82 protein-coding genes are annotated in these 86,555 nt (G+C 49.5%); 38 read left to right on the plus strand and 44 right to left on the minus strand.

Translation table 11 applies throughout. From position 1 onward, the window contains the following. Positions 1 to 154: 154 nt before the first annotated feature. The 3 genes from IEW74_RS11460 to IEW74_RS11470 all read right to left on the minus strand — a co-directional run bounded on the left by IEW74_RS11460 (position 155) and on the right by IEW74_RS11470 (position 2,777). Positions 155 to 844 (minus strand): RES family NAD+ phosphorylase, encoded by a 690-nt coding sequence (locus IEW74_RS11460; protein ID WP_188665114.1) that lies wholly within the window; start codon positions 842 to 844, stop codon positions 155 to 157. Continuing rightward, positions 844 to 1,251, minus strand: coding sequence for an MbcA/ParS/Xre antitoxin family protein (locus tag IEW74_RS11465; protein ID WP_188665117.1), 408 nt, complete (start codon positions 1,249 to 1,251; stop codon positions 844 to 846). The genes IEW74_RS11460 and IEW74_RS11465 overlap by 1 nt, the downstream gene beginning before the upstream one ends. A gap of 191 nt (positions 1,252 to 1,442) precedes the next feature. After that, on the minus strand, positions 1,443 to 2,777 hold the full coding sequence (locus IEW74_RS11470; RefSeq protein WP_188665120.1) for a tyrosine-type recombinase/integrase: 1,335 nt from the start codon (positions 2,775 to 2,777) through the stop codon (positions 1,443 to 1,445). A 789-nt stretch (positions 2,778 to 3,566) separates the two neighbouring features. Between IEW74_RS11470 and IEW74_RS11475 the strand changes: the two genes are divergently transcribed. The 3 genes from IEW74_RS11475 (at position 3,567) to IEW74_RS17510 (ending at position 5,420) form a co-directional block, all read left to right on the plus strand. Then, positions 3,567 to 4,802, plus strand: a complete 1,236-nt coding sequence (locus IEW74_RS11475) for a DEAD/DEAH box helicase (RefSeq protein WP_188665123.1) — start codon at positions 3,567 to 3,569, stop codon at positions 4,800 to 4,802. Positions 4,803 to 4,938: 136 nt separating this feature from the next. Then, entirely contained in the window at positions 4,939 to 5,157 is a 219-nt protein-coding gene (locus IEW74_RS11480) for a hypothetical protein (RefSeq protein ID WP_188665125.1), read from the plus strand. Positions 5,158 to 5,297: 140 nt separating this feature from the next. Next, positions 5,298 to 5,420: a hypothetical protein gene (locus tag IEW74_RS17510; protein ID WP_268233808.1), complete on the plus strand. Its 123-nt coding sequence runs from the start codon at positions 5,298 to 5,300 to the stop codon at positions 5,418 to 5,420. A gap of 20 nt (positions 5,421 to 5,440) precedes the next feature. Here IEW74_RS17510 and IEW74_RS11485 read toward each other — a convergent pair whose 3' ends face one another. After that, positions 5,441 to 5,581: a hypothetical protein gene (locus tag IEW74_RS11485; protein WP_188665127.1), complete on the minus strand. Its 141-nt coding sequence runs from the start codon at positions 5,579 to 5,581 to the stop codon at positions 5,441 to 5,443. Between the two features lie 384 nt (positions 5,582 to 5,965). Here IEW74_RS11485 and IEW74_RS11490 point away from each other — a divergent pair, with 384 nt between their 5' ends. Both IEW74_RS11490 and IEW74_RS11495 read left to right on the plus strand, forming a co-directional pair. Beyond that, positions 5,966 to 6,793, plus strand: coding sequence for a J domain-containing protein (locus tag IEW74_RS11490; RefSeq protein ID WP_229734331.1), 828 nt, complete (start codon positions 5,966 to 5,968; stop codon positions 6,791 to 6,793). A gap of 108 nt (positions 6,794 to 6,901) precedes the next feature. Then, positions 6,902 to 7,852, plus strand: a complete 951-nt coding sequence (locus IEW74_RS11495) for a 2-hydroxyacid dehydrogenase (protein WP_188665129.1) — start codon at positions 6,902 to 6,904, stop codon at positions 7,850 to 7,852. Between the two features lie 62 nt (positions 7,853 to 7,914). Here the strand turns inward: IEW74_RS11495 and phbB are convergent, their stop codons facing one another. The 4 genes from phbB to IEW74_RS11515 all read right to left on the minus strand — a co-directional run bounded on the left by phbB (position 7,915) and on the right by IEW74_RS11515 (position 11,651). Further along, the gene (gene phbB / locus IEW74_RS11500; RefSeq protein WP_188665131.1) at positions 7,915 to 8,637 is read right to left on the minus strand and encodes an acetoacetyl-CoA reductase; all 723 of its coding nucleotides are present in this window, start codon (positions 8,635 to 8,637) and stop codon (positions 7,915 to 7,917) included. 239 nt (positions 8,638 to 8,876) lie between these two features. Next, on the minus strand, positions 8,877 to 10,052 hold the full coding sequence (locus IEW74_RS11505) for an acetyl-CoA C-acetyltransferase (RefSeq protein ID WP_188665134.1): 1,176 nt from the start codon (positions 10,050 to 10,052) through the stop codon (positions 8,877 to 8,879). A gap of 140 nt (positions 10,053 to 10,192) precedes the next feature. Then, entirely contained in the window at positions 10,193 to 11,299 is a 1,107-nt protein-coding gene (locus IEW74_RS11510; protein ID WP_229734333.1) for an alpha/beta fold hydrolase, read from the minus strand. Further along, complete coding sequence (locus IEW74_RS11515) at positions 11,253 to 11,651, minus strand: hypothetical protein (RefSeq protein WP_188665139.1); 399 nt, start codon at positions 11,649 to 11,651, stop codon at positions 11,253 to 11,255. Before IEW74_RS11515 ends, IEW74_RS11510 begins: the two co-directional genes overlap by 47 nt. 240 nt (positions 11,652 to 11,891) lie before the next feature. Here IEW74_RS11515 and phaR point away from each other — a divergent pair, with 240 nt between their 5' ends. The 5 genes from phaR (at position 11,892) to IEW74_RS11540 (ending at position 16,643) form a co-directional block, all read left to right on the plus strand. Continuing rightward, positions 11,892 to 12,503, plus strand: coding sequence for a polyhydroxyalkanoate synthesis repressor PhaR (gene phaR / locus IEW74_RS11520; RefSeq protein ID WP_188665141.1), 612 nt, complete (start codon positions 11,892 to 11,894; stop codon positions 12,501 to 12,503). 171 nt (positions 12,504 to 12,674) lie between these two features. Then, entirely contained in the window at positions 12,675 to 13,223 is a 549-nt protein-coding gene (locus IEW74_RS11525) for a hypothetical protein (protein ID WP_188665143.1), read from the plus strand. A gap of 221 nt (positions 13,224 to 13,444) precedes the next feature. Further along, complete coding sequence (locus IEW74_RS11530; RefSeq protein ID WP_188665145.1) at positions 13,445 to 13,837, plus strand: helix-turn-helix domain-containing protein; 393 nt, start codon at positions 13,445 to 13,447, stop codon at positions 13,835 to 13,837. 245 nt (positions 13,838 to 14,082) lie between these two features. Beyond that, positions 14,083 to 15,807, plus strand: coding sequence for a 2-oxoacid:acceptor oxidoreductase subunit alpha (locus IEW74_RS11535; protein WP_188665147.1), 1,725 nt, complete (start codon positions 14,083 to 14,085; stop codon positions 15,805 to 15,807). Next, the gene (locus IEW74_RS11540; RefSeq protein ID WP_188665148.1) at positions 15,807 to 16,643 is read left to right on the plus strand and encodes a 2-oxoacid:ferredoxin oxidoreductase subunit beta; all 837 of its coding nucleotides are present in this window, start codon (positions 15,807 to 15,809) and stop codon (positions 16,641 to 16,643) included. The genes IEW74_RS11535 and IEW74_RS11540 overlap by 1 nt, the downstream gene beginning before the upstream one ends. A 269-nt stretch (positions 16,644 to 16,912) precedes the next feature. Here IEW74_RS11540 and IEW74_RS11545 read toward each other — a convergent pair whose 3' ends face one another. The 6 genes from IEW74_RS11545 to rfaD form a co-directional block, all read right to left on the minus strand. Then, positions 16,913 to 17,845 (minus strand): ribose-phosphate pyrophosphokinase, encoded by a 933-nt coding sequence (locus tag IEW74_RS11545; RefSeq protein WP_188665150.1) that lies wholly within the window; start codon positions 17,843 to 17,845, stop codon positions 16,913 to 16,915. A 141-nt stretch (positions 17,846 to 17,986) separates the two neighbouring features. After that, positions 17,987 to 18,940 (minus strand): hypothetical protein, encoded by a 954-nt coding sequence (locus IEW74_RS11550; protein WP_188665153.1) that lies wholly within the window; start codon positions 18,938 to 18,940, stop codon positions 17,987 to 17,989. 86 nt (positions 18,941 to 19,026) lie between these two features. Further along, the gene (gene pgeF, locus IEW74_RS11555; RefSeq protein ID WP_188665156.1) at positions 19,027 to 19,803 is read right to left on the minus strand and encodes a peptidoglycan editing factor PgeF; all 777 of its coding nucleotides are present in this window, start codon (positions 19,801 to 19,803) and stop codon (positions 19,027 to 19,029) included. After that, positions 19,800 to 20,903 carry a class I SAM-dependent methyltransferase gene (locus IEW74_RS11560; protein ID WP_188665158.1) on the minus strand — a complete coding sequence of 368 codons (1,104 nt, stop codon included), beginning with the start codon at positions 20,901 to 20,903 and terminating at the stop codon, positions 19,800 to 19,802. Before IEW74_RS11560 ends, pgeF begins: the two co-directional genes overlap by 4 nt. Further along, complete coding sequence (gene lgt / locus IEW74_RS11565) at positions 20,900 to 21,733, minus strand: prolipoprotein diacylglyceryl transferase (protein WP_188665162.1); 834 nt, start codon at positions 21,731 to 21,733, stop codon at positions 20,900 to 20,902. Before lgt ends, IEW74_RS11560 begins: the two co-directional genes overlap by 4 nt. Positions 21,734 to 21,819: 86 nt before the next feature. Next, positions 21,820 to 22,809 carry an ADP-glyceromanno-heptose 6-epimerase gene (rfaD, locus tag IEW74_RS11570; RefSeq protein ID WP_188665166.1) on the minus strand — a complete coding sequence of 330 codons (990 nt, stop codon included), beginning with the start codon at positions 22,807 to 22,809 and terminating at the stop codon, positions 21,820 to 21,822. 142 nt (positions 22,810 to 22,951) lie between these two features. Here rfaD and IEW74_RS11575 point away from each other — a divergent pair, with 142 nt between their 5' ends. After that, a complete protein-coding gene (locus tag IEW74_RS11575) occupies positions 22,952 to 23,209 on the plus strand; it encodes an accessory factor UbiK family protein (RefSeq protein ID WP_188665167.1) in 258 nt (85 codons plus the stop codon). Between the two features lie 172 nt (positions 23,210 to 23,381). After that, a complete protein-coding gene (locus tag IEW74_RS11580) occupies positions 23,382 to 23,885 on the plus strand; it encodes a type III secretion system chaperone family protein (protein WP_188665168.1) in 504 nt (167 codons plus the stop codon). Here IEW74_RS11580 and IEW74_RS11585 read toward each other — a convergent pair. Continuing rightward, entirely contained in the window at positions 23,882 to 25,810 is a 1,929-nt protein-coding gene (locus IEW74_RS11585) for a transglycosylase domain-containing protein (RefSeq protein WP_188665169.1), read from the minus strand. The two genes, IEW74_RS11580 and IEW74_RS11585, sit on opposite strands and share 4 nt — an antisense overlap. A 148-nt stretch (positions 25,811 to 25,958) precedes the next feature. On the opposite strand from IEW74_RS11585, the gene IEW74_RS11590 reads away from it, so the two are divergent. Then, a complete protein-coding gene (locus IEW74_RS11590; RefSeq protein ID WP_188665170.1) occupies positions 25,959 to 27,155 on the plus strand; it encodes a hypothetical protein in 1,197 nt (398 codons plus the stop codon). An 89-nt stretch (positions 27,156 to 27,244) separates the two neighbouring features. Then, a complete protein-coding gene (locus IEW74_RS11595) occupies positions 27,245 to 27,979 on the plus strand; it encodes a class I SAM-dependent methyltransferase (RefSeq protein WP_188665171.1) in 735 nt (244 codons plus the stop codon). A 5-nt stretch (positions 27,980 to 27,984) separates the two neighbouring features. Here the strand turns inward: IEW74_RS11595 and IEW74_RS11600 are convergent, their stop codons facing one another. From IEW74_RS11600 to IEW74_RS11620, 5 genes are read right to left on the minus strand one after another with little or no spacing between them, the layout of a single operon-like run. Continuing rightward, a complete protein-coding gene (locus IEW74_RS11600; RefSeq protein ID WP_188665172.1) occupies positions 27,985 to 28,746 on the minus strand; it encodes a glycosyltransferase family protein in 762 nt (253 codons plus the stop codon). A gap of 43 nt (positions 28,747 to 28,789) precedes the next feature. Next, the gene (locus IEW74_RS11605) at positions 28,790 to 29,545 is read right to left on the minus strand and encodes a methyltransferase domain-containing protein (protein WP_188665173.1); all 756 of its coding nucleotides are present in this window, start codon (positions 29,543 to 29,545) and stop codon (positions 28,790 to 28,792) included. Continuing rightward, entirely contained in the window at positions 29,545 to 30,921 is a 1,377-nt protein-coding gene (locus IEW74_RS11610) for a HAMP domain-containing sensor histidine kinase (protein ID WP_188665174.1), read from the minus strand. The genes IEW74_RS11605 and IEW74_RS11610 overlap by 1 nt, the downstream gene beginning before the upstream one ends. A gap of 9 nt (positions 30,922 to 30,930) precedes the next feature. Next, entirely contained in the window at positions 30,931 to 32,343 is a 1,413-nt protein-coding gene (locus IEW74_RS11615) for a dihydrolipoyl dehydrogenase family protein (protein WP_188665175.1), read from the minus strand. Beyond that, on the minus strand, positions 32,340 to 33,089 hold the full coding sequence (locus tag IEW74_RS11620) for a TVP38/TMEM64 family protein (protein ID WP_229734334.1): 750 nt from the start codon (positions 33,087 to 33,089) through the stop codon (positions 32,340 to 32,342). Before IEW74_RS11620 ends, IEW74_RS11615 begins: the two co-directional genes overlap by 4 nt. Positions 33,090 to 33,287: 198 nt before the next feature. Here IEW74_RS11620 and addB point away from each other — a divergent pair, with 198 nt between their 5' ends. The 3 genes from addB (at position 33,288) to trxA (ending at position 40,133) form a co-directional block, all read left to right on the plus strand. After that, positions 33,288 to 36,290 (plus strand): double-strand break repair protein AddB, encoded by a 3,003-nt coding sequence (addB, locus tag IEW74_RS11625; RefSeq protein WP_188665177.1) that lies wholly within the window; start codon positions 33,288 to 33,290, stop codon positions 36,288 to 36,290. Beyond that, positions 36,287 to 39,718 carry a double-strand break repair helicase AddA gene (gene addA, locus IEW74_RS11630; RefSeq protein WP_188665179.1) on the plus strand — a complete coding sequence of 1,144 codons (3,432 nt, stop codon included), beginning with the start codon at positions 36,287 to 36,289 and terminating at the stop codon, positions 39,716 to 39,718. The genes addB and addA overlap by 4 nt, the downstream gene beginning before the upstream one ends. A gap of 97 nt (positions 39,719 to 39,815) precedes the next feature. Beyond that, the gene (trxA, locus tag IEW74_RS11635) at positions 39,816 to 40,133 is read left to right on the plus strand and encodes a thioredoxin TrxA (protein ID WP_188665181.1); all 318 of its coding nucleotides are present in this window, start codon (positions 39,816 to 39,818) and stop codon (positions 40,131 to 40,133) included. Positions 40,134 to 40,213: 80 nt separating this feature from the next. Here the strand turns inward: trxA and IEW74_RS11640 are convergent, their stop codons facing one another. After that, entirely contained in the window at positions 40,214 to 41,005 is a 792-nt protein-coding gene (locus IEW74_RS11640) for an ABC transporter permease (RefSeq protein WP_188665182.1), read from the minus strand. A 72-nt stretch (positions 41,006 to 41,077) separates the two neighbouring features. On the opposite strand from IEW74_RS11640, the gene IEW74_RS11645 reads away from it, so the two are divergent. After that, positions 41,078 to 41,632 (plus strand): regulatory protein RecX, encoded by a 555-nt coding sequence (locus IEW74_RS11645; RefSeq protein ID WP_188665184.1) that lies wholly within the window; start codon positions 41,078 to 41,080, stop codon positions 41,630 to 41,632. 42 nt (positions 41,633 to 41,674) lie between these two features. On the opposite strand, the gene IEW74_RS11650 is transcribed toward IEW74_RS11645, so the two are convergent. From IEW74_RS11650 to IEW74_RS11660, 3 genes are all read right to left on the minus strand, one after another. Then, entirely contained in the window at positions 41,675 to 42,109 is a 435-nt protein-coding gene (locus IEW74_RS11650) for a c-type cytochrome (RefSeq protein ID WP_188665305.1), read from the minus strand. A 326-nt stretch (positions 42,110 to 42,435) separates the two neighbouring features. Then, on the minus strand, positions 42,436 to 42,660 hold the full coding sequence (locus tag IEW74_RS11655; protein WP_188665187.1) for a hypothetical protein: 225 nt from the start codon (positions 42,658 to 42,660) through the stop codon (positions 42,436 to 42,438). A 43-nt stretch (positions 42,661 to 42,703) separates the two neighbouring features. Further along, on the minus strand, positions 42,704 to 43,243 hold the full coding sequence (locus IEW74_RS11660) for an NUDIX hydrolase (protein ID WP_188665190.1): 540 nt from the start codon (positions 43,241 to 43,243) through the stop codon (positions 42,704 to 42,706). Between the two features lie 96 nt (positions 43,244 to 43,339). On the opposite strand from IEW74_RS11660, the gene IEW74_RS11665 reads away from it, so the two are divergent. The 4 genes from IEW74_RS11665 (at position 43,340) to IEW74_RS11680 (ending at position 45,848) form a co-directional block, all read left to right on the plus strand. After that, positions 43,340 to 43,960, plus strand: coding sequence for a flavin reductase family protein (locus IEW74_RS11665; RefSeq protein ID WP_188665193.1), 621 nt, complete (start codon positions 43,340 to 43,342; stop codon positions 43,958 to 43,960). 112 nt (positions 43,961 to 44,072) lie between these two features. Next, positions 44,073 to 44,444: a histidine triad nucleotide-binding protein gene (locus IEW74_RS11670; protein ID WP_188665196.1), complete on the plus strand. Its 372-nt coding sequence runs from the start codon at positions 44,073 to 44,075 to the stop codon at positions 44,442 to 44,444. 88 nt (positions 44,445 to 44,532) lie between these two features. After that, positions 44,533 to 45,414 carry a DMT family transporter gene (locus IEW74_RS11675; protein ID WP_188665197.1) on the plus strand — a complete coding sequence of 294 codons (882 nt, stop codon included), beginning with the start codon at positions 44,533 to 44,535 and terminating at the stop codon, positions 45,412 to 45,414. After that, complete coding sequence (locus IEW74_RS11680; RefSeq protein ID WP_188665199.1) at positions 45,411 to 45,848, plus strand: GNAT family N-acetyltransferase; 438 nt, start codon at positions 45,411 to 45,413, stop codon at positions 45,846 to 45,848. Before IEW74_RS11675 ends, IEW74_RS11680 begins: the two co-directional genes overlap by 4 nt. Positions 45,849 to 45,949: 101 nt before the next feature. Here IEW74_RS11680 and metZ read toward each other — a convergent pair whose 3' ends face one another. After that, entirely contained in the window at positions 45,950 to 47,140 is a 1,191-nt protein-coding gene (metZ, locus tag IEW74_RS11685; RefSeq protein ID WP_188665201.1) for an O-succinylhomoserine sulfhydrylase, read from the minus strand. A gap of 118 nt (positions 47,141 to 47,258) precedes the next feature. Between metZ and tldD the strand changes: the two genes are divergently transcribed. Together tldD and IEW74_RS11695 are read left to right on the plus strand one after the other, a co-directional pair. Continuing rightward, positions 47,259 to 48,692, plus strand: a complete 1,434-nt coding sequence (tldD, locus tag IEW74_RS11690; RefSeq protein WP_188665203.1) for a metalloprotease TldD — start codon at positions 47,259 to 47,261, stop codon at positions 48,690 to 48,692. Between the two features lie 13 nt (positions 48,693 to 48,705). Next, positions 48,706 to 49,392 carry an MOSC domain-containing protein gene (locus IEW74_RS11695; protein WP_188665205.1) on the plus strand — a complete coding sequence of 229 codons (687 nt, stop codon included), beginning with the start codon at positions 48,706 to 48,708 and terminating at the stop codon, positions 49,390 to 49,392. Positions 49,393 to 49,439: 47 nt separating this feature from the next. On the opposite strand, the gene IEW74_RS11700 is transcribed toward IEW74_RS11695, so the two are convergent. From IEW74_RS11700 to IEW74_RS11755, 12 genes are all read right to left on the minus strand, one after another. Further along, positions 49,440 to 51,116, minus strand: a complete 1,677-nt coding sequence (locus tag IEW74_RS11700) for a methyl-accepting chemotaxis protein (protein ID WP_188665207.1) — start codon at positions 51,114 to 51,116, stop codon at positions 49,440 to 49,442. 248 nt (positions 51,117 to 51,364) lie between these two features. Then, positions 51,365 to 51,667, minus strand: coding sequence for a chorismate mutase (locus tag IEW74_RS11705; RefSeq protein ID WP_188665209.1), 303 nt, complete (start codon positions 51,665 to 51,667; stop codon positions 51,365 to 51,367). A gap of 23 nt (positions 51,668 to 51,690) precedes the next feature. Then, positions 51,691 to 53,049, minus strand: coding sequence for a glutamate--cysteine ligase (locus tag IEW74_RS11710; RefSeq protein WP_188665212.1), 1,359 nt, complete (start codon positions 53,047 to 53,049; stop codon positions 51,691 to 51,693). 28 nt (positions 53,050 to 53,077) lie between these two features. Further along, entirely contained in the window at positions 53,078 to 53,827 is a 750-nt protein-coding gene (locus IEW74_RS11715) for a 16S rRNA (uracil(1498)-N(3))-methyltransferase (protein ID WP_188665215.1), read from the minus strand. A 122-nt stretch (positions 53,828 to 53,949) separates the two neighbouring features. Continuing rightward, on the minus strand, positions 53,950 to 54,453 hold the full coding sequence (locus IEW74_RS11720; RefSeq protein WP_188665218.1) for an invasion associated locus B family protein: 504 nt from the start codon (positions 54,451 to 54,453) through the stop codon (positions 53,950 to 53,952). Positions 54,454 to 54,508: 55 nt separating this feature from the next. Further along, on the minus strand, positions 54,509 to 56,368 hold the full coding sequence (gene mutL, locus IEW74_RS11725; RefSeq protein ID WP_188665221.1) for a DNA mismatch repair endonuclease MutL: 1,860 nt from the start codon (positions 56,366 to 56,368) through the stop codon (positions 54,509 to 54,511). Next, a complete protein-coding gene (gene pgi / locus IEW74_RS11730) occupies positions 56,368 to 58,017 on the minus strand; it encodes a glucose-6-phosphate isomerase (RefSeq protein ID WP_188665224.1) in 1,650 nt (549 codons plus the stop codon). The genes mutL and pgi overlap by 1 nt, the downstream gene beginning before the upstream one ends. A 36-nt stretch (positions 58,018 to 58,053) precedes the next feature. Next, positions 58,054 to 61,191 carry an efflux RND transporter permease subunit gene (locus tag IEW74_RS11735; RefSeq protein ID WP_188665227.1) on the minus strand — a complete coding sequence of 1,046 codons (3,138 nt, stop codon included), beginning with the start codon at positions 61,189 to 61,191 and terminating at the stop codon, positions 58,054 to 58,056. Next, positions 61,188 to 62,435: an efflux RND transporter periplasmic adaptor subunit gene (locus IEW74_RS11740; protein WP_188665230.1), complete on the minus strand. Its 1,248-nt coding sequence runs from the start codon at positions 62,433 to 62,435 to the stop codon at positions 61,188 to 61,190. Before IEW74_RS11740 ends, IEW74_RS11735 begins: the two co-directional genes overlap by 4 nt. A 127-nt stretch (positions 62,436 to 62,562) precedes the next feature. Beyond that, entirely contained in the window at positions 62,563 to 62,958 is a 396-nt protein-coding gene (locus IEW74_RS11745; RefSeq protein ID WP_188665233.1) for a hypothetical protein, read from the minus strand. Between the two features lie 35 nt (positions 62,959 to 62,993). Further along, entirely contained in the window at positions 62,994 to 64,142 is a 1,149-nt protein-coding gene (locus IEW74_RS11750; protein ID WP_188665236.1) for an MFS transporter, read from the minus strand. Between the two features lie 15 nt (positions 64,143 to 64,157). Further along, entirely contained in the window at positions 64,158 to 64,721 is a 564-nt protein-coding gene (locus IEW74_RS11755) for a UbiX family flavin prenyltransferase (protein WP_188665239.1), read from the minus strand. A 441-nt stretch (positions 64,722 to 65,162) separates the two neighbouring features. Here IEW74_RS11755 and rpoH point away from each other — a divergent pair, with 441 nt between their 5' ends. The 5 genes from rpoH to IEW74_RS11780 all read left to right on the plus strand — a co-directional run bounded on the left by rpoH (position 65,163) and on the right by IEW74_RS11780 (position 70,466). Further along, positions 65,163 to 66,053: an RNA polymerase sigma factor RpoH gene (rpoH, locus tag IEW74_RS11760; protein WP_188665242.1), complete on the plus strand. Its 891-nt coding sequence runs from the start codon at positions 65,163 to 65,165 to the stop codon at positions 66,051 to 66,053. A gap of 164 nt (positions 66,054 to 66,217) precedes the next feature. After that, the gene (locus IEW74_RS11765; RefSeq protein WP_188665245.1) at positions 66,218 to 67,756 is read left to right on the plus strand and encodes a sensor histidine kinase; all 1,539 of its coding nucleotides are present in this window, start codon (positions 66,218 to 66,220) and stop codon (positions 67,754 to 67,756) included. Positions 67,757 to 67,884: 128 nt separating this feature from the next. Further along, complete coding sequence (locus IEW74_RS11770; protein WP_188665248.1) at positions 67,885 to 68,247, plus strand: response regulator; 363 nt, start codon at positions 67,885 to 67,887, stop codon at positions 68,245 to 68,247. Between the two features lie 78 nt (positions 68,248 to 68,325). Next, entirely contained in the window at positions 68,326 to 69,114 is a 789-nt protein-coding gene (locus tag IEW74_RS11775; RefSeq protein WP_188665251.1) for an alpha/beta fold hydrolase, read from the plus strand. 65 nt (positions 69,115 to 69,179) lie between these two features. Further along, positions 69,180 to 70,466 carry a hypothetical protein gene (locus IEW74_RS11780; protein ID WP_188665254.1) on the plus strand — a complete coding sequence of 429 codons (1,287 nt, stop codon included), beginning with the start codon at positions 69,180 to 69,182 and terminating at the stop codon, positions 70,464 to 70,466. On the opposite strand, the gene IEW74_RS11785 is transcribed toward IEW74_RS11780, so the two are convergent. Continuing rightward, on the minus strand, positions 70,441 to 70,959 hold the full coding sequence (locus tag IEW74_RS11785; protein WP_188665257.1) for a nucleoside 2-deoxyribosyltransferase: 519 nt from the start codon (positions 70,957 to 70,959) through the stop codon (positions 70,441 to 70,443). The genes IEW74_RS11780 and IEW74_RS11785 overlap by 26 nt on opposite strands. 115 nt (positions 70,960 to 71,074) lie before the next feature. On the opposite strand from IEW74_RS11785, the gene IEW74_RS11790 reads away from it, so the two are divergent. From IEW74_RS11790 to arsJ, 3 genes are read left to right on the plus strand one after another with little or no spacing between them, the layout of a single operon-like run. Beyond that, positions 71,075 to 71,398, plus strand: a complete 324-nt coding sequence (locus tag IEW74_RS11790; protein ID WP_188665260.1) for an ArsR/SmtB family transcription factor — start codon at positions 71,075 to 71,077, stop codon at positions 71,396 to 71,398. After that, positions 71,395 to 72,405, plus strand: a complete 1,011-nt coding sequence (locus tag IEW74_RS11795) for an ArsJ-associated glyceraldehyde-3-phosphate dehydrogenase (protein ID WP_188665262.1) — start codon at positions 71,395 to 71,397, stop codon at positions 72,403 to 72,405. The genes IEW74_RS11790 and IEW74_RS11795 overlap by 4 nt, the downstream gene beginning before the upstream one ends. Next, the gene (arsJ, locus tag IEW74_RS11800; protein ID WP_229734335.1) at positions 72,348 to 73,622 is read left to right on the plus strand and encodes an organoarsenical effux MFS transporter ArsJ; all 1,275 of its coding nucleotides are present in this window, start codon (positions 72,348 to 72,350) and stop codon (positions 73,620 to 73,622) included. Before IEW74_RS11795 ends, arsJ begins: the two co-directional genes overlap by 58 nt. Here arsJ and IEW74_RS11805 read toward each other — a convergent pair. Then, positions 73,604 to 73,888 carry a hypothetical protein gene (locus IEW74_RS11805; RefSeq protein ID WP_188665265.1) on the minus strand — a complete coding sequence of 95 codons (285 nt, stop codon included), beginning with the start codon at positions 73,886 to 73,888 and terminating at the stop codon, positions 73,604 to 73,606. The genes arsJ and IEW74_RS11805 overlap by 19 nt on opposite strands. Positions 73,889 to 73,891: 3 nt before the next feature. Continuing rightward, positions 73,892 to 74,554: a fumarylacetoacetate hydrolase family protein gene (locus IEW74_RS11810; protein ID WP_188665268.1), complete on the minus strand. Its 663-nt coding sequence runs from the start codon at positions 74,552 to 74,554 to the stop codon at positions 73,892 to 73,894. Between the two features lie 88 nt (positions 74,555 to 74,642). On the opposite strand from IEW74_RS11810, the gene IEW74_RS11815 reads away from it, so the two are divergent. Next, positions 74,643 to 75,104, plus strand: coding sequence for a MarR family winged helix-turn-helix transcriptional regulator (locus tag IEW74_RS11815; protein WP_188665271.1), 462 nt, complete (start codon positions 74,643 to 74,645; stop codon positions 75,102 to 75,104). 23 nt (positions 75,105 to 75,127) lie between these two features. Here the strand turns inward: IEW74_RS11815 and IEW74_RS11820 are convergent, their stop codons facing one another. Beyond that, positions 75,128 to 76,564 carry an ATP-binding protein gene (locus IEW74_RS11820; RefSeq protein ID WP_188665274.1) on the minus strand — a complete coding sequence of 479 codons (1,437 nt, stop codon included), beginning with the start codon at positions 76,562 to 76,564 and terminating at the stop codon, positions 75,128 to 75,130. Between the two features lie 84 nt (positions 76,565 to 76,648). Beyond that, on the minus strand, positions 76,649 to 76,993 hold the full coding sequence (locus IEW74_RS11825; RefSeq protein ID WP_188665277.1) for a hypothetical protein: 345 nt from the start codon (positions 76,991 to 76,993) through the stop codon (positions 76,649 to 76,651). A 375-nt stretch (positions 76,994 to 77,368) separates the two neighbouring features. Between IEW74_RS11825 and IEW74_RS11830 the strand changes: the two genes are divergently transcribed. Further along, positions 77,369 to 78,109 (plus strand): 3-deoxy-manno-octulosonate cytidylyltransferase, encoded by a 741-nt coding sequence (locus IEW74_RS11830; protein WP_188665280.1) that lies wholly within the window; start codon positions 77,369 to 77,371, stop codon positions 78,107 to 78,109. Positions 78,110 to 78,130: 21 nt separating this feature from the next. Beyond that, positions 78,131 to 79,012 carry a prephenate dehydratase gene (locus IEW74_RS11835; RefSeq protein ID WP_188665283.1) on the plus strand — a complete coding sequence of 294 codons (882 nt, stop codon included), beginning with the start codon at positions 78,131 to 78,133 and terminating at the stop codon, positions 79,010 to 79,012. Positions 79,013 to 79,036: 24 nt separating this feature from the next. Here IEW74_RS11835 and IEW74_RS11840 read toward each other — a convergent pair whose 3' ends face one another. Further along, positions 79,037 to 81,859 (minus strand): EAL domain-containing protein, encoded by a 2,823-nt coding sequence (locus tag IEW74_RS11840; RefSeq protein WP_188665286.1) that lies wholly within the window; start codon positions 81,857 to 81,859, stop codon positions 79,037 to 79,039. Positions 81,860 to 82,218: 359 nt separating this feature from the next. Then, positions 82,219 to 83,502 (minus strand): phosphoribosylamine--glycine ligase, encoded by a 1,284-nt coding sequence (gene purD, locus IEW74_RS11845; protein WP_188665289.1) that lies wholly within the window; start codon positions 83,500 to 83,502, stop codon positions 82,219 to 82,221. Between the two features lie 68 nt (positions 83,503 to 83,570). On the opposite strand from purD, the gene xseA reads away from it, so the two are divergent. The 3 genes from xseA to IEW74_RS11860 all read left to right on the plus strand — a co-directional run bounded on the left by xseA (position 83,571) and on the right by IEW74_RS11860 (position 86,402). Next, positions 83,571 to 85,118: an exodeoxyribonuclease VII large subunit gene (gene xseA / locus IEW74_RS11850; RefSeq protein WP_188665291.1), complete on the plus strand. Its 1,548-nt coding sequence runs from the start codon at positions 83,571 to 83,573 to the stop codon at positions 85,116 to 85,118. Further along, the gene (locus IEW74_RS11855; RefSeq protein ID WP_188665294.1) at positions 85,118 to 85,939 is read left to right on the plus strand and encodes a M23 family metallopeptidase; all 822 of its coding nucleotides are present in this window, start codon (positions 85,118 to 85,120) and stop codon (positions 85,937 to 85,939) included. Before xseA ends, IEW74_RS11855 begins: the two co-directional genes overlap by 1 nt. Positions 85,940 to 86,027: 88 nt before the next feature. Then, complete coding sequence (locus IEW74_RS11860; protein WP_188665297.1) at positions 86,028 to 86,402, plus strand: response regulator; 375 nt, start codon at positions 86,028 to 86,030, stop codon at positions 86,400 to 86,402. Positions 86,403 to 86,555 lie beyond the last annotated feature (153 nt).

Genomic DNA, 86,555 nt, shown 5'->3' on the forward strand with positions numbered 1-86,555 from the left:
GTGCAAGCTGGACGGCTTCGCTTTTAAATTCATCAGATTTTTTGAGACTCATTTATTCCTCCTGTAAATCTCAGTTTAACAGAAGGTGCTCTCCAGTTTTAGGGGACGGGTCCAGTCGCCCTGCAAATCAACGTAATATCGAGGAACGAGACAGTTAGCCATTCAGTATTTTTTTCTCATATACCTGCGCAATTCGATCACCATCCCACAAAAAATACAGATGGTTTGCTTGGCGGCAATTGGATATTGCGCGGGGCTTAAAGGCAGCTATACATTCTCCTTCGGGATTGCGAACACTGTCATAGACGATCCCCCAAGAACCCTCTTCCCGTAATCGTTTAGCAAAAGATTGTGAGGTCGCGTAACTTTCGGGGTCGTATAAGTCACTGCGAAGGTTTTGGAGACCTCGTATATCGTGTAATGCAGCATCTACGGTAATAGCGTAGGCGCGCATATCCAATTCCATCTTGGGCTCATTGGTTGCGCGCATGAAATTTTCTCGATGGTGTTTAACTTCAATAATGGCTGTTTCGAGGTCATTAGCAGCATAGAAGACACCATACATGCCGTCTGTGAAGCGGCTGCCGTCCGGATTAACGTGGGTAAATGCAGCCATGATTGGGCTGGTATTAGGGCCAGAAATGCGATCTTCGGGCATTACAAGCGATAAGTCACCAGTTTCATCTCGCAACCGGTCATTGGTTAGAGCTTCCAGTGCAAACACAGCATCAAGATCAGCTGGATTACTCACCCGTTCAAAGAGGCCAATCGGCGGGAACCTTGAGGGGACAATTCGATAGCAAGGTTCCCAGAAAATATCATGTACCGATATATTGTCGCTCATTAAATGCCGCCTCTTTGAGCATCAAGATATTGGCGAACGATAAACAGGTCGACAACATTACCAGACAGCATTCTATCCAGCGCACTTCGGCCATTAAACAAGGGAGCATTATTAGCTTTTTTGATCCAATCATCTGCGGCATCTTCTCTAGGTAACAGAATTTGGAGAGCTTTGTAGATCCCAAGGATATAAGAAAGGCGCTCTAAAGTGTCACGGGCAAGGGTGCAGCAATCAGGGTTTTTTTTCCATTTATAGTAGGTTGATTCATTTGTGACACCAAGGAGTGTCATGCATTCTTTGCCATTGAGTTTCCATAGATCTGCAATGTTAAAGAACGTGCGTAATCCCGCGCCTGACATCGTTTTCCGGCTTTGGGCACTATTAAGTGCAGCATTAGCATTTGTCATAACGTTACTCCTTTTGACGCACGGTCTACAAAGCACTCTCGGATGATTCCATCCGAGAGTGCTTTGTAATTGAACAAGGGATTATATGGTCTATATATAACTCTATATTCATAGTAAATCAAGTTATTTTATGAATTTCATAGTTTTATCAATTGAGGGCAGTCAAACTATGTAATGGCAAGGAATATGAGCTACTGTTTGGAAAACTGGATAATTTCAGCACTTATTTCATCATCTGCCATAGCCGCCTGTAAGTGTCTACCGATGGTATTTGTTGCTTGATGAAGTGGCTCAGCTTCTAAATGGGCATAACGTGCTGTTGTTTGGGTTTGTGTATGCCCCAATAAGCCGCCAATCAGGGGCAAGGGGATGCCAGCGCCAACGGCAATACTTGCAAAACTATGACGTAGATCGTGAACGCGGACATCAGCAATACCTGTTGGTAAGGTGTACCCTTTTTGATCTGCAATTCGTTTGACCGTTTGCAAACTTGGCCGGGTGTTATTTTCCTGTTTTATTTTTTCAATGACGGGTCCCCATATCTCGTCTTCTTCCAACATTAATATTGTTGCGAGATTGCGAATGCGTCGCCAAGTAGGGCCTAAATCATCCATATGGGTTTGAGGATTCTTGCCCACGATGACGTAAGGATTGTCTTTGAGCTTCTCTATATTGTTAAGGACTTCCAGTGCGGGTGGGCTTAATGGGATGTCTTTTGCACCCGTCTTGCTGTCCGGTAATGCAAAGCAACGGCGATCCCAATTGATATAATCCCATTTTAAAGAAAGAATTTCACTCTTTCTTGCGCCGGTGAAAATTAAAAGCCGCAAAGCAGCCAAGGCATGTGGGGTACCTATATTTTCCCGTTCTGCAATGTGCATTGCTTTTGAGATAATCTGTAATTCCTGTTGAGATAAATAGCGCTTGCGTTTCTCTTCTTTAAATTTCTGTAATCGGTCTGTCGGATTGCGCCAATCGTGACGGATTTCATAAAGATCATCGGCAGTAAAATTGAATATTTTGGAAAGTAGTGCCAATACGCGATTAGCCTGATATGGGGTATCTTTTAAGGATTGGTGCAAACGTCGGACATCACTTTTAGCAACATCCACGGCTTTTACTTTACCCAGTGCAGGGAAAATAAAACGATCCAAGAGGTGACGGTTCTCATAAACTGTTTTTTCTTTGTTATGAGGAATAGAATGTTCGATTAAGAAACGGTTGCCAAGCTCTGTCATGGTTTCGGCTTTACGTAACAGGTCTTGTTTAACTGCGGGATCATTACCGTTTTCAACATCGGACAACAATTCGAAGGCGGCTTTTCGGGCTTGGTCAACAGTCATTGGTGGATAGCGGCCCACCTTGCGTTTACGTTCCCGCTTGCCAGCGCGCCAGTAAACTTGGAAGGTTTTATTCCCTTTTGGGCTAACGCGTATGCCGAACCCCTTTAATTCATCATCCCAAACAGCATACTCCTGTTCGGTTGGCTTTAGGGAATCAATTAAACGTTTGGTCAATTTCGGCATAGGTCACCTCATATAGTAGAGTGGACAGGTGCAGGACAGGTAAATTTTTAAAGTGCCCCTTCTGAATAGCGCAGTAACCTTGGCGCTGGACAGGTTGGACACGTTGGACACCTTTCAGGCCCCTCTATCTCAATATTGATTACATCCATTTTGTATTTTCAAAATTCCATTTGGACGCAATTTGGACGCAAATTTCAGTTATTCATGGTGATCTACATTAACAATACTTATCATGATATGTCACTAAAATAACGTAATATCAATATGTTGATGATATGCAGTGATTTTGCATGGCCCCACGTGATACCATAAAATTCTAATTCGTAATCAGTAGGTCGGAGGTTCAAATCCTCTCTTCGGCACCATGTTTTTTAATGAGTTATGTTACGTTATATACTTATTACTGTAATATGGACATGGTCGTAATAGCGCTAGCCATATATTGGCGGGATGCTTCTTCTTGGAAAAGGAGTTAAGGCTGACGTCTGCGACGGTGTTATGTGGATTGATCGGGCTGTCCGTCAAGGTGACACGGATGCACAATTGATGTTAGCAGCCATGTAAATATGACAAAAACTCAATTGATAGATTGACACACACCGAATTTGGGCGCAAATGATCCCTTTAGTATTCATTCGCGATCGCGCAATTCCGCTGAAAGCTCAGCGTGACAATATCTCGAAATTGAAAATAATTTATTGAATGCCCCGCCTGCGCTCCGGGATGTTAAAAATGCCGAAGTTTATCCCTGTGTCGAAATAGGATGTATGCGCGGCCGAAAGAAACTTTATGCAATCGAAAAATTTTGAGGCGCTTGGCCTGTCTGAACCATTGTTGCGTGCACTGCGAGAACAACAATTTGAAACGCCTACGCCCATTCAAGAACAATCAATACCTTCTCTTTTAGAAAAATGCGATTTGTTGGGGATTGCACAGACCGGGACTGGCAAGACGGCAGCCTTCAGTCTTCCCATCCTGCATGAACTTGCCGAAGATTGGGAACCGCCTGCGCCCAAGTTTCCCTTGAGTATCATTCTTGCTCCTACCCGAGAGCTGGCAATTCAAATTGGCGAATCGATTGAAAGCTTAGGGCGCCATCTCCCTGTTCGACATACTGTTATTTTTGGGGGTGTTAGCCAAAAACGTCAGGTTAGTGCACTTCAGCGCGGTGTTGATATTGTCGTTGCGACACCTGGGCGTCTTTTAGACCTAATGAACCAAGGGCATATTTCACTCAATCACATTTGGCATTTTGTATTGGACGAAGCTGATCGTATGTTGGATATGGGCTTCATCCATGATGTTAAAAAAATCATTGCCGCACTGCCAAAAGAACGCCAAACCCTGTTCTTTTCCGCAACCATGCCCAAAACGGTTTCTGGACTTGCCAGCAGCATACTGCACGATCCCGTCCGTATAGAGGTGACACCGCAATCAACACCGGTTGAACGCATTGCCCAAAGTGTGTACTACGTGCCCGCAGCTGATAAAAATGGATTGCTAACCAATATCTTAGGCGATAAGTCCATAAATAAAACCATCGTCTTTACGCGGACGAAACACCGAGCCAACCGGGTGGCACAACAGCTTGATAAGGCGGGTATCACGTCAGCCGCTATTCATGGCAATAAATCGCAAGGCGCACGGCAAAAAGCACTTAAAAACTTCAGCAGCGGTGAAGTCCGTGTTTTGGTGGCGACAGACATAGCAGCACGAGGGATTGACATCGACAATGTCAGCCACGTCATTAACTTCGAGCTTCCGAATATTGCTGAAGATTACGTTCATCGTATCGGTCGTACAGCAAGGGCTGGGGCATCTGGTGCTGCAATTTCTATGTGTGATCCAAGTGAACAAGCTTACCTTCGTGATATTGAAAAACTGATGCAGCAGCAACTTGATGTTTTAGGTGGTCAACCGTCTCAGGACGAGCCCAAACCGACTAAGCGGGGTTCTCGAGCGTCTCCGAACCGCCGAGCGAAGTCAAAACGGTATCAAGGTAAGCCTAAAAAAAGCGCAGCGTAGTTTATACTGAACATACGACATCACGAAATCGGAGTGGCTTCTGGCTATCTTTCTTAAAATTGGCAGATGCGGACGAGATCGACATTTTTCTGTCAGATGAAGATGATGAATTATTCTCTAAAGAGAAGGAAAAGTTATGGGATCAGGATCAACACGACCAAACACTGCAGATGATAAAATGATCGCGGCCATTGAACGCGGCGATCAGAGTGAATTTCAAGACAGCAGACCGCCAAAGGTTAAGGACAATACCCTTATCAAATCCAAAAAAGCACAAAAGCAAAAAACGCTTGATAAAACAAAAGCTTTGAAAGCGTTGAGGCTGGCTGCAGAGAAAGAAAAGAAGGCTAAATAGAAGCCGAAGATTTCTTTTTCCTTTGGGTTCATAGCGGACATTTAATCCATCACAGAGTTTGTCCGTTCTCGGCCTTGTATTTTGTCCGGTGATGGAAAGGGCCTGCAATAACATTAGAACAGTATCGGCGATATCTTCTGGTGTCGAAATACGTTGTAACGGAAGTTGACCGGACAAGCATACATCTTGTCTTCATTGCCTTGCCACCACCGGGTTTTTACGGCACCCGGCATAACGCCATTTATACGGATATCCGGGGCTAATGCCCCTGCCAATGGCTTTGTTAGTTCATCATTGCAGCTTTGGAAACGGCATATGGGATTGACGACCCAAAACCGGTTTTTCCAGCAATACTGCCCACATTGACAATTGCACGCCCAATGCCAGTTGCGCCGCCTGTAACCATGGCAATTTTACCATCCATTGGGCTGAGCATTTACCGACAAGCTGATCGCCTAAGCGATGGGCTTGAATTTCTCATCACGCTCATAAGACTAAGAGTTAAGCAGATAAACGTGTTTGTCCAAGCCTTTTAAAAGGTAAAGGGGGTTGCGAAGGCGGGAAGGGCAAAAACTGCAAACGCGGTTTTATGCAACTACACTTGAATCCAGAGTGTTTAAAAACCCTTAAATTTTGTCTGCGCATGTAGGTAACACTTTTTTTACGAAAAAACAGTATGTTGTAAGGAGCTTGAGGCGTGTCTTGATCCTCAAGGTTTCAGCGGTGTTGGTCTTTTTTACTTTGAAAACAACATTCGTAGTTGATCTTGACGGGTAAAGGCTCACATAATGACAAATAGGCAATAAAAATGTTGGAAAATTCAGCGCATGTCCATCAGGGGGCATCCAATGTGTCGGGGTCATCTTTTTTACATGACGCCGACAATGATAAAGAACAAAATGGCGATGTAAAAATGGCTGAGACAAAATCAAAAGCATCGAATTTGAAACATTCCTATACCATTCCCTGCTCCAGTCAATTTCGGGATCGGGTGTCAAAACTGGCTGATCGCAAAAAAGTAAATGTGGCGGATCTTGCTCGTTCCGTTTTGTTGATGGTCAGTGATGCTGACATATCTGATTTTGCCGATCCGGGCGACCCGGACCCGCAAGACCGTGAAACCGTGATCCTGAAATCGGGGCCGAGCAAGGGCCGACCATGGCGACGCAAGCCTCGACTGCAAGTTCGCATGGCCCCCGGTTATGATGCTTTGTTCATTCGTAAGGCGCTCAACTTAGCATTGTATATGGAGGAGGGCAAGGCACAGGTGCGCATCGATACCCCAGAAACCATAGAGCAACGCCAACGCGAGATTGATCGTATTCGTAAAGAGGCACAAGAAGCCGCAAAACAAGAACAGAAAAATCATCAACTACCCGAAACGGTTGAGGAATTGGAAAGACTTCAGGCGATTGTATCTGTGTTGTCGTTTGAACCGTTACGAGATGGTGTTCAGGATCGAAGTGATGCGTTGCATATTCTGGGTTTCCCGCCAAAGACCTATCCAAGCCGTATGGAACTGCGGGCACGGTTTCGCATGCTGGCGACAATTCACCACCCAGACGGGAAGTATGGCAGCCATGAACGCATGAGCCAATTGAACCAGGCGATGGAAGTTTTGCGCTATGCAAGCTGACTTATCCACAGGGGTGTGGATAAATTTTCTTTTGCCGTTCTGTTTTCGGAACGGCATTTTTTTTGGTAGGATACTTCTGTAAACTACACTGTTTGAAAGGTAGAATGGATGCAGCGACCTCGTCTTTTTGTTACCCGAAGATTGCCGCAGGATGTGGAAAATCGGCTTATGGATACATTTGAAACCAATTTATCCACAGGTGAATTTGCCGACAATTCAGAAAAGTTAATTCAACATAGCCAAGGTGTAGATGGCATTTTGTGCACGCCCTGTGATCAAATCGGTGCCGATTTGATTGCAAAACTACCGGACCGTATCCGCATCATTTCGACATTCTCGGTCGGTTATGAACATGTGGATATTGCGGCTGCGAAAAAACGCGATATCGTGGTGACCAATACGCCCGGCGTTCTGACCGATGCGACAGCCGACATTGCTATGTTATTGATATTAGGGGCGACCCGTCGAGCATACGAAGGCGAACGTCTTATTCGCGAAGATAAATGGACAGGTTGGACCCCGACCCAATTGATGGGAATGGGGCTTCAGGGCAAGCGTTTGGGCATTTTGGGGATGGGGCGTATCGGGCAGGCGGTTGCCCGGCGTGCCAAAGCATTTGGCATGGATATACATTATCATAACCGCCGTCCGGTTGCGTTTGATGCGACCTATCACGAAACGGCAGAAAGTCTGTTGATGCACAGTGATGTCCTGTCCCTGCATTGTCCGTTAACGCCTGAAACCAAAGGGCTTTTAAATACACAGGCTATTGAAAAAATGCCGCAAGGCGCTGTGGTCGTGAATACGGCCCGGGGTCCGGTTGTGGATGATGAGGCTTTAATCGCCGCCTTGAAAAGTGGTCGTTTAAGGGCTGCGGGGCTGGATGTGTTCACCGGGGAACCACACTTGCATGCAGGTTACCGTGACTTGCCCAATACGTTTTTACTGCCTCATTTGGGTAGTGGCACAGTGGAAACACGCAATGCAATGGGATTTTGTGCCTTGGAAAATTTGAAAACGTTTTTTGAAGGTAAAACCCCGCCTAATGTGGTGGTGTAAACAAAGAAAAAGCCCTCTGTAATCAATCACAGAGGGCTTTGAAAGACCTAAGAGAATTTCTCTTAGTACATGTGCTGACCACCGTTGATGGACAGGGTTGCACCTGTGATGAAGTCGCCTTCATCAGCAACCAGGAACAACACGCCACGTGCGATATCGTCGGCGCGACCCAAACGGCCCATCGGGATTTTCGCAATAATTTTTTCAAGAACGGCAGGCGGAACCGCACGAACCATGTCGGTATCTACATAACCCGGTGCAATGGCGTTCACGGTGATGCCTTTGCCCGCGCCTTCTTGGGCCAAGGCTTTGGTGAAGCCGTGGATACCGGATTTGGCAGCGGCATAGTTAACCTGACCATATTGCCCGGCTTGACCGTTAATAGAACCAATGTTGACAATCCGACCGAAGCTGCGCTCGCGCATGCCGTCGATGACACCGCGACACAGGTTAAAGCAGGAGGACAGGTTGGTTGCAATAACCGCTTCCCAGTTGTCCGCAGACATACGGTGCAGGGTGCCGTCACGTGTGATACCGGCGTTGTTGATCAGGATCTCAACAGGGCCGAGGTCGGCTTCGATTTTCTTGAGCATTTCCTGACAGGCATCAAAATCGCTGACGTCACATTTATAAGAAGCAATGCCTGTTTCTTCTGTAAATTTCTTTGCGGCTTCTTCGTTACCGCCAAAATTGGCAGCGACGGTATAACCGGCGTCTTTAAGGCGTTCAGAAATTGCGCGACCAATACCGCGCGTCCCACCAGTTACGAGTGCTACACGACCCATCTGTTTCTTCCTCTACTTTTTTAGTCCACAGTTTTTTTGTTCTGAAAAGACCGAAACTCCCCGATCTTCAATCTTGGCATTGTGGGGACATTAATGGCATAAATCCACCCCTAATTTTGAAATATTCAAACTTTATCGTTTTGCATAAAAAAAACAGCTCTTCCCATATGGAAAAGAGCTGTTTTTCAATAGTTTACCAACGTTGTTCGCTTGTTTAACAAACGATCATCAGTTGTGGCTTAGGCGCGTTCTACACACAATGCTACACCTTGACCACCACCGATACACAGCGTTGCAATCCCTTTTTTGGAATCGCGGCGCTTCATTTCGTGCAACAGGGTGACAAGAATGCGGTTGCCGGATGCGCCGATCGGGTGACCAATGGCAATGGCACCGCCATTCACGTTGACTTTATCAGTGTCCCAGCCAAGTTCCTTGTTAACGGAAATAGCTTGTGCCGCAAACGCTTCGTTGGCTTCGATCAGATCCAGATCATCGATAGACCAACCGGCTTTATCCAATGCCTTGGTGACGGCCGGGATCGGGCCTGTCCCCATGATTTTCGGATCAACACCGTGGGTGGCCCATGCTTTGATGGTTGCCAATGGTGTCAGGCCGCGTTTGTCAGCTTCTTCCTTGCTCATCAACACAACAACGGAAGCCCCGTCATTAAGACCGGAGGCGTTACCGGCGGTGACGGAACCGTCTTTAGAGAAAGCCGGACGCAGTTTACCAAGGCCTTCTGCGCTTACGCCTTCTTTGATGAATTCGTCTTTGTCAAAAATGATATCGCCTTTGCGATTTTTGATGGTCACCGGGACGATTTCCTCGTCGAACTTACCAGCAGCGCGTGCGGCTTCGGCTTTGTTTTGCGAGCCGGCGGCAAAAGCGTCTTGTTCCTCGCGCGAGATTTGGTACTTGTCCGCAATATTTTGCGCTGTTGTCCCCATATGATAATCATTAAAGGCACACCACAGACCGTCTTTGATCATGGTGTCTTCCATTTTAGCCGGGCCCATTTTCGTGCCGTTGCGCAGATGCATCACGTGCGGAGACAGAGACATATTTTCCTGACCACCGGCAACGACGATATCGGCATCCCCCATCAGGATGGCTTGCATACCCATGGCAACGGAGCGTAGACCGGACCCACAAACCTGATTGATGGTCATGGCGGTGGACTCTTCCGGGCAACCGGCGAGAATGGCGGCTTGACGTGCCGGGTTTTGGCCCTGACCACCGGTCAAAACCTGACCCATAAAGACTTCCTGAACGTCTGCAGCATCAACGCCTGCGCGTTCCAACGCGGCTTTGATTACCGTTGCGCCCAATTCGTGCGCGGGGACGCTGGCAAGGCTGCCGCTAAAGTTGCCGACCGCTGTACGGGCTGCACCAACAATGACCACTTCAGTCATATTCAATGTCTCCTAAATATAATTATTATTTCCCCTGCAAAGGGCGGGTAAGCCGCCGCCTCGCAGGCCAATAGGGTATAGAAGCAAGACGAATGGTCAAGCAATGATTGTGCGAATGCGAAATTAGAATTGTTATATAATTATTTTTCTTGTGTTAAGAGCCACTTAGCCAAGGGGGTATAAAGGCCGCGTTGGGCGTTGCGTCCGGTCATCATGCCGATGTGCCCGGCTTTTACGGTTTTGACCTGACGGTTCGGTAATTTTTGGGCCAAAGCATGGGCCGATTCCGGGGGAACGATTCGGTCATTTTGCGGGATCACCAGATAAGTCGGGTGATGAATTTCCCTCGGATCTATAAAATGCCCATCGATTTCCCAAACACCGCGTCCGGGTTTGTTGTCGATATACCAGCCAAACAGGCACTCGCGTGCAACATTCCCGACCAAGGGGACGCCATCATTGATCCAGTCTTCCATTGCGACAAACTTCTCGGCCGTGCGACTTGCGGGATCCATTTTGGAAAATTCCATAAACTTTTGTAGAATTTGGTAGGGATCAATGGCAGCAAACAGGCTTTGGATCATATCGACGGGTAACAGCCCCAAAGTTTGTATGAGGCTTTCCAATTGAGGTTGAGCGCAGCGCATAATATGGGCATGGCGAGAACTGCCAGCATGAAAATCCCATGGTGTCGCCAACAGGGCGAGGCGGTCAATTTTGTCCGGTTCCAAGGCGGCCAATGCAGTGCATAGAACACCCCCCATGCAATAACCGATCAAAGTGACGGGACGATTGCATTGACGATAGATTTCAGTGACGGCGTTGTTCAGGCGTTCAAGGATATAGTCTTCCAGTGTGAATTGTTTTTCTGCCGCACCCGGTTCCCCCCAATCCAGTAAAAAACAGCGGATACCTTTGTTTGCGAGACTGCGCATCAAGCTGCGTTTTTCGCTGAGATCAAGAATGTAGGCTTTATTGATCAGCGACGGTACGGCAAGAACGACGGGGCCGTTGTCGGGACCGCCGTAATCCAGAAGACGTGATGCGCCGTCCTGCCATAAAACCGGGGCCTCGCTCAGGCAGCGTTCATAAGGGTGTTTGTGATAGGCGCGTACGCCCGCCAAAAAATGCTGAGCCCGTAAAAAGGCTTCCGCATCAAGGGCTGCGCGAAAAGAATCTTCAGGATAGGCCGAAATTTGGTCAGTCAGGCTTTCGGCCTGTATTTTCAAGTCGGGACTCCAGTTCACGGACCCGCTTTTCAAGCGCGTCAATGCGGTGCGACAGCTCATCCATGTTGCGCTCAGTGTGCTCAGGTGCAGGGGAAGCGGACGTGGTCCCACCCGTTTGGGCGGTTGTGAACGGGTTTGTGCCATCTTTGAATTGCTCTTTCCAGCTATCAGCCCAGTTTCCCATCCAGCTTTGAATTTTTTCCGGCGTATCCAGTGTTTTCATCATTTCGCTGGCTTGTTGATTGAAGACTTCGCCTAATTTAAGGCTGTCTTCAACAACGCGTTCTGAAGATTGGGAAAGAAGCTGTTTTTGCCAAAGGTCGAGATATTGTGCGGCGAGATCGTGGATCTTTTTATCGGAATCACTCATTGCTTTTATCGTCTTTTTTTTGCCGTTACGCAGCAACGCTGCCGCAAAAAGTTACTATAGAGACCGGATAAAGGTCAATTATTTGGTGATTTTTGTAATTTTTTTCACAATACTGCAATGCGATACTTTTGTGTGCAGTGAATTCGCGTTATGGTACAAGGCTATGGGGAGACCTCCACATAATATATATGTGAGATATATATGTGAGAGGGCTTGGGACTTAAAAAAAGAAGATATGATATGGCACAAACTGAAGATAAAGAAGCACCGATTACGATCAAGAAGTACGCCAACCGCCGTTTATACAACACCGCCACCAGCAGCTATGTGACGCTGGACCATCTGGCACAGATGGTAAAAGAAGGGACCCAGTTTGCTGTTTTTGATGCAAAAAGCGGAGATGAAATCACGCGTTCAGTTCTGACACAGATTATTGTGGAAGAAGAAGCCAAGGGGCAAAATCTGTTACCGGTCAGTTTCTTGCGCCACCTGATCAGTTTTTATGGTGATAGCTTGCAAGGACTGGTGCCGAGTTATCTGGAACAATCGATGCAATCTTTTGCCACCAATCAGGAAAAGATGCGCGATTATATGAAAGAGACAATGGGGGGGTTAAACCCGTTCGGTTCCTTTGAAGAGATGAACAAGCAAAATATGGTGATGTTTGAAAACGCCATGCGCATGTTTGCGCCGCAATTCTACAAAGAAGGCGAACATAAAGAGGCGGACGCAGGCCAGAAAATAGATGAAAAACCGTCTCAATCGGCTGAAAAAGCAGGCGATGATCTGGAAAAAATGAAAGCTCAACTGGAAGCCATGCAGCAGCAGTTGAGCAAACTCAGTCAAAAGTAAGTCCAACTTGAATTTTAAGACTGCATGCGTTCAAAACGCCTTTTGCCACCCGCGAAAGGCGTTTTTTACGTGATCACATTTTGTTGCAAAGGTTGTCTTTGGGCTGACAGTCTGCTGTTTTGATTCTATACTGAACGACTTTCTGTATTTGAATTGCAGGTAAATAGACCCGTGGCTGTTACTCTTGAAACCAAAGCACTTGTCCCCGCTGTTCCGGCGGGACCGTTACGTGCGGCGCGTGGTCAAAATCAAGAAGTTGCCCCCGACACGTCTAAAACGCAGAATTCGGCACAGGCTTTCGTCAATAGTCTGTCGGTGGATATTCGCAATAAAGTCATGCGCCCCTTGCATGATCGTGTGCGCCATGACAAATCAGAAGAAGCTACGCAAGAACAGGAGACACAGAAAAGCAAGGCGCAACCTGCCGATACAGGTCAGGCGCAGGCCCTGAATGGGGGGAGAAATAATAAATCTTATTATTCAAGCCCGACATTCATCGCCAATTTGACAGTGCTGCAAGCGCAACAGGGATATGGATCTGATCGGCAAGCTTCCCTCGGGGCAGCACGTTATAAAGCCTCGCATCAAGCTTATCTTGATGCAGGTGCGCAACCTGGAGGAGAGTTTAATGCAAGGGAAGACTCTATAAAGAGTGCGGAACGTGCAGAGAAAATTATGATCGTACCTCCGGGCATTTCAACCGTGAATTTTGTCGCATAGGCGTTGAAATATTTTGAAATATTTTGATAAAAATATTTTCGAGACCCTCTAAAATGCCCTTAAATCATAAATATTTTGCCTTAAAACAGTTTTTTCTTATGTGTAGTGCAACGAAATATTCTAGAAATATTTTCTTGCAAAATATTTTTGCCCGGTATAATCATTGATAGAAATCCACAATAAACAAAGCGGAATATTGGTTGAATAAGGAGATCACTTTCATGTCCGATGCCGTCGAAAGCAAAGTCGCAAACCGTGCCACAGATACGGACCGTCATGTTGGCGCACGTATTCGCGAACGCCGCATTATGTTGGGATTGAGCCAACAACAAATGGCCGACATGATCGGCGTTACCTATCAACAGGCGCATAAGTATGAGCGCGGGATCAACCGTATTTCAGCGGGTCGTCTTTATGAAATTGGGCAGGTTTTGAAAGTTCCGGTCGGTTTCTTCTTTGAAGGTCTGGATGAAAAAGACGAAACAGAGATCGAATTGACAGACCGTCAGCGTATGTGTCTGGAACTTGCGCGTAATTTCTCTCATATCAACAATGATCGCCATCAGGATGCGCTTAGCCAATTGGCGCGCGCGCTTGCTGCCGAAAAAAACTAAGGCAGACCGATTCTAGGTTTTGAATGTTTAGCCGGGTGTGAAATGTTTTCACGCCCGGTTTTGTTTGTCTGTAAAATACAAGAAATAACTGCTATATAATCAGCAATTTTATTAATTTCGGGGCACTAAACTTGAAACTTTGTATAAAGTTTTGGGTAAAATTGACAAATGTCATGGGCGAACGGCCCTGTTTTTGGAATATAAAGCCGAGCTTTCGAAATTGTATTTAAGGAATCGCGAGACACATGACCTCTCAGACTGTTTCCATTGCCATCACCGGTGCCGGTGGGGCGGGTGTAATGACGGCGGGCCAGATGCTTCTGGATGCTGCTGCAAAAGCCGGCCTTTATGGCCTTATGACACGTTCCAGCGGGCCGCAAATTCGAGGTGGCGAAGCCGCAGCCTTTATTCGCTTGTCCAGCGACCCCGTGGCCTGCCCGGATGATCATTTTGACGTTTTATTCTGTTTTGACTGGATGAACGTGGATCGTTTTGCCGCTGAATTACCCTTGCGCAATGACAGTGTGATCATTGGCGATGCGTCAGCAGGCGAAGCCCCGGATGTGTTGAAAAACAGCGGGGCACGCATGGTTCTGGTGCCGTTAAGCGATACGGCGAAAGAAGTCGAAGGCGGTCGTCCCAATATGATCGGTTTGGGGATGTTGGGCGAAATTGCCGGTTTGCCCTTGGATGCCTTGTCAGCCATTTTGGAAAAAGTTCTCAAACGCAAAGGTCAGACGGCATTGGATGCGTCGATTGCCGGTGTGAAACGCGGGATGGAAGTTGCCGGTGAACTGGAAGCCGAGATCGGTATCAACCTGCATCTGGCGAGCAAAGACAGTGAAACGACACGTTGGTCTTTGACCGGGAACGAAGCGGCCGGAATGGGGGCCATTCGCGGCGGTGTGCGTTTCTGTGCGGCTTATCCGATTACCCCGGCGACCGAGATTCTGGAATGGCTTGCCCCCAATCTGGAAAAAGTTGGGGGGACTCTGGTTCAGGCCGAAGACGAGCTTGCGTCTGTCAACATGATTATTGGCGGCTCGTTCGGCGGGGTGCCTTCGATTACAGCAACATCCGGCCCCGGTCTGGCCTTGATGACCGAGGCACTGGGTTTGGCGGTTTCAGCCGAAATTCCCATTGTTGTGGTCGATGTGATGCGCGGGGGGCCCAGCACGGGGATCCCGACCAAATCCGAACAAAGTGATTTGAACATTGCGCTGCATGGTTTACATGGCGATGCGCCCCATATTGTAACGGCACCGAATTCCATTTCTGACTGCCTGTTTACAACGCAATGGACCGTACATCTGGCGGAGGCCTTGCAGACAACGGCAATCGTTTTATCCGATCAGTCGTTGGGTCAATCGCGCAATGTCATCGACAAACCGGCGGATTTGGCTTTTGTGGCAAAACGCGAAGTGGCCCCGGCCCATGTGGTCGATTACAAGCGCTATGCCCTGACGGACAGCGGCGTTTCGCCAATGGCTATTCCGGGCACACCGGGTGGGGAATATGTGGCAGACGGTCTGGAAACACAGGAAAATGCCCGACCCAGTTCACAGGCCGAAGACCATTATGCCCAGCTTGATAAACGCGAACGTAAATTGACCGGGTTCGATTACGGCCAGCATTGGGCGGAAATTGAAGGCGATAGCGATTTTGCCGTTATTACGTTTGGGTCGGTGACCGCCCCTGTGCGCGAAGCGATCAAACGCTTGGAAGGCGAAGGTCAAAAGGTTAAATTAATATCCATGCGCTTGCTGGCTCCTGCCCTGCCTGATCGTTTCAATGAAGCAATGGCAGGGGTGAAGAAGGCATTGGTCGTGGAACAAACACACTCAAAGCAGTTCTATCGCTACCTGCGCAGTGAATTTGATCTGCCGAAAGACACAACTGTATTGGCGAAACCGGGACCGTTGCCGTTCCGCCCCAATGAAATCGTTACTCAAATCAAGGAGCTGGCATAATGGATCAGGTTGTTCAACACAAACCGTTGACGTTTAAAGACTATAAGTCCGATTACAAGCCAGTCTGGTGTCCGGGATGCGGTGATTTTTCTGTTTTGGCCTCTGTCACCAAAGCTTTGGCAGAACTGCAAATTGCGCGTGAAAATTGCGCGGTGATTTCCGGTATTGGCTGTAGTTCCCGTATTCCGGCTTATACCAGCGTTTATGGATTTCACGGCATTCATGGTCGGGCGCTTGCCAGTGCGACAGGCCTAAAAGTGGCGCGTCCTGATTTGACCGTTATTGCCACAGGCGGCGACGGAGATGGGTTTTCCATCGGGGGGAACCACTTCCTGCATGCTTGTCGTCGCAATGTGGACATGACCTATATTGTGATGGATAACGAAGTCTACGGCATGACCAAAGGGCAAGCCTCCCCGACGACAGCATCGGATTGGGAAGGTTCCAAACTGACACCGCACGGGACAGGGGTTTCCCCTTTTAATCCGTTGGCTGTTGCGTTATCTGCCGGGGCAGGTTTTGTGGCCCGTGGTTTTGCAGGGGATCCGAACGGATCGGCGAAACTGATTACACAAGCTATTCAACACAAAGGGTTTTCTTTTGTGCAAATTCTCAGTCCTTGTGTGACGTTCCGTCCTGAACAGACGGAATGGAAAAAAATCATCCGCAAAGGCGAGATTTCAGAAACCAATGCCTTGGCTGAAGCAATGGCGTTTTTGGCAACTGATGACGGGTTCAGCACAGGCGTTCTTTATGAGACGCAGCGCCCGGTTTATGCGCCCAAACAGGAAGAGAAATATAGTGTGAAAGATATTGAAGCCAGTTTTGAGCTTTAAGGCTTTTACATTATAAAATTAAGGGCGGCATACATCATATCTGCCGCCCTTAGGCTTTTTGGCAAAGTCTTTCAGGTTATTGACAAAGCCCCTCAACTGTCATCCCCGACCCTGATCGGGGATCCATCTTTGTCCAATGAGTAACATCTAATCCATTGATTTTAAATGGATCCCGCATCAAGCGCGGGATGACGGCTTTGGGTCAATTATTTACTGAAAACACTTTGTCAGCAGTCTGAGGATGGAACGATAGAAAGCGTTCCATCCCTTTAATCGAACAGACAGGAAACGGATTGTTCATCATGGATCCGTTTAATCGCTTCCGACAGGATCGGGGCGATGGAAATATGACGAATGTTGCTGGCATCAATCACTGGCTCGGTCCCTTGGATGGAATCTGTAACCGCCAGTTCCTTCAAGGCAGAAGAGGTAATGCGTGAAACCGCACCGCCAGATAAAACACCGTGTGTGATGTAGGCAGAAGCACTTTTGGCACCATTTTTCAACAAGGCCTGTGCCGCATTGCACAATGTGCCGCCGGAATCGACGATATCATCGATCAGAATACAGTTTTTACCGTCCACATCGCCGATAACATTCATAACTTCGGAAACCCCGGCGCGTTCGCGGCGTTTGTCGATGATGGCAAGATTACAGTCCAGACGTTTGGCAATGGCACGTGCGCGAACCACACCGCCGACATCGGGGGAGACGATCAAGAGATTTTCTGTATCGTAGTGTTGCGCGATATCGCGGGCAAAAACCGGGGCGGCGTGCAGGTTATCCACCGGAATATCGAAGAACCCCTGAATTTGACCGGCGTGCAGGTCCATTGTCAACACGCGGTCTGCACCGGCTGTGGTAATCAGGTTTGCAACCAGTTTTGCAGAAATCGGCGAGCGTGGGGCCGATTTACGGTCCTGACGGGCATAGCCGAAATAAGGAACGACAGCAGTGATGCGCCGGGCTGATCCACGACGCGCGGCGTCAATGGTGACCAACAGTTCCATCATATTGTCGTTTGCGGGATAAGACGTTGGTTGAACGATGAAGACATCTTCACCGCGAACGTTTTCAAGGATTTCAACGAAGACTTCCTGATCTGAAAAACGTTTGACGCTGGCTTCGGTGAGAGGAGTGCCAAGCTCTTTACAGATTGCTTCGGCCAGAGGACGGTTTGCGTTACCGGTGAGGATTTTCATGTGAAAACCTAGTCCATAATGTGGTGGGCCCGAGTGATTTCGCGCCGAACATATCAATGCGGAAGTTTGATGTAAACGTCTTATTAACGATCTTGATCATCTTTGTGACGGAACAAAGACATTTCAACGTGTGTGGGATTGTTAATAAGGGGCAATGAACCGATGGTTTCGCCGTCCCGGTGCAGCTGTTGTGCCGATTTGGGGGCGACTCCGGTCAAATTGGGCCTCGCTGCGATGGCGTTCGACCATTAATCCAATACTTTGTACAGCCGCGCGTGAAATTTCATAGGCCAATCGGCCCCAAGGCTTGTTTAAACGGCCTTCTTCCAGTTGGTTGTTCAGTTGCGCCCGGCCCAGTTCCAGCCCGGTGGCATCTTTGACAATCCAAGCAATTTTGATGCGTTGTTTGCCTTCAAACGGATCAAGGGCGCGCACCTCTGCATCCAGAATATAACCGTTTTTAGATGGCTTGTTGCGTACCAACGCCCCGGCTTGACGCAAGGTTAGGGTCATGGCCTTTTTCAAGGCATTTGCGCCATCCCCCGGCACCCTGTCAATTTTATCGATAAAAAACACAACATCTTGATCACGTACAGCCAGTTCGACAGCTTCGCGTTCCCGGTTATCTTGTAGGTAACTTGCAAATTCATCGGCGGCCGCTTCGACCAGATTGTCGATCATAGCTTGATCACCATATTCCCAACGGCGGCGGTCCACATTTATCGGTTGGGAATATTCGAGTTTTTCACCACTTTCACGCTTGGCAAAGGTCCAGTAAATCGCCCCTGTTATATGGGGATTACGCCGGTCGCGTTTGATGACCACCTGTCCCCGCACTTTATAAGACGGGTTGGTGATTGCGTTGCTGGTTGAAGGAATGCCGCGTGCGCCCAGACTTTCTGCAAGGCTGTTTCCCATAATTTTTGCTAATGGTTTGGCAATCCCTTCAATTTTCTGAATGAAGATCGTCCCCCCATCGCGCAGACGCAGGCCGGACGGATCAAACCCGGTCCGGCTATGGCGTAGCGGTTGCGGGGCCTGTGTGCAGGCAACCAGTATCAAGACAAGACTGAGGGCAAAAAGACGATGGAACATGGCGGTGTTATGGTTCTAAATGACCATGACGCAGGAAAACATCAGGGCCGCAAGGCTTAGTAACATCATCATGACAAGATAAGGCATTATTCTGCTTCCAAGCTAATAACGGAAATCTGACGTCCATAGTCCGGTTCGTTTCTATGGGTGGCACGGCGATAGCTGAAGAAACGTTCTTCATCCGGGTAAGTGTCGGCCAAGGATGCCTGAATACTGGCCAGTGATAACGTTTCCAGACGAGATTTGACAAACCCCGGCAGGTCAAATTGATAATGCCCTTCGCGTTTTGCGTCTGTGAACCAGTTCTCAAAGACCGGGTCTTGATTGAGAAAAGTTTTATAAAAACCGGCATCGACTTCATAAGAGGCCTGATGAATGCACGGACCGATACAGGCATGGATGCTGTCTCGTTTGGCCCCAAGATCAATCATGGCCTGAACGGTGTTTTCCAGCACCCCGCCAATGGCCCCTTTCCATCCGGCGTGTGCGGCCCCGATAATCTGGTTTTCCCGATCGTGAAACAGGATGGGGGCGCAATCGGCTGTTAAAATCCCCAAGGCAATCCCCGGCTTGTTGGTGACAAGGGCGTCGACTTCGGGGCTGCGTTCACGTGTCCAGACCTGATCGACGCTATGGACACGATTGGAATGCACCTGTGCGGCACTAAGCAGGTCGGAAATCCGGTTGCCGAGACTTTGTACCACAAGGGCACGGTTGGTCATAACATCGGACAGACTGTCTTTTGATCCCCACGCGCAATTCAACGAGTCGTAAAGACCTGTGCTTAATCCGCCGATACGGGTAAAAAAGCCGTGGGTTGTTGTGATGTTGTCAGCTGTTAAAAAGACGGGATCTTGGCTCATGTCACTTGACCTTCTTCAAAGGCAGCCGGGGTGGGCTGATCGGGATGGGTCGCACATAATACTTTGAATAATTTACCCATTTCTTCAGGCGCTGTCAGGCGTTTGTGGGCGGCGATTAGGCTGGGACGTTGTGTATCCTTGGCATGTTGCAACAAGGTCTGAAACCGTTGGGCAATGCCAAGGCGTTCCAAAAACAGACCCTGACCAATCGGTCCCCAGACTTTGGCCCCGCCATCGCGGAAACTATGGGCCAATGTGGCAAAATCCACATGCGCGGTTAAGTCCACGTCACCGGGATGATCCAGAACGGGGGCGTATTGATGATTTTTCAGGGCTTGCAGGGTTTCACCAAAATCCGGTTGGGCGTAGCCATAATCAATGGCTAAAAAGGCCCCGCCTTGTTCCTTGATCCGTTGACCCAGACCATAAGCCACCGATTGTGCGGTGGATGAAATTTCAAACAAGAAACCTTGATCGTCCTTGTTTTTTAAGGCGGGGGGCATCAGGGCTTGGGCGGCTTGATCACTTTGCAGGACAAACCGCAATCCTGTTCCATCGGGGTCAAGATCGATAAAACGTTCTGCCCAACCCTTTTCACCTTTTTCAAACTGGCGAATGGGCAAGGCATCAAAAAATTCGTTGGCAATGAAAATTGCAGGCCCATCGGGTAAATGGGTGAAATCATCATGCCATTGGATATCCAGCCCGCTATCTTGCAAGGTTTCCTTCTGGCGGGATTTTAAAACGGGGCTGATTTCCACCAGATGCACATCAAGGGCCTTATGAAAGCCGGGTACCGCGCGGGTGGCCCGTAAGGCATCTGACATCAAGGTACCCCGTCCCGGTCCCAGTTCCACAAGATGAACTGACGCGGGACTGCCCATTTGTTGCCATGTAATCGCCGCCCATAAACCAAGAAGTTCGCCAAAAGCCTGAGAAATTTCCGGGGCGGTCGTGAAATCCCCTTTGATCCCAAACGGGTCTTTTTTCATGTAGTAGCCGTGTTTGGGATGGCACAAACATTCTGCCATAAAATCGGATACGGAAATCGGGCCGGTATTTTCGATGCGCTGGCGCAGGATTTTCAACAAGGACGTCATGCGCGTTCTGTCCCCTTTTTATTTTGCCCATCGTTATTTTGATGGCGCAAGGCGTAGATGATAAACCCGATCCCGATGAGGATCATGGGCACCGATAGCCATTGTCCCATCGTGGAACCGCCGCTTAAATAACCGATTTGCACATCGGGTTGGCGCACCATTTCAACGATAGAACGGGCGATACCGTACCCGGCAATGAAAACCCCCATAAAAAGACCGGGTGACTGGCGCAAACGTTCCCGGCGCGACAGGATGAACAGCACAATAAACAGGATGAGGCCTTCCATCAGGGCTTCGTAGATTTGACTGGGATGGCGCGGGTTTGGTCCGCCGTTGGGGAAGATGACCCCCCACGGAACATCGGTTTCGCGCCCGAATAATTCGGCATTGGCGAAATTGGCAATGCGCCCGAAAAACAACCCAATCGGCGCCCCACAGGCCAGCAAATCCCCAAAGCTCAGCATGGGCAGTTTGTGTTTTTTACAGAATAAAATCGCGGCAACAACCACACCAAGGAACCCGCCGTGGAAAGACATGCCCCCTTTCCAGACCTGTAAAATGGCCATTGGATTTTGGCTGAAATAGTCGAAATTATAAAACAGCACGTACCCGGTACGACCACCTAAAACAACGCCGATTGTTGCCCAGAACAGAAAATCGTCAACCTGTTGGTGGGTGATGTTGCCGGGGAAAGATTTGGTCAGAAATTTGATATACTGCCAACCGCCGACCAGACCGACGATATAGGCCAATGCATACCAGCGAATAGCGATGGGCCCCAGTTCAACCGCAATGGGATCGATCATGGGAAAGGCAATGGCAAATGTCATCTGATGTAATCTCTTTCTTTCGATGCAAAGAATGTTTTTACGCAAATGCGTCGTCGCAGGTTGTTTCAACCTGCTCGGGATTTACTCTAGCGGTGCGGATTGTCTTTACAGAGATAGTCTTGAACGTAGCGCCGCACACCCTCTTCCAGCTCCGTAAAAGGTTTATCGTATCCGGCAGCGCGCAACTTATCCATATTTGCCTGTGTAAAATATTGATATTTATCACGAATATTTACAGGCGTGTCGATGTAATGAATTTTCGGCTCCATATCCAACGCCACATAAACTGCGCTGGCAAGGTCTTTGAAAGAACGGGCTTTGCCGGTTCCCACGTTAAACAGACCAGAAACGTCTTGATGATCATAAAGCCAAAGGATGACATCGACCACATCACCAACCCAAATGAAATCCCGCAATTGTCCGCCGTCTTCATAGTCCGGGTGATGGGATTTAAAAAGACGACACATTAATTTTTCAGCCGCATCGGGATAGACATGGGCGACAACACTTTTTTGCCCGCCTTTGTGATATTCGTTGGGACCATAAACGTTGAAAAATTTCAACCCGGCCCATTGCGGGGGTGTGGTGCCGCCTTCTTCGGTTGTGCGTGCAACGGTGCGGTCAAACAGATGTTTGCTCCAGCCATAGGCATTGAGAGGTTCCAGACGAGAAAGATCTTTGCGGTTTTCAAAATCATCAAAACCATGTGCCCCATCGCCGTATGTCGCAGCGGATGACGCATAAAGAAAACGCACTTTATATTGTGAACACCAATCCCACAGGGCGGTTGTCAGACGAAAATTGTTATCGACGATTTTATCTGCATCTGTTTCTGTGGTGGCAGAAATCGCGCCCATGTGAAAGATGGCTTTAATATCGTCCTGATATTCCGCCAAAAAAGGAAACAGGTCGTCCGGGTGGATAATGTCATAAAGATCGCGCTTGGCAAGGTTGCGCCATTTGACGCCATCACGCAAACGATCCACCACGACCAGTTTTTCGTTCGGATAACGTTCTTCAAGGGCAGCAACGATATTCGATCCGATAAATCCGGCACCACCGGTAACAACAAACATGGATATCATCCTTACTTTAACATGAGCGTTCTTGCGTTCTCTTATAGGGCGATCAGAGGTATGGCTTCAAGCAAGACTTGCGCTGAAAAGAACTCATGCCATAATGCGCCACCGATTCGCCCCTATAAAAAGGAAAAGACTCATGCAAAGCAAAAACCGTATTTTCGATGATGTTGCCAAGGTTGCCAGCGGTGCCGTCAGCACATTGACAGGTGTGAGAGAAGAAATTGATGGGCTAATTCGTCAACAAATAGAACGAGTTATGGCAGAAATGGATATTGTGCCGCGTGAAGAATTCGATGCGGTCAAGGCAATGGCAGCGAAGGCACGCGCCGAACAGGATGCATTAAACGTGCGCATTGCGGCGTTGGAAGAAGCCTTGGAAAAAGCAAAAAAATAAACAAGTTAGCTTGGAAATAAGGGGACCCACGAGTCGCGGATTTTCATACCGCGTTGGTCCACAATTTTATCCACAGGAATCTTTTTTTCGAATCCAAGAGCCCCTTGCGCAGGGCCTTTTTTATTGTCTAGGTTCACCCTCAACGACAACGAATTAAAAGATTTTTTGAGTTATGAATTTTCTTGAACAGGTACAAGCGGCAGCACCGGATTACGGTCTGGATATTCTGGAAAATCTCGCCGAAGAACGCGGATGGGTTCTGGAACATTTAAGTAACGGTGATCTGGTGATGGAAAGTGCAGGCGATAACTGCACTTATTCCCTCCAATTTACATGGAGCGCACCTTATCAGTGTTTGCACCTGACCTGTTCTATGGATATGTGCCTGCCCCAAGCCGCAGGTGGGGCCGTGAATGATTTGCTGGCAACAATCAATTCAAAACTTTGGATTGGCCATTTTGCCGTTATGGCCGGGTTTAATGCACCAGCCTTTCGCCATACCATTATGATGAACGGCACATCCGAACATAAAGCTCGCGAACTTGAAGATATTATCGAGATTGCGCTGGGCGAATGCGAACGTTTTTATGCGGCCTTCCAGTTTGCCGCCTTCCACAATATGCCTGCTCAACAGGCGATGGATTGCGCCTTAATGGAATGTGTCGGGCAGGCTTAATCCCCGCCAAACAGACGTTCAAAGAAACCTTTGACCTGTTCGACCACTTCGGGGGCTTCATCACCGGGCAGGGGTTTCTGGGGAATAGTTTCGTGGGCGGTGCGCATGATCTGGCCCCACAGGATTGCGGGTAAATCACCGCCGCTGACGTGCTTCATGGGTTTTTCATTATCGTTGCCCATCCAGACGCCGAGGATAAGGTCGGCGCTGTAGCCGATAAACCAGGCATCACGGAACGATTGTGAGGTGCCGCTTTTTCCACCCAGGCTGCGTTCGAAATTGGCTTTTTTACCGCTGCCGGTTTGCATGACAGCTTTCATCATATCGTTCATTTCACGAATATGGGGTTCTTTAACGATACGCCCTGTGCCACCGCCGTTGCGTTGATAAAGGATTTTTCCGCTGGCATCTTTGATACTTTCAATACCGAAGGGGAAAACGCCGAAACCGCCGTTGGCAAAAGGACCATAAGCGGCGGTCAGTTCCAGCAGGTTGACCTCGCTGGCGCCCAATGTGATGGCAGGCTGCGCTTTTAAGGGAGAGGTAATACCCAAACGATGGGCTGTATCGGCCACTTTTGCAAATCCGACTTTTTGTCCGATTTGGGCGGAAATGGTGTTGATGGACTCGGCCAAGGCCGTACGCAAGGTGACAGGGCCTTGATAGGTCTTGGAATAATTACGCGGTTTCCATTTGCCAATGGCAAAGGGGCCGTCTTTCAGGGTGTCGTCTGCGTCCATACCGTTTTCCACACCGGCAAGAAAGACAAACGGTTTGAAGGCGGAACCGGGTTGGCGTTGGGCTTGGGTGGCGCGATTGAACTGGCTTTGTCCGTAATCACGCCCGCCAATCATGGCCCGGACCGCGCCATCCGGTGACAAGGCGACGACTGCCGCCTGTCCCACATCGCGTTTTTTGCCATTTTTCCTGAGGAAAGCGCGGGTTTTACGTTCCGCCATTTTCTGTAATTCAAGATCCAGCGTGGTGACAATGGTCAGATCTGTATTCATCGGTCCGACAAAATCATCGACCTGCTCCATCACCCAATCGGCAAAATAGCGTGCAGACTTATGCGGTTTTGCCGCGCTGATGATGCGTTCTTTATGTTTTTGGGCCGCGCGTGCTTGTGTCTGTGTCAAATATCCGGCATTTACCATATTGGACAGGACGACAGCGGTTCGTTCTTTGGCGAGGTCAGGATTGCTGCGCGGATTATATTTGCTGGGGGCTTTTAACAATCCGGCGATAAGTGCCGATTCGTAAAGGGAGAGATTGCGCGCCGATTTTGAAAAATATTTTTGGGCGGCGGCTTCCACACCATAGGTGCCTGCGCCGAAATAAACCCGATTGAGATAAAGCGTGAAAATCTGATCTTTGGTGAATTTATGCTCCAGCCAGAAGGCGAGCAACAATTCCTGTACCTTTCGTTTGATGGAACGTTCTGGCGATAAGAACAGGTTTTTGGCGACCTGCTGGGTTAACGTGGATCCGCCTTGGCGAATTTTACCGGAGACAATATTGGCCACAATGGCACGTCCCAGCCCGATGATATCCAGACCAAAATGGTCGTAAAATCTGCGGTCTTCCGTCGCCATGACAGCTTGGGGCAGGTAGTCGGGCAGATCGCTGATCTGGATGGCCTCACCGTAGAGGTCCCCGCTGGTGGCAATAACGTTGCCGTTTGCTGACAGCAAGGTCAGGCCGGGGCGGCGTTCCACGGCGGTGGCTTTATCCACATCGGGCAGATCATAGGCGTAATAGGCGAGAATAGCCGCCAGCAATAGCCCTGCCCAAATGCCGATGGTTGCCAACCACATAAACAGACGCTTGAGGGTCCAAGGCTGTTTTGGTGTCGTTGACGGGTTTTTTTTCGTATTACGGCGTGCCTTTTTGAGGGAGGCCGATTTTTTCTTTTGTGCGCTCATGGCAAAAGCTATGCACCATTGCGGGTTAGAAATCCATTAATAGAGCATATAATCAGGCGATTTTTTGATTTTCCAACCGCTGATTTTCTGTGCATAATGCATTTAAACGTAAAAGCAAGAAGTTCCGCGAAACAGGTTCTGAGTACTTATGTCTGAAGACGAATTAGAAGAGAAATCAAAAAAACCGTTGATCGAGGCAATATCGATTGTATTGCCGCCGAACGTCAGCGTGGACAAGCAAGTCAAGGCACAGATCATTCAAGGTGTGAAGGCTGCGATTGCCTTGCTTCAGGAAAGTGATTTGTTGAATCGCGACTGGTCCTTTGATGATATTCTCAACGAACCGCAGAACCTGAAACATCTTTTTCAGGTCTATCGCGATAATATGGACCTGTTCAGTGAAACCGTGGTTGATAAAGCCGGTGATCCGATTGTGGATGAAGTCACCGAAACCGCGTGTGGTGTGACGTTACAACAAGTACAGAAATTATTGGTTTCAACGGCAGCGCGCCGTTTTTTTATTCGCAATGATGGCGAGATTGTCACGAAAAAGCAGAAGAAAAAGGTCAAATCCATGATCTTTTTCACCAAGGAAGTGACAGTCAGCAAGAAAGTGCGTTTAAAGGAAGGTGCCAAAAAATTTGATGCCATGCGCCGTGTGATCGGATTTGACTGGCAACTTGATTTGCTGGAATTTTATCGGGATCATTTACCTTATGCGCATTTGCTGGTGCTCAACGATGATGTTCTTGTTATTCAGGATGAAGCCGCCGGTCATGCGGTGGTCGAAGTCCATCACGAAGATTTCAAAAAGGTCAAAGAGGCCGTTGGCGTTTATTTCCGCAATGTGGTGGCCCACGGTGCAGATGCGATTCCCGGCATTCTTTATTGGCGTAAAGACCTTGTTATGTCTTTTATTAAGGCAATGGGGGAAAAGGCATGGGATTTCTTTAAACGCGATAAATCCTTTTTCGATCATTGTACGGAACTGGATAACGCGCGGATCGGCATTTATGGCGATACCCTGACCTATATCGCACAGGAAAACCTGACAGAGATGAACCGTTTGAATCTGGATCGTCTGGACGGAACCTTGATCGCCTTTCGTGAAACGTTTGGCGATAAGGTAAACGAGATTTTGGGCGAACCGATGCTGGCGGTGGATATTTTACGCCCGACAGTCGATAGCTTCATTCATTTGGAAGCCAAGGACAATGAACAGTTTAATATAGGATGCCGCGCGGCTGTCCATTCCCTGAAGGACGAAATTCTGACTTTTGCCGCAGAAGCCAGAAAGAAACGGGTCAGTCAACCCCCTGAAGATGAGGCTGAAAACGATGCCTAAGCGTTTTTAAAAACGATCAAGACGATGGACAGGTTTGCCTTTGATATGGCATATGATGCGGTATTCAATTTCTGTAATAGAGTGTATGCATGATGTCCTTGAAGGAATTTAAAAAGAAAACTCTGCGCAAATCCGCAGCCTATAACGGGCTTTCACAAGATTTACGGGCCATTCGCAGTTATTTTCGTGATCGCAATGCACCGAAAGAAATTCAGAAATATATTGATACGCATGATGTTCGCAAACTTCAGCTTGGTGCCAATCGCAATGGCTTGACGGGTTGGTTGAATACGGACTTGCACACCATCAAGGGCAAAGCCTATGCCTTGGATGTGTCCAAACGATTTCCGATCCCCGATAATTCGATCGACTACATTTATTCCGAACATTTAATCGAACATATTCCCAGTAATATCGGAATGCATATGTTGAGCGAATGTAAGCGTATTTTAAAACCGGATACGGGCGTTTTTCGCGTGGCGACACCGGATCTGAATGTGTTTCTCGGTCTTTTGGAAGATCACCTGTCAGAAGAACAGGAACAATATATCAAGTGGTTCGTCGATCTGTGTCTGCATGACTACACGCCTTATAACGGGTTGGAAGTGGTCAACCATATCTTTAAGGGATGGGGGCACCAGTTTATCTATAACGAAAAACATATGGTCAAATCCCTGCGTGAGGCAGGTTTCAAAAATATCAAGCGTTGCAAGGTCGGTGAGTCCGTTCACGATGCATTGAACGGGATTGAAAAACACGGCAATGCGATCGACAATCAGGCACAAAATGAATTTGAAACCATGGTTTTCGAGGCACAAGCCTAATCAGATTACCATTTGCCTTCGCTAAACAAGCGCTGGATATGTGCCCAAAGCCGTTTTAACCCTTTGGGCTTGTTGTATTTGCGGCGTTTTGGCCATTTGCGGGTCGGATCGGGTAAGCGGCGCTCTCCGCCCAGATCAATGGTGGCGGGCTCGCTTAAAATCACGCAATAATAGCCCAGTTCCCGGTAGGTGCAGCTGATATCCGGTTCATTTGTAAAGCGGGCATAGCCGCCAATGCGGTCATAATCGCTTTTGCGTTTTAAGGCTGGCCGGAAAGAGAAATAGCCCCAGTCCCAGCCATCGGCAACTTTGACCCGTTCAAAGCTGGCCCCTTCGATTGTTGTCGGTTCGACAAATTGAAACAGTTCGACACTGTCAGTGGCCCCGTTTGCACTTTCCTTACTTTCCAGAAAAGCCTGCATAATGTTGGGGTCATGTTCCAAAATGGCGATGGATTCTTCAATAAAACCGGAACGCATAAATTCCCAGTCGTCTTCACAATGGAAAATATAGGGCGTATCGACTGTGGCATAGGCATCGACGATGGATTTAATCTGGCCTTTTTTGGTTTCGTTCGCCCAAATTTCGTAGCGATCCCCAAACAATTCGCGGACCTGACGATAAACGTCTTCGTCACACGAATCTTCTGTGATAATGCCGCGTTTGATGGGGTAGGTATTGAATTTCTCAAACGTTTCGATTGTGGTTTTCAACAGATCGACGCGACCACAACTGGTCAAAATGAAAGTAACTTCAGGCTTGCTCATGCTTCCCTACCCGTATGTGACAAGACACCTTCTTGTAACAGGTTTATTTCTTGAGACAAACCATAAAGAACCGTTTAAAAGGCAGAAGGGTTCTCCCGTTGGCAAGCGGGGGATAAGCCTGTGAAATCCGTTTCCGATAGGCCTGTTCAAAGACCTGTTTTTCACCTTTGTCTTTTATCCCGTCCAATACCGGGCGCAAGGCGGCTCCTTTGGTCCAGTCTGCAACCGGGTTATCCCCGCTTAAGACATGGGTGTAGGTGGTTTCCCAGATATCCAGACGTTCACATTCAGGGGCGAGCCATTGATAATAATCGCGACAGTCAGAAACCGGATAACCGGGGCAGAGGGGATGGTCAGCGCCTAAGACATCGCGAATGGCCTGATGGGTCGGGGCGGCAAAATTATTGGGCATTTGAACGGCGAGAACGCCGCCCTCATTCAGATGATTCAGCAGTTTTGGAAAAAGAATGTCATGGTTGCCCAGCCAATGCAGGCACGCATTTGAAAAAATAAGATCAGTTTTTTGATCCGGTTGCCATGTGGTGATGTCGGTTTCGATCCAATCTATACCAGGGTGGTTTTCGCGTGCTTGGCTCAACATGTCCGGGGAACTGTCGATCCCGATCACACGGGCATTGGGCCATTGTTGTTTCAGGAGGGCGGTAACGTTGCCGGGACCGCAGCCCAAATCCACAAGGGTTTGCGGCTGTTCCAGCGGGATTTGGGCCAATAAATCAAGGGCGGGCCGCAGGCGTTCCTGCCCGAATTTAAGGTAGGTATGCGGATTCCATTGCGCCATTAGATTTCCTTGGGTTGTGGCAGCACAAGGCGGAACGTGGTGCCTTGTGCGCTTGTTTGTTGCAGGGTCAAATCCCCGCCATGTGCGTGCATGATGTCGCGGGCAATGACCAGTCCCAGCCCGGTCCCCCCGCGCCGTGCTGATCCGGCAAAGGGTTTGAACAGATTGGTTTTGGCCTTGTTGGGCAGGCCGGGGCCATTGTCGATGACGTCAATACTGTTGTGCTGGTTTTTCAGTTCCACATGGGTTGCCCCCATTTGTAGGGCATTGCGTACCAGATTGACCAGCACGCGGCGCAATTGCGTCATATCGCCTTCGGCCTCGGCCAGATCATCGACATGGTTTTCCACGCGTGTGGTTTCATCATGCAGGTCTGCCACATGGGCGATCACTTCATCGACCAGATCATGCAGGTAAAAAAGTTCTTTATCCAGTCGTGGTGTGGAATTTGCGACATAATCCATCGTCTGGGCACAAAGGTCGATGGCTTGATCAACGGTTTGACACAGTTGTGGGGCTAATTTTTGAACTTTTTCATCCGTACTGCCTGCGATTTGATCAGACATCAACATGGCTTTGGACAGGCTGTTGCGCAGATCATGGTTGATTTTGGCTACGGCGGATCCGATAGACGCCAGCCGGTCTTTTTGGCGCAGCAGTTTGCGCAATTCGCCTTGCATGGCGTGAAGTTCGGCTTCTGTTTGGCCGATTTCATCACAGCGATCAGACGGGACGATGATGGTTTTTTCATCTTCGGGGTTTTCGCGAAACTCTGCCATATTTCGGGCCAACTTGCGAATAGGACGCACCAGAAGACCATGCAGACTGATATAGACCAATACCCCGGTAATCAGGGATATCACCAGCGACAGATTGAGAATACGCCGTGAATAATCTGCCATTTCCATGCGCAAGGGGGCTTCATCCAAAATAACCTCGATGCTCACATCGGCGTTGCGCGGGCTGGGGCCTTTAATGCGTAAAATTCGATTTTCCTTTTGAAACAAGGTCTCAAAGGCATCCATGACCATAGGGATCCAGCCTTGATCCGCCATATTGATGTTTAAATCGGTTTTGGGCGGCATATCCTTGGACAGAACCAACATGCGTTTATGGCCTTCCACCAACACAATCCCGTAAGCCTCGGCATGTGTAAGAAGAAGGTCGCGTAATTCGTCATTGACCATTTTATCCGGTGCTGCTTCCAGTGATAAAACGGCCAAATGTGCCTTTTCCATATGATCCAGAAGATAGACTTTGCGATAGCGCGCAATCGATGGGATATAGATAAAGGCCTCCGCCAGCAGGATAAAAATCGCGGTTAGGATCAACAGTCGGGCCGAGAGGCCAAGGTTTATGGCACGTGAATTCTGCATGGTTTCAGTTTATCCGAAACGCAGCAGGAAGCGGACAAACTTTTTGGTCTTCTCGCTGAATAAAGAGGGGGTAAAGAAACTGCCCGCCGCGCGTTTGGAGACTTCGCCCAAGGTGGGATAGGGCGCAATCATGGAAGCAATCGCCCCGATTTTTAGTTTTTGGCCAATCGCGAGCACCCAAACTTGAATGAGTTCCCCCGCACTTGGCCCGACAATGGAAGCGCCTAAGATCCGTCCCTTTTTGGTGGTGATGACCTTGATTAATCCGTGTGTCTTGCCTTCTGTGCGGGCGCGGTCATTTTCGCTGAAAGGCCAGCGCAGGATGCGAATCTCGCCATGTTCTTTGCGGGCGCTCTCTTCATTTAAACCGACACTGGCGAGTTCGGGGTTGCAATAGGTTACCCACGGCAAAGCGCCGTAATTGGCCTTGGCGGGCAGACGGAACAAGGCATTTCGAATGATAATGCCTGCGTCATATCCAGCCTTGTGGGTAAATTGCAAACCGCCGGTCACATCACCAATGGCGAAGATTTTTTTATTGCTGGTGCGCAGGCGCTCATCAATGCGAATGCTATGATTGTCATAGGCGACATTTGCGGCTTCCAGGTCAAGGCTATCTGCATTGACTTGACGACCGGTGGCGACCAACAGGTGGGATCCTGTGTAAATCTCGTCTGCTGTCTTAACGACGATTTCGTCGTTCAGTTGGGTGATGCTTTCAACCGATGTCTGTTCAACGATATGAATACCGTCTTGTTGCAGGCGGCTACGGACAAAATCCACCAGTTCGGGATCATCCTTGGACATCATGTGGGAACGGATTAAAACGGTGACGTCTGCCCCCAATTGGCGATGGGCTTGTGCCATTTCAATACCGATGGGACCGCCGCCTAAAATAATCAGATGTTTTGGTGTTTCTGTCAGATTGAAGATGGTTTCGTTGGTGAGGTAATCAACATCGTCCAATCCGTCAATCGGCGGGATAAAGGGCCGCGATCCGGTGGCGATCACAAACCGTTTGGCTTGGACGGTTTTACCATCAGCACTTAAGGTTTGCGGGCCAATAAAGCGGGCGGCCCCTTGAATGACCTGAACGCCCATGCCTTCAAACCGTTCAACGCAATCATGGGGCGCGATACCATTGATCACACCGTGGACATAATCATGGACTTTTTGGGCATCAATGGCGTTTAAGGTGGCATCTGTGCCGAAGGTGCCAGCTTCGCGGACATGCTGGGCGGCATGGGCAGCCCCGAGCAGGGCTTTGGAAGGAACGCAGCCATAATTCAGGCAATCGCCCCCCATCTTGGCTTTTTCAATCAGCACAACCTTGGCCCCCATTTGCGAAGCCCCTGCGGCAACCGACAACCCACCGGACCCGCCGCCGATAACGCAAATATCGGTTTTGATAATCTCGCTCATTGTGCCCTCCGGTTTTTAATCTTTTTATAGATTACAGGGACCATTGCCAATGCAGCAAGGCCGATAATCGGGGTAAGGATTTGCGGGCTGAAAATAATGCTTAAATCCGGTGTTTTGCCCGCATCAAAGACAGCGCCTAAGCCACTGCCGACGGAGGCATAGACAAAAGCACCGGGGATGATGCCAAAGAACGTGCCGATGATATATGTGCGCAGCTTAACCCCTAAAAGGGCCGGAACAAGATTGACCAGCCAGAAGGGAAACAAGGGGACAAGACGTAAAACCAGCATGTAGCTTAGCGCATCTTCCTGAAAGCCTTTTTCCATACGGTTTAACGATTTGCCGACTTTGGCATGGAAAAAATCATAAAGGGCATAACGGGCCAGCAGGAAAATACCAATGGCCCCGGCGGTGGCGCCTAAGACAATATAGACAGTGGCCTCAACTGTTCCGAACAGAAACCCACCGCTTAAGGATAACCAGACTGCACCGGGCAGGGAAAACATAACCGCGACATGGTAGGCGAGAATAAAGCCGAGAATAGCCAGAATATAATGTTCCTGTGTCCAGCCTAAAATGGCTTGGCGATTGTCGCGCAAGGTATCAAAAGAAAGATAATCCGCACCGCCAAAGACAAAAAAGGCCACGAACCCGCTTGCGATAATCAACAAAGGGATAATGTGAAGCTTTTTCTTTTTCGAAGGTGGCGTGTTTTCTATTGTGTTCATTCTTATCGGCGCAGTCATTTATGTGTCCTTGGGCTTGTTCTCTTGTCTCCTATTCTAGCGTTCTTTACAAGAGGGGCCAGTCACGCTTGCGTGAGGGGAATGTGATTGGTGGGTCAATTCTGAAATTCAAATTCAAAATACGATTATTGAGCGTAAAATAATCGATGCGATGATTTCTGTCTGGACCGCCGTTTTCTTTCCCATTACAAACATGACATGAACACAAAATCGCCAAACGTTTATAGCATTTCCCCTCATGTCTCCTTTGCCGATGCGTTGGTGCATGGCGTTATGGAAAAATTTGGGGAAAGGCCGGAAACCTTGTCCCAAGTCACATTGTTGTTACCAACGCGGCGGGCCTGTCGCACGGTGCGTGATGCTTTTTTGCGTTATGGCGATGGCAAGGCCATGTTGTTGCCGCGTATGCAGCCGATCGGTGATCTGGATGAAGATGAACTGGCCTTGACCGGCTGGCAGGATATCGGCGGTTTAAACGCGATTAATCCAGCCATTGCCCCCTTGCGCCGTCAAATTCTTCTGACCCGTTTGATCCTTGGTTTTGAAAAAGATAAAACGACCGCCGATCAAGCTGCACAATTGGCAAATGAGTTGGCGAGCCTGCTGGATCAAGTTCATACCGAGGGACTGAATTTCAGCGATTTACAAAGCCTTGTGCCGGAAGATTATTCGGAACATTGGAATATTACCCTCGATTTTCTGAAAATTTTGACGGAACACTGGCCGTCTATTTTGGAAAGCGAAGGCGTGCTGGACCCGGCAGAACGGCGCAACCGTCTGTTGGCCGCACAGCGTCAGGTGTGGGAAAAGACCCCGGCAAAACATCCGGTCATTGCCGCCGGTTCGACCGCGTCTATCCCGGCGGTGGCGGACTTGCTGGCCTGTGTGGCGCGTATGGAAAACGGCATGGTGGTTTTGCCGGGCCTTGATCGGTTTATGGCAGATGATGATTGGGATAATCTTGATCCCAACCACCCGCAATATGGATTGCGTCAGTTGTTGCGCCATATGCGAACCGTCCCGCAAGACGTTCGCGATTGGGGGGATTTTGCCCTATCCGGGGCACATCCTTTGCGCGCCCGTTTGTTAAGCGAAGCCATGTTACCCGCCGCCAGCACCGATAAATGGCGAACCATGGCCCATCCCGCCCATGGTCTTTTGGCCGGGGTAGAACGTCTGGATTGCCCAACCCCGTTTGAAGAAGCCGGGGCCATTGCCCTGATGCTGCGAAACGAACTGGAATTTGCAGGCAACACAGCCGCCCTTGTTACCCCGGACCGGAACTTGGCGCGCCGTGTGGCCTCGGAATTGCGCCGATGGAATATCGAAATTGATGATTCGGCCGGTATTCCGTTGCAACATAGTCCTGTCGGGGCTTTTTTGCGTTTACTGGCCCAATGTGTTGTGGATGATTTTGCCCCGGTTGCCTTGTTGGCCCTGTGTAAACACCCCTTTAGTGCCGCAGGAATGGACAGCAAGGTTTTTCGCCGTCAGGTTCGACGGTTGGAACTTTATAGTCTGCGTGGTCCCCGTCCGACAGGCGGGCTGACCGGTTTGCGCCGTGCCTTGGAAAAACGCGAAGCCGATTGGCGCAAACGTACAAAGCGTCTCAGTGCACATCAGAAAAAGATATTGGATGAACTGAACGGTTTGCTGGATGCCTTAGACAAAGCCTTTCATCCGTTCAGCAAAGTGATGAAGCGCAAGAAAACCGATATTCTGAAACTGGTGGAAAGCCATATCCGGGCGGCTGAACAAATGGCCAGTATAGATGTGGAAAGCGGTGCGCAACGCCTATGGGCGGGGGAAGCGGGCGAAACGTGTGCCGATTTTATCAGTGAATTGATCGAGGCCGCAAACGGGTTTGGCGAACTCGATTGTGCCAGCTATCCTGCCCTGTTTGATGCGTTGTTGGCAGGCCGCGCCGTTCGTCCTAAATTCGGGGCGCATCCGCGTCTGTCGATCCTTGGTTTGTTCGAGGCCCGTTTGCAAAAATTCGACCTTGTGGTGTTGGCCGGATTAAACGAAGGGACATGGCCACCCGATACCAACGCAAGTCCGTGGATGAGCCGCCCGATGATGCGCGATTTCGGTTTGCCGCTGCCGGAATTTCATATCGGGCAAACTGCCCATGATTTCGCCCAGCATTTTTGTGCCCCGCGCGTGGTGATTACGCGTTCTGATCGTGTGGATGGCACACCAACGGTGCGTTCGCGCTGGTTGCGCCGTCTGGAAAACCGACTGAGTGGGACGGAACTGGCAGAGGATTTTAAAGGCAATGCGGGTTGGCTTTCCATGCAGGCTGCCCTTGATTATGTAGCAAAAATTCAAGCGGTCGCTCCGCCCGCCCCGCGCCCGCCAGTGAGTGCGCGTCCGCGTCATCTGTATGTAACGCGTGTTGAAGAATGGATGCGTGACCCGTATGGCCTGTATGCCAAAGAAATATTAAAAATCAGGAAGCTAGATCCGATTGATGCCGATCCCGGCGCAGCAGATTATGGTAATATTATACATGAATCATTAGAAAAATTTATGGATAAGTACCCGCGTGACCTACCGGATAACGCCGTAGAAGAACTGCGTGCGATCGGGCGGGAAGTTTTTGGTGCAGAACTGGACAATCCCGGTATCTGGGCGTTTTGGTGGCCCCGGTTTGAACGGATTTGTGACTGGTTTGTGGCACAGGAACAGGATCGTCGGGCCTTGATTGCCAAAAGTTATAGCGAGATTGAAGGCAGCCTGACGTTTGAGGCGCCGGCTGGCCCCTTTACCCTTTCTGCCAAGGCGGATCGGGTTGATCTGTTCAAGGATGGGGAAATCGCCATTATTGATTATAAAACCGGGGTCCCGCCCACCAAAAAAGAGGTGGAAGCCGGGTTTGCCCCGCAATTGCCGTTGGAAGCCGCAATTGCAATGGCAGGCGGGTTTGAACAGTTTGGCCCGCGTGATGTAAAAGAATTGGAATTCTGGCGTTTGCGTGGCGCACAAGAAGCCGGTAAACGCCAAGCGGCAACGGATAATCCGGTGCAAACGGCGGCGGATGCATTGGAAGGCTTGCAAGGACTGGTTGCGGCCTATGACCGGATCGAAGCGCCTTATGGATCGCGTCCCAATCCTGAAAATGCACCGAAATATTCTGATTATGAACATCTGGCCCGCATCAAGGAATGGTCCACCGCTGCGCAGGAGGGCGAGGAATGAACGATCTTCTGGATCCCAATGTTGTGCAGCGCCAAGCATCTGATCCCAAGGCATCCGTCTGGGTGGCGGCGAATGCGGGGACCGGTAAAACCAAGGTTTTAACCGATCGTGTGTTATCGTTAATGGTGACGGGAACCAAGCCCCATCATATTTTGTGCCTGACCTTTACCAAGGCGGCTGCGGCTGAAATGTCCAACCGGATTGCTGATAAGCTGGGGCAATGGTCGGTGATGGCGGATACTGATTTGCGCGAAACACTGGGGGAATTGTTAAGCCGTAGCCCGAGTGAAAGCGAATTTGTGCTTGCCCGTCAATTGTTTGCTCATGTGTTGGATGCACCGGGGGGCATGCAAATTCAGACGATTCATGCCTTTTGTCAGTCTTTGTTGCGTCGTTTCCCACTGGAAGCTGGATTGGCCCCGCATTTTCAGGTCATGGATGAACGCAATGCGGCGGAATTACTGAAAAAAGCACAAGATGAAGTCATGCTGGATGCCCGATTGGGGCGCACGCCGGAATTGTATGATGCCTTGCGCCTTGTTACCTCGCAAATTCACGAAACGGCCTTTCCTGAATTGATCGGGGCATTGGCGGGGGCACGTGGTCGATTGCGCCGGGTGCTGGATCATCATGGCGGGGTACGCAAACTGGTGGCGGTTCTGGCGGAGCGGATGGACCTGCAACCCGGGGATACGCCTTTGCGCATTGTGGATCAGGCCTGTGATCAACATAGTTTCGATGCATTGGGTCTGCGCGTTGCGATGGACGCTTTGCTCAATGGCAGCAAGGGCGATATAGAACGCGGACAAATGCTGGCAAAATGGCTGAGTTCCACACAAACCGAGCGTCTGGCGTTTTTTGAGGCTTATCGCGATACGTTCCTGACAGGCAAGGGGGAGCTGCGCAAGACTTTGATCACCAAAGGGGCAGCGGCGGATAGTTTGGGGGCCATTGATGTTCTGACGGTGGAAGGCGAACGGATGTTGCGCACCGCACGCAAAGTGCGCGCAGCAGTGACCTTGCAATCCACCCATGCCTTGTTGCGGATCGGTAAATCCCTGCTGGATTCCTATGATCGGCAAAAACGCAACCAAGCGGTGCTGGATTACGATGATTTGATCCTGAAAACCCGCGATTTATTGACCCATGAGTCAGTGCCGTGGGTTTTATATAAGCTGGATGGGGGCATCGAACATGTTTTGGTCGATGAAGCTCAGGACACCAACCCAGACCAATGGCGGGTGATTGAAGCCTTAACACAGGAATTTTTCGTCGGTGACGGAGTCCATGATGGGGAAAACCCCCGGACAATCTTCGCCGTGGGGGATGTAAAACAGTCGATTTACAGTTTCCAAGGGGCTGATCCGGCAGAATTTGACCGGATGAAACATCTATTCGCTGATCAGGTTCCGAAATCACAACGTATCTGGCGCGAAGTGCCCATGACCATGTCGTTTCGATCGACACGGGCGGTGTTGCAAGCTGTTGATGCGATTTTTAAAGACCCAAGCGTGGCGCAAGGTGTCGAAATTGATGAGATTATTCGACATGATGCATGGCGTCAAGGCGATGGCGGATTGGTGGAAATCTGGCCACCGATCCGCCCGAGTGCCGCCACACCGGCGCAACCGTGGAAACCCCCGGTGGAACGTTTGCAGGTCGATAGCCCACGCGCCCGCCTTGCCAAATTAATCGCCAAGCGCATTCAAAAAATGGTTCTATCACATGAGTTGTTGGAGGCCAAAGGCCGTCCCATCCAGCCCGGGGATATCATGGTACTGGTGCGCAGACGTAGTGGTTTTGTGGAAGAACTGGTGCGTGCCTTGAAGGAACTGGATATCGCGGTGGCCGGGGTTGACCGGATGGTTCTGGGCGAACAAATCGCGGTGATGGATCTGGTGGCGTTGGGTCGGTTTTTGCTGCAACCCGATGATGATCTGCAATTGGCTTGTGTCTTGAAAGGGCCATTGCTGGGATTAAGCGACGAAGACCTGTTTGATCTTGCCTATAAACGTCCCGGTAGTTTGTGGTCCGCCTTGCGCGATAAGGCCAAAAGCGATTTGCGTTTCCATACGGCCCATAGCTATTTGGCGGATTTAATGGCGCGTACTGACTATGTCCGTCCGTTTGAATTGTTTACTTATGTGCTGACGGCCCTTGGCGGGCGGCGCAAGTTGATTGCCCGTTTGGGGGTGGAAGCCGAAGACCCGATCAATGAATTTCTGGATTTGGCCCTGAATTTTGAACGCAGCCACGCGCCTGCACTGGAAAGTTTTCTGGCATGGCTGGAAACGGGGGATACAGAAGTTAAACGGGATCTGGAACAGGCCAGCCAGAATGCGGTGCGGGTGATGACGGTACATGGGGCGAAAGGTCTGCAAGCGCCTATTGTCTTTATGCCCGATACCATGCAGGTGCCCAGCAAAGGGTCAAAATTGTTATGGCCCTTTGATAAAGAAATGGGGACAGAGCTGTTTATCTGGCCCCCGAAAGCGGAATTTTTTGAAGAGATTGCAAGTGCTGAAAAAGATCGCCTTGCCCAGAAACAGGATGAGGAATACCGCCGTCTGTTATATGTCGCGCTGACGCGGGCTGAAGATCGCCTTTATATCTGTGGATGGGAAACCAAGCGGGCAGCCCCGGCGCACTGTTGGTATAATCTGGCCCACGAAGGCTTGAAAGAGGTTGCAGACAAGCTGGATGATGCGTTCCTTGAATCGTGTGACGAAATCGATGAAAGCGAGATTTTGCGTCTGGTTTGCGCACAGGAAAAAGAAGCCAAGGTGGAAAAAGGACCGGATCGCCTGAATGTGGTGATTGAATCTTTGCCGCCTTGGGCACGCGTGATGCCCAAATCAGAACCCAGCCCGCCCCGTCCCCTTGCCCCGTCCCGCCCGACCGAGATGGAACCGGCGACACGTTCGCCCTTAGGCGATGATCATGGTTATCGTTTCAAACGCGGGAATATCATTCACGCCTTGTTGCAGACCTTACCGGAATTACCCGAAGGGCATCGCGAAGAAGCCGCGCGGACCTATCTGGCTGGCCCGGCGCATGGCTTAAGCACAGTCCAGCAGGACGAGATTGCCTGTGAAACCTTGCGTGTTTTGACGGATGATGATTTGGGCCATGTGTTTGCACCGGGGTCACAGGCCGAGGTGCCGATTGTCGGGACGGTGAATGGACGGGTGATTTCTGCGCAGGTGGACCGACTCCTGATCGGGGAGCGTGAAATTGTAATCGTTGATTACAAAACCAACCGCCCGCCGCCGCGCTCAGTTAAAAAAGTTCCGCAAATCTATATCAATCAGATGAAGGCTTACCGCGCGGCCTTGCAGGCGATTTATCCAGACAGATCGGTACGTTGCGTCCTGTTATGGACGGACACGCCAAGACTGATGGAGATACCGGAAAATATGCTGGAATAGCTTTTTTATAGGCTCTGTTCACTTGACGCGCAGGCGTGTCGACCTTAAATTCAGAGCCACGCTATTTTTTAAAGCCTTACCCAACTAGGATAAGACAATGACCAAAAAGATTACAGACGACAGCTTTGATGCAGATGTCGTAAATTCCGATAAACCCGTTCTGGTCGATTTCTGGGCCGAATGGTGTGGCCCGTGTAAACAGATTGCACCGGCACTGGAAGAACTGTCCGACGAACTGGGCGGCAAAGTGACCATTGCGAAAATCAATATCGACGAAAACCCCGGTACACCGTCTAAATTCGGTGTGCGCGGTATTCCGACATTGATGTTGTTCAAAGACGGTCAGGTTGCAGCCACTAAAATCGGTGCACTGCCCAAGAACAAATTGCAGGAATGGATCGAGTCTGTCCTTTAAGACAAATATCGATAAAATGCACAAAAAAGCCGCCGGAGGTTATTTCCGTCGGCTTTTTTTATATAGGTGGGTTTGGTCGGTTACGCTTTCAGTTTGTAGCCTGTCTTGAACATGCGATAGGACAGGATCCATAAGAAGGTATTGACCCCGGCCATAACCAAAATACCCGTGAGGATATTACTGTCGGCATGACCGATAAAACCGGCACGGAAACCGTCGATCATGTAGAAAAACGGGTTTAAATGCGCAAGAAATTTACCCAGTTCCGGCAAACGTTCGATGGAATAAAAGGTGCCGGACAGGAAGGATAGCGGGGTTACCACAAAGTTGGTAACCGCTGCGATATGATCGAATTTCACCGACCAGACACCGCCAACAACCCCAAACAGGGACAGCATCAAGGCACCCATGAAACCGTGATATAGAACAAGGGCGGCATTTTCCATGCCCATCGGGACAAACAGGCTCATGACCGCAACAATCAAGGCCCCGATGACCAGCCCGCGTGTGGTGCCGCCCATTGCAAAGGCAAAGGTCAGCTCGTGCGCGGTCAAAGGCGGCATCAGGGTATCAACGATATTGCCCTGTACCTTGGCAATCAGGATGGAGCTGGAAGTATTGGCAAAAGCATTTTGCGTAATGGCCATCATCACCAGACCGGGGGCGAGGAATTCCAGAAACGGAATGGACCCGATCTGTTCAACCGAGCGGCCCAAGGCGAGGCTGAAAACAGCAAGGAATAAGAGGGTTGTCACCAGCGGGGCAAGCAAAGTCTGGGTATAGACTTTTAAAAAGCGGCGCACTTCGCGTGAGTAAAGCGTCCACAGACCCAGCCAGTTTCCGGCATTGGGATTGACTTCAGTGGGATGCATAAAGGATTCTCTTTTTGGCTAAATAAATTTATATTTGTTGTATCAGATAAATGACTGCATTCTAAGTGAGATATGTCACAAGATAAAAAAATTCCAAGGCCATTGACCAAAGAGTCGCTGCGTCACAAGGCGTTGCGCTACATTGATCGTTTTGCCACATCGCGTGAAAATTTGCGCAATGTGTTGATGCGTCATGTCCAGACATCAAACTATTATCACGAGACTTCTATCCAAGACGGGGTCGACTGGATTGAAGACCTGTTGAACAAGCTGGAAGCGGCAAGTTTTATCAATGATGCCCGTTATGCCGAAGGACGTGCAGGTGCTTTGCATCGCAAAGGCACCTCTCAACGTGTGATCCGTATGAAGTTAATGGAAAAAGGATTATCGGAAGACCATATCGCGCAGGCTTTGACGGCTTTGAAGGAAGAAACACAAAGCGAGAATTTGGAACGCGACGCCGCCCTCGCCCTTGCCAAACGGCGCAAGCTCGGCCCCTACCGTTTGCCGGAAAAACGTGAGGCCTATAAAGAAAAAGACCTCGCCGCAATGGCCCGCGCCGGTTTTTCCTACGACCTCGCCCGTGACATTATCGAGGCAGAAAGTGTGGAAGATTTGGAACGATAAGGACGCCACCCCCGCTTTGCAGGGATGGCGATAAGGCAAGGTCTACTTAAACGTTGCCAGATAAGCGGCAACATCTTTGCGATCTTGTTCGTCTTTCAGTTTGAACGTCATTTTACTTTTAGCTTTGGCATCACCGGTTTGGTCGCGCAGGAAAGTGGTGGGGTTTTCAACATAAGTTGCAATCAGGCCTGTATCCCATGTGAGATCAAGGGCTTGCATGCCTTTGGAATATTTGAAATCTGCAACTGTCCCGGCCTTACGTCCGACCACACCAAACAGGTTCGGGCCGACTTTATTTTTGCCACCTTGTTCCGCCGTGTGGCAAGCTTTGCATTTTTTAAAAACAGTCTCACCTTTTGTTGCATCACCACCGCTTATGGCATTGCTGAGAGAGGCGGCAGCACTTTTGGCGGCGTCAGTTGCTTTTCCGGCCAGTTCTTCGGCTTTGTCGGCAACTTTGCCGGCATCACGTTGCATGTTTTCCAGTGCTTCAGCCGGTGTCATATCAAGGTTTTTACCATCGCTTTCAGCTGTGGCAGCGGGTTCTTCCTTGGGGGCTGGGGTTGGGGCAGGTGTTTTTGCTGCTTGTTCAACGGTTTTTTCTGGTGCGGGGTCTTTCTGTTCGGCCTTTTTGTCTTCGTCACCGCAGGCCGTCAGAATGAGGGCGGTTGTCAACAGAGCGGGCAGAGAGATAAGAGAACGCATAATTCTTTCCTTTGTCTATGGGAGGTTGCCTATTCATCGGAAATAAAAACTGTGCACGCTATGACGGCGCTCACAGGTTAACCATTTTAAATGAGATGTCAGACCAGAATATTCAAGTAATAGCCGCGCGGCACATCGTCGCGCAAAGGCTCACCCGAGGCGAGCAGGCGGCGCAGGCGTTCAAGTGCACCGCGAATGTCGGGGCCATCGCGGCGGGTCGTTTTGGCAATACGGACGCGTTCTTCCCGGTCTGCACCGTAAGAACCGCGATCACCGACGACCGGCTGGGTTGTTGACCCGGATATGCGAATATCAGAAGACATGGGCCTATTCTAACAGCTGTTATTGAAAATCGCCATACACGATTTAGGTGATCAGAACGTATTTGGATGTTTTGTAAATGGCGGGTACCGTCTGCTGGTCCTTGACGTCCATAAACCGCCGAAGCGTCCATTCTACCGAGGGGAAAGCAAGATCATCCCACGGAATATCGGCCCAGTCAAACAGGGCGACTTCCAGACTTTCGCTCCCGGCTTCAAAAAAAGGGCTTTGCATGGGCGCGCGATGCATAATCATAACATGGCCGACCTGCGGGACTTCGTAAATGCCGATGATGTCTTGAATATCTACATCGACACCGGCTTCTTCCTTGGCTTCGCGGGCAGCGCCTTGGGCAACGGTTTCGTCCAGTTCCATAAATCCGGCAGGGAAAGTCCATTTGCCATAAGATGGTTCAATGGCACGTCGACACAGCAGGAATTGATCTTCCCACGTGCAGACGGCCCCGACAACAATGCGGGGGTTGCGATAATCGATAAATCCACAATCGGGGCAGACAAGGCGTTCGCGGTCATCGCCTGCGGGGATTTGTTTTATGCTGGGGCCAATTAATTTTTGATCAGACATGAACGCATTTTGCCCTTTTGAAAGTTTTAAGGCAATATGTGTTTGCAAATGCATATGAAGTTAGAAAACACGTTTGAAGTTAGAGAAAAAAAATTTATGTTTTTTAAAACAAATGAATCCCATCCCCTGCCCCATCATCCGTTTAAAGCCTGTATTGCGCCGCGCCCCATCGGTTGGGTCAGCACGGCGAATCGGGACGGGGTCGGCAATGTTGCGCCCTTTAGTTTTTTTAATGGTATAGCGCAAAATCCACCTCAGCTAATGATTGCCATTAATGGAAAATCCCCCCATGCAGATCGCAAAGATACTTTGCAAAATATTGAAAATACAAAAGAATTTGTCGTAAATATTGCAACGTATGACTTGAAGGACGCGATGTTTCGCACGGCTGCACCCGAACATCCTGACATGGATGAAGCAGAACTGGCGGGGCTAGAAATGATCCCGTCCACCTTAATCAAACCGAAAAGAATTAAAAAATCACCGATTCATCTGGAATGTGTTTTGACCGAGATTATCCCGCTTTTGTGTGATCAGGAGTCAGAACGCAACACCGCAATCTTTGGACATGTGGTTGGCATTCATATTGATGATGCGGTTTTGGTTGATGGTAAAGTTGACTTGAAAAAGGTCAATCCGATCTCGCGATTGGGTTATAAAGACTATGCAACCCTGGGCGAGATTTTCCAATTGGATGCGCCTTGGCGTAAAGGATGAAGATGAGGATACAAATGTATCCATACAAAAATTTTCTTGTCAGATTTTCTTTTTTTCGACAAGGTAGGCACCTCCGAACAACTTACGGCATTATTTAGAGAGCTTTAAAGTCATGGCATACGATTCAAACAATATTTTCGCAAAAATTCTGCGCGGCGAAATCCCTTGTGAGAAAGTGTATGAAAACGACTATGCGCTTGCTTTTAAGGATATTGCGCCGCAAGCCCCGGTACATACGCTTGTCATCCCAAAAGGTGCCTATGTCAGTTTTGACGATTTCAGCACCAATGCGTCCGATGTGGAAATTGCCGGATATATCCGCGCAATCGGTGTGGTGGCCCGCGAAGCGGGTGTGGTGGAAAGCGGTTATCGCATTCTATCGAACATCGGCGAAGATGGCGGGCAGGAAGTCCCACATCTGCATGTTCACATCTTTGGTGGTCGACGTCTCGGCACAATGGTCAAACCGGCAAATAAATCATAAGATTCCTTTATTTTCTCAGGGGATCTTCCCCTGAAAGATAAAGATATTCAGCAATGGGGAAGTCCGCTTTTCACAGGAGGCATTCTCCATGCCCAACCTTTCTGATATTTCCCGTGGCCTGATCCTTATGGCGTTTGGCATGGTGATGATGAGCATCATGGATGCCATTGTTAAACATCTGACCGATAGTATCAGTGCACCGCAAATTCTGTTCTTTCGCTCGTTTTTCGGGCTACTGCCTTTGTTGATTATTGCGTGGCGCAAAGGGGGACGACGGGCCGTTTATACCCGAAAACCGCTGGTTCATATGGTGCGCGCCGGATTAGCTGCTGTTGCCTTTGTTTGTTTTACCATTGGTCTGCGGGAAATGTCGCTCGCCAATGCCTTGGCGATCAGTTTTGCCGCCCCGTTTTTTGCCGTCTGTTTTTCCGTGCTTTTAATGGGGGAGCGGGTTGGGTTTCACCGTATTTTCGCATTGCTTGCCGGGTTTGGCGGCGTGGTCATTGTCCTGCAACCTGATGACGGCATTTTGGGGGATGGTAGTGGCTATTTCCTGCTGGTTGCCGTGACCTATGCCTTGGCACAGGTTATTGCCCGCAAATATCGTGAAACGGAAACGGGACTGAGTTTCAGTTTTTGGACAATGACAGGCATGACCATACTAGGGGCTGTGAGCATGTTGTTCTATTGGGAAGAGATGACCCTGGAAATTTGGGGCTGGGCTTTCGCAATGGGTATTTTCGGCGGACTGGCGGCTTATTGCATGACGGAAGCTGTGCGCGCGGCCCCCACTGTTGTGGTCAGCCCAATGGAATATACGGCCTTGATTTGGGGGGCACTGTTTGACTGGATGTTCTGGCAGGTCTTCCCCGAACAGGCGACGATTATCGGCAGTCTGGTGATTGTTGCCAGTGGTATTTACATTTTATGGCGTGAACGTTCTTATAAAGAGGAAATAAAAATCTTATGAATATCCGTATGATACAAGAAGGTGACTTTGACCAATGGCTTGTTTTGTGGCAAGGCTACCTTGATTTTTACAAAGTTGATCTGGGTGAATTACAAAACCGTGCCGTCTGGATGCGCCTGATGAACGAGGCTGATCCTTTGCAGGGATTTGCAGCCGTCGAAGATGATCGCTTGATCGGTTTTGCCCATTTCTTTTTTCATGGCACAACATGGTATCAGACATCTTATTGTTATCTGGAAGACCTGTATGTGGATCAGACGGTGCGTTCCCGGGGTACGGGGCGGGCCTTGATTGCGGCCTTGAAAGAAGTGGCCTTGTCAAAAGGTGCGGCAAAACTTTATTGGCATACGGACAAGCAGAATGAAACCGCACAGGCACTTTATAACAAAGTCGCAGATTTAACCGATTTCATTCGTTATGACATTGCTTTGTAGCAATAGCCACTGAGCTGTCATCCCCGACCCTGATCAAGGGCGGGGATGACAAAAAAGGTCTTTGCCGATAGTTGGAAAAGGCCTTCGGGCCTTCTTTTTTGTTATCCGTAAACGATTTGGGCAGCTTGGGCGAGGTCTTCTTTGATATCCTCGACATCTTCCAAACCAACAGACAAACGCAACAGGCCTTGGCTGATCCCCAAATGCAGGCGTTCGGCCTCGTCCACTTTTGAATGGGTGGTCGTGGCCGGATGGGTGATTTGGGATTTGGTGTCACCCAGATTGTTGCAAATCTTGACGAGATTCAACGCATTTTCAAAGGCAAACGCTTTATCCTTGCCGCCGTCCAGTTCAAACGACAGCATCGGGCCACCTGCGCGCATTTGCTTCATCGCCAGTTTATGCTGGGGATGGGCCTGCAAACCGGGGTAGTTGACTTTAGCCACCCCTTTCAGGTTTTCCAGAAAACGCGCCAACAAGGTTGCGTTTTCGCTATGCTTCATCACCCGGATGTCCATTGTTTCCAGACCTTTAAGCTGGGTCCAGGCGTTAAACGGGCTCATGGCCGGTCCGGTATTGCGGAAAAACGGCATCATTTCATTTTTCAACAGGTCTTCGTCGTTAAACAGAACCGCGCCCCCCAAGGTCCGGCCCTGACCATCCACATATTTCGTGGTGGAATACACAACAATATCTGCGCCAAATTCCATTGGTTTTTGTAAAATCGGTGTCGCAAAAACGTTATCGACAATGACACGTGCACCACTGGCATGGGCCAGATCACACACGGCCTGCATATCAACAATATCCAAAGTCGGGTTACTGGGTGTTTCCAATAAAACAACGCGGGTCGGTTGCTTTAAGGCCTCTTCCCATTGATTTAGGTCGCCGCCATCCACCAAAACGGTTTCAATACCGTAACGCGGCAGGATGTTGTTCAAGATAAAGAGACTGGACCCAAACAAGGCGCGCGAGGCCACGACACGGTCGCCCGCCTTTAATTGCGCCATCAGGGCGGTATTGATCGCCGCCATGCCGGTTGCCGTTGCCAGACAGAATTTTGCCCCTTCGATCATCGCCATTCGTTCCTCGAACATGCCGGTCGTCGGGTTGGCAAATCGGGAATACTGATAGCGTTTGATCTCTTCTTTGAAAGTTGCTTCCTGTTCTTCGGCCGTTTCATAAATATAGCCGGAAGTCAGGAATAAACCTTCGCTGTTTTCATCAAAAGCAGAACGTTGAATACCACCATGCACCAGCTGAGTCGCCGTGCGCCAGGTTTTGTTGCTCATTGCTTTCGTCCTTTACGTAAGGTCAAGTTAGGGGAAAGGCCTTTTACACCGTTGACGAAAGCAGTACAAGAGGCCACATTCTAATATAAATACTCTCTTCTGACGATAAAGGCACCCCATGTCCGATTTTAAAGCCACCGACGATCTTTTCTTTTCCCGCTTCGAACTGGATCAAGCTCAGGTTGAAGCCAGCGTCACCAACGCACTGAACGGGGCTGATGATGGGGAGTTATTTCTCGAATATCGCCAAAGCGAAGCCCTTGGCTTTGATGATGGTCGCCTGAAAAGTGCCAGTTTCGATACCGCCCAAGGGTTTGGCTTACGCAGTGTCGCCGGTGAAGCCAGTGGCTATTCCCATGCCTCCAATCTGGATCAAGGCGCAATTGATCGGGCCTGCACAACCGTTCAGGCCGTTCATAGTGGTCATAGCGGCACCATGAGTGACGCCCCGCAAGGCACCAATAAATCGCTTTATATCGATGACAACCCGATTAACCTTGTGCCGTTTGAAACCAAGGTTAAATTGCTGGAAGAAATTGATGCGTACTTGCGCAGTAAAGACAGCCGGGTCAAGCAGGCCACGGCTTCCATCGCCGGATCGTGGCAAGCCGTGCGCATTATCCGCGCAGATGGCACACAGGCGGCTGATATCCGCCCGATGGTGCGCCTCAATGTTTCTGTTGTTGTGGAAAAAGACGGCAAAATGGAAAGCGGTTCGCACGGCTTTGGCGGGCGCACGACCTATGAAGAATTCTTCAAAGCAGGGCGTTGGAAACCAGCCTGTGATGAAGCCCTGCGCCAAGCCCTTGTTAATCTGGACTCTGTTCCCGCCCCGGCAGGGGAGATGCCAGTGGTTCTCGGCCCCGGCTGGCCCGGTATTTTATTGCATGAAGCCATCGGCCACGGGTTAGAAGGCGATTTCAACCGTAAACAGACATCGGCTTTCGCAGGTCTGATGGGGCAACGCATCGCGGCCCCCGGCGTGACGGTCGTGGATGACGGCACCTTGCCTGATTTGCGTGGTTCCTTGACCATTGATGATGAAGGCACCCCGTCGCAAAATACCGTTTTGATCGAAGACGGCATTCTGACCGGATATATGCAAGACCGCATGAATGCCCGTCTGATGGGGCAAAAACCCACCGGCAATGGTCGTCGTCAATCTTACGCCCATATGCCCCTGCCGCGTATGACCAATACCTATATGCTGGGCGGGGACAAAGATCCGCAGGAAATCATTGCCTCGGTTAAGCGCGGTCTCTATGCCGTGAATTTTGGTGGCGGTCAGGTCGATATCACCTCCGGCAAATTCGTCTTTAGCTGCACCGAAGCCTATATGATTGAGAACGGCAAAATCGGTGCCCCGGTCAAGGGCGCAACCCTGATCGGCAATGGCCCGGACTGCCTGACCAAAGTAAAAATGATCGGCAATGATATGGAAATCGACCCCGGTGTCGGCACCTGCGGCAAAGGCGGACAAGGCGTGCCCGTTGGCGTGGGTCAACCCACCTTGTTAATCGACCCGATCACGGTCGGTGGCACAGATATGTAAGGACTTCCCCCCCATGAACCTCAGCGGAAAAATTATCGGACTGTACGTTGGTAAGGTCGAAGAAAGATGGCCGGACAAAGCCCCCTCGGCCATTGCCAAAACCTACACGGACGGACCGCTTGAACTGGATGAAAACGGTTTTCTGCGCGATGAGCAGGCGGATTTGAAAGTTCATGGCGGACCGGAAAAAGCCATTCACCATTACGCCAGCGACCATATGGATTTCTGGCAAAAAGAACATCCCGAACAGGCTGAGCTGTTTGTGCCCGGTTGCTTCGGTGAAAATATTGCAACAACCGGACTGACGGAAGAGAACTTGTGCCTGGGGGATATCCTCAGTCTGGGAACGGCAAAGGTGCAGGTCTGCCAAGGTCGCCAACCTTGTTGGAAACTGACAAAACATATCGGTATCCGCAATTTCGCCCTGCAATTTCAGCAAACCGCGCTGACCGGCTGGTATTATCGTGTTCTGGAAAATGGGCAGGTTAAAGTCGGTGATACAATGGACCTTTTGGAACGTCCTTGCCCGGACTGGTCGATCAAACGGCTCATTCAAGCGCGCTTCAATTCCAAAATTGATGCAGACACCGCACAGGAACTCGCCAATCTGGATGTTTTATCAACAAGCTGGCGCACCGCTTTTGAGAAAAAAGCCGAGAAGGGATATGCGGAAGACACAGGCCCACGTCTGAAGGGATAATAAAACAGTGCTGTCTTTATTTTCAAAAGGCAGCACTGTTGTTCTTCTTAGTCCTCTTTGCGAATGTGGTTGAGGAAGGCTTTGGCTTCTTCACCCAGATCATCCGACAACTTATTCAATTGCTTGACCGATCCTGCCAAATCCTGTGAAGACTGCCCGACTTCAATCGCGGCTTCATTCACATTGGCAATGGTGGAAGAAACCTGACTGGTCCCCGCCGCAGCTTCTTGCGCATTAAGCGAGATTTCCTGTGTTGCGGCTCCTTGTTGTTCAACAGATGCCGCAATTGTGGCCGAGATTTCATTAATCTCGCCAATGACACGGGCAACCCCTTCCATTGCCTCCACCGACTCGTCCGTGGCAGACTGAATATTGGCAATCTGATCGGCAATATCCTGCGTGGCACGTGCCGTTTGATTGGCAAGGTTCTTCACCTCCCCTGCCACAACAGCAAAGCCTTTACCTGCTTCACCTGCACGCGCGGACTCGATCGTTGCATTCAGTGCCAACAAATTGGTTTGTTCGGCAATGCCACTGATCAACTGCACGACTTCCCCGATTTTATCCACGGCATCAGCCAATTTGCGGATTTTGTCGTTGGTATCGCTCACCTGATCACGCGCCCCTGTCGCCACTTCGCTGGCATGGGACACCTGATTGGTGATGGAACCGATGGAAGCCGTTAATTCTTCCGCCGCTGCCGCCACGGTTTCGGCATTACGCGTGGCCTGATCCGCCATATTGGCGACTTCGCCTGCCTGATTTTGGGCATCCGAAGACACTGCGTTCATACGTTCTGCCGCCACATCCAGATTGCGGGTGAAATCGCCCAGATCATTGGCAATAGAACCGATGGATTTTTCAAAATCATTCGCCATTTTCTCAGTTTGCAAACGGCGTCTTTCCAGCAACTGAGTTTCGCGCTGTTTCTGTTCTTCCAAATCCCGTTGGCGACGCTCCCGATTTGTTTTAAAGGTTGTAATCGCCTTTACCATCTTACCGATTTCATCGACCCGCTTGGTTGTCGGGATTTCAACGTTGCTGCGCCCTTCGGCAAATTCGTTCATGATATTGGTCATATGTGTAATCGGGGTTGCCACCGATTTTGCACTCAGTAAGGCAACGACGGTTAAAATGGTTCCCAATAGCAAGGTAAAAACAACCATCGTCATCGCAATTTGATCCCCACGGGCAATGACCGCATCAATGGCTGTATCCACTTCCAGCACACCGCGCACATCGCCCAGTTTCCAGTCATCTTTGGGTGTATCGGGGCGATGGTTATGACAGGTCACACAGGCTTCCGCCGACATGAGATCGGCAATGGCAACCCGAACGATTGTCTTGCCGTCTTTCTCAACGGTATTTACAAACTTGAGGTCTTTGTTTTTGGAAATTTTATCCCAGGCTTCCTGTTCAAAAGCATCAAGGGTGCGATCGGCCCGGTTGGGAAAGGGAAACGCACTGTAAAGACGCATGGTCGTGTCTTCTTTGGACAACAGCTCACTCATATCATGGATGAACGTTGCCGGCAGGGGCACACCGTCTGCCATCGTTTTATGATCGACACTCGGAACCAGACTACTTTCCGACAAAACCTTTTGAATAACGTTCTTGGTATAATAACCCCGAATTGCTTTAAATTGATTGACCGTTTGTGTGGCAGAATCCACCGCATTTTCGACGGCATTGTCCCGCATCATTCCGGGAACAACAAAAAACATTAAAACAACCGCCAATAGGGCAGCAACGGGTACTGGAAGGATAATCTTCCACAAGATACTTCTCGAGATCCAACCCACAATCAGCTCCTCTTCAAGACATCTTCCCCCCACTGTCACAGTGGAAATGCCTATCAAGCTCAATAGGTGGGAACGGGTCGATGACTTATCAATTACAGATTTATCACATCTTCTGCGTTTAAAACATTAAGATGTAATCAATCTTGTAGTATAAAGCTGCGATAAGGGGATTAACTTTGGTTAATTTTATCCCAACGAATTTCCTCGCGTGCGATTGATTCTTCCATAATATGACGATAGATTGATTCCGCCATGTCCGGGTCCATTGCATTTTCTTCCGCAAAATGGCGCACACGTTCCACAATATATTCGATACGCGAGGGAATGCGGACATCCCCGCGCGTTTCTTTAAATTGTGCTGCCTGAAGCACATAGCCGATCCGTTCAGCAAGCAAATCGACGATAATTTCGTCCAGGCGATCAATATTGTCGCGTACATCTTGCAAAGAATGACAGGTAACGGCTTTGGGCATTTTAATCTCTTAGGCTATTCAAATTAATAGGCGTGATCTTTAAAGACCTGATCAATATCACCTTTCCAGCGGGTTTCAAACTCTTTGAGCATAATTTCCGCCTGCGTTTGACCGGATTCCGCGATTGTGTAAAGCGGCTCAAGAAATTTACTTTCATCCTGACCCTGACTATTGACTACACCGCGACGTTTCAAACCGCCTTGAGCTATATCAAGCACATCCATGGCGATATCACCAATGGTTTGTCCCTTAAATTCGGTATTCAAGGCCGTATAGGGGACACGTTCACGCAAATATTCATTATCGGCCAGTGACCAGTCTTTCACCAGTTGTTCCGCCTCGTCCAAGGCCTGATCATCATAAAGAAGACCCACCCAGAATGCCGGTAACGCGCACAGACGATTCCACGGCCCGCCATCGGCCCCGCGCATTTCCAGAAACTTTTTCAAACGGACTTCGGGAAAAGCCGTTGTCAGATGATCTTCCCAATCCTGTAGGGTGGCACGTTCCCCCGGCAAGGCGGGTAATTTTCCTGCCATAAAATCTTTAAACGACTGACCGGACGCATCAATATATTTACCGTCACGATAAACAAAATACATCGGCACATTCAGCATATAATCCACATAAGATTCAAAGCCAAAACCGTCTTCAAAGACAAAAGGCAATGTTCCACAACGATCCGGGTCCGTATCCGTCCAGATATGGGAGCGGAAAGACAGCAGGCCATTGGGTTTGCCATTGCGAAACGGTGAATTTGCCCAAAGTGCGGTTGCAATCGGCTGCAAGGCAAGGGATGTACGGAACTTACGCACCATGTCTGTTTCAGAAGCAAAATCCAGATTAACCTGTACCGTACAGGTCGCCTTCATCATATCCAGACCAAGCGTGCCTTTTTTCGGCATATATTCGCGCATGATCTTGTAACGCCCCTTGGGCATCCACGGAATATCGTCTACCGACCATTTCGGCTGGTACCCCAATCCCAGAAAACTGACATCCAGTTCAGCCGCCACTTTTTTGGCCTGTTCCAAATGCGTCCCGACTTCTTTGCAGGTTTGGTGAATATTTTCCAGCGGTGCACCGGACAATTCAACCTGCCCCCCCGGTTCAAGGGTCACTGACGATCCGTCATTGCCTTTCAGGGCAATGATATTGCCAGCCTCAAAGACGGGTTCCCATTCCGGGAACCGGGACATATTTTCCAACAGGGCGCGAACGGATTTTTCACCCTCATAGGGCAGTGTCCTTAGGGATTTCGTACAAAAGGCGAATTTTTCATGTTCCGTTCCGATCCGCCAATCGGATTTTGGTTTACAGCCGCTGGCAAGATAGTCCACCAATTGTTGTTTATTGTCGACGACAACGGATTTGTTACCCATTTCAGGTGTCCTTATCAAACTTCTTTTTTTATCTTTCCCGAAGTGGCGTTTGCCAATCTCCGAGGACGGATTGCCAACAGCTAAGTGCTGCCAAAGCAGCCGTATCGGCCCGTAAAATACGGGGTCCAATACTTAGCGGCGTAACAAACGGCAGTTTCAGCAAAAGGTCAAGTTCGGATGGATCGAAACCACCCTCCGGCCCCACCAAAATAGCAGCCGGTTCTTGTGAATCCGCATTCTGTAAGCCAAGATTGATTGCCGGTGCCCCACCCTGTTCGTTCAACACGAAAAGTCTGCGTTCCTGCGGCCAATCTTTTATCAGCTGCGCCAAAGATACGGCTTCTTTTATATCGGGAATGTTAAGTCGTTCACATTGTTCGGAGGCTTCGATCACTTGTGCGTGAAGTCGCTCCGTATTAATGCGCGAAGTGATGGTCCGCTGGGTAATCACAGGAACGAGTGCGGCGACTCCCAACTCGGTTGCTTTTTCAACGACAAAATCCATACGTTGTTTTTTAATCGGCGCAAACACAAGCCAAAGATCGGGACAACTATCCTGATCCCTTGTCTTATCCTCGATTTCGATCAAACATTTTTTCTTACGCGCAGAAACGATCCTTGCCTGCCATTCCCCATCACAGCCATTAAAAACAGCCACGCGGTCTTTGACCTGCAATCGCATGACATTATTCACGTAATGGGCCTGGTCTTCGCGCAAATCCAGCTGATTGCCAGTTGCCAGATCCCCATCGATAAATAAACGGATAAGGTTCGCCATCTCTTCCCAAAAAAGCCAAGCGGCCCACAGACATCCCCGTGAGCCGGACGCATTCAATAATTTTTTTATATCCCCAGCTGGTCACAAGACCAAGGGAAAAGCGTCATAAAAAGAAAGGCTTTTTAAGAACAGGCGTTGCGCATGGCTGCATAAGCCGCCGAAATCCCCTTCAGGGAGTAGGTATCCGTGGTTTTTGTCCCGCGTGTGGAAATACCAACGGCGTTCATGGTGGCGCCGGCTTTCATCATTTTGACCAAACGCTGATCATCTTTTGTTTCGTAGGTCCACGCCGTTTCGCCAGAAGCAAACAATTTGAAATTTGCGCTGCCAATCGTAACCTGAACATCCTTGGATTTATCCAGTGGATAGCCTTGGTGGAAGCTGACAACATCCTTCAGCCCTTCGGACTTGCGGATGGTCACCAGCACGTAGATGTCCCCGCGTTTGTCGGTATGGCTCGCCTTGGAAGGCACAGATGCAATATAACAAACGGACGCATTGGATTTTTTATCCGCAAAAACATCCCAATCGCCTTGCGGACCCAAAAATTCAAAACCGGCAGCCTCTGCCGTCCATGAGAGCAGCAGTGCTGAAAGAAGCGTGAAAGTATAAGTAAAATGTCTCATGGCTCTTATGCTGGCAAAAGACCCTTAACAAATTACAAAGATTCCAAAATTTTTTCTAACCACTGCGCCCGAATAACCGTTCGATATCCTTGAGTTTCAGCTCTACATAGGTCGGGCGACCATGTTTGCACTGACCGGAATGCGGTGTGATTTCCATTTCACGCAACAAGGCATTCATTTCATCCAGCGTTAAACGGCGCCCGGCACGAATGGACCCATGACAGGCCATTGATCCGCAAACATCCATTAGGCGGTCGCGCAATGACATGGCTTCGTCAACCTCCGTCAGACTATCGGCAACATCTTTGACCAATCCTTGAATATCCACCTTCGCCCCGAGCATGGCGGGAATTTCACGCACAACCACCGTCCCGGAGCCAAAGTTTTCAATCACCAGTCCCAATTCTTCCAATTCTGTCGCACGGGCAACCAGACGATCGGCATCAACCATGTCCAGTTCCACCACTTCGGGGATCAACAAGCCTTGACGTTTAACGCCTGTGGCTTCCAGATCTTTTTTAATACGCTCATAGACCAGACGTTCATGGGCAGCGTGTTGATCCACCATAATAATGGCATCCCCGCTTTGGGCGACAATATAGGTTTCATGTAACTGTGCACGCGCCACACCCAAGGGATATTGTTCCCCCGTAATATCATAATCTGCATCGGACGATTCGCGCCGATTGGCTTGAAGGGGGGCATCCAGCCCGCTTAAGGGGGCCTGAAACTGTGCCGCTGCCTCGCGCAAACCTTCGCTGGGTGGGGGCATCGGATTATAATGGGAAAAACCGCTACTCGTGCCTTTGGATGTAATCGCACGCGCCATTTCGACGGTGGCCGGATCCATTTCACGCATGTACGGGGCTTGCATGGCGGCCAGTGCATCTTCAGCCACCGTGCTAGACGCCAAATGTCCCGCCCCGTTCAAGGCTTGTCGCAAGGCGCTGACAATCAGACCGCGCACCCCTTGAGCATCGCGAAACCGCACTTCAGCCTTGGCCGGATGGACGTTGACGTCCACCGCACGCGGTGGCAATTCGATAAACAAGGCCAATAGCGGATGACGGTCATGGGCCAAAAAATCACGATAAGCCCCGCGCACGGCCCCATAAAGCTGCTTATCTTTCACCGGACGACCATTTACGAAGAAAAATTGCAACGCATTATTGCCCCGGTTCAGCGTTGGCAGGCTGACATGCCCGGTCAAACGGACATTGTCGCGTTCTGCATCAATCACAACAGAATTATTCCCAAATTCACGGCCCATAATGGCGCGCAATCGATCCAGCATGGCTGCAAATAACTCACCCTGACTGGAGGGCAAATTTAAAAGGGTGCGCACACCATCGCTGAGGGTAAAGGCAATCTCAGGGTGGCACATGGCCAGACGTTTCAGCATATCAATGCCGTGATTTAATTCCGTACGCGGCGCTTTTAAAAATTTCAGGCGCGCCGGTGTTGCAAAAAACAAATCACGCACTTCCACACGTGTCCCTTGGGCATGGGCAGCCGGTTCCGGTCCGTCGACCTCGCCGCCTTCCACACGGATACACCAGCCGTTTTCGCTGTCTTTGTTACGCGACGTAATCGACATCCGCGCCACAGATCCGATTGACGGTAAGGCCTCTCCCCTAAAACCCAATGTGGCGATATTGAATAAATCTTCATCCGGGATTTTCGAGGTTGCATGACGCTGCACCGCCAGTTCCAATTCATCCGCATCCATCCCGGACCCGTTATCACTGACCGATAAAAGAACGCGTCCACCTTCTTTCATAACCACGTCAATTCGGGTGGCCCCGGCATCAATGGCATTTTCCACCAGTTCTTTCATGGCAGAGGCCGGACGTTCCACAACCTCCCCGGCGGCAATTTGGTTGATCAGGGTTTGCGGCAGAAGGCGGATGCCCATCAATCGTATTCCTTCTTCAACAGTTTCATATATTTCAACAAGCCTTGCGTCGAACAATCATTGCCCATAATCGGGGCTTCCCCGGTAATTTGCGGGGCGAGATCACGGGCCAATTCTTTCCCCAACTGCACCCCCCATTGGTCAAATGAATTGATATTCCAGACGACCCCCTGCACAAAGATTTTATGTTCATAAAGGGCCAGTAATTGTCCGATTGTGAACGGCGTAATCAACGGCAAAACCAGCGAATTGGTCGGCTTATTACCGGGAAAGGTCATATGGGGGGCCAATTGATCAATCCGTTCGGCACTCACCCCTTTTTTCTTGAGTTGTGCGCGAACTTCTTTTTCTGTCTTCCCCCACATCAAGGCTTTGGTCTGCCCCAAAAAATTGGACAACAAAATCGTCTGATGATCCCGCAAGGGGTGATGATTATTCGCCACCCCGATAAAATCCATCGACACATCCCATTTGCCTTGATGCAACAGCTGAAAGAACGAATGCTGCGCATTGGTGCCGGCATGCCCAAACACAATCGGACCTGTTTGATAATCCACCGGACGACCCTGTAGATCAACCCGCTTGCCATTACTTTCCATATCCACCTGTTGCAGATATTGCGGAAAACGCGTCAGATACTGGTCATAGGGTAAAACCGCGTGCGTGGACCAACCAAAGAAATTTGCATACCATACCCCCAGCATCGCCATAATAATCGGGATATTATGTTCGATGGGGGAGGTCCGAAAATGTTCATCCATCGCAAATGCCCCTTCGAGCATTTCCTCAAACTTATCCATGCCCAACACCAGCGCAATCGCCAGACCGATCGCTGACCATGTGGAATAACGTCCCCCGACCCAATCCCAAAACGGAAACATGTAATCGGTATCAATCCCGAAATCACAGACTTTCTCTTCGTTGGTGGAGACCGCAACAAAATGATGGCGCACCGCGTCAGTGCCTAACTTCTTAATCAACCAGGTGCGCGCGGATGTCGCATTCAGCAAGGTTTCCTGTGTGGTGAAACTTTTGGATGACACAATAAACAAGGTGGTTTCTGCATCCAGTCCACGTAGGGTTTCTACAAGGTGAGAACTGTCAACGTTGGAAATAAAACGCGGTGTCAGATCATCGCTTTGATAGCTACGCAATGCCTGCAAAGCCATAATCACACCCAAGTCAGATCCGCCGATCCCGATATTGACGATGGTACGAATGCGTTTTCCGGTTACACCACGCCAACGCCCTTCGCGCACATCATCGCAAAAATGGCGCATTTTTTCCAAAACGGCCCGGACCTCGGGCATGACATCGTGACCATCCACAATCATCGCCCGATCGGAACGATTACGCAGGGCGACATGGTAAACCGCACGGTCTTCCGTTGTATTGATATGTGCGCCATTGAACATACGGTCGCGGGCTTCTTCCACGCCGCAAGAACGCGCGAGATCCCCCAACAAGCCCATTGTTTTTTCAGTAATGCGGTTTTTGGAATAATCCAGTAACAACCCGCTGGATCGTTCGGAAAACCGTTCAAAACGGCCTCGGTCCTTTTTGAACAAGTCGCGCATATGCACGTCCTTGATCTCTTGATGATGATCCAAAAGGGCTTGCCATGCCGGGCTATCTGTCAGGGCGCTCATGAAAAAATCGTCTTGTTTGCTGTCTAAAAAAACACCCTAGACGTTTTTTTTCAAAAAAGGAATCCCCGATCTCATAGATTTCAGGTCTTCCAATACCGCCAGCAACGCGGGAATAACGACCAGAACCAACAAAGTTGCCACCATCAGGCCGAAAACCATCGTAATCGCCATTGGTATTAAGAATTGCGCCTGCAAACTGGTTTCAAACATCAAAGGGGTCAGCCCGCCAATCGTCGTGGCGGAGGTCAAAATAACAGCACGCAACCGTTCAATCGTGCCCCGCGCAATCGCCGTCATTGCCTCTTCGCCCATATCCTGATGTTCTTTCACTGTGGATACCAGAATAATGGAATCGTTCACCACAATGCCACTTAAGCCGACCAAGGCCACAAGACTGAGGATCGTCAAATCATATCCCATGATCAAATGACCGAAAGCGGCCCCGACAAAACCAAACGGGATAACCGACATCACCACAATCGGTTTGGAATAACTGGCAAAGACCCATGCTAAAATAATATAAATCGCACTGAAGCCGACAATTACACCGCTTAACATATCGCCAAAGGTCCGTTGCGTTTCTTCCGCCTTGCCGGCAAATTCGATTTCCACCTTATGTTTGGCCGCGATTTGATCCACGTCATCGCGCTGTAATGCTTCCATAATGCGCCCGGTGCTGGTTGCCGATTTATTCAATTCCCCCGTGATGGAAACCTGACGGGTGCCATCTTCGCGTTTTACAGTCGCAAACCCGGTTTTTGTGCGCAGGCGAACCACTTGGGTCAAGGGCACTTCTGCCCCTGAAGGACTGCGCAGGTATAAGCCATCCAAATCGGTTTCATTGATATGATTGCGATCAAACTGGACGCGGATCAAAACCTCTTCATCCCCGCGTGGAAAACGCTTCGCCACCGCACCGTCAAAATTGTCCCGCACCTGTCGGGCCACATCCTGTGTGGTAAAGCCCAAGGCCTGCCCATGCGGTGTCAGTTCCAGAATGGCTTCTTCCTTGCCATAAGGCAGGTCGTCTTCAATCGCCGAAATACCGGGATAACGTTTTAGCAAATCCATCACCTCATTGGAGGCCTGTTTCAACCCGTAAATATCGTCGCCATTGATCCGAATATCCACATCCCGTCCCGGTGGTCCCGCTTGAACCGGGATCAGGGTCAATTTGATCAACCCCGGTTTTTCATCCAGTCTTTCACGCCATAAATCCAAGAACGTTGCCGTGCGAATATCGCGCTTGTCTGAGGAAACAAGTTCAACATAGACCCCGCCCAGATGATCACTGCCCAGACTGTTCTTGCCGCCAATGCCACCGCTGGCGGATGTTTTGGTCCCCACCTTCGTGACATGGGCGACAATCAATTTACCGCCCAGTTCCTCGTTGGCAGCAAACATGGCGCGTTCCAACTCATCCACCATAATCTGTGTTTGCCCACGCGGTGTCCCGGCAACCATTTCCACATTGGCAAAAATCCGTTCGGCTTCCGGTCCCTTAAAGAACTGAAAACCGACACGACCACCAACCAGTAAACCAACGGCAATAATTAAAGAGGCAACGGCAATTGCCAATGTCCCATACCGGTATTCCAAAACCCAAGCCACCAAGCGGGCAAAATGTTCATCGCGAAACCGATTGAACCTTGTATTAAAGGCTTTGCGAAAACCGTTGGCTTCTTCCGGCTTGCCTTTCAAGGCATGGCGCATATGACCGGGCAAAACGAGGAAACATTCGATTAAGCTGGCAATAATCACCGCGATTGAAACAAACGGGATCGCGGCAATAATCTGCCCCATAATATCGGAAATGGCCAACAGCGGCATAAAGGCCGCAATGGTTGTCAGGGATGACGCAAAAACAGGGGTCAGCATACGCAGTGCCCCGCCTTCAGCCGCTTCTGCCGGGGACAGGCCGCGTCTGCGCAATGTTTCGGAATGTTCCCCCACCACAATGGCATCATCCACCACAATCCCGATGGCCATGATCAGTCCGAACAGACTGACCATATTGATGGTTTGCCCGGACAGTTCCATCACAAACATGGTCGCCAACAACGAAACCGGAATGCCCGCTGCCACCCAAAACGCCACGCGAGTATTTAAAAACAAAAACAAAATCGTCAGAACAAGGATCAAACCGCTAAGACCATTTTCCAATAACAGATCAATGCGGTCCTTAATCAGATTGGCCTGAATTTCGTACTGGTCCAAACGCAGATTTGGGGGCAGGGTGGGACGAACATCGTTCAAAAATTTTGTAACAATTTTATCGACATCCAATGCATCCGCCGTTGTCGCCCGTTTGACCAATAATTCAACCGCACGCGTTTGATTGAAACGGACTTCAACCCCATCGGCGTCAAACTGTTCACTGACGCGGGCAATATCGGATAATTTAATCTTTTCACCGTTTTCCCGCGCACGTACCTCAATTTGTGCCACACCCTCAGCTGTTTTGACTTCCCCCAATCCGCGAATTTGTTTGGCTTGTATCCCACCAGTTTCACCCGCCGGAATATCCTGTGAAATCTGTTTGATCCGCTGTGCAATATCATCAATGCTCAAATCCAGTCGCCGCAATGTTTCCGGCAGAACATCCACCCAAATTTCTTCATCGCGGGCGCCTGCCAAATCAACCTTGTCAACGCCACGTTCCAGCAATTCATCGCGTAAGCCTTTGGCAATCGCTTTCAAGGCAGACTCGGGATACGGACCACTGACCAGTAAACGGGTAATCGGCTCGTAACGCACAACGCGGTTGATCACAGGTTTTTCGCTGTCTTCGGGCAAGGTGGTGACCCCGCCAACCGCCGTTTCCACATTAGAAAGCGCGGTCTGCATTTCGGTTCCAGCCTCAAATTCAATGGAAATAGAGGCCAGCCCCTCATTCGAGGTTGATTTCACATGTTTGACACTGTCCAGAAAACGCAGTTCCGGTTCCAATGCCTGTATAATATTGGAATCGACATCTTCCGCGCCCGCCCCGGACCATTTCACCGAAACCGTGACAACATCAATCCCGAAATTGGGGAAAAACTGAACATTCAGGCGCATTAACGAGACAACGCCAAGCAACAGCATCAACAACATCAACAAGTTTGGTGCGGTTCGATGACGCGCAAACAAACTGACCGGGTTAAAACGGCTTTCATTATGGCCCATCGTCATTTGACAAGCACCTTCACACCGCTGCCCATTTCTGCAAAACGGGTGATACAAATCTGTTCACCGGCTTGCAGACCCGTGGCAATCAACACATGTTCACCATCCAGTGCCGCAATTTCAACATCGCGTTTTTCCAGACGGCTGTCTTTGACGACATACACATAAGCCGCGTCATGGACGGCCTGAACGGGCAGGGAGACAACCGATTGATATTCTTCATCCGGGACATTGACCTGTACAAACAAACCGGGACGTAAATCCGTATCCAGTGTCAAGCCGGATAAGGCGGCGAACACGTTGCGCCCCCCGGTCGCGGCATCTACACGGGCATCAATACGCACGATCGTACCTTCAAATTTTTCAGCAACCGCCCCGTGACGCACAGAAATTTCAACCGTGCGTCCCTTTAACGGGGTTTGACGGGTCAAACGGGCATAGGCAGCTTCGCTAAGGTGAAAGCCGACTTCCAGACGTTGCAAGGAAATCAGACGGGCCAGACGATCAGATGTGGAAACCTGTTTGCCTTCGGTCACATCCGTCTGTGTTAAAAAGCCATCAAACGGTGCTTTTAGTTGAGTATCCTCGACATCGCGCTGCGCTTTGCTCAGGGCTATTTTGGCTTTTTCAACGGCGGAAGCAGCTTGCACAATCTGCGACTGAAAACGCGCAATCGTTTGTTCGCGCACCAAGACATTCTGGCGCCGCGTATTCAGATTCAATTGCGCATCATCATAGGCTTTTTTACTGACCGCCGATCGTTTCAACAATTGGCGCTGACGATCCAGTTCCCGGGCGGCCAGATCCACCTGTTTTTTGTCAACAGGCAGTAATTTTTCCTCCCCGCTTAACATGGTTTGCAGCTCCACCAACTTGGCCTCGGCCTCGTGCAAATCGGCGCGGCGTTCCTGTTCGGTGGCCACATAATCAAAATCATCAATGCGGATTAAAACATCGCCCGCCCGAACGGAGGCTCCATCACCCAAACTATCGGAAACCGATATCACCCGCCCGGAGACTTGCGCACGTAATTCGGCTTCGCGACCGGCGCGGATTTCACCAAAACTGCGGACCCGTGGACGGACATTTTCAAATTGCACCGTTTCAACGGCAATGGGCCAATACCGTTCCTCAACCTCCATCAAAGGCGTTTGTGGTTTGGTTGCCTTCAGAATCGCAAAGACGGCAATGCCTATTAAAATTGCAACCAATGGGAAAATGGCTTTTTTGTATCGCTGCCAAAGCTCCATACCCGATTACCTTTGTGTCAATTGAGAGGGGGGGATCCATTTGTAATTGAATGTATATTACCAAATGATAAAGTAAGTCACAATTGATGATCGTCAACTCAACCACAATAAATTCGCGATTTTAGAATCAGGCATCTGTTTGCGGGCGTTTGTTCACCAGCGGGGGAACATGGCGCAAGACGCGCTTGGTATTATCCTGTACGGGGGTGGGGTTCTTCTTTTTCGGTTCGAGCAAATCTGTCCCATCAAACGATTTATGAGAACCCTTTAAACGGCGTTTTTCCACCGCATCCAAGGTGCGTTGTACCAACGGGTCACGATCCGGGGAATGGACACAGGCGCGCAGATGCACCCGAACAATCACATCCACACGTTTATGTAACGTGCGCGCACGGCGATGGGCATCCAGCCATAGAATGTAGGCTGATAACGTCCAGGGATGGACGGGGAAAGCCTTCAATCTTCGCTGTACACACCAGTCTTTAAATTCCAGCCACTCCTTGCGGCGGTGCGGCGCATTCATGGGATGTTATCCTGCTTGTTGTGTCAGTCTGCGTCTTAAGCGGGTATATGGCATTTCTCACGCTGCCTTAACACAAGGCCGGCAAGTGTCCCAAAAATCCCCAGAAGAGTCATTATAAAAAACGCCCCGCCGGAAAACAGCTCGTAAAAATAACCGACAAACAGCAGCGATATACCGGCTCCAACCCCAAAAGCCGATGCACCGTATAAACTTTGCGCTGTTGCAGAAAAATCAACGCTAACCGTACGTGAGATAAAGTTCATCGCCCCCAAATGCATGGCGCCAAAGGTCAAGGCATGAAGGGTTTGAGCCAGACATAAAACAATCACATCAGGGTCATTTGCCAGAACGGACCAACGCACAACACAGGCGATTGCAGCAAAGATCAACAGGCTGGCGGCCCCAAAACGATTCCCGATTCGCCCGCCAAAAATAAAAAAGATCACTTCTGCCACCACCCCTTCGGCCCATAAAAAGCCGATAAACGCATCACTGTAATCTTGGGCACGCCAGTGTAGGGTTGCAAATCCGTAATAAAGGGCGTGGGAACCATGAATACAGGCCACCGTTGCCATGAATATCTGAAATGTTCTGTCTTTCAACAAGGTGCGCACCGGACGCCCCGCTCGCCCCAAGGGCATAGCGCGCACATCGGGTAAGCCAAGTGTGGCGATAAACGTCAAGGCAATCGCGCCCAGTATAGTCCAATAGATGATACCGACATCGCGCCCTTCCAAGACAAAACCGAAGCCGAAAGACATGACGATAAAGCTGATCGACCCCCACAGGCGCAGCCGTCCATACTGGATATTCCCCCCGCGTGTCGCAAGCAGGGTTACGTTATCGCCAAACGACATTAGCGGTGCCCAGCTGATGCCATATAAGAGCGAAATGATAAACAGAGCATAAAAATTATGGGCAACGAAAAACAGGGCAAAACAAAAAAACGAACTGGCAAGAAACAGCAACATCAAGCGTTTTCGCTCTCCCAGCTTATCGCCCAAACTGGCAAATAAGGGGGAGAAGACAACTTTGCCCAAAACCGGGATCGCCGTTAAAATGCCGATTTCCACCCCCATCATGCCACGAGCCTGTAACCAGACGGGCCAATAGGGCATCATGCAGCCGATCACAAAAAATATTGCGATATAAAAAGACGACAATCTGGGGGCCAGAAACGTCATCCCGGCTTGCCTCACTTACACACCTTTCCAGCGTTCAAACAAATTATGTTCGATATCAAACTGATCCAGTGCCTTACCGATACTTTGGTGGATAATATCCTGTACGGTCTTCGGTTTGTGATAAAAGGCCGGGACGGGTGGTAAAATGGTCGCGCCCAAATCCGCACACCGCGCCATCAATTCCAGATGCCCCTTATGCAAAGGGGTTTCGCGCACCATCATCACAAGGCGACGGCGTTCTTTTAAACAAACATCGGCGGCGCGGATCAACAGATTGGAATTATCCGATGTTGCAATGCCCGACAGGGTTTTAATCGCACAAGGCGCAATAATCATGCCCTTGGTTTTAAACGATCCGCTGGAAATAGCCGCGCCCATATTTTTGGCATCATAGACCACATCGGCCAGGGCTTTGACCTCGTCCAAGGTCACATCGGTTTCCAATTGTAGATTAATTTGCGCGCTATCGCTGACAACCAGATGTATCGGATGTCCGATATCTTTCAAGGCACGCAGCAATTCCACGCCATAAATCACACCGGATGCACCCGATATGCCAACCACCAAGGGCAATGTCATCTTCAACCTCTTCTAACAGACGGGATAAGGCTCTGAATATTTAATCATACTTTTGCCATAGTTATAGAGAAAATACCCAACTAGGGAAATGAGTTATTCTTGACTTTTTAAGGAAAACACCCTACAAATAAGAACATAACGGGAAAGTTGCTTATTTTGAGGGCTTTTTCGTGTTGATTTGGTGCCTGAAAGGCGGAAATCACAAAAACGTGACCATGAAATCGTATTGCTTAAATAAGGATATGACCATGACTGTGACCTACTTCACTCTCCTCTTGCAAAACTGACGTTACTGTACCTGTGCATGAATAAAGTGCACCGGAAACAACAAACATATTTTTTAAAACACGTGCTTTGTTTTTAGCGTGTCCGGCACACAACAAGGTTTATTTTTCGACCATCAAGTTGCGTGTCACTGTTGTAAGAATAGGGAGTTATCAAATGTCCGTATCGACTGTAAATCTGCCCGCATTGCCGAGCGATTCCGGTGACAGCTTAAATACTTATCTGCGTGAGGCCTGGAAGTTTCCCATCCTGAGCGCGGACGAAGAATACATGCTGGCCAAACGTTTCCATGAAAGTGGCGATGTTGACGCCGCACACAAGCTGGTGACCAGCCACTTGCGTCTGGTTGCAAAAATCGCAATGGGTTATAAAGGCTACGGCCTGCCGGTTGCTGATTTGATCAGTGAAGGTAACGTGGGTCTGATGAAAGCCGTTAAGAAATTCGAACCTGAAAAAGGGTTCCGCCTGTCCACATACGCCATGTGGTGGATCCGCGCCAGTGTGACAGAATACATCCTGCAAAGCTGGTCAATGGTGCGTCTTGGGACAATGTCCGCACAGAAAAAACTGTTCTTCTCGTTACGTCGAACCAAAAGAAAATTGTCGATCATCGACAATGGGGAACTGACGGATGAACAGGCGGCAGCAATCGCAGAACAAACAAATGCCACCGCAGACGAGGTCATGCACCTCAACCGCCGTCTGTCCACACGCGATATGTCGCTGAATGCTCCGCTGTCCATTGATGAAGGCGGGGAACATCAGGACCTGTTGGAAGATGACCGTCCGAACCCGGAAAAAATTGCATCCGACACACAAATGCACACCATGCGCAATGAACTCGTCGGGCAGGCGCTGGACGAATTGAACCAGCGTGACCGGGATATTTTTGAACGCCGCCACCTGTCCGAAGAACCGCCGACCCTTGAAGAACTGGGTGCGGAATACGGCATTTCACGCGAACGGGTTCGCCAATTGGAGGCACGTGCCTTTAAAAAGGTCAAAGAATTTATTCTGGGCAATAACCTTGCCCCGCAATTGACCTGATCACGGTACACGCACAAAACTCTCTCCTATTCGTTGTGGTAGATATCCAACTGCATTGCAGGATGTGATATCTACTGCAATATATGAATTTGCTCCCCCCAGATTAATGCTTTACACTCCCTGCAGATTACGTCCATTACACCGTTAGGATGTTTGGGGAAACTATGCACGACATCAAGCTGAGGAAACGGCTGTTCTTTCGCCAAACGCGAAACGCTATTCTGGTTGCGCTGGGTTTAGGTGTCATCCTTTCCATTGGGCAGATCATTTTTGATTTCCGTGCCGAACAGGAATATATTGATAAAACCGTCCGTCAGGTTCTCAATACATCACAAGAATCAGCGGCTCAGGCGGCTTACAGCCTGAACGAGGAACTGGCCACACGCGTCATCAATGGCTTGTTCGAATATCGCCCCATTCGCTTTGCGCAAATCAATGATGATTTTGGACGGCAACTGGCCTTTAAGGAACGCCCGGCGACCACTCATAATCTGGAATGGCTCAGCCCTTTAATGGATGCCGGGTCCAGTCTGTATACGGTTCCGTTATATATCAAAGAACAGCGTCAAACCGTTATTGGTGAAATGCATGTTAAGGTTGACAGGTTTCTGATTGCGCAAAATTTCATTCAGCGCGCCGGTTTTGTCGTCTTGCTTGGTATTTTACGCAACACCATTCTGGCGATTGTTTTCGGATTTTTGTTTTACTTTACGCTGGGCAGACCTGTCATGGCTGCGCTGAACGGTATATCGAATATTGACCCGCAAAACCCCGGACGAACAATACTTGTCATCCCCAAGGGTCATCAGGAAGATGAAATTGGTCTGCTCATCGCCAAACTCAATACCGTTCTGGAGGAATTTCAAGAGACGCTTCTGCAACGTTATTACGCCGAAGGCCAACTGAAGAAAAAACAGCAAATGATTGCCTTACTCAATCAACGTCTGGAAGAACGCGTCCGCCAGCGCACCAGCGAACTGGAAGCCGCCAACAAGGAAATGGAAGCCTTCACCTATTCCGTTTCCCATGACCTGCGCGCGCCGTTACGGACCATTTCCGGCTTTAGCGATATCTTGCAGGATGAATATGGCAATCAACTGGATGATCAGGCCCATCATTATCTGGAACGGGTGCGCCAAGGAACAGCGCGCATGGACCAATTGATCAACGATCTTCTCAAACTATCGCGCAGCACCCGTGGCGAACTGCACCGCAATGATGTCAATCTGTCCAAATTGGCACAAGAAATCTTTGAAGATTTGCTGCATGCCGCCCCACAGCGTAATGTGGAACTTCATATTGAACCCAATATCCACGCACAGGGGGATAAAAGATTTCTCCGTCTTGCGCTGGAAAACCTGATTGCGAACGCATGGAAATATACCTCGCACAAAGACCTGAGCCAAATTAGTTTTGGTAAATTAAAACAAGACGGAAATACTGTTTATTTTATCTCCGACAACGGGGCTGGCTTTGACATGGCCTATGCGGAAAAACTCTTTTCCCCGTTCCATCGCCTGCATACAAGCAAAGAGTTCGAAGGTACCGGTGTTGGCTTGGCCACCGTTCAGCGCATTATTCATCGTCATGGCGGGGATATCTGGGCACAAGCCACTGTGAACGAAGGGGCAACCTTCTTTTTTACTCTTCCGGCCAGTGAGGCGGATTTATTCAATGATGGCGATCAGGATTACACGATTTAGATTAATTTAGTGCAAATCCCTGTCCTTACTTTTGAAGCTTTCTAACCCATTTGAAGGATGCGGCCTAAGATTGAAAAATTTAAAATAGACCCAATTTAAAGGAGAAGATAACCCTTGGAGGTGTAACAATGACCACAATCCTGATCGTAGACGACGATCCCATGATATTGGAAAGCACCCAGCTTTATCTTGAAAGTCAGGGGTTTGATACCTTGTGCGCACATGATGGGGATGAAGCTTTTGAACAGATAAATGCAAATCGCGTACATGTTGCCCTTGTCGATATCTTTATGCCCAAACGAGATGGCTACCAATTTATTCTGACCTTGAAAGACAGCCTGCCGATCATTGCCATGAGCGGTGTTTCCTCCAGTCGTTTTGAACCACTGGAATTCGCGCAAATACTAGGGGCTTCGGCAACCTTGTCCAAACCATTCGAACCCAGAAAACTGCTGCAAACGATTGATCACCTTTTGAAAACGGCCCATTAATTCAAAATAATTATTGTTCGACTATCGAACAGTTAATATAGTAACTGATAAATCACATCTATATTAACAGGGACTGCCGTGAACATAAGCTTTCAGGATATTGAATTCCAGACCCAGCGCATGCGGGCCAAACATATCATTTTGCACGAAGACAACCGCAAACCGACACTTGTGTTTTTACACGAAGGTCTGGGCTGTCTTGAGATGTGGAAGGATTTTCCAGAAAAACTCTGTCAGGCAACCGGGCTAAACGGTTTTATCTATGAACGGATTGGTTTTGGCCAATCTTCCCCCCTTGGCCTTGTGCCCAGACCTATCGACTATCTGGAACGCGAAGGCCGCGACATTTTACCTGTCGTTCTCGAACAAGGCGGTATTGAAAATCCGCTGCTGGTCGGTCACAGTGACGGCGGGTCCATTGCGTTGATTTATGCGGCCTTTCATCCCGATAAACTCTGTGGGGTCATTACAGAGGCCGCACATGTCTTTGTCGAAGATATTACGATTGACGGTATTGTCGAGGCCGGAAAAATATATTTCAAAACTGACGACCTCAAAACCAAACTGGCACGTTATCACGGCGACAATACGGATAAAGCTTTTCGGGGCTGGCATGATACATGGCTCACGCCCGAATTTCGCCATTGGAATATGGAAAACCTGCTGGCAAATATCACCTGTCCCTTGTTGGTCATTCAGGGGATTGATGATGAATATGGCAGCCAGTTACAAGTTCAATCTATCGTTGAAAAATCAACCGGACCCGCGACCCCTTTTCTGGTTCCGAACTGTGCACATATTCCACACTTTCAGGCACCTGCTCCTGTTATGCAGGCGATGAAGGATTTCATTAAGAAAATCGTCTAATGACTTGCATTTCAATATTAATTTAGGCACAGTGTTCCAGCTTCACATGCAGGAAATGCTATAGGATGTTCAGATCACAACTTACGATACGCGCCATCGTTGGACATACGATCCTGCCTGTCACCATTGCCCTGCTTCTCACGTTCTTTCCGCTAAGCCAAGAGGTTATGGTTGAAGGGTCGCAAGCTTTTTTTGATTTTTCCCCGTCTCATTCACTCGGGTATCCTATTTTTCTGGCGTTGTTCGGCCAGATAACGCCCGAACATATGGATATTGCATATCTGCAAATCTGGGCCTATGCCTTTGCTGTCTTTATATTGGCGCTTGGCATCTGCCGTGTCAGCACCAATCATTTCTTTGCTTTACTATGCGCACTTTGCCTTTTGCTGAATCCGTTTGTTCTAAACACACATTTTGTTATCCAGCCGGACTCGCTTTTTATCAGCACAAGCCTGATGATTTTAGCCTTTTTGCTGCATGCTATTGCCTCACACGGATTTCTTTCGTTATTTGGCTTTGGTCTCAGCATTGGCATGGCCATCGCCCTGTGCCCGTTTGGTATTGCCTACCTTCCCTTGCTGATTATCGCGCCTGTACTTTTTTTGCGCAAAAATCATTGTTCTTTTGCCAAGGCGTTTCTTGTACCCGCTCTTTCCTGTATTGCCCTGATATCACTTGAAGCCAGTGCCTATCACAACCTGCACAACGATCAGGAATATAGGCCAGCAGCCCAGGTCGTTTTCGCCAATGCCGCCCTGATGAACAGCAATCAGCAATCGCCCTATGCTTCAAAAGATCCACGTACGGCCTTGTGGGAAAAAATAGAACAAGATCTTCAAAGCATTCGTAATGAGATTTGGCAGGAAGACGATTTTAAAACACGCAGCCACCTGTTGCTTTCTCAGCAGCATTATATCAGTGACAATTTTGCCATTAATGCGCTGACCCAAGCCGGTTTTATGCTTGATAAATCTGTTGATGATATTCGCATGGATATCGCATCGTCGCGCATTGTTCAGGACCCACTGGCGTTCTTAGAAATTACACTGACCCATTATCGCCGCATCTGGACATCAGACAATATGCTGTCTTATCCTTTTTGGGTCATCAGCTTACTGACCAGCCTTATCGGTCTGTGGTCATGGATCAGGGGAAAACCATTCAACGGTGCCTTTGCCTTGGCCTTTATCAGTGCCTTTGCCGTTCAGTGCCAAACTATCCTGAGCGCCCATATGGGGATTGGCCCCTCTCACCCCATGATGTTTTTCAGCCCGTTGCTCAGTCTTAATGTAATCGCTCTTATACTTGGTTTTTATATGGCCTTTATCAACCCGCCGCGCACAAACGGCTAAGGACCTCGGCTGCATTTTGTGCATTTCTTACAATCACCTGCACACCGCAGGCCATCATCAGATTATCCACCAGATCAAAATCTTCAACCGTCAGGCCATACGGGTCCACTTCGTTCCTGCCTTGCCTCTCAAGACCGTTATAAAAGTCACACGTACGCGCCAGATACGTTGATTGTGCATTATATCCCACAACAGGCAGGCCTTTTGCCACGGCATATCCCATTTCAAAAGCGGTTCCCCCATCCATGCCCGGCCCCCGAAAGGCCTGCATATCCGCCATGACACCGGCGCAACTGTCAATCAATTCAATGTTGGCCTCATAAATGGCGCGGGCTGCCTGATGTTTGTTTAAGTTTGAAATATCCAGCCCGGCATCCATCGGAAAAACACCTTCCAAACCATATTGCGCACAAATCGCTTTTAATTCTTGGCTATGGGCAATCGGGTCAGGATAGAAAACACCGGGGCCTGCCAAATAAATACGAATGGTCATGTCTCGTTCTTTCAAAACTCAGTCTGTCTAAAACAGTGTGACGGTCCGTCATTCACGCGTCAAACATTCATAAAAAAAGCTTTCATTCCTCTATTAATTTGATTATTGTCGAAATATGGAAATTAATGATGCAACCGAGATGCTCGGCGCGTTATCTTACGAGGCGCGCTTGAGAATTTTCCGCTATCTGGTTCGGCAAGGGCCGGACGGGGCAAGTGCTGGCGATATCGCCAGTGCGTGTGAAATCACCGCCTCGACCCTGTCCCATCACCTGAACCAGATGCGCAATGCCGGGCTGATTGAACGCACGCGCCAGTCACGCTCCCTTATCTATGTTGCAGATTTTAAGACCATGAACGCCCTGATCGACTTTCTGTCGGATGAATGTTGTAACGGGCAGCCCGAACTCTGTCGATCAACGAAGGAAGTAAGAACATGACCCTACGTGTGGCAATCAATGGTTTTGGGCGCATGGGCCGTTTGGTTCTGCGCGCCGGATGGAACAATCCCGATCTGGAATTCGTCCATATCAACGAACCAAAAGGCGGTGTGGAATGTGCGGCCCACCTGCTGCAATTTGACACCGTTCACGGCACATGGGGTGACAATATCTCCCATACGACAAACAGCCTTACCATTGATGGCAAATCCCTGTCTTTTTCTGAAACCACCGCACCGGAAAAAATGGACTGGGCGGCGATGGGGGTCGATCTTTTACTGGAATGTTCCGGCAAGTACCGCACCGATGAATTGCTGCAACCTTTTCTTGATCAAGGGATCAAGAAAGTTCTGGTCGCTTGCCCGGTGAAAACGGACGGGGCTCTCAATATCGTTTACGGGGTTAATCACCATCTCTATGACCCGGCAAAACACCATATTGTCACGGCAGCCTCCTGCACCACAAACTGTATTGCCCCGGCAATTAAAGTTATCCATGAAAATATCGGTATTGAACGCGGGTCCATTACCACCATTCACGATGTCACCAACACGCAGATTATGGTCGATGCCCCGCATAAAGATTTACGCCGGGCACGATCAGGGCTGAACTCCCTGATCCCGACAACCACCGGGTCTGCAACCGCGATCACGGTTATTTACCCGGACCTGAAAGGAAAACTGGATGGTCATGCGGTCCGTGTTCCCCTGTTGAATGCCTCGTTGACCGATTGTGTGTTTGAATTAAAACGCCCCGTCAGCGCAGACGAGGTCAACGCCTTGTTCGCCGAGGCGGCAGAAGGGGAGTTAAAAGGCATTCTTGGTTATGAAAGCCGCCCGCTGGTGTCCTGTGATTTCACCAATGATCCCCGATCCACCATTGTGGATGGCCCTTCAACATTGGTTGTCGATGGCACCCATTTGAAAGTCTATCTTTGGTACGATAATGAATGGGGATACGTCGAACGCATGGTCGACATCGCACAGATGATGGCACAACAGGCATGACGGATATAAAAAACTATGCCTGCGTTACCGCCAGTTATTGGGGGTTTACCCTCAGTGACGGGGCGTTGCGCATGCTGGTCCTGTTACACTTTCACCATCTTGGCTATACCCCGCTAGACCTTGCCTTCTTATTCTTGCTGTACGAGGCAATGGGCATTCTCACCAATTTTATCGGGGGATGGATCGGGGCGCGCTTTGGCCTGCGCCTGACCTTGTTTTCTGGCCTAAGCGTGCAAATTATCGCCCTGATCATGCTGTCTTTGTTACAAGCAGACTGGGCAATGTCTTTGTCTGTTGCCTATGTGATGGCCGCGCAAGCCCTGAGCGGGATTGCCAAGGATTTGACCAAAATGTCATCCAAAAGCGCGGTCAAACTGGTGGTGAGTGACGAAGGCTTGTTGTTTAAATGGGTATCCCTGCTGACCGGATCAAAGAATGCCTTAAAAGGAATTGGCTTTTTTCTCGGCGGTCTTTTGCTGGAAACGCTCGGGTTTCAACTGGCCCTGTGGGCGATGGCCGGTGTGCTGAGTCTTATCCTTCTTATCGCCCTTAACCTCATTCATGGGGAACTGGGAAAAGCCAAATCAAAAATCACCGGCAAAGACCTTTTTTCCAAATCCCGTGAAATTAATATTCTGTCCTTTGCCCGTGTCTTCTTGTTTGCATCGCGTGATGTTTGGTTTGTGGTTGCCATTCCGGTCTTTTTTGCCGAAAAACTCGGGTGGACTTTTCATCAGATCGGTTTTTTCATGGCGGCCTGGATTGTCGGCTACGGCATTATTCAAGCTTTCGTTCCCCGCCTAAGCAAACAAACCACAGATGCCCAAAGCGGGGCGCAAGCTGCAATGCTATGGGGATTTATCCTGCTGATCTTGCCTGTTTCCATGACGTTGGGGTGTCTTTTCCTGCCCGATTATATTGTCTGGATCCTCATCAGCGGTCTTTTGATTTTCGCCCTTGCCTTTGCGGTGAATTCTTCTTTGCATTCCTATCTGATTGTTTCCTTCAGCGATGCAGACAAGGTTTCCCTGAGTGTTGGTTTTTATTATATGGCAAACGCGATTGGTCGCCTGATGGGCACCTTACTGTCCGGTCTGGTTTATCAATGGGCGGGACTGGAAGCCTGCCTCGGTGTTTCCGCCATAATGGTTTTTATTGCAGCCAGCAGCATGATCTTGCTGAACAAAAAACCATCACTTCAATCCACAGGAACATAACCGCGTTTGCGCATACAATCACCCACCAGTTTCGTCATTTTTTTTCCGACCTCAAACTGGCGCATACGTTCATCATAGGCACTTAGCCCACGGTCAGCGTGATAGTCCGTATCCAGACCGAGATAACGTTCTGCCGCACGTTGGCAGCGACGTTGATCACTGCCCCATTGTTCAGATGGAATGGTTTTATGCTGCCAATGGCGTGTGGGCGTTGTCATACAGCCCGCCAACATCCCAACAGCAAGTAAGACAAACAGAAACCGCATCGCTTACACCAACTTGACTGTGAAATCCGGCAAGCCTTCGATTTTGCAGGTCATAACATCCCCTGCCTTGACCGCTCCGACACCCGCCGGTGTCCCGGTAAAGATAATATCACCGGGCAATAGGGCATCATAGCTTTCCAAATGCGCCATAATTTCCTGCACATCATAAATCATTTGGCCCAAGTCCCCTTGCTGGCGGACTTCGCCATTCACAGACAAACTGATGGCACCCCGGCTCAGATCCCCACATTGATCTGCCAATGTCAGTTGCGAGACCGCTGCCGCCCCTGTGAAATTTTTCGAGGTATCCCACGGCATACCGGTTTCTTTCGCCACCGCCTGCACATCACGTTTGGTAAAATCAATTCCGATGCCATAGGCATAGACCTCGGCCTTTTCACCCAAAGCCACCACAAGTTCGACTTCATAATGCAGGTCATTTGTCGCGCGTGGATATTCAATCGTTACCTCATCCGCGCCTGCCGCAACCGCGTGGGCGGATTTGGAAAAGAACTTGGGTTTTACTTTTTGCGGGTCCCCGCCCATCTCCCGGATATGTTCGCCATAATTTTTTGCAACACAATGTACGCGACGAATGGGGAATTCATCTTCGGTTCCGGTAATTTTTAACGCAGGCGGGGTCCAAAGCGGCAGAACGTAACTCATTATAAACTCCAAAGCTGGACAGACGGGTAAACGGGTTATATGTTTGTATCCATAACATTTAATCTAAAACCATCCGAGAGGTTTTTTGGTGTCTGATCTTGGTACGAAAAATCAAAAAACAAATATTGGCCCTTTAAATGAGTTGATGACCTATCACCTGCGCCGCGCACAGGTTTCTTCTTTCAACAACTTTTCAGGGGCTATGGGCGAGATTCAGGTCACACCCGGTCAATTTGGCGTTCTCACTTTGATCGCCAGTAACAAAGGCATGTCCCAATCTGCTGTTGCCCGGTCATTAGGGGTGGAACGTTCCACAATGGTTGCGGTCATTGACGGGCTGGAAAATCGCGGCCTTGTCATTCGCAAGCCTTCCCCGACAGATCGTCGTTCCAACGCCCTGGTCCTCAGCGATGAAGGTCAACAGGTTTACGAACGCGGGTTAGAACTGGCAAAAGAAAGCGACAAAATCACCACCAGTGGCCTCAGCGAAGAAGAAAGCGTTCAGTTGATTACATTGCTACGCAAGCTCAATAGCGCAGCCGGGGTTTAAATTCGCGTCTTGAAAAATATGCTTTATTCTGGCAGTTCATTGACCAGGCCATAAGCATAAAGGCTGGCGGGAACCGACTGAATACGCACATGGCGGTGATAACCCGTGCGCACCATATTGTGCGTCAGCAACAAGGTGTCTTCCTCGCCATTACAGTTCAAGCGCACAAATTCCGTGACCGTTTGCGGTCCCTCGCCAAAACCGGATAGTTTTTGCTTCCAGTCCATCTCGATCACCAAATTGGGTTCCGGTGCGCGTTGTTTTTGCATCGCCAGATCCTGAAAACCAACCAGATCAATCTTGCCCCCGCGCCAGCTGGCGTAAGTCAGCGCAGAAATACGTTTGCTGGCCCCCAACCATTGCGTATAGACCGCCGTTTCCACCAAACGTCCATAAACGTCATCATTGGGTAAAACAGGGCCAAAAAGGGCGGCATACCAACTGGGTGAGGTAATATAAACCTTAAAAGACACCGCACGCTGAAACCGTTTGGCATTTTTATCCACCCGATGCAAACGCCGGATTAGCCAAGCGGATTCCAAAAAATCGAGATATTTGCGCAAGGTATTTTTGGCAATTTTGGTTTCACGCGCCAGTTCCTCAATACTCACTTCAAGCGCCGTATTATAGGCCAGCAACGTAAAAAGATGAGACAGGCCCTTTAAATCGTTAATTCCAAAAAAGGAGGCCGTATCTTTATGCAGCAAACGTTCAATCATGCCGTCACGTACAAAAAGCGGTGAAGGCGCACCTTGCATTTTTCCAAGAATACTCTCAGGAAAGCCACCATAGTTAATGTAATAGTTTAACTCACGATTGAGCGCAGACAGGTTTGACTGGTTAAAAGCCAACCTGTGCTGTGCAGGGTCACCGCCAAACAATTCCTGTTCACGTCCGCGAAAGCGTAAAAATTCCGCAAAACTGACCGGCGGTAAAACAGCCACATCATAACCGGGATCTTTGGTTTCAATCTCTTCTGCCAACGGAACACCCGCCGACAACGCCGCCACGATCCGAACCTGTGGAAAATCTTTTGCGACTTTTTTCAGATCGGTTTCCCAATCCGCAACATATTGCATATCATCCAAAAAAGCATAAAGCATCTTGCCCTCTGCCGTTTCAGCGTTGCGTTCCATAAACAGTTCAATAATTTTATAAAAGCCAACATCCCAATAAGTCGGGGTGCTCAATGAAGCCAATAAGACATGTCGGGGCGATGCACCACCTTCGATCAAACGCGCGACCATCTGGCGAACCATAACGGTTTTCCCAACACGGCGCGGACCGGATAAAACAACCGCACGCCCAATGTCGCCTTGTTCAACCTTTTGGGCAAATTGTTCAAAAAACAGGCGCTTGGACGGTTGTTTAAACTTTGGGGGCGCCTGATCATCCAATGCCCACCACGGGTTATCAAACAATAAGCGGTTTTTGACCGTCTCAACCCCGTACGTTTCCATATTGCAGATGCCCCAACCTGTTTTCTAAACCTTTATTATGCCAAGAGAATACGCAAGCTTTGACCTAAGCGCAAGGCAATGATCTTAGAAAGTCTGTTTCGGCATCCGATTATAGCTCTTCATAAACCGTTGGTAGTTTTTTCTATAAATCAAATACTTGCGCAGCTTGAAAAAACTGAAAATCGCCATCACAGAAACCGTAAATACAATAAGGAATCCACCGAAAGCGATAGCCATGAACCACTGTTCCCAATCAGGGTATAAAACATTTAAGAGGGGCAGAAGGGCCAGATATAGCAAGAATGCCCCAACTGTTATCCCCGCATAAACAAGTGATTTCACATGATACGCTATTTTTCTACCGATAAACTCCCCTTCTTGTTTTGCAAAAATCAAACGTAAATTGTCGTCCCGTACATCAGCGTTCATCCATAAACCTTTTCAACAGTCATCTGAATGAGGATATGGACGAATGAGGCGCTTTTTTATATTTCTTTGACGCCTTAATCGTTAATCAAAAAAACATCGGCCCGCACCTGATGCGGGATCCATTTCAAATCAATGGGTTATATACTTCTCATTTCATACAAATGGGTCCCCGTTTTCACGGGGATGACGGTGTTTCGCCGCGCGCCGGGTCGCCTTTTGCGAGAATGTCCGATTGCATCAAGAAACAATTGGTGCTTATCCCCAAAACAATCGTACAGTGAGCCCGGTTTCAACCCCGTTGCATTCTGCGCTTGGCTTCTTTTTGCGAAATGGTTTAAAACAACAAGAAGAAGCCAATCATATGAGTGTAAGCCCATGTCTTTACCCAAAAATCCCGTTGTGATCATCCCTGCGCGTATGGCATCTGAACGCCTGCCCGGCAAACCGTTGGCCGATATTCATGGCGACCCCATGATTGTTCATGTTTGGCGCCGTGCGATGGAGGCCAAAATCGGTCCCGTTTTTGTCGCCTGTGCGGAAAAAGAAATTGCCGATGCTGTTATTGCAGCCGGGGGACATGCGGTTTTAACCCGCCCGGACCATCCCAGCGGGTCTGACCGGGTGTACGAAGCGGTTCAAGCCATCGACCCCGAGGCAAAATATGATGCCATCGTTAATGTCCAAGGCGACTTGCCGACACTGGACCCTGAAATTGTCCGTAAAGTTTTCGCCCCATTGGGTAAAGAGGTTGTCGATATTTCCACACTTGCCGTGGAAATCAGTGAAGAATCGGAAAAGACCAATCCCAATGTTGTCAAAGCCGTGGTCGGGTTTGAAGACGGCGCAAACGTAGGGCACGGGCTTTATTTCACCCGCGCCACCGCGCCTTACGGCAACGGCCCGCTTTACCATCATATCGGGCTTTACGCCTTTCGCCGGAATGCTTTGCAGCGTTTTGTCCATCTCGCCCCCGGTGTGCTGGAACAACGCGAAAAACTGGAACAGCTGCGTGCGCTTGAAAATGGCATGCGCATTGATGTCGCCCTCGTTGACACCGTCCCCTTGGGCGTTGATACTCCCGAGGATTTAGAACGCGCACGCGATGCGCTTAAATAAGAAATAGGTAGAGAAAAACAAATGTCTGATTTGTCCCGCCCGGTTGATCCGGCCAAAATTATCGCCTTTCAGGGCGAACATGGTGCTTATTCGGATTTGGCATGCCGCATGTCACGCCCCGAAATGACAACAATGCCGTGTCGGACATTTGAAGATGCCTTTAGTGCGGTACGTGACGGTAAAGCCGGGCTCGCCATGATCCCGATTGAAAATTCGGTTGCCGGACGGGTTGCCGATATCCATCATCTACTGCCGGAATCGGGCTTGCATATCATCGGGGAACATTATCAACGCATTAACCATCACCTGCTGGCTGTTCCCGGTACAAAACTGGAAGACGTCACCGAAGTTTACAGTCATGTGCATGCGCTGAACCAATGCCGTGATTTCTTAAAAGAACATAAAATCACGCCCATCGTCGCCGTTGATACTGCCGGGTCCGCCAAAGAAATTGCAAAATCCGGCGACACCACCCGCGCGGTTATTGCCTCTGAACTGGCCGGTGAAATTTACGGGCTGACCTCGTTGGCGGCTGATATTGAAGATGCTGAACATAACACCACCCGTTTTGTCGTGATGTCCAAAGATGCAATTGTCCCGCATCCAAAGGCCGGTATGTCTGTGACTTCTTTTGTCTTTCGGGTTCGCAACGTCCCTGCTGCCCTGTTCAAAGCCTTGGGCGGATTTGCCACCAACGGCGTCAATATTACCAAGCTGGAAAGCTATATTGTGGACGGCAGTTTTGTTGCCGCTCAATTCTACGCCGATTGCGAAGGCCACCCTGATAACCGCAATCTGCGCCTTGCCCTGGAAGAACTCGAATTCTTCACCCAAACGGTCAAAATTCTCGGTGTTTATCCGCCGCACCCTTACCGTTTACAGCAAAAAATAACCGATGAATAAAGAAAAACCCGGATCAAACCGGGTTCAGGCCGATAATTTTTTCTGTTTCAAAGACAGCAAAAGGTCTTCCAGCGCAAGAGGTTTGCTGTAATAGAAGCCCTGTATAAGGTCGCATTGGCGTTCTTTTAGATATTCGGCCTGTCCGGCATTTTCCACACCTTCGGCCACGACTTTCAGGTTCATGCTTTTTGCCATTGAAAGAATGGCTTGGGTCAAGGCGGCATCTTCGTTGTCGCTGAGGATATCGCAGATAAAAGAGCGATCGATTTTTAAGGTGGTGATCGGGAAACGTTTGAGATAACTGAGAGACGAATATCCTGTTCCGAAATCGTCAATGGAGAGAAGAACGCCGAGATCACGCAGTTTGCGTAAAGTTTTTAAAATCTCGTTTTCGTCTTCGACCAACAGGCTTTCGGTGATTTCCAGTGTCAGTTTACTGGCGGGAAGGCCGCTTTCTTTCAGAACATCTTTCACCAGCCCATAGATATCGCTGCGCATAAACTGGCGCGAAGACAGATTGACACTGACCCCGACATTTAAACCTTCTTCCTGTTGCCAATGGGCGGCATCTGCGCAGGCTTGACGTAAAATCCATTCCCCCATCGGGACGATCAGGCCGGTATCTTCGGCGGCGGGAATAAATTTTTCTGGCGAGATCAACCCTTTTTCCGGGTCATTCCAACGCACCAAGGCTTCGGTTGACACAACGGTCTGGGTGTGGGGATCGACAATCGGCTGGTAATGTAACAGGAAGTGTTTTTTCTCCAGTGCCTTGTGCAGGGCGACTTCCAGTGTGTGACGTTCCTGTGCGCGACTGTTCATTTCCGGTGTGAAGAATGAATAGGTATTGCGCCCCATCTCTTTGGCCTTGAACATGGCGGCATCGGCGTTTTTCAGCAGGTTTTCACCGCTTTGAGCATCGTCGGGAAAGAAGGTCGCGCCAACAGAGGCAGAAGTATAAGCGGTATTGCCATCCAGAACATAGGGCAGACTGATACATTCCAGCAGGCGGGTCAACAGGTGTTGCAGATCCGGGTCATAGTTGGCTTCGTTAATGATAATCACGAATTCATCCCCGCTCAGACGCGCGATGGTGTCGCTTTCACGGAAAAGAGAACGCAGGCGTTGTGCAACCTGATGCAACAATTCATCCCCCAGCAGGTGTCCAAGCGTATCGTTGATATGTTTGAAATTGTCCAGATCAAGGAAAAGCAGGGCGAGGCGGTCCTTACTGCGCCGGGCCATATTGATGGCGTGGTTCAGGCGTTCCTTGAACAGATTGCGGTTGGGTAAATCGGTCAGGGAGTCGTAATTGGCCTGATAATGAATGCGTTCTTCCGATTTTTTCCGGCTGGTGATGTCGGTAAAGAGCGAAACACGTTGCAAAACCTCGCCATCGTCATCATAGATTGTCGAAATGGACAGCCATTCTGGATAAATCTCGCCGCTTTTGCGCCGGTTCCAGATTTCGCCCTGCCATGTTCCGGTATTTTGCAGGTCGAGATACATTTTCTTGTAATAGGCCGCATTATGGTGACCGGAGCTAAGGAGGGTCGGGGAATGACCGAGGACTTCGCGTTCCGGGTAGCCGGTGATCTTGCTGAAGGCCGGGTTTACCATTTGAATGATATCGTCTTTGTCGGTGACCATCATGGCTTCGCTGGCGGTTTGGAAAACGGTTGCCGCCAGTTGCAATTGATCCTGTGCACGTTTTTGTTCGGTTAAATCAACACGCACAACAGCATAACCGCCTTGGTGCATATGGGTATTGGCGCTTAGCATCCAGTTGCCGTCGCAGGTCAGGTCCAATGTACTGCCGTCTTTCTGTAACTCGCTTTGCAACAGGAAACCGACTTCTTTTTGAGTGTCTTCAAATTCCTGCCAGCTCATTCCCTTATAAAGTCGATTTTCCAAGGGGTCGTGCAACCGGGCAAAGGTTGAATTCCAGAAAACAAGCTTCTGGTCGGGGCCAAAAAAGGCAAAGCCTTCGGACATGCTGTCGACGGCATCTTCAAATAACTGAGCGGCTTCTTGTGCGCGGTGGCGTTCTTTTGTCCAGCGGACAATCATATAGGCCAGCGCAATGAAAATGATAACAGCCACAGCAAACAGAATATAACGATATCCATTGGACAGATTTTGCCGCTGGGTTTGAACGGCGTACAAATGAGAGACAAATTCATTGATTGCCTCCTGACTTTCGTTAGCGAGCACGTTATTGAGTATAGCGGAAATATCCTGCGTCAGCTCAAAGCTGCGTTGCAGGTGATGGGCGACAATTTGAAAGGCATGTTCGCGGTCAAGCGTTTCTGTAAGTTGGTTCAATATGTCTTGTGTCGCCTGAAGGCGCTGGCGGGTGGGAAAGAGCTGAAAAGCCTGCAATTCCGTCATGGCATGCAGGGACTTGAGCGCAATTTCGCCGGATTGCTTATCCACATTCATGCCAAGATATTTGAGCAGGAAATTGCTTGAATTGCGAGCAAGGGCAACTTTGTCTTTCAGACGTTCAAGCTGATCAATGCGTTGATCAATCACCGCTTCCAGCTTGGTGAACCGTTGTGTTAATTGTGATGGTAAGCGTTGGACAGATTGTTGCAAGGATTGACGTACATCGGATAACTGGCGGACCGTTTGCACGATATGATCGAAATGCACAAGCCGAAAACTGGCGGCTTTCAAGGCATGTTCGTTCAGTTGGGTATCCAGTTGCTTGACCTGCAAGGCCTGTTGCATGGTTTGCGATAAATGCGCAATTTCATCGGCATCGGATTTGAAGAACTGGAAAATTGTAGCGATAACAATTCCGAGAATGATAAACAATAAACCAATGGCATTGGAGCGTTTCATTGTGTTTCCTCGTAAAGGAAACATGCGCTGAACGAGCCCGGCAAAATCGCTCCTTCTTCGTGCGCAAAAGAAACGCCTACTGGCAATGCATTTTTTACGGGCATTACCGTACGGGACAATAGAACAAGCAGGCATGCGCTTTTTAAAAGCGGTACGCGTTTCATTGGCGACTCGTCGTTATTATATCAAATGTTCATCCTTTGTGATGAAAACCACGACTAAAGAAGTAGTATTCAAACCCAAAAGACAACCATTACTTATTTTTCGCGCAATTTAAGAAAAAAAACAGCACAAATCAACCGGCACGTAAGGACGGTGATGATTAAGATTAAATAAATGACCCTTTTGGGGATGCGGATTTATTTTTGGTCTTCGCGGGCAACGGCGCGCCAGCCGATATCACGCCGGCAAAAGCCCTTTTCCCAATCAATCGCATCAACGGCTTTATAGGTTGTTGCCTGTGCCTCGCGTACGGTTTGACCGCGTCCCGTTACCCCCAGAACACGCCCGCCGGTTGCTAGTATTTTACCGTCATCGGCTTTGGTTCCGGCATGAAAGACAAAGGCATTTTCGATTGTATTAGCCTGATTTATATTTTTGATCTCGGTGCCTTTTTCATAAGAACCCGGATAGCCTTGCGCCGCCATCACAACGACCATTGCGGTTTCGTCATGCCAGTCCAGTTGAATGTCATCCAATTTCCCTTGGGCGGCGGCATCCAAAGCTTCCAACACATCGGATTTCCAACGCATCATAAGGACCTGACATTCCGGGTCACCGAAACGGATATTATATTCCAGAACCGTCGGTACGCCGTCTTTGACCATCAAGCCACAGAACAGGACACCTTTATAAGGGCAGCCTTCTTTGGCCATTGTTTTAATCAGCGGCGTAATGGCGGTTTCCATGATTTTATCGCAAATTTCAGGTGTTGCAATCGGGGTCGGGGAATAAGCCCCCATGCCGCCTGTATTGGGGCCCTTATCCCCGTCATAAGCGGCCTTGTGATCTTGGGCAGCGGCCAAAGGTAGGGCGCGTTCGCCATCGATTAGGGCAAAGAAACTGCATTCTTCGCCTTCCAGAAAATCTTCGACGACAATTTCGTTACCAGCATCGCCAAAGATTTTATCGCCCATCATGTCATCAACGGCTTTTTCAGCCTCGCCAACCGTTTGGCAAATAATCACACCTTTCCCGGCTGCCAGTCCGTCGGTTTTTACAACGATGGGGGCACCGTTTTCACGGATGAAGGATTTTGCCGCTTCTGCCTCTGTGAAACGACCATATGCGGCGGTGGGGACACCGGCTTTGGCGCACATGTCTTTCATGAATCCCTTGGAGCCTTCCAGCACGGAAGCAGCAGCACTGGGGCCAAAAGCGCGAATGCCGGCTTCTTCCAGTTTATCAACAAGGCCGAGAACCAAGGGGGCTTCGGGACCGACAACCACAAGGTCAATTGCATTATCCTTGGCAAACGTGACCAGCGCGTCAATATCTTCCCCGCCAATGGCGACACATTCGGCAACCTCTGCAATACCCGCATTGCCCGGTGCACAAAAGAGTTTGGACAGTTTGGAGGACTTGGCAATGGCCCAACACAAAGCATGTTCACGACCACCGGAACCAACGACGAGTACTTTCATAGCGACTTCCCACCTTCAATATGGATTTGCTGTTCACAAGTTGATCGTCTTGTACCATATTACCCCCCATGACTGACAACCCTTTTGCAGATGCTTTTGACACACCCGCTGAACATAATCAGCCGGTTTTCAGTGTCTCTGAACTTTCCGGCGCCTTAAAGCGGACGGTGGAAGATGCCTTTTCGCTGGTGCGTGTACGCGGTGAAATCAGTGGATTTAAACGCGCGGCCTCCGGTCATCTTTATCTGGCGCTCAAGGATGAAAATGCGGTGATGGATGCGGTGTGCTGGAAAGGTGTGGCGGCCAAGCTGGATTTGCGCCCGCAAGACGGGATGGAAGTGGTTTGTAAAGGGCGCCTGACCACGTATCCGGGGCGTTCCAAATACCAGATGGTGATCGAATCGATGGAATTGGCAGGCGAAGGCGCGTTGCTGAAACTGTTGGAAGATTTAAAACGCAAACTGGCAGCCGAAGGATTATTCGCCCCGGAACGCAAAAAGAAATTGCCGTTTTTGCCCAAAACCATCGGGATTGTGACCTCGCCGACCGGGGCGGTGATTCGCGATATCATGCATCGATTAAATGATCGTTTCCCCCGTCATGTTTTGTTATGGCCCTGTCTGGTGCAAGGCAAGGGGGCAGCCGATCAGATTGCCAAGGCCATTCGTGGATTCAACGCGTTGGATGGATCAAACGGTATCCCCCGACCAGACCTGTTAATCGTTGCGCGTGGCGGTGGATCATTAGAAGACCTTTGGTCCTTTAATGAAGAAATTGTTGTGCGTGCAGCGGCCGAAAGCGACATTCCGTTAATCTCGGCTGTGGGGCATGAAACCGATACGACCTTGATTGATTATGCCTCTGATCAACGTGCACCGACGCCAACAGCCGCAGCTGAGATTGCCGTACCGGTCCGCCGGGAATTATTGGCACAAGTAATGGACGATGCCGCCCGTCTGGAAAGCGCGATTACCCGAAATCTGGAAGATCGCCGCCTGCGTGTGGTCAGTGCAGGACGGGCCATCCCCAACCCACAGCGTCTTGTGGATGATATGACGCAACGACTGGATGACCGGGTGGAACGCCTTGCCAATTCGATGGAGAATTACTTGCAGCGGCATGGCATGCGGGTGGATCAATTGGCCTCTAAAATCCCGCAACCGCATCAGCAATTGCAAAATGCACAAGATCGTTTGAGTGCGCGCACACAGGCGTTGATGTCGGGATATCAATCTTTTTTACAGAAAAAACACAGCCAATATGATCGCACAAGTGCCTTGGTACGCCGCAAAGCCGTGGATGACGGGATTGATCGTGCGCAGCAGAAACTGGTCAGCTTGTCGGCGTTATTGGAGAGCTATTCCTACAAAAGCGTTCTGGACCGTGGCTTTGCCCTTGTTACCGATACGGCGGGTAATGCCGTGACCTCTGCCAAAGGATTGGAAAACGGACAAGGTCTTGCCATTCAATTTGGCGGCAATGAACATGTTGATGTGGTGGTGGCCCAAGACGGTGAAACCCCGTCCCCATCCGCCCCGCCGGTTGCGACCAAACCTAAACCCAAGCCAAAAGCCCAACTGCCCAAAAGCCCACCGAAACAAGGAAGCCTGTTTTAATGCCTTTGATGTCTCGTATCCGATTGTGTGTCCTTCTGTTGAGTCTCAGTTTTTTGCTGGCGGTGAGTGCGCAAGCGGCGACCTATTCCCTGAACGGGGCATTTAAACAAGGGGGATTGGTTTTTGGAACCGTGACACCGGGTAGTCTTGTCAGTCTGGATGCTACAGATATTGCGGTTTCCAAGGAGGGTTTGTTTCTGTTGGGATTTGGCCGGGATCATGGGGTAAAAAGCCATTTGATGATTACCTATCCCGATGGTCAGCAAGTCAGCGAAACGCTTAAAATTGCCAAACAGAATTTTAAAATACAACGTATTGACGGTTTGCCGAAAAAGAAAGTGACCCCTAACCCCGAAGCCGTCAAACGCATTCGTGCCGATAATGCAGCAGTTGGGCGGACGCGTCAGGTTTTCACAGCGCAAACATGGTTTGCCTCCGGTTTTATGCAGCCGGTTGAGGGGCGTATCTCCGGTGTGTTTGGGTCTCAGCGGATTTTAAACGGGAAGCCGCGTAGCCCGCACAAGGGATTGGATATTGCGGCCCCCAAAGGGACCCTGATTAAGGCCGATGGTGATGGTGTGATCTCATTGGTGCATCCTGACATGTATCTGATGGGCAAATGTGTGATGATTGATCATGGGCACGGTCTGCAATCCATTTATATTCATATGGATGACATTCTGGTGAAAGAAGGCCAGTTCGTAAAAAAAGGTGACCCGGTTGGCAAAGTCGGGATGACCGGGCGGGCAACCGGGCCTCATTTGCATTGGGGGGTCAGTCTCAAAGGGATCGCATTGGATCCGCAACTTCTGGTCAAATAATCGTTCATAACCTGCAATTTAAATGCTATAAAATCTATATTAGAATTTAGTGGCGTATCAGCCATTCTATCTGGAGACCTTATTTTCAATGACGAAAATTTTGCTGGTAGATGATGATGAACAAATCCGTTTTGCGATGTCTGAAATCTTGGGCAGCCACGGATATCATGTTCGGGTTGCGGAAAATGGCATTCAGGCGGGTCAAATTCTCAATGATGAAAACGTCGATGTGGTTTTATTGGATATTTTTATGCCTGAATGTGATGGGTTTGAGACAATCGGCAATATCCGTCAAAACCATCCCGACCTCAAAATTATTGCCATGAGCGGTTATGGCGATAGCGAGTTTGAACCCTTGCGTTATGCCAAAACGCTGGGGGCTGATGATGCGCTGGCAAAACCCTTCAGCGCGGAACAAATGGTGGAAATGCTGGTCCGTTTTGGCTGTTCGGGAAAGCCTTAAAATTCAAGAATGGAACTGTAAAGCGCCAGTATAAGCAACGCGGATTCGGGATAAGGGATTTATTAAGTTATTGATTCACAAGTATAAGGTGATGGGAGTAGGCTATTTATAGCTACAAAAACGGCCTACAATGGAGGTATCCATGGTTCCCAT

It is taken from the genome of Terasakiella brassicae, from assembly GCF_014641495.1.
GTDB lineage: Bacteria > Pseudomonadota > Alphaproteobacteria > Rhodospirillales > Terasakiellaceae > Terasakiella > Terasakiella brassicae.

What these genes read in the sequence shown, in the direction of transcription:
- pgi (WP_188665224.1), bottom strand. Translation starts at nt 58,017, where the DNA reads ATGAGCGCCCTGACAGATAGCCCGGCATGGCAAGCCCTTTTGGATCAT.
- purD (WP_188665289.1), bottom strand. Translation starts at nt 83,502, where the DNA reads ATGAAAGTACTCGTCGTTGGTTCCGGTGGTCGTGAACATGCTTTGTGT.
- IEW74_RS11535 (WP_188665147.1), top strand. Translation starts at nt 14,083, where the DNA reads ATGACCTCTCAGACTGTTTCCATTGCCATCACCGGTGCCGGTGGGGCG.
- tldD (WP_188665203.1), top strand. Translation starts at nt 47,259, where the DNA reads ATGTCCGATTTTAAAGCCACCGACGATCTTTTCTTTTCCCGCTTCGAA.
- IEW74_RS11810 (WP_188665268.1), bottom strand. Translation starts at nt 74,554, where the DNA reads ATGAGTTACGTTCTGCCGCTTTGGACCCCGCCTGCGTTAAAAATTACC.
- IEW74_RS11830 (WP_188665280.1), top strand. Translation starts at nt 77,369, where the DNA reads ATGTCTTTACCCAAAAATCCCGTTGTGATCATCCCTGCGCGTATGGCA.
- IEW74_RS11710 (WP_188665212.1), bottom strand. Translation starts at nt 53,049, where the DNA reads ATGGGTAACAAATCCGTTGTCGTCGACAATAAACAACAATTGGTGGAC.
- IEW74_RS11610 (WP_188665174.1), bottom strand. Translation starts at nt 30,921, where the DNA reads ATGCAGAATTCACGTGCCATAAACCTTGGCCTCTCGGCCCGACTGTTG.
- IEW74_RS11770 (WP_188665248.1), top strand. Translation starts at nt 67,885, where the DNA reads ATGACCACAATCCTGATCGTAGACGACGATCCCATGATATTGGAAAGC.
- IEW74_RS11505 (WP_188665134.1), bottom strand. Translation starts at nt 10,052, where the DNA reads ATGACTGAAGTGGTCATTGTTGGTGCAGCCCGTACAGCGGTCGGCAAC.
- IEW74_RS11825 (WP_188665277.1), bottom strand. Translation starts at nt 76,993, where the DNA reads ATGAACGCTGATGTACGGGACGACAATTTACGTTTGATTTTTGCAAAA.
- IEW74_RS11640 (WP_188665182.1), bottom strand. Translation starts at nt 41,005, where the DNA reads ATGCATCCCACTGAAGTCAATCCCAATGCCGGAAACTGGCTGGGTCTG.
- phbB (WP_188665131.1), bottom strand. Translation starts at nt 8,637, where the DNA reads ATGGGTCGTGTAGCACTCGTAACTGGTGGGACGCGCGGTATTGGTCGC.
- IEW74_RS11835 (WP_188665283.1), top strand. Translation starts at nt 78,131, where the DNA reads ATGTCTGATTTGTCCCGCCCGGTTGATCCGGCCAAAATTATCGCCTTT.
- IEW74_RS11675 (WP_188665197.1), top strand. Translation starts at nt 44,533, where the DNA reads ATGCCCAACCTTTCTGATATTTCCCGTGGCCTGATCCTTATGGCGTTT.
- pgeF (WP_188665156.1), bottom strand. Translation starts at nt 19,803, where the DNA reads ATGAGCCAAGATCCCGTCTTTTTAACAGCTGACAACATCACAACAACC.
- IEW74_RS11540 (WP_188665148.1), top strand. Translation starts at nt 15,807, where the DNA reads ATGGATCAGGTTGTTCAACACAAACCGTTGACGTTTAAAGACTATAAG.
- IEW74_RS11475 (WP_188665123.1), top strand. Translation starts at nt 3,567, where the DNA reads ATGCAATCGAAAAATTTTGAGGCGCTTGGCCTGTCTGAACCATTGTTG.
- IEW74_RS11750 (WP_188665236.1), bottom strand. Translation starts at nt 64,142, where the DNA reads ATGACGTTTCTGGCCCCCAGATTGTCGTCTTTTTATATCGCAATATTT.
- IEW74_RS11705 (WP_188665209.1), bottom strand. Translation starts at nt 51,667, where the DNA reads ATGCCCAAAGCCGTTACCTGTCATTCTTTGCAAGATGTACGCGACAAT.
- phaR (WP_188665141.1), top strand. Translation starts at nt 11,892, where the DNA reads ATGGCACAAACTGAAGATAAAGAAGCACCGATTACGATCAAGAAGTAC.
- IEW74_RS11805 (WP_188665265.1), bottom strand. Translation starts at nt 73,888, where the DNA reads ATGCGGTTTCTGTTTGTCTTACTTGCTGTTGGGATGTTGGCGGGCTGT.
- IEW74_RS11660 (WP_188665190.1), bottom strand. Translation starts at nt 43,243, where the DNA reads ATGTCTGATCAAAAATTAATTGGCCCCAGCATAAAACAAATCCCCGCA.
- mutL (WP_188665221.1), bottom strand. Translation starts at nt 56,368, where the DNA reads ATGGGCATCCGCCTTCTGCCGCAAACCCTGATCAACCAAATTGCCGCC.
- IEW74_RS11560 (WP_188665158.1), bottom strand. Translation starts at nt 20,903, where the DNA reads ATGACGTCCTTGTTGAAAATCCTGCGCCAGCGCATCGAAAATACCGGC.
- IEW74_RS11490 (WP_229734331.1), top strand. Translation starts at nt 5,966, where the DNA reads ATGTTGGAAAATTCAGCGCATGTCCATCAGGGGGCATCCAATGTGTCG.
- IEW74_RS11615 (WP_188665175.1), bottom strand. Translation starts at nt 32,343, where the DNA reads ATGAGCGAGATTATCAAAACCGATATTTGCGTTATCGGCGGCGGGTCC.
- IEW74_RS11480 (WP_188665125.1), top strand. Translation starts at nt 4,939, where the DNA reads ATGGGATCAGGATCAACACGACCAAACACTGCAGATGATAAAATGATC.
- IEW74_RS11700 (WP_188665207.1), bottom strand. Translation starts at nt 51,116, where the DNA reads ATGTTTTTTGTTGTTCCCGGAATGATGCGGGACAATGCCGTCGAAAAT.
- addA (WP_188665179.1), top strand. Translation starts at nt 36,287, where the DNA reads ATGAACGATCTTCTGGATCCCAATGTTGTGCAGCGCCAAGCATCTGAT.
- IEW74_RS11720 (WP_188665218.1), bottom strand. Translation starts at nt 54,453, where the DNA reads ATGAGACATTTTACTTATACTTTCACGCTTCTTTCAGCACTGCTGCTC.
- IEW74_RS11545 (WP_188665150.1), bottom strand. Translation starts at nt 17,845, where the DNA reads ATGAAAATCCTCACCGGTAACGCAAACCGTCCTCTGGCCGAAGCAATC.
- IEW74_RS11470 (WP_188665120.1), bottom strand. Translation starts at nt 2,777, where the DNA reads ATGCCGAAATTGACCAAACGTTTAATTGATTCCCTAAAGCCAACCGAA.
- xseA (WP_188665291.1), top strand. Translation starts at nt 83,571, where the DNA reads ATGACTGACAACCCTTTTGCAGATGCTTTTGACACACCCGCTGAACAT.
- IEW74_RS11755 (WP_188665239.1), bottom strand. Translation starts at nt 64,721, where the DNA reads ATGACATTGCCCTTGGTGGTTGGCATATCGGGTGCATCCGGTGTGATT.
- IEW74_RS11650 (WP_188665305.1), bottom strand. Translation starts at nt 42,109, where the DNA reads ATGCAACGTGATGCCGGCAAAGTTGCCGACAAAGCCGAAGAACTGGCC.
- IEW74_RS11550 (WP_188665153.1), bottom strand. Translation starts at nt 18,940, where the DNA reads ATGTTCCATCGTCTTTTTGCCCTCAGTCTTGTCTTGATACTGGTTGCC.
- IEW74_RS11655 (WP_188665187.1), bottom strand. Translation starts at nt 42,660, where the DNA reads ATGTCTTCTGATATTCGCATATCCGGGTCAACAACCCAGCCGGTCGTC.
- IEW74_RS11765 (WP_188665245.1), top strand. Translation starts at nt 66,218, where the DNA reads ATGCACGACATCAAGCTGAGGAAACGGCTGTTCTTTCGCCAAACGCGA.
- IEW74_RS11680 (WP_188665199.1), top strand. Translation starts at nt 45,411, where the DNA reads ATGAATATCCGTATGATACAAGAAGGTGACTTTGACCAATGGCTTGTT.
- IEW74_RS11785 (WP_188665257.1), bottom strand. Translation starts at nt 70,959, where the DNA reads ATGACCATTCGTATTTATTTGGCAGGCCCCGGTGTTTTCTATCCTGAC.
- IEW74_RS11740 (WP_188665230.1), bottom strand. Translation starts at nt 62,435, where the DNA reads ATGGAGCTTTGGCAGCGATACAAAAAAGCCATTTTCCCATTGGTTGCA.
- IEW74_RS11575 (WP_188665167.1), top strand. Translation starts at nt 22,952, where the DNA reads ATGCAAAGCAAAAACCGTATTTTCGATGATGTTGCCAAGGTTGCCAGC.
- IEW74_RS11735 (WP_188665227.1), bottom strand. Translation starts at nt 61,191, where the DNA reads ATGACGATGGGCCATAATGAAAGCCGTTTTAACCCGGTCAGTTTGTTT.
- IEW74_RS11795 (WP_188665262.1), top strand. Translation starts at nt 71,395, where the DNA reads ATGACCCTACGTGTGGCAATCAATGGTTTTGGGCGCATGGGCCGTTTG.
- IEW74_RS11745 (WP_188665233.1), bottom strand. Translation starts at nt 62,958, where the DNA reads ATGAATGCGCCGCACCGCCGCAAGGAGTGGCTGGAATTTAAAGACTGG.
- rfaD (WP_188665166.1), bottom strand. Translation starts at nt 22,809, where the DNA reads ATGTTTGTTGTTACCGGTGGTGCCGGATTTATCGGATCGAATATCGTT.
- rpoH (WP_188665242.1), top strand. Translation starts at nt 65,163, where the DNA reads ATGTCCGTATCGACTGTAAATCTGCCCGCATTGCCGAGCGATTCCGGT.
- lgt (WP_188665162.1), bottom strand. Translation starts at nt 21,733, where the DNA reads ATGACATTTGCCATTGCCTTTCCCATGATCGATCCCATTGCGGTTGAA.
- IEW74_RS11460 (WP_188665114.1), bottom strand. Translation starts at nt 844, where the DNA reads ATGAGCGACAATATATCGGTACATGATATTTTCTGGGAACCTTGCTAT.
- IEW74_RS11860 (WP_188665297.1), top strand. Translation starts at nt 86,028, where the DNA reads ATGACGAAAATTTTGCTGGTAGATGATGATGAACAAATCCGTTTTGCG.
- IEW74_RS11645 (WP_188665184.1), top strand. Translation starts at nt 41,078, where the DNA reads ATGTCACAAGATAAAAAAATTCCAAGGCCATTGACCAAAGAGTCGCTG.
- IEW74_RS11485 (WP_188665127.1), bottom strand. Translation starts at nt 5,581, where the DNA reads ATGGATGGTAAAATTGCCATGGTTACAGGCGGCGCAACTGGCATTGGG.
- IEW74_RS11670 (WP_188665196.1), top strand. Translation starts at nt 44,073, where the DNA reads ATGGCATACGATTCAAACAATATTTTCGCAAAAATTCTGCGCGGCGAA.
- IEW74_RS11580 (WP_188665168.1), top strand. Translation starts at nt 23,382, where the DNA reads ATGAATTTTCTTGAACAGGTACAAGCGGCAGCACCGGATTACGGTCTG.
- IEW74_RS11600 (WP_188665172.1), bottom strand. Translation starts at nt 28,746, where the DNA reads ATGAGCAAGCCTGAAGTTACTTTCATTTTGACCAGTTGTGGTCGCGTC.
- arsJ (WP_229734335.1), top strand. Translation starts at nt 72,348, where the DNA reads ATGGGGATACGTCGAACGCATGGTCGACATCGCACAGATGATGGCACA.
- metZ (WP_188665201.1), bottom strand. Translation starts at nt 47,140, where the DNA reads ATGAGCAACAAAACCTGGCGCACGGCGACTCAGCTGGTGCATGGTGGT.
- IEW74_RS11620 (WP_229734334.1), bottom strand. Translation starts at nt 33,089, where the DNA reads ATGACTGCGCCGATAAGAATGAACACAATAGAAAACACGCCACCTTCG.
- IEW74_RS11595 (WP_188665171.1), top strand. Translation starts at nt 27,245, where the DNA reads ATGATGTCCTTGAAGGAATTTAAAAAGAAAACTCTGCGCAAATCCGCA.
- IEW74_RS11855 (WP_188665294.1), top strand. Translation starts at nt 85,118, where the DNA reads ATGCCTTTGATGTCTCGTATCCGATTGTGTGTCCTTCTGTTGAGTCTC.
- IEW74_RS11780 (WP_188665254.1), top strand. Translation starts at nt 69,180, where the DNA reads ATGTTCAGATCACAACTTACGATACGCGCCATCGTTGGACATACGATC.
- IEW74_RS11495 (WP_188665129.1), top strand. Translation starts at nt 6,902, where the DNA reads ATGCAGCGACCTCGTCTTTTTGTTACCCGAAGATTGCCGCAGGATGTG.
- IEW74_RS11820 (WP_188665274.1), bottom strand. Translation starts at nt 76,564, where the DNA reads ATGGAAACGTACGGGGTTGAGACGGTCAAAAACCGCTTATTGTTTGAT.
- IEW74_RS11585 (WP_188665169.1), bottom strand. Translation starts at nt 25,810, where the DNA reads ATGAGCGCACAAAAGAAAAAATCGGCCTCCCTCAAAAAGGCACGCCGT.
- IEW74_RS11840 (WP_188665286.1), bottom strand. Translation starts at nt 81,859, where the DNA reads ATGAAACGCTCCAATGCCATTGGTTTATTGTTTATCATTCTCGGAATT.
- IEW74_RS11665 (WP_188665193.1), top strand. Translation starts at nt 43,340, where the DNA reads ATGTTTTTTAAAACAAATGAATCCCATCCCCTGCCCCATCATCCGTTT.
- IEW74_RS11605 (WP_188665173.1), bottom strand. Translation starts at nt 29,545, where the DNA reads ATGGCGCAATGGAATCCGCATACCTACCTTAAATTCGGGCAGGAACGC.
- IEW74_RS11715 (WP_188665215.1), bottom strand. Translation starts at nt 53,827, where the DNA reads ATGGCGAACCTTATCCGTTTATTTATCGATGGGGATCTGGCAACTGGC.
- IEW74_RS11790 (WP_188665260.1), top strand. Translation starts at nt 71,075, where the DNA reads ATGGAAATTAATGATGCAACCGAGATGCTCGGCGCGTTATCTTACGAG.
- trxA (WP_188665181.1), top strand. Translation starts at nt 39,816, where the DNA reads ATGACCAAAAAGATTACAGACGACAGCTTTGATGCAGATGTCGTAAAT.
- IEW74_RS11465 (WP_188665117.1), bottom strand. Translation starts at nt 1,251, where the DNA reads ATGACAAATGCTAATGCTGCACTTAATAGTGCCCAAAGCCGGAAAACG.
- IEW74_RS11530 (WP_188665145.1), top strand. Translation starts at nt 13,445, where the DNA reads ATGTCCGATGCCGTCGAAAGCAAAGTCGCAAACCGTGCCACAGATACG.
- IEW74_RS11590 (WP_188665170.1), top strand. Translation starts at nt 25,959, where the DNA reads ATGTCTGAAGACGAATTAGAAGAGAAATCAAAAAAACCGTTGATCGAG.
- IEW74_RS11515 (WP_188665139.1), bottom strand. Translation starts at nt 11,651, where the DNA reads ATGAGTGATTCCGATAAAAAGATCCACGATCTCGCCGCACAATATCTC.
- IEW74_RS11695 (WP_188665205.1), top strand. Translation starts at nt 48,706, where the DNA reads ATGAACCTCAGCGGAAAAATTATCGGACTGTACGTTGGTAAGGTCGAA.
- addB (WP_188665177.1), top strand. Translation starts at nt 33,288, where the DNA reads ATGAACACAAAATCGCCAAACGTTTATAGCATTTCCCCTCATGTCTCC.